We start from the raw sequence: 84,862 nt of genomic DNA on the forward strand, positions 1-84,862 counted from the left end.
GCCGCCGTCGCCGCGTTCGAGTCACCGCTCGCGCTCGGGAGCGACACCGGCGGGTCGATCCGTCAGCCGGCGGCGATGACCGGTTCGGTCGGACTCAAGCCCACGTACGGCGGGGTGAGCCGGTACGGTGCCATCGCGCTGGCGTCCTCGCTCGACCAGATCGGTCCCTGCGCCAGGACGGTGCTGGATACGGCGATGCTGCACGATGTCATCGCCGGACACGACGCGCACGATTCGACGTCGCTCGACTTCGCGTGGCCGTCGATGGCCGCTGCCGCTCGGGAGGGCGCGCGTGACGGGTCGCTGACGGGCTTGCGCGTGGGCGTGGTGAAGCAGCTGATGGTCGACGGTGTCCAGGCCGGCGTGAAGCAGCGCTTCGCGGAGGCCATTGATCTGCTCACCGCTCAGGGTGCTGAGATCGTCGAGATCGACGCGCCGCACCTGGAATACGCCGTGGCGGCGTACTACCTCATCCTGCCCGCCGAGGCGTCGAGCAACCTGGCGAAGTACGACTCGGTACGGTTCGGTCTGCGCGTCAGTCCGGAGGGCGGCGGCACGGTCGAAGACGTGATGAGCGCGACCCGCGCCGCCGGCTTCGGTGCCGAAGCGAAGCGGCGCATCATCCTCGGCACCTACGCGCTGTCCGCCGGCTACTACGACGCGTACTACGGCAGCGCGCAGAAGGTCCGCACGCTCATCCAGCGCGAGTTCGCGCGCGCCTTCGAGCAGGTCGATGTCATCGCCTCGCCGACGGCCCCCACCACCGCGTGGGCTCTCGGTGAGCACGCCGGCGACCCGCTGCAGGACTACCTCAACGACGCCACCACGATCCCGGCGAACCTCGCCGGGATTCCCGGCCTGAGCCTGCCGATCGGCACGGCTCCCGAGGACGGGTTGCCGGTCGGGCTGCAGTTGCTCGCACCGGCGTTCCAGGACGCCCAGCTCTACCGATCGGGCGCGGCCATCGAACAGGTGATTCAGGATCGCGACGGCACCCCGTTCTGGGCCCAGGCCCCGTTGCTCGCAGGCGCAGGAAAGGCGGCCAGCTGATGGCACAGGCGAAACTCATGGACTTCGAGGAGGCGCTCGCCCGATTCGAGCCCGTGATCGGGCTCGAGGTGCACGTCGAGTTGAACACGCGCACCAAGATGTTCTCTCCCGCTCCCAACGTGTTCGGCTCGGAGCCGAACACCAACCTCGCTCCCGTCTGTCTCGGACTTCCGGGGTCCCTCCCCGTGATCAATCAGGAGGCGGTCCGGTCGTCGATCAGTCTCGGCCTCGCGCTGCACTGCGACATCGCCGAGCGATCCGGATTCGCACGCAAGAACTACTTCTACCCGGATATGGGCAAGAACTACCAGATCTCGCAGTACGACGACCCCATCGCGCACGACGGCTCCGTCGAGATCGAGCTCCCGTCCGGGCGCATCGTGCACGTGCCGATCGAGCGCGCCCACATGGAAGAGGACGCGGGCAAGCTGAATCACGTCGGCGGGGCGACCGGTCGCATCCAGGGTGCCGAGTACTCGCTCGTCGACTACAACCGTGCCGGCGTTCCGCTGGTCGAGATCGTCACCCGGCCCATCTTCGGCGGTGAAGCTGACACTCCCGAGATCGCCGCGGCCTACGTCTCGACGATCCGCGACATCGTGCTCGCCCTCGGGATCTCGGATGCGCGCATGGAACGCGGCAATCTGCGTTGCGACGCAAACGTGTCGTTGCGTCCGCGGGGCAACGAAGATGCGGGGATGAGCGTGCTCGGCACCCGTACCGAGACGAAGAACGTGAACTCGCTGCGCTCCATCGAGCGCGCCGTCCGGTACGAGATTCAACGACAGGCGCAGATCCTCGCGGATGGCGGCTCCATCACTCAGGAGACCCGTCACTGGCATGAGGACACGGGTGCCACATCGGCCGGTCGCCCGAAATCGGACGCGGACGACTACCGCTACTTCCCGGAGCCCGACCTCGCGCCCCTCACGCCGTCACGGGAGCTGGTGGAAGAGCTCCGCGCCGCGCTGCCCGAGCATCCCACGCTGCGCCGTCGCCGGCTCCGCGAAGGGTGGGGCTTCTCGGTCCTCGAGTTCCAGGATGTGGTGAACGCCGGTCTGCTGGAGCCGATCGAGGCCACGGTTGCGGCCGGCGCCGCCCCGCAGGTCGCCCGCAAGTGGTGGACGGGCGAGATCGCGCGCATCGCGAACGACCGCGGTGCCGCCGCCGTCGACCTCATCACGCCCCAGCAGATCGTGTCCGTGACCGAACTCGTCGACGCGGGGACGCTGAACGACAAGCTCGCGCGTCAGGTGATTCACGGCATCATCGACGGAGAAGGGACCGCTGCCGAGATCGTCGAGGCGCGGGGCCTCGCCATCGTCTCCGACGACGGTCCTCTGATCGAAGCCATCGATGCCGCACTCGCGCAGCAGCCCGATGTGCTCGAGAAGATCCGCGACGGCAAGGTGCAGGCCGCCGGGGCGATCATCGGCGCGGTCATGAAGGCGATGCGCGGGCAGGCGGATGCCGCTCGCGTGCGCGAACTGGTGCTGGAGCGCGCGCAGTAAGCGCTCGACCGGGTCTGCCCCCAGGGTCGAAGCCGAACACGGCTCCGGCCCGGGCAGACTCGGCTTCCGCCGCGAACCCGAACCCCGACGCCTGAGCCGATCCTGAGCCCGATCCCGATCCCGACCCCGACGCTGCCCGATCGCGCCGACCACGGTCATTGTCGGTGGCGTGTGGTGCAATAGAAGCATGCCGAGTGACGTGCGCGAGATCGCATCGATTCTGCATGTCGACATGGACTCCTTCTTCGTCGCCGTCGAACTGCTGGAACGCCCGGAGCTGATCGGCAAGCCCGTCGCCGCCGCGCACAACTCTCCACGATCCGTGGTCACCAGCGCGAGCTACGAGGCGCGGCGGTTCGGGGTGTCCTCCGCAATGCCCGTGGGGCGCGCGAAGCAACTCTGCCCCCAGCTCATCCTCGTCCCGCCGATGCACGGCAAGTACCGAGAGATGTCGCAGCGCGTCATGCAGGTCTTCGCCGAGTTCACCCCTCTCGTGGAGCCCTTGAGTATCGACGAGGCGTTTCTCGATGTCGCCGGGTCGGTGCGTCTGTTCGGCGCGCCCGCCGAGATCGCGCGTCAGATCAGAGAGCGGGTGCGGGAACGCACGGGTCTCCCCGCCTCGGTCGGACTCGCCGGCACCAAGTTCGTGGCCAAGCTCGCATCGCAGCGCGCGAAGCCGGACGGTGTGCTCGAGATCCCGCCGGCGCGCACCCTGGAGTTCCTCCACCCGTTGCCCGTCGAAGCCGTATGGGGCGTGGGTCAGGCGACGAGCCGGGCGCTGCGGGCGCGTGCGCTGCACACCGTCGGCGATATCGCGCGCGAACCGATCGACTCGCTCCGACGCGTCGTCGGAGATGCGGCGGCGCGCAAACTCAGCGCCCTTGCGCGGGGACGCGATCCCCGAGAAGTGGAGACGACCCGCGCCGAGAAGAGCATCGGGCACGAGGAGACGTTCTCGGTCGACCAGGGCGACCCTGCCGTGCTCAGTCGCGAACTGCTGCGCCTGGCGACTCGGACGGGAGAGCGTCTCCGCGCGCATCGCCTCGAGGCGCGCACGGTATCGATCAAAGTGCGGTGGGCGAACTTCGACACCGTGACGCGTTCACGCACGCTCGCCGAAGCGACCGGCGGAACGCAGCGGATCTACCACACGGCGCAGGAGCTGTTCGACGCGCTGGGCGAGCGCGGAAGACCGGTGCGCCTGATCGGAGTGCGCGCCGAGCAGCTCGTGCCCGAGGGGAGCGAGGCGGCGGCGCTCTGGAACGATGACGAGGACTGGAAAGCGGTCGATCAGATCATGGACCAGGTGCGCGGAAGATTCGGCGAGTCCGGCGTGACGTCGGCGCGACTCATGCGTCCGAAAGGGGAGTGACCGGGCCGCGGTTCAGGGCCTAGGCCTCGTTCCCGTGCTCGGTCATCCGCAGCACGGAGTCGAGGATCGCGGCGAGCCAGTCGTACACCAGCACGGTGCCCCGGGTGTCCGCGTTCTGCAGCAGCTCCGCGTGATCGTCCTCGCGTTCGAGGCCGACGCGTGCGGCGATGGCGAGACGCAGCGAGGTGAGGGTGCGCACCCAGGTCGGCAGGGTCTCCGGAGTGATCTCGAGTTCCACGGGCGTCCCGGTGTCCGCGGCATCGGAGGTGGTCGCGCTCGCGCCGAGCCCGATGGCGGTGGTCACGTCCATCGCGTCTTGCAGTTTGCGGTTGATGAGCCCCTGCTCGGTGACGCGTCGGAACTGCGAGGCGTCGTCCTCCTCCGCGTAGGCGCTCGGAAACAGGCGTGCGAGCGCCGGGTCCGCCGGTTGCTCATCGGAGCCGCCGACTTCGAGGCTCGCGAAGAGCGGATCGGGGTCGAGTGCGGTGCCGCTGTGGCTCTGCAGCAGTTCGATCAACTGTCCGACGAGCTGATCGAGAAGTCCGGCTTCGTCGGCGTCGAGGCTGAGCCGCAGCGCCCCACCGGGGAGGGGGAGGAGCCTCACGCGTCGCCCTCCTGCCGAACGGTGGCCCAGAGGCCGTATCCGTGCATCGCTTCCACGTGGAGTTCCATCGCCTCGCGTCCGCCTTCGGCGACGACGGCGCTCCCGGCGGTGTGCACGCGCATCATCAGTTCGTCGGCGCGCTCGCGGGTGATGCCGAAGTGTCGCCTGAAGACGAAGGAGACGTACGACATCAGGTTGACGGGGTCGTCCCAGACGACTGCCTGCCAGGGGCGCTCCTGCTGGGCGGCGAGTTCAGACGCGCGGTCGGGTCTGAGTCGCGTGTCGGCCATCATCCCCACCCCAGTTCGTGGATGCGTTCCTCCGAGATCCCGTAGAAGTGCGCGATTTCGTGCACGAGCGTGATGCGGATCTCCGAGACGAGGGTTTCGCGATCCTCGCAGTGCGCCAAGAGGTTGTTGCGGAACAGGATGATGCGATCCGGTTCTTCTCCGAAGCCGTAGGCCTCGCGTTCGGCGAGCGAGAACCCTTCGTAGCTGCCGAGGATCGCGCTTCCGTCCTCGGGCTCGTCCTCGACGAGAAAGATGACGTTGTCGAGCCGTTCCATCATGTCGTCGTGCAGCGAATCGAGGCCCTCGGCGACAAGGGCCTCGAACTCCTCGGGTGGCACATCGAGCATGATTTCAGCCTACACAGCGCCGCTGCGGAGTGTCACCCGTGCGGTCCCCGCGCGATTCGCACGGGCCCCGTGCATGGGCTATGATGGTGGAGTTGTCGCGCGGCTGGTTGAGCGTGACAGTCATGGTGGCTATAGCTCAGTCGGTAGAGCACCGCGTTGTGGTCGCGGGGGCCGCGGGTTCAAGTCCCGTTAGCCACCCCAGAGTGCGACAGGCCCCGGAACGATTCCGGGGCCTGTCGTCGTTTTCGCGGTGTTCGTGTCAGCTCCGGCGTCGAGTGATGTCGCCGCGCGTATAGCTGGCGAGCGGGTTCAGTCCGAGGGTCTGCCGGGCGGCGGCGACCATGAGGTGCCGCATGTGGGTCAGTTTTCCGGCCCGGACGATCCGCGTGCGGAGGCGGTAGGCGTCGGTGTAGGCCACACGCGGTGCCCACACGGGCGATCGGCGACGGCGCGAGACGCGCGCGGTGAGGTGGAGGAACGCCTGGGTGCTGCCGATGGCGGAGGCGAGGTCCACACCGGCTGAGATCGAGGGGAGGGGCGCGGGCGGCCCCCCCGCCTCACCCATGACGGCGCGCAGCGATCGCAGATCGGTGTAGGCCGGCACGTAGGGCAGGCAGCGTGCGAAGTCCACGCCGCCGTCGGCGATCGCCTCGAGCGGCGCATCCGATGCGAATCCCATGAAACGCTCGAACGTCCAGGCGGATCCCGGCGCGAACGAGGTCACCTGTGCGGCGAACCCGACGTTCATGACGAGCAGATCGGGAATCCCCTGCAACCGAGCCCGGCGGGCGATGAGGGAGCCGATCTCGGGCCGGGTGAGCTCGGACTCGTCGAGCACGAGCGATGCCCCGAGCATGAAGTCCTCGATGTTCTCGGGGGTGACGCCGTCGAGGAAGGTGGTGATCTCCGCGTCCGGGTTGATGTCGAGGAGGCGCTCGCGGAAGACCTCGGCTTTCGGGCGCCCGCACGACGAATGTGTGGCGCCCTCGACACGGTTGATGTTCTCGAGCTCGAAGACCTCGGGATCGGCGATCCGGAACCGGGCGACGCCCATGCGTGCGAGCTTCAATCCGAGCTGGAATCCGTCGCCGCCGACGCCGGCGATCGCGACGCAGGACTCCACGAGGGCGCGCTGCTCTTCCTCGCTCCAGAACCCGTAGTTGCGCGAGAACTCGGGTGTCGCGAGGGATCGTGTCATCTCGAGATCCGTGACGCGTGAGAGCGACGCACGCGGCCGAAGCGGAGCAGTTCCGGTTCGATGGCGCGGTACCCGTCGATGCAGCCCGCGTTTCTCGCGTCGACCTGCTGGGCGGAGCCGGCGAGATCGATCTCGATCGGCAGGTTGATGTCGAGGTAGTGCTCCACGTACCGGGGTTCGCCGATGCGGGAGATCGAGATGGTGCCCTGAAGGTGGCGTTCGAGCCACGGCTCGATGATCGCGAAGGTACGGCCGAGGTCGTGGTTCGCGATGTACGCGAGCATGACCGCGAAGAGGTGCCATTGGATGAGATCTTGAACGACCGCGGTTTCGTGTCGTGCGATCACGCGCGAAACTTCGACGCTCCGGGCGTCGAGCGGCACCGTGGCGAAGGAGTCTGGGCAGAAGTCTTCGACCGGCAGAGGTGTGCCGTCACCCCGAAGAATGAGGCGCGCGACGCCGACGACCCGAACGCCGTCCTCGTGATTCTCGAGTATCGCGAAGGCGATGGATCGGGCATCGTCGGCGTCGCGGTCGGTGCCGTCCGCTTGGATGTCGCTCTCATCGAGCTGACCGGTCTGATCCACGTACACCTTGCGGCGCAGCAGGAAGTGGGCGTGGTACTCCGCTTCGAGTCCGGGCACCGGGACGTCGTTCTCTGCGAGAATGCCGCAGGCGAAGCGCGTGTCCGTGTGGTCGGAGAAGACGGTGGAGGACAGGACGGGGATGACGTCCCGGTTCGTGACCGTGCGATCGATATGTGACAACGACAGGTTCCTTCTGAGTGACAGCGCCCGAAATGGGGCTCGCAGCGGCGGTGCCGCGGACGTGCAGCCGCGCGCTGCGGCGCCTGCGTTCCGGGTGGCGGTTGCGGTTTCATTGTGCACCACAAGTGCGGCGAACGAATGAGCGACGCGCGAGCGGGCAGGATCGATCTGAGAATTCCGTGCGGCGGTGTCTCGCCTCGTTCCGCGTGCATTGATACGATGAAGCGATCACGCAGTCCCGAGAGGAGCGATGGTGCCCGAAGACACTTGGCGAGGGAACAGTCGGGGATCCCGAGCGCGGGGAGACGACGCCCGGACGCAGATGGTGCAGCGGGCCATCGACCATGTCGAGTCCGTCGGTCTCACGCTCGGGGCGAGCGAGGGAGTGGTGCAGCAGCTCGCTGCTGACGCCGGTCTCTCGCAGCGGCAGTTCGCCCAGCTGTGGCCATCGACCGAGCTCTTCCTCGCCGACGTGTTCTGCGAACTCGCGGATCAGGCTCGCATCGACCGTGCGAACACGGAGACGCTGCTGACGACCTGGCAGTATCTCAGCGCGCGAACCGAGGATCTTCGTTCGGCCGAAGGCCGGCGCCGGGTGTTGATCGATGTGATCCGGACTGCGGCGGAATACAACTTCGATGTCGTGACGGCGTCGAGCAAGTGGCGCACGTACGCCGCGCTGTCGACCACCATCATGTCGTGGCCGGATGAGGCGGTGCGCACGCGTATTCTCGATGCGCTGCGCGCCAGCGAGCTCGCGTTCGCCGAGACGATGGAGAGCTTCTACCGAAACGTGCTCCCGACGGTCGGCTATCGATTGAAGCCGGTGTATCGCGGGGACTATCAGCCGTTCGTCGTCGCCGCGGCGTCGGTGATCGAGGGGCTCGGCATCGTGCGGACCACGGTTCCGACGCTCGTCGAGGCCCGGTTCGATTTTCCGGTCGGCGAGGGGAGCGAGGAGTGGTCCATCGCCTCGCTCGCGTTCGTCGGAGTCGTGGACGCGTTCATCGAGCCCGACCCTGCGTTCGTCCCTGAAGAGGCGATCGGCCGGTTGAGCTCGGGCGTCGACGTCTCACCGCACGCCTCGGCCGAATCCGAACGGTAACGCGTCACGAGGCTCAGCGGGGCCGGATGAATCTCGGCGCTCAGTCGATGACGGCCCGGGTTCCGTGCCGCTGCAGCCGATCGCGGGTGAGAGCGAAGGAGACGGGCCGGCCGAAGTAGTATCCCTGTGCGCTCGCGGTGCCGAGTTCGCGCATGACCTCGACCATCGCGGCGGTTTCGATGCCCTCGACGACCATGGTGTACGAGAGATTGTCGCTGAAACCCTGCAACGCCTTGACGACCTCCCGTTGCCGCGCGTCGTCGAGATTGCTGATCAGGCTCTTGTCGATCTTCAGGATATTCATCGGGAAGTGGACGAGCGATCCCACCACAGAGTCGTCCGAGCCGTAGTCGTCGAGCGCGATGATGATGCCGGCGGACTGGAGTGCCTCCGCATCGCGACGGAGTTGATCCGTCGCCGACCGCAGGGAGCGCTCGTTGAGCTCGATGCAGAGGGAGAGGTCGGGGTGCGCGCCCGCGGCCTCGCGCACGAAGGGTCCCAATTCGCGTTCGCTGATCTGTCCGAGCTCGAGGTTCACAGTGATGCAGCGGATACTCGGTGCGAGCGCGCGGAAGGACTCCGCCGCCTCGAGCGCGTTCCGCACGACCTGCCGTGTGAGCTCGTTCATGAGGCCGAGGCTCTTCGCGCGCGACACGAGCGAGGGAGGTGAGATGGGGCCGAGTTCGGGATCGACGTAGCGCACGAGGGCCTCGAACGCCCAGATCTCACCGCTCGTGAGGTCGACGATGGGTTGAAAGGCGAGCGAGAGTCGGTCGTTCTCGATCGCTCGCGCGACGATCTCGTTGGTCCGGGTCGAGCGATGCGTCGAGAGTCCGACGCTGCTGCCGTGGTGGAGGCCGGCGTCATGACGCGACCGCTTCACCTGCAGCATGGCGCGATCGGCGTCTTCGACCAGGGTCTGCGCGTTGATCTCGCGATGACTCGAGAACGCGAGCCCAGCGCTCACCACGGGTCGCAGCTGCTTCCCCTCGATGGTGAGGCGCTCGCTCAGCGCGTCGACGATGCGGTCGGCGTTCAGCTTGGCCTGATCGAGCGTGTCGAGGTCGGTCAGGACGACGACGAACTCGTCCCCGCCGACGCGGGAGACGAAGTCGCCACCCCCGGCGGTACGGCGCAGACGTTCGGCGATCGCGCGCAGAATCTCGTCGCCGGCTCGGTGACCGAAGTTGTCGTTCAGCTTCTTGAAGTTGTCGAGGTCGATGAAGAGGAGTGCGATGGCTTCGCGATAGGGGCGGTGCTCGTTGGCCTCCTCCAGCGCGCGCTGGAACGCACCGTAGTTCGGGAGTCCCGTGAGGGGGTCGCTGTTCGCGCGGTGTTCGAGGGCATCCACCTGGTACTGGATGCGTGCGGTCTCGCTGGCGACGTGCGCGAGCGTCGAGAGCGCGCGCTCGTCGTCGCGCGTGAAGGAGGCGCCGCCGATCTTTCGGGCGGCGATGAGGTACCGTTCGGCGTCGCCGCCGAGAAACACGGGGGCTCCGATCTCCGCGCCTTGAGGTCCGCGGTCCAGAATATCGACGTCGAGCGCGTCGACGATCGACTTGGCGCGGGCGCGGAGCGCTGCGGCCAGCGATGCACCCGATTCGAGCGGCAGTTCGACCGCGGCATCGACCACGGCGCTCAGTCGGTACTCGACATCGGTGTAGGCGCTGCGCCTGGCGAGCATGTGGCAGGTGGCCGCCGCGAGCAGCACGATGAGCGGTGTGCGGTCGGCATCGGGATCGCGTTCGAGCCAGGGGATCACGTATTCGTTGCACACGTTCATCGCGGTCGCCGCGAGGGTAACGGCGATGACGACACGAGCGACGCGCGACGGGCTCAAGCTGAATCGCCAGCCGTCGCCGTGGAACGGTGCGTCGAGCCGGTACCGGACGAACTCTCCGCAGAGGAACACCGTGTAGTAGGCGCAGGTGGCGAGCAGGAGTTCGGGGAGCAGCCACCACGTGCCGTCGGGCGTCACGGTCATCACCGAGACGAAGGCGAGGCCCGAGAGCGACCCGAGCCCGGCGAATCGCAGAGCATGCCAGACGTTGCGGCGGACGAAGCACTGCGCCAGGACGATGCCGATGGCCCACACGCCGACGACGACGAACGGCGAGACGTCGGGGTGAGGGATCGCGAGGAGAACGACCGCGACGCCGACCAGCGGAAAGCCGGGGGATGGGCCGACCCGCACCTGCATCGGCGCGCAGATGACGACGCTGCCGATCACCGTGAGTACGAGCGTCCACGACTCCGGCGGGGCGGAGACGAGCCCGATGACGGCGTATGCGATGGTCGCGATGGCGAGGAGGATGCAGGCGGAGCCGAAGATCACGCCCCGCCTCGTCGCTCGGTCGCGTCTGACCACGATGCCTCTTCCGCTGGTGGGGAGATCCGCGGCATCGCGCGGATCTCGTTCCTGAGAGGTGTTCATTATGGCATGAGCTGTCTCGATCCGAGCGGTACTGCGTCGGCCAGTCTCATTCGGCCACCGCCACCCCGATCGCCTCGCCGATCACCCGCGCTCCGGCTGCAGTCGGGTGCACGCCATCAGAGGTCATCTCGGGCTCGAACCCGTCGCCGTCGCGCAGTGCTGCGGCGGCATCGACCCACTCCCACCCCTGTTCCTCGCTGAACGTGCGCAGGTACGCATTCAGTCGCACCGTCTCCGCCCGGGCGAAATCGTTCGGCGGCACCGACGAGAGGATGACCCGGTCGATCGCCGCGGTGTGCACGATGTCGCGCAGACTTGCGCCGATCTCGCGGTGGGACCGTGCAGAGACGTCGTTGGTCCCGGCGAGCACGACCAGCACGTCGGCGTCGAACGGACCGGGGATCGCGGATGCCATGCGATCGGTCGTCGCCCCCCACTCCGCCCATCCGCCGACGAACTCGATGTCGCGACTCTCGGCGTAGCTCACCCACGAGAGCGGACCGGGGATGCCGCCGTTCAGGTCCCGGCTGTCGCCGTCCGTGATCGAGTCGCCGACCGCCGCCATGCGGACCGCGTCAGAGTCCGGCTCGTCCCGGTGGGGAGGTGCGCTCGGTGGCGGTGGACCGGCGCAGGCGCTCGCCGCGAGCGCCATACCGGCGAGGAGCACTCCGGCGAACTTGGGCGCGGCGCGTCTGCGTCGTTCCATGCTACCCAGCGTAGGGGACGGCGCGTCGGGCGTACACTGTGACGGCCGCACCCGCTCCGAGTTGCCTGAGGAGGCACAGATGAATCCGTCCCGCGACCGCGCGCCGGTCCGTAGACGCGAGACGAGCCGGAAGCGTGCCGCGGCGCGGCGCCTCCTCGCACCGGTCGCGACGGATCGACTCACGCGCTACGTGCGCGACGGCGAGGTGTCAGGAGCGCCCGCGGACGTCACCGTCGCCGAGACGGTGGCGTTCGTCGAGGCTCAGACGGACCGGATGGCGATGCTGCTGTATCCGTCGCCGACAGAACCGGATGTCCGGGAGCTCGCCGACGCGTGGGATCTGCATCCGATCCTCGTCGACGATCTGTTGCATGCCGGGCAGCGCCCGAAGCTCGAGCGCTACGGCGATGTCCTGTTCATCGTGGTGCGTTCGGCCTGGTACATCGATGAGCGCGAGGATGTGGACTTCGCGGAGTTCCATCTGCTCGTCCGGCCCGGAGCGGTCGCGGTGCTGTGCCCGGACGGCAGATGGATCGACGGCATGCCCGGGTCCGATCTCAGTGCGTTCGCGTCGGAGGGCGCAGACCGTCGTGAGCGCACACTGCTCGCCGACGCGGAGCTGCTGCGGCTCGGTCCCGAGGCCGTCGTCTATCGCCTGCTCGACGCGATCGTCGACGGGTACGTGCCGGTGCTGCAGGGTCTCGGCACCGACAAGGAGCAGGTCGAGCGCCAGGTGTTCAGTGGCGACGACGGCGTCGCCGAGCGCATCTACCGGCTCAGTCAAGAGGTCATCGACCTGCAGCACGCCACGTCGTCGCTCTCCGAGGTCGTCCGTTCCCTGAACCGGGGGTTCGGCAAGTACGACGTTCCCGACGAGCTCCGCACGTATCTCGGCGACGTGTCCGATCACCTCGAGCGCGTGAGTGCGCGCGCGTCCGAGTACCGGGAGGCGCTCGCGCAGATCCTGAGCGTCAACGCGACGTTGGTGGCGCAGCGCCAGAACGAAGACATGAAGAAGATCTCGGGATGGGCGGCAGTGCTCTTCGCCCCGACGCTCATCGCCGCGGTGTACGGCATGAACTTCGATGTCATGCCCGAATTGCACTGGGGGTTCGGCTACCCGATGGCGGTCGGGCTCATGGTCGGGTTCGCCGGTCTGCTCTTCGGGCTGTTCAAGTGGCGCAAGTGGATGTGAGCCGGTTGAACCGTGCCCGCGACGAGAGGAAGATGGGGGTGTCAGGTCAGACCCGCATCAACGAGTGAAATTCGGGAGCGCATCAATGGTCACCGTTGCACAGAACATCGTCGACACCCTCGCCGCCAACGGAGTGGAACGGGTCTACGGAATCCCCGGTGATTCCCTGAACGGGTTCACCGACGCGCTGCGCACGTCGCCGATCGACTGGGTGCACGTGCGGCACGAGGAGGCCGCGGCGTTCGCGGCGTCCGGGGAGGCGGCGATCACGGGATCGCTCGCGGTGTGCGCGGGCAGTTGCGGACCTGGCAACCTGCATCTCATCAACGGCCTCTTCGACGCGCAGCGATCCCGGGTGCCGGTGCTCGCCATCGCGGCGCAGATTCCGAGCGACGAGATCGGCTCGAACTACTTCCAGGAGACGAAGCCGACCGAGCTCTTCCGCGATTGCTCGGTCTACGCCGAGCACGTGTCGACGGCGGAGCAGATGCCCCGGGTGCTGCGGATCGCCATGCAGACCGCGATCGAGAAGCGCGGGGTCGCGGTCGTCGTGATTCCGGGGGACGTCGCGCTCGCCGATGCCGTCGATACGACGGTGTCCACGCTCACGGACAATCACCCCAGGGTCATCCCCGCCGCTGCCGATCTCGCCAGGGCGGCCGCGCTGTTGAACACCGCCGAGCGGGTGACGATCCTCGCGGGCGCCGGCGTCGCCGAGGCGCACGATGAGGTCGTGGCGCTCGCCGACGCACTGGCCGCCCCCGTGGTGCACGCGCTGCGCGGCAAGGAGTGGATCGAGCACGACAACCCGTTCGACGTCGGCATGACGGGCCTCCTCGGTTTCGCGTCGGGGTATCGGGCGATGGAGTCGTCCGATGCCGTGCTCATGCTCGGGACCGACTTCCCGTACCCGCAGTTCTATCCCGAACACGCTGTGAAGATCCAGGTCGATCTGCGCGGCGAGAATCTCGGACGACGCACGCCGCTGGACATCGGTCTCGTCGGGGACGTCGCCGACACTGCGGAAGCCCTGCTTCCGCTCCTGCAGCCGCGACGGAGCCGCGCGCACCTCGAGAGCTCCCTCGATCACTACGCGAAGACACGGCGTCGCCTCGACGATCTGGCCACGCCGTCCGGCGCGGGCAAGCCGATCCATCCCCAGTACGTGGCGCGGCTCATCGACGAGATCGCCGCGGAAGACGCGGTGTTCATTCCCGACGTGGGGTCACCGGTGGTCTGGGCGGCTCGCTATCTGACGATGAACGGGCGTCGGCGCCTGATCGGCTCGTTCAGCCATGGTTCGATGGCGAACGCCCTGCCTCAGGCGATCGGCGTGCAGGCCACCGAGCGCACCCGGCAGGTCGTGGCGCTCGCCGGAGACGGTGGGCTCGCCATGATGCTCGGCGAGCTGCTCACCCTCGAACAGAACGCCCCCCTGCCGGTGAAGATCGTGGTCTTCAACAACTCGTCGCTGAACTTCGTGGAGCTGGAGATGAAAGCCGCGGGATTCGTGAACTCCGGCACCGGACTGACGAACCCGAACTTCGCGGCGCTGGCCGAGGCAGTTGGCATCAGGGGCGTCCGAGTCACCCAGTCCGCCGACCTGGAGGAGGCGCTGCGCGACACGTTCGCCCACGACGGTCCGGCGCTGATCGAGGTGGTCACCGACCGTCAGGAACTATCGATGCCGCCGTCGATCACGGCCGAGCAGATGAAGGGGTTCACGCTGTACGCCCTCCGGACCGTGCTCTCCGGGCGGGGCGACGAGGTCGTCGACCTGGCGAAGACCAACCTGCGACAGATTCTGTAACGCGGTGACTGCCGGAGAGCTCATGCGCCGCGTGCGGGTGACGGGACGTGTCCAGGGGGTGTCGTTCCGGGCGAGCTGCCGTGACGAGGCGCGGGCGCTCGGCGTCTCCGGATGGGTGCGGAATCTCGCCGACGGCAGCGTCGAGGCGGTGTTCGTCGGCGAAACGGCGCAGGTGGAGGCCCTGATCGACTGGTGCCGATCGGGCCCGCGGGGCGCGCGCGTCGACGCGATCGACAGTGAGCGCATCGATGCGGCAGCCCTGTCCGCGTCCGATCGCCCGGAATCCGGAGCACGGTTCGCAGTGCGGTGACGCGGCACCCTACGCCATGAGCGCGCTCGGGTGAAAGGGGCCCACCGCGCCGCGCGACCGCGGCCCGACGCGGATACGATGGGCAGATGGTCCGCGACGCCCGAGACGAGGGATCCCCTCCGCAGCCGAGCATCGTCGCGCTCGGAACGGCGGTGCCCGAAACGGTCATCACCCAGGATCGGGTGCGCGACCTGTTCGTCGCGCACGCCGCTGACGACCGGCGCGCCGCACGCATTGTCCGCGCGGTGTTCGACTCGGCGGCGATCGACTCGCGCCGCACCGTGGTGCCCGAGCTCGGCGGCCGAGGCACCGGCCCCTTCGTGGATCGCGACACCGGGCGAATCGGTGTTCCCTCGACCGCCGCCCGGAACTCGCGCTACGCCGCCGCCGCGCCCGACCTCTTCGCTGCGGCGGCGACCGAGGCGCTCGCCGCCGCCGGTGTCGCACCGGGAGCGGTGACCCACGTCATCACGGTGTCCTGCACCGGTTTCTTCGCTCCGGGGCCCGAGTTCCGTCTCGTCACCGACCTGGGACTCGACCCGACGGCGCAGCGGTACCACCTCGGATTCCAGGGGTGCGCCGCCGCGATCCCGGCGCTGCGCATGGCCGCCCAGTTCTGCACGGCGGATCCGACGGCCGTGGTCCTCGTGGTGTCCGCCGAGCTGTGCTCGCTGCACATCCAGGCGTCGACGCACCCCGATCAACTCGTGTCGTCGGCGATCTTCGCGGACGGCGCCGCCGCCGCGATCGTCTCGGCCGATCCGGAACTGAGCCGCGGCCGCCCGTACCTCGAGATCGGGGCGTTCGGGACCGTCATCGCGAGCGAGGGAGAGGCGGATATGCGCTGGACGATCGCCGATGCCGGATTCGACATGACGCTCACCCCTGAGGTGCCCCGTATCGTCGGGCGCGAGGTCCGCGCGGCGCTGTCCGGGCACGACATCGATGCGGATCCGCCGTCGCGATGGGCGGTGCACCCGGGAGGTCGTTCCATCCTCGACCGCGTGGAGTCGGCACTCGACTTGTCGGATGACGCGCTGGCGACGTCGCGTGCTGTCCTCCGGCGCTTCGGCAACATGTCGTCGGCGACGATCCTGTTCGTGCTGCGCGATGTCCTGGGTGCGCCGGACCTGACTGACGGAGAGCGCGTGCTCGCCGCCGCGTTCGGGCCGGGGCTGACCGTCGAATCAGCATCCCTCCGCGTCCGAATGCCCGCGGAGCCGCGTTCGTGACGCTCGCGCGCCGCGACACCGAACTTCGCGAGCTCATGGATGCGGACGATTGCGATCCGGTGCGTCTCGACCGGACGCTCCGTCGATTCACCGTGATCAACCAGCTCGTCGGAGGCTGGGCCACGGTGGTGCGACGCGAGGTGCTCACGCGACTCGACGATGCGCGACGAACGGGCGCGACGGTGCGGGTGCTCGATGTCGGGTGCGGGGGAGGCGACGTGCTGCGCGGCGTCGTCGCGCGTCTCCGGCGTCACGGGCTGCACGTCGAGGGGGTCGGGATCGACCCGGACCCCAGAGCGATCGCCGTCGCGACTCGGATCGAGAGCCCGGGGATCACCTACCGGGCCGTCCACGCGGAGGAACTCGCCACGGCGATGCCCGCGTCGGGGGAGACCTTCGACCTCGTCATCTCGAATCACGTGCTCCACCACCTGACCGGTCCGCAGCGTCGCTCGTTCCTCGCGGCGACCGCGTCGCTCGCCTCTCGTGTCGTGATCCACTCCGACATCAGGCGTGGACGTCTCGCCTACATGCTGTACGCGCTGCTCGCGATCCCGTTCGCGCGGGGAACCTTCCTGCGCGTCGACGGACTGCGCTCGATCCGACGCTCCTACCGCGCGGGCGAGCTCGCGGAGGTCGTGCCGCGCGGATGGCGGGTGCGACCCAGTCGACCGTTCCGACTCCTCGCAGTGTACGAGGCGGGATCGGCCCCTGGTCGGTCATCGCAGCGCGGCCGGGACGGGTCCGGTCGTGATTGACCTGATCGTCATCGGTGCCGGCCCGGTCGGGCTCGCCTGCGCACTCGAAGCCGCTCGCCTCGGAGCCACCGCTCGCGTGCTCGACGCCGCTGTGGGACCCGGTGCATCGAGTCGTGCCGTGGGTGTGCACCCCTCGGCGCTGCTGGCGCTCGCTCCGAGCGGTGCGGGGGATGCCATCGCCGCGGAGGCGCGGCAGGTGCGGCGGGGAGAAGCCCGAGGCCGGGGGCGCGTGCTCGGAGCCGTGCGGTTCGCACGACTCGGCGGCGCCTATCCGTTCGTGGCGACGGTGCCGCAGCAACGGACCGAAGCCGTCCTGGCCGACCGGATCGCCGCGCTCGGCGGATCCGAAGTCGTGTGGAATGCCGAAGTGCGTGCCGTGCGGACCGCGGACGACCGGTGTGCGGTCGACGTGCACGATGCCGCGGGAGGGCTGCGGGAGGAGTATGCGCGCTTCGTCGTGGTCGCGACAGGCGCACGCGGTGCCGACCTCACGGGCCTGCGCGCTGCCGCGCGCCGTCACGAGTACCCGGACCGCTACCTCATGGCCGATGTGCCCGACCGCGGTGCCGACGGCGACACCGCGGTCATCCATCTGCACCCCGAGGGGGTGCTCGAGTCGTTCCCGCTCCCTGGCGGCCGACGACGGTTTGTGGCGTGGGATCGTGGGGTGCCGCGCACGGCGTCCGGAGCAGCGGACGACGGCGCGCGGCTGGGGGAGCGACTGCGACACGCGGTCGCGCTGCGCACCGGTTCACCCGCCGCCGCGTCCGCCATCGGCGCAGCGACCGGGTTCGGGGTGCGACGCGTCCTCGTTCCGCGCATGTGCAGGGGACGGGTCGCCGTCATCGGCGATGCGGCGCACGAGGTGAGTCCGATCGGCGGGCAAGGGATGAACCTCGGGATCCTCGATGCTGTGACGCTCGCTCGCGCGCTCTGCGGCCCCGAGCGCAGGCTCACCGATGCGGTGGCGCATCTCGACGACGCGCTCGATCGGTGGGACCGTCGACGCCGCCGAGCCGCCGTCGTGTCCGGTCGTCTGGCGGCAGCGAACACCCGTGTCGGCCGGGCGCGGGGGGAATGGGGCGATCGTGCGCGCTCCGCTGTGCTGTCAGGGACGCTGCACTCGCCGGCTGAGCGGCTGCTCGCCTCCGCCTACACGATGCGGTTCGACCCTGACGGGCGACTGCGCGGCTGACGACCCTGCATCAGCGCGCTCCCAACCCGGTGAGCGCGAGCTGCACCGCGAGCAGGATCGCTGCCGCCATGACGAGCCTGAAGGAGAGTCGCGTGCGCACCCCCACGGCAGCGTTCCGGCCGCCCCACACGCTCAGGCCGACGATCACGAGGGTGACAGCGATCGGCCACGGCGTCGGAGCGCGGGCCGCATCGATCGCGCTGCCGGTCACAACCACGACCGCGGCGATCGCGACCGTGGCGAACGCGATGAGGAGCGACGTCTGTGCACCGAGACGGTGTGGGAGTCCGCGGACACCCGTGCGGGCATCGTCATCCAGGTCGGGGACCGCATTCGTGAAGTGCACCGCGACCCCGAACGCGGCACCGGCGAAGGTCGCCCACGGTGGCGCGAACACCGGGTCGGTCTCGGCCAGCGTGACGAGCGAGGGGAAGAGGCCGAAGCTGACGACGAAGGGGACGACCGAGATCGGCGTGCTCTTCAGTCCGACGTTGTACCCCCACGCCGATGCGAGGAAGATCGCGTGGGCCGTCATCATCCACGCTCCGAGCGGAAATGACAGCGCGAGCGCTGAGACGAGTGAGACGACGGCCCCGATCCACGCCGACCGCACGAGCGACCCGTCGTGCACGAGCGGTTTGTCGGTGCGGCCGCTCAGGCGATCACGGCGCACATCGATCGCGTCGTTCGAGAGGCCGACGGAGACCTGGCCGAGGAACACGGCGCAGGTGAGCAGGGCGATGCCGGCGACGGAGAGGGCGGCGGCCGCGCCGAGCAGCGCCACGAGCGCCGTGACGACCAGGGTCGGACCCGGATGCGTGGATCGCCAGAGTGCGGCGAGCGCGGCGAACGGCGTGCGTGCGGTCATCGCACCCCCTTCCGCGGTCCGGTGCTCTGCGCTCCAGGCTAGTGCAGTGCGGCGGTCGGGAACCCGCCCGTCCCTCGGATACTGGCGGAACGGCCGCGCATATGCCGTTGTCGGCATCCCGGTAGAATGGGGTCCGAACGGAGTCGGACAGCAGCGCCCGGAGGAGGACGCGGATCGACGCAGTGGAGACGGTGATGGCGGTGACGGCCATCGTGTTGCTCGGATGCATTGTCGCCGGAGTCTGGCGCGCCGCCCGGGGACCATCCACGCGTGACCGGCTGACCGCGTTCGTGCTGCTCGGCACGACCGGCGCTGCCCTCCTGATCGTGATCGCCACGCTCACCGACACGCCCGCATTCCGCGACGCGGCACTGGCCGTCGTCGGGCTCGCCGCCGTGGTCGCGCTCGTCTGGACTCAGCGGGAGCGCGAATGAGCGTCATCGTCATCGTGCTGCTCGTGCTCGGTACGTGCTTCGTCGTCGCCGGAACGCTCGGACTGCTGAGGTTCCCCGACCTGCCGACGCGCCTGCACGCCGTGGCCAAAGCCGACAACCTCGGGCTCGGCCTCATCGCGCTCGCGCTGATCGTGCACGTGCTCGCGACCGAGTGGGCCTGGGGAACCGCACTGAAACTCGTGCTCATCTGGCTTCTAGCGCTCATCGGCACAGCCGTGAACGGACACGTGCTTGCGCGCCGAGAACGACCGCAGGGCGGCGATCATCGCGCGGGTGATGCGTGATGGACGTGCTCGCCGTGTTCGACGTGATCCTGCTCGGGGTCGTGGTGGTCACTGCGGTGATCGCCGTGCTGCTGCGCCGTCGACAGGGTGCCGTCGCCGCGTTCCTGGTCTTCGGTGTGCTGCTCGCCGTGCTCTGGGCTCGTCTCGGGGCCCCGGACATCGCTGTGGCGGAGGCGGTGCTGGGCGGCGGAATCACGGGCGCGCTCTTGGTGGATGCCCTCTCGGGAAGCGCCGGGCGGCATCCGACCGGTGCGACGAGGCGATGGTGGATCGCCGGCGGCTTCGGCGTCGCCGGGGCGGTCGTCGTGGCGACCGGGTTGCTCGCGGTGACGATGCGTCTCAGTCCGCCCACCGGCGCCCTGCCCGCCGCCGTCGCATCGGCAGCACCCGCGAGCGGTGCCGAGCATCCCGTCACCGCCGTGCTCCTGAACTTCCGCAGCTTCGACACCCTGCTCGAGATCGCAGTGGTGATGATCGCCGCGTTCGCCGCCACCGCGGTGAGTGACGGTGCCTGGGCCAGACGGCTCGAGGCGCACGCCGATCTGGGACGGATCGGCACGCTGCTGGTGCCGGCGGTGCTGCTCCTGGCGGGGTGGTTCCTCGTCGCGGGCACCACGCGCCCGGGCGGTGCGTTTCAATCGGGAGCGATGGTGTCGGCCGGACTGCTCATCGCGTACCTCACGGGAGCGCGCGGCGCCTCGACGCGCGGAATCGCCGGCGAGTGGTTCGTCGCGCTCGGTACGTTGAGCTTCATCGCACTGGCGGGGGCGACAGCGGTGTGGGGCGACGGCTGGCTCGTGCTGCCCGAAGCCGGCGCATCGGCCATCATTCTGGCGATCGAGGCGGTGCTCGCGATCAGCATCGGCGTCGGACTCGCCCGCATCTTCGTCGCGAACCGGCGTGCCGAACGGGAGGTCCGATGACGCTCGCAGCGCTCGCCCTCGTCGCCGGACCCCTGGTCTTCGCGACCGGGCTCGTCGCCCACCTGCTCGTGCGGGATCTCATACGCCGCATCATCGCGCTGAACGTCGCCTCGGGAGGCGTGATGATGATGTTCCTCGCGATCGCAGCGCGCACCTCGGACCCGGATCCGGTGCCCCAGGCGCTCGTGCTGACCGGAATCGTCATCATGGCGGCGACGAGCGGTGTCGCACTCGCGTTCGCGCGACGCGTGGACGCGGAGAGCGACGAGCTCGATGCACCCGATGCCGCCGAACTGTCCGACGAGCGCGACGTACCAGGGGGTGCACCATGATCGCCGCGAGCATCCTTCCCGCACTCGTGCTCGTGCCGCTCGCGGGCGCCGGTGTCGTCGCCCTCGTCCCTCCGTCGCGTCGTCGCTGGGTCGGCTGGGCGTGCGCAGCGGTGACCGCCGCGACGGCGATCGCCCTCGCGTTCGCGCTCGCCGTCGCAGACGGCGCGGGGTCGGAGATCGCGCTGGGCGGCTGGGAGGCTCCGCTCGGCATCACGCTGCGGGCCGATGGCGTCAGCCTGGTCTTCCTGCTGCTCACCGCGGTCATCGGGTTCGCCGTCTCGACCGTTGCCCTCGCCAGTGATGCGATGAGCGGCGGGCCCCGCTTCTGGCCGCTCTGGCTCGGGCTCTGGTCGGGCCTCAACGGTGTGTTCGTCTCGGGCGACCTCTTCAACATGTTCGTCATGCTCGAACTGGTGACGCTCGCGGCCGTGGCGCTCGTCGGACTCGGCGGCCGAGGCTCGGCGGGCGCCGCACTGCGGTACCTCTTCGTCGGCGTGGTCGGATCCCTGCTGTTTCTGCTCGCCGTCGCCCTCGTCTACGCCGAGACGGGCGTGCTCGACCTGCTGCTCGCGACGGAGACCATGTCGAGTGGCATGGTGCTGATCGCGGTCCTCGCACTGACGCTCATCGGCATGGGCGCGAAGATGGCGCTGTTCCCGCTGCACTCGTGGCTCCCGGTCGCGCACCCGGCGGCGCCGGCCGCGGTCAGTGCCGCGCTCTCTGCACTCGTCGTCAAAGCCGCCGTGTTCGTGCTGTGGCGTGTGTGGTTCGCGCTGAAAGACGACAGCGCGGCGGTGGTCGTGCTCGGTGCGGCGGCCGCTGTCGCCGGAGCCGTCGCCGTCATCTGGGGCAGCGTGATGGCGCTCCGCGCCAGGCGGCTCAAGCGCATCATCGCCTACTCGACGGTCGCCCAAGTCGGGTACTTCGCGATGGTGCTCGACCTCGCCTCCGATGGCACCGGTCTCGGTGACGGATCCGGGCAAGGCTGGGCTGGAGGCGTCACCCTCGTGCTCGCCCACGGTCTCGCCAAGGCTGCGATGTTCCTCGCAGCCGGAAATCTGGCGATCGCCTACGGCTCCGATCGTCTCTCAGATCTTCGTGGAGCGGTGTCGCGCATGCCGGGAACGGTGGCCGCGCTGGCCGTCGCCGGCGTCAGTCTGGCCGCCCTGCCTCCCACCTTCGGATTCGTGGCGAAATGGCAGCTGCTCGTCTCCGCCATCGACCGCGGCGCATGGTGGTGGGCCGCGGTGCTCGCCGTGGGAGGTCTGCTCGCGTTCGGGTACACCGCGGCGATGATCCGCGCGACATTCAACGCCCGGGGAGAGGAAGCGCCTGCACCGCAGCAACGCACTCCCGTCACGTTGACGGTGGTGCCGCTGACGCTCGCGATCGCCTCGGTGGTGCTCGGCATCTTCTCGAGCGGCCTGATCGGTCTGATCGGCCAGTACTCGATGATCGGGGGTGGCGCATGAATCCCGACGCCACGGTCGACTACAGCGTCATCCCTCTGCTGATGCTGCTGACCTCTCTGCTGCCCGGTGCGATCGTGTTCTTCCTGCGCGAGGACCGCAAGCGACTCCGCACCGCACTGAACCTGTTCGGCGCGCTGTCGAAGGTCGGGTTCGTCGTCGTACTGATTCCACCGGTCGTGGCGGGGGAGAAGCTCAGGGCGTCGATGGAGTGGGCACCGGGTATCGACATCGTGCTCACCACCGACGCGTTCTCGCTCTTCTTCGTCGGGCTGTCGGCAGTGCTGTGGCTGGTGACGACGATCTACGCCATGGGATATCTCGGCGGATCCCCGAACCAGTCGCGCTTCTTCGGCTTCTTCAGTCTGTGCGTGACGGCGACCACGGGAATCGCGCTCGCGGGCAACCTGCTGACGTTCCTGCTGTTCTTCGAACTGCTCACGCTCGTCACGTACCCGCTCGTCGCCCACCGCGGCACGCGTGAAGCGCTCGACGGCGCGCGCACCTACCTCGTCTACACGCTCGGAGGCGGGGCGCTCGTGCTCATCGGCGTGGTGTGGCTCACCGTGCTCACCGGTCCGGTCGAGTTCGTGTCCGGCGGTGCTCCCGAGGTCGCGGCGGCGATCGATGACCATCCCGTCGCGATGACGGTGATCGGTGGGCTGCTTCTCGCGGGCATGGGAGTGAAGGCGGCGATCTTCCCGCTGCACGGGTGGCTTCCGGTCGCGATGGTCGCGCCGGCGCCGGTGAGCGCCTTGCTGCACGCGGTCGCCGTGGTGAAAGCTGGGGCATTCGGGATCGTACGGGTGATCCACGACCTTTTCGGCCTCGCCGCAGCCGAACGTCTCGGACTGCTGTCGGTGCTCGCAGCGTTCGCCGGATTCACGATCGTGTACGGATCGGTGCGGGCGCTGATGCAGGACGACCTGAAGCGACGCCTCGCGTACTCCACCGTCTCGCAGCTGTCCTATGTGGCGCTCGGCGCCGCGCTGATCGCGCCGCTCGCCACCTCGGGGGCGCTCGTCCACATCGTCCACCAGGGGCTGATGAAGATCACGCTCTTCTTCTGCGCCGGGCTCTTCGCCGAGGTGATCGGGGTGTCGAAGGTGAGCGGACTGCGCGGCGTCGGGCGGCGCATGCCCCTCACTTCGCTGGCCTTCACCATCGGCGCGTTCGGCATGATCGGTCTGCCTCCGCTCGCCGGATTCGTCTCGAAGTGGCCCCTCGCCCTCGGCGGACTGCAGGCGGGAGAACCTTGGGTCGTCGGAGTGCTGGTGGTGAGCACGCTGCTCAACGCCGCCTACTTCTTGCCCGTGGTCTACGCGCTCTGGTTCACCGACCCCGATCCCGAAGCCGACTGGTCAGGGCGTCGCTCGGGCACCCTCCGCTTCGAAGCCCCGCACGCCCTGCTCTGGCCGGCGATCATCACCGCCGGCCTGTCCATCGTGGTGGGCGTGGCCGCGGGCTGGGGCTACTCGCCCTGGAGTCTGGCCGAGTTCATCGCCGAGGGGAGCTACCGATGATGACCGGCGCTATCGAACTCCCCGAGTCGCTCGCCAACGCCTTCTGGGTGCTCGCGTTTGGGGCTCCACTGCTCGTCGCGACGATGCTGGCGGTGACCGGAGCGGGGACGTCTGACGCGGTGCGCGCGATGAGGGATCGCGTGACGCGCTGGGCGTGGGCCGCGGCGGTGCCCGCGGGTGCGCTGGTGCTCCTGGGCGACGCCGGTGAGCGCGCCATCCCCTGGATGCTCTTCGGCACCACGGTGCAGCTCGACGAGATCGGACGACCCCTCGCGGGCCTCGCGGCACTCGTCTACGGTCTCGCGCTGGCCTTCGTGCCGCGCGGTCCTGATGGCAGACCGGCGCTGCTCGCCGCGCTCATGCTCGTCTGCTACGCCGCGAACCTCGGAGTGTTTCTCGCGGCCGATACCGTCACGTTCTACCTCTGCTTCACCGCCATGAGCTTCACCGGGGCCGCCCTGGTGATCCACAGCCGATCCGCATCGGCGCTGCGCGCCGGTCGCATCTACCTCGTCATGACCGTGCTCGGTGAAGGTGCCGTGCTCGCGGCAGTGCTGCTCACGGTGCGCGCGGGCGGCGTCATGCTCGTCGACGCCGGAGCCGCGGTGTCCGCCGCTCCGGAACGCGACCTCATCATCGGACTCCTGATCGCGGGTTTCGGGGTCAAGGCCGGAACCGTGCCGCTGCACGTGTGGTTGCCGCTCGCGCATCCGGCCGCTCCCACGCCGGCGAGCGCGGTCCTGTCCGGGGTCATGCTGAAGGCCGGGCTGGTCGGTTGGATCCGATTCCTGCCGCTCGGCGAGGAGACCGCGGAACCGCTGTGGGGTGCCGTGCTGCTCGCCCTTGCACTCATCGGAGGCTTCGCTGCGGTGCCCGTCGGCGTGTTGCAGGACGACCCGAAAGTCATCCTCGCCTACAGCAGTATCAGTCAGATGGGGGCACTGGCCGCGCTCGTCGGCGTCGCGCTGCTCGTCCCGCAATTGGCCGACGTCTGCATCGCGGCCGCGGTCGTCTACGCGGTGCATCACGGATGCGCGAAGGCGGCGCTCTTCCTCGGTGTGCAGCTCTGGGACGTGGAACGGTGGCCGCGCTGGTTCGTCTCGGCCGTGCTCGCCGTCGCGGCGCTGTCGCTCATCGGGGCGCCGCTCACCAGCGGCTACGTCGCGAAGTACGGTGCGAAGGAGGCCGCGGGAGATGCGGGCATCCCCTGGGCGGGCGGACTCCCCGTCGCTGATGTGCTGCCCTGGATCGGAGTGGGATCCACACTGCTCATCGCCCGATTCGCCTGGGTGATCTGGCGCCGTGAGCGCCCACGGCACCGGACTCCGATCCTGCGCGGGGTCGTGTGGGCCGCGCTCGGGGTGGCGGCCGTCTGGCCGGTGTCGCGTCTCGCCGGGGCGTTCGCGCCCACGCAGTCGGTGCCGAAGTGGTTCAGTGCGACGACGTGGTGGGATCAGAGCTGGCCGCTCCTCCTCGGTCTCGCTGCGGCGCTGCTCGTCGGGCGACTCGCGGCGACCGTCCCCGGCCGGCGCAGCCGTCTGCTGCACCCGCGCGGCGACATCGTGCCGCCCGGCGACGTCGTCGCCATCGAAGAGCAGTGGGTGCGCGCGGCCGGGGCCTGGTCGCGGTCCGGAATGCGAGCCCTCGATCGGGGCGGTCGCGCGGTACGTGCCCAGCTGCAGCGCGTGCCGACCCCTGCTCCGACCGTGGAGCGCGCGCAGCTGCGCATCGGCACATGGGCCGGTTCCGGGGCGGCGCTGCTCATGATCCTTGTCGCCGTCATCGTCTGGCTCGGTCTATCTGGAGGGCACGCATGATGGTCTCGGTACTGCTGCGCGCACTGCTCGCGTCGATCGTCTGGATCGCGCTCATCGAGGGCGACGCGACGATGGTCGTGTACGGCGCCGGCGTGGTCCCCGCGGTGGTGGTCGCCAGCTACGCGCTCACGGGGCGTCCGGGTCGGTGGTCGGGATCGCCGATCCGACGCGCACGCGCGCTCATCGGCCTCGTCGGATGGATTCTCTGGCGTTCGGTCATGGGCGGAACCGATGTCGCGCTGCGCGCGCTGCGCCTGCCGCGCCCCAGAATCGACCCGTACTGGACGACCTACCGCGTCGGCATCGAGTCTGATCGCGGCAGGACCGTCGTCACCCTGCTCATGAACCTCATCCCCGGCACCCTGTCGGCATCACGAACGTGCGCCGAAGTCGAGGTGCACGTGATCGGCTCCGACCTCGAGGTCACGGAGGCGCTGAGCGCGCTCGAGGCGCGAGTCGCCCGGGTTATGGGCGAGGATCCGCCGGCGCTTCGCGAATGAGCGCAGCGTAGCGGGTCTCCGTGTCGGCGGCCAGCGCCTCTGCCGCGGCCTTGTCGGGGCCCGATCCCGAGACGACGACGGCCCGCCGGAAGTAGTCGAGCTCGCGGATCGACTCGGCGATATCGGTGAGCGCCCGATGATCCCCGCGCTTCTCGGGGGCGCCGAAGAACGCAGCGGGGAACCAGCGACGCGACAGTTCCTTCAGCGTCGACACGTCGATGCTGCGATAGTGCAGGCGCTCCTCGAGCGTCGGGAGGTATTTGGCCATGAAGCGGCGATCCATGCCGATGGTGTTGCCGGCGACGAGCGGGCGACGCCCCGCAGTGACCAGCCCATCGAGGTACGCGATGACCTGCCGTTCGGCGTCGGCGAGGGAGGCGCCCCCGGCGATGCGTTCGAGCAGACCGGACTTCGTATGCATCTCGCGCACGAAGTCGCCCATGTGATCGAGGGCGGCCTGACCGGGGTTGATCACGATCTCGAACCCCTCATGCAGGGGCTGGAGGTCGAAGTCGGTGACGATGACGGCGATCTCGCAGAGACCGTCGAGGTCGGGGTCGAGTCCGGTCATCTCGCAGTCGATCCAGACGATCTGCTCTGCGGGGGCGTTCGACACGGTGACTCCTCGGGGTCGGCGGCGCGTGCCGGGTGCGGCACCCGCCCAGTCTACGCGCGGCTGGAGCCCGGGATCCGCGCGGGCGCGGCACCCACCCGCTCTCTCGCCCCTCTCTCGCCCCTCCCGCGCCCCTCCCGCGCCCCCGCCCGCCCCACCCGCCCGCCCGCCCCGCCCGCCCCGCCCGCGCCAGAGCCTTCGCCGAGATTGCAGTTCTGCTGGGTTCAGGGTGTGCGAAGCCCGACTTCGCGCAATCTCGACGCGGCGGCGGCGCACGGCGGCGGCGCGCGGCGCGGAGCGGGTTCGGGCGCACCCGGGGGCGAGCAAGAGCACCCCTACGCCGGGAGGAGCCTTCCACCCTCGAGGCGCAGCACGCGATCGCTGACGTGCGCGATCACGTCGGGGTCGTGCGAGACGAAGAGGTGACCGGTACCGCGGGTTCGCTGCAGGTCGTCGAGCAGGTCGAGCACTCTGGCCTGCACGGTCACGTCGAGTGCCGACACCGGTTCGTCGAGGAGGAGGAGGTCGGGGTCGCGGGCGAGTGCGCGGGCGATGGCGAGGCGTTGACGCTGGCCTCCCGAGAGCTCCGCGGCGGGTCGAGCCAGGAGCTCGGGTGCGAGTCCCACCTCTGCGGCGAGTGCGTGGGCGCGCGCGGGTCGGGCGGCGCGTGGCATCCCGGCTGCGCGCAGCGCGTCCCGCAGTACGATGTCGCCCCGTGCCCCGGTGGGGAAGGAGTCGAGAGGATCCTGCGGGACGAACGCCACCCGTCGACGCATGGCGCGCCGCTGCGACGGGGTCGCTCCGCGTCGTTCGACGCCGCCGATGAGGACGGCTCCCGAGTCCGGGGGGAGCAGTCCGAGTGCGGCGCGCAGCAGCGTGGTCTTTCCCGACCCGGATTCTCCGACGAGTCCGACGGTTTCGCGAGCGCGGACGTCGAGTGACGCTTCGGCGAGCACGGGCCGAGCCTGTCCGGTGCCACGCACGGGGTACGCGACGGAGACGTCGGTAAGGCGCAACAGCTCCTCCCCGCGTTCGGGCGGCACGTCGACCGCGCCCGATGCGGAGGTGAGCCTGGTGCCCCTGGGTACTCCTCGTGGGGAGGCGGCGATGAGTTCGCGGGTGAACGGGTGCTGCGGGTGCCGCAGCACCTCGGCGGGAGCACCCGACTCGATGATGCTCCCGTGCCGCATCACGTGCACGATATCGGCGATATCGGTGACGCTGGTGAGATCGTGGGTGATGAGGACGACCCCGGCGCCGGCGTCGGCGCGAGCCCGGAGCTCGCGGAGGACCCGTCCGCGGTGTTCGGCGTCGAGCGCCGTCGTGGGTTCGTCGGCGACGATGAGTTCGGGATCCGCGATCATCGCCGATGCCACGAGCGCGCGCTGGCGCAAACCTCCCGAGAGTTCGTCGCTGCGCAGGCGCAGCCGCGTCTCCGGCTCAGGCATGCCGGCCGAGGCGAGCGCGCTGACCACGCGCGCTCGGCGGTCGGCGGCGGGGACCCCGTGCAGGCGGAGGGCGTCGCCGACCTCGTGCTCGACGCGGCGCAACGGATCGAGGCCGCCGAGTGCGTCCTGGGGCACGAGGCCCGTGAATGCCCCGCGGATCGCGTTCCAGCTGCGCGACGCATCTGCGGGGGCTGGGCGCCCCCAGATCTCGTGCATCGCGACCTCGGCCCGCGCCGTCGGCGGCAGCAGGCCGAGCAGCGCCCTGGCGGTGAGAGTCTTGCCCGATCCGGACTCGCCGACGAGCGCGACGCAGGCGCCCGATTCGACGGTGAGCGAGACACGGTCGACCGCGGTCTGCCCCGTCGTGGGGAAGCGCACCGTGAGTTCGGTGAGGCGCGCGGCGATCATGCGAACCTCCCGCGACGCTCGAGTGACCGTCCGATCGCGGTCGTGGTGAGTCCGACGAGCAGGATCATCGAGCCGGGGAACACCGTCATCCACCATGCCTGGGTCAGGTACGGCCGCCCGGCGTTGAGCATGGCGCCCCACTCGGGAGCCGGCGGGGGTGCTCCGAGTCCGAGGAAGCCGAGCGCGGCCGCGAGGATCACCGCGTGTCCGACGCCGAGCGTCGCGAGCACGAGCACGGGGCGCAGCGCTTCGGGGAGGACGAGCAGCGACCAGATTCTCGGCCCGCGATCGCCCTGCAGCCTGGCCGCCTCCACAGCGCCTGAGGTGAGGGCTCGGCGCACCCCTCCGCGGACCATGCGCGCGTACCCGGGTGCCGTGGAGATCGTGACGGCGATCACGATGGACGCGAGTCCCGGCCCGCGCACGGCGATCACGAGCAGTGCCAGCAGCAGCCCGGGGAAGGCGAACAGTGCTTCGATGAGCCGGTCGGCGGCGAGCCGGATCGGGGCCGCCCATCGGCTCCGCGACCCGCCGGCGACCGCGCCGAGCGCGACGCCGAACACGAGGCCGGTCAGCGTGGCGACCAGACCGATCGTCAAGGATTCGCGTGCCCCGAAGATGACACGACTGAGGATGTCACGGCCGGAGTCGTCGGTGCCGAACGGGTGTGTCGCGTTCGGTGCTTGGAACGACTCGGCGGGGGAGACGGCGAGCGGTGGATGGGGCGCGAGCCACTGCGGAAGCACCGCACAGGCGACGAGCAGCACGGCCACGACGACGGCACCGATCTCGAGCGGCGACAGCGTCACGCGGCGAAAGGCGGCCTTCTGGTGCACGCTAGACATGCGAGACCACCGCCTCGAGCCGCGCCTCGGTGCGCGGATCGACGCGCGCGATGACGAGGTCCGTCACGAGGGTGACGAGCACGTAGGCGAGGGCGGCGAAGAGGACGACGCCGAGCACCACGGGCACGTCGCGCGAGAGCACCGCGGTGACGAGCGTGCGTCCGAGTCCCGGTCGCGCGAAGATCACCTCGATCACGGCGGCACCGCTGAGGAGCGAGCCGAGCGCCCACCCGGTGAGGTTCAGTCCCGGCACGGCCGCGTGCCTGAGCACGTGCCGCACCCGCACGCCGAACTCCGTCTCGCCGCGCGCGCGAGCGCTGTCGATGAACGGTGCGCGCAGCGCATCGTCTGCACCGGTGCGGCAGACCTGGGCGAGGAACCCGGCCGTCGGGATCGCGAGTGCGAGCGCGGGGAGGACGATACCGTCGACGCCGCCGGTGCTGACCGGGGGCAGCCAGCCCAGCACGCTCGCGAAGAGGAGCACGAGGAGGCTCGCGAGCCAGAAGTTCGGCATGGCGGCCGATACCAGGTCGAGTGCGCCGGCGACCGCACGTGCGAGGCGCGACCGCCCGCTCGCGATGACGACGCTGACGAGTGCCAGGATCCAGGCGAACAGCAGCGCCGCGCCCGCGAGCACGAGGGTGGGTCCGGCGGCGGCTCCGATCACCCGGGTGACCGGGAGCCCCTGTGCGTAGGAGGTCCCGAAGTCGAAGACGGCGATGCGGGCGAGGAAGTCGACGTACTGCACGGGCACTGGTCGGTCGAGTCCGAACTCGGCTCGGGCCGCCTCCAGTGCCTCGGCGCTCGCCTGACTTCCCGGTCCGCCGAGGGCGGCCTCGGCCGGATCACCGGGGATGAACTGGAGTGCGACGAACGCCAGGCTCGCGACGACGAACAACACGACGAGGCTCCCGCCGCAGCGCGCGAGCGCGCGGAGGAGCCGGCGTCTGCCGTTCGCCGTCATACGCCGCGCGCGCTCAGGCCCCGGCGACCACGTCGGCGAGCCACGGGGTGCTCACCGTCGGGAGCGCGCGGAAGCCCTCGAGATCGCTGCGGTACAGGAAGTGGTTCTGCTGGTCGTAGAGGGGCAGGATGACCTGCAGCTCGGCGATCCGCTCCTGCGCGGCCGTGGTGGCGGTCGCTCGCGCCTCGGGATTCATTTCGGATCCGACGGAGTCGAGCAGTGCGTCGAGTTCGGGGTCGCTGATCTGCGCCGCGTTCGCGAAGTAGCCGCTCGGCGCCGGCTCGATCGCGTCGGAGTGGTACAGGAACCTCAGGACGTCGGGGCCGATCTTGGTGTACGGGGCGCTGACGAGTTCGTACTCGTGCTGCGCGAGCGCCTCGTACCAGCTCGACAGGTCGAGCAGGCTGATCTGCACCTCGAAGCCGGCCTCGGCGGCGTTCGCCTGGAGCTGCTCGAAGAGGGCCTGTTCGGCGGGGACGGACTGGTTGGTGCTCACGGGGAATCGCAGGGTGAGGCGCTCGCCGTCCTTCGTGCGGATGCCGTCGCTGTCGCGCTCGTCCCACCCGGCCTCGTCGAGCAGTTCGCCGGCGCGGTCCTGGTCGAAGACGTAGCTGTCGGGCGATTGCTGCACGAGCGGCTCCGCGCTCGACATAGCTGAGGTCGACCGCTCGGCGGTGTCCTCGAAGAGCGACGAGACCGCCGAGTCGACGTCGACCGCCGAGATGAAGGCCTCGCGCACCCGGATGTCGTCGAACGGCGCCTGTCCGGAGTTCAGCTCGATGCGGTTGCTCGCCCCGGGCCGCGGAGCGTCGAGATGGTCGAGATCCTCCGACGCCTCGGCGGCGGTGATCTGATCGGGCAGCGGGTTGTCGATGATGTCGACCTGGCCGCTCTCGAGCGCCGAGTACCGTGCCGTGGAGTCAGGGATGAACCGCCAGGTGAGTGACGCCACTGCGTTCTCGGGCGGCAGGTCCTCGCCGCCCGGGGGCGTGGCGTACTCGGGGTTGCGGCTCAGCTCGATGCGATCCTGCTTCACCCACTCATCGACGACGTACGGCCCGCTGCCGATGGGGGCGAGGCAGTTCTCATCGCTGCCGCGCTCGATGCCCGCCGGCGACTGGATCGAGACCCAGACCTGGGCGAGCGACTCGAGCAGGGCCGCGTCCGGGCGCACCATGGTGAAGCGGGCGTGGGTGGCGTCGACCACCTCCACCTCGTCGATCTGCTGGACCGCGAGGTAGCCGGTCGACGAACCCGTCTCGGGATCCTGCAGGTGTTCGATATTGGCTTTGATGGCCGCGGCGTCGACGGGGGTGCCGTCGCTGAACTGCGCGTCGGCGTCGAGCGTGAAGTCCCACGTCATCCCGTCGTCGCTCACCTCCCAGTCGGTGGCGAGCCAGGGGACGATCTCGCCGTCATCGTTGCGCGAGACCATCGACTCGAGCACCTGGGTCGCGAGCAGGGCCTGCGGGTAGTTGCCGCCGACGTGGGGGTCGAGGCAGGTAGGTTCGGCGTCGCCCGAAGCGTAGACGAGGGTGTCGCGGGGTCCGTCGCCCCCCGACGAGCACGCGGCGAGCGGCGCGACGAGGGCAACGCCGGCGAGCGATGCGATGCCCACGCGGGAGGCGCGGGCGGACAGACGGGTGCGACGTGACATGCGGATCGGGCTCCTGTGCTCCGGTGGGGCTCCTGCCGATCTATTCATGGACCGAGTGCAAGAACATGGCGCTGACCATCATCCCACATTCCGCGCCACGGGAGGAGCACGTGTCGGCTGGAGGGTGGAATAGGCTGGAACTCATGTCAGTGCTCCCCATCACCATCTGCGGTGAACCCGTTCTGCACCGTCCAGCGGAAACCGTGACCGACTTCGGCGACGACCTGCAGCAGCTCGTCGCCGACATGTTCGAGACGACGGTGGCGGCTCCGGGCGTCGGGCTGGCCGCGCCGCAGGTCGGGGTCGGCAAGCGCGTGTTCGTCTGGATCTACGAGGATCAGGATGAAGCCCCTGCCAGGGGAGTCGCCGTGAATCCCGTGCTGTGGGTCAGTCCGGCCGAACCGGGTCTCCCCGACGAGGAAGACGTGGAAGGGTGCCTCTCGTTTCCGGGCGAGCGGTTCGCGTTGCGCCGGTCCGAGCGCGCTCTCCTGCGCGCGCAGGACGCGCAGGGCGAGCACTACGAGATCGAGGCGACCGGGTGGTTCGCCCGTATCCTGCAGCACGAGGCCGACCACCTGGAGGGGCTGCTGTACGTCGACCGCCTCGTGCATCCGGAGAGCCGCGCCGCGCAGAAGGCGGAGCGGAAGAACGGTTGGGGGAAGCCGGGGCTCAGCTGGATGCCCGGCGTCGACGACCTCGAGGGCTGAGTCCGGTCACGCTCCGTCGCCGCGGGGCAGGTGCCGCGAATCAGCGACGGACGACCAGGCGATGGCGGCGGCGAAGAGCAGCGCCGCGCTGATCCAGAAAGCCCATCCGAAGCCCGCGACATCGACGACGGCCCCGGCGAGCAGGGGGCCGATGACGCCGCCGAGATCGGACAGCATCGAGTAGCCCGCGACCGCGGACCCTCCGCGTCGCATACCGACGACGTCCGCCAGCACCGCCTGCTGACCGGGGTTCGCGAGCGCAGAGCCCGCGCCGGCGACGAACATCGCGGCCGCGGCGAAGATGATCGACGGCGAGGCGGGGAAGAGGACGTAGGCGACCGCGGAGACCGCCATCCCGGTGATGAGGAGCGGCTTGCGCCCGACGGTGTCGTTCCATCGACCGGACGGGAAGATGAGGACCGCGTTCCCGGCGGCGTATGCGGCGAGCACCCACGCGGCCATTGCCGCGTCGCCCTGGTACGCCGCGGCGACGAACAGGGGCACGATCGAGATGCGCACCCCGTAGGACGTCCAGCCGAACGCGAAGACCGAGCCGAGCAGGACCCGGTACTGGGGGACGGCGAGCGCGTCGCGCATGGTGAGCACGTGTCGGTCTTCGACCGTGCCGCCGATGCCGACGTAGGTCGACCGGCGCAGTGCGACCCAGACGACGAGCGCCGCGACGATGAGCGTGGCGAAATAGAAGACGAACGGGGCGCGCAGGCCGAAACTCGCGACGACCGCGCCGAAGACGGGCCCGATGAGGCTGCCGAGCAGGAACCCGGCCGCGTTGAGGCTGGCGACACGCCCGCGGGCGTGTACCGGGCTGACCTTGATGAGGAGCGCCGTCGCCGCCACCGTGAACATGATCGACCCGACACCGCCGACGCCCCTGAGAATCAGGAGCTGCGGGTAGTTGACCGCGAGCGCGCACGCGCCGGTCGATAGTGCCACGATGAGGATCCCGGCGGAGTACGTGCGCCGTTCGCCCATGCGCCCGAGGACCCACCCGGCGAGCGGTGCCGAGACGAGTCGCATGAGCGCGAAGGCGCTGACGATCGCCGAAGCGGCGAAGTTCGAGACGCCGAACGCCTGCGCGTACTGCGGGATCGCCGGAGCGACGACGCCGTATCCGAGCGCCACCGAGAAGCCGCCGGCGACGAGCGCCCAGACCTCGAACGGGAGTCGTGCGCGTTCGGTCGGGGGAGAGACGGATCGCGGCACCCGTCGATCCTACTCCGGTGCGGCGACCCGGGGGACGCGTCGACCGACACCCGTCAGCACGTCGCGCTGGATCGTGTCCGCGGCGTCGGCCCAGGCTTCGGCGGAAGGGAGGCCGTGCGTCGGCTCGCCGAACAGCACCACTTCGTCGCCCACCGCGACGGGGGCGTCGCCGATGTCGACGACGAACTGGTCCATCGCGATGCGCCCGACGACGGGGTGGGTGCGGCCGTCGATGTGCACCGTGGCCCGACCGGTCGCCTGCCGGGGAACGCCATCGGCGTACCCGAGCGGTACGAGCGCGAGGGTCGTCTCGCGTTCGGTGCGGTAGAGATAGTCGTACGACACGCCGGTGCCCGGCCCGACGCGTTTCACGGAGGCGACGCTGCCGCGCAGGGTCATCGCCGCACGAAGTCCCAGCGCGGGCCCGTCGCGGTCGGGGAGCGGGCTGAATCCGTAGATGCCGAGACCGATCCTGACCGCGTCGTACCGGGACTCCGGCAGTTCGAGCGCGGCCTGGGACGCGGCGATGTGCCGGATCCGCGGGCGGAGTCCGGATGCGGCGGCGACGTCGAGCGCCTGGTCGAAGCGCCGGATCGCCGCGCGATCGTCGTCGAGCGTGGTGTTGGAGAGGTGGCTGAAGATGCCGACGATCTCGACACGACCGTCGGTCTCGAGCTCGGCGGCGCGTACGCACGCCCGCTCCCACTCGCGCGCGGCGATTCCGTTCCGCGAGAGTCCGGTGTCCACCTTCAGGTGCACGCGGAGCGGTTCGTCACCCGGCGCTCCGTCGCCCGCGGCGTCGAGCTGCTCGACTGACGACAGGCCGACCTCGATGCGGTGCTCGCGCGCCCGCGCGAAGGTCTCGCCCGGAGCATGGAGCCACGCGATGATCGGGGCATCGATACCGGCACTCCGGAGCTCCACCGCCTCCGCGATATCGGCGACGCCGAGGTGCGAGGCGCCGCCCGCGAGCGCGCCGCGTGCGGCGAGGATCGCGCCGTGCCCGTATCCGTCGGCCTTCACCACGGCGATCACGGGCACTCCGGTCAGGTCGACGAACTTCTGCGTATTCGCGGCGATCGCTGCAACGTCGATGCGGGCTTCCCGGAACGGCGCGGGAGACGAGCCGCGGGATGAGCTGAGGGTCTCGGTCATTCGGGCGGGCTCCTTGCTCGCGAGATTCGAAGCGGTCGCGGACGCGAGCCCGCGACGCCCCCATTCTAGAGAGGTGTCGCGGGCTCGCACCTGCGTCGCGCTACCGCTGCTTCAACCGCGCGCGCACCTCGATGGCGCGGGTGTCCATCTCCTGCTCGGCGGTGCGCCACGACTGGTACCCGGGGTCGTTGACGAAGGCGCGGTCGATCTCCTCCTGGCTGGCCCGGAGCTTCGGGTCGAACTTGAGGTACGACTTCGTCTCCCGCGCCACCAGATTCGACAGGATCAGGATGCCGATGAGGTTCGGGATCACCATGAGTCCGTTCATGATGTCCGCGAGCGTCCACACGGTCGCGAGGGGGATCGTGCAGCCGACGTACGCCATCACGACCCAGACGAGACGGAACGGTGTGATCGCTCGCGTGCCGACCGCTCGTTCGATGGCGCGCTCGCCGTAGTACGACCACCCCCAGAGCGTGGTCGAGGCGAACATGATCAGGCTGATCGCGACGATCCATCCGCCCCACTCGCCCGGCAGTCCCTCCGAGAACGCGGCGGAGGTGAGGTTCACGCCGGTGAGCGCGTCGCCCGCGTCGTCGATGAAGGTGTAGGCGTCGGTGACCACGATCACGAGTGCGGTCATGGTGACCAGGATGATGGTGTCGATGAAGGTCTGCGTCATCGAGACGAGACCCTGTCGCACCGGGTGGCTCGTCTGCGCGGCACCTGCGGCGATGGCCGCCGAGCCCATGCCCGACTCGTTCGAGAAGAGTCCGCGTGCGAGACCGAACTGGATCGCCGCGATCACGGCTGCTCCGGTGAAGCCGCCGGCCGCCGCGGAACCGGTGAAGGCGTCCATGAAGATCGTGGCGAAGGCGGCGGGGACATCTCCGATGTGCACGAGCAGGATCCACAGCTGCGCAGCGATGAAGAACACGATCATGAAGGGCACGATGCCGGCTGCTGCACGGCTGATCGACTGCACGCCGCCGATGAGGACGACGAAGGTCAACGCGGCCAGGACGAGGCCGGTGGCCCAGGTGGGGATGCTGAAGTTCGCGGTCATCGTCTCGGCGATCGAGTTGCCCTGCACCATGTTGCCGATGCCGAAGCTGGCGAAGATGGTGAAGATCGTGAATGCCCAGGCGAGCACGAACCCGAGCGGGCCACGGATGCCCTTCTGCAGGTAGTACTGCGGTCCGCCGTTGCGTCCGCCCTTCGCGTCGACCTGGCGGAATCGCACGGCGAGGAAGGACTCGCTGTATTTGAGCGCCATGCCGAAGATGCCACTGACCCACATCCAGAAGATCGCGCCGGGCCCGCCGAGCGCGATCGCGGTCGCGACGCCCGCGATGTTGCCGGTCCCAACGGTAGCGGCGAGGGCGGTTGCGAGTGCGCGGTACTGCGAGACGTCACCGCTGGCGCCCTTGTCCGAGCGACGGATCAGTCCGAGGTGGAGCGCTGATCCGGTGCGGAGAAACTGCAGCCCCCCGAGTCGCACGGTCATGTAAATGCCGGTGCCGAGCAGCAGCGGGATGAGGACGAACGGCCCCCAGATCACTGCAGCAATGCTGTCGAGGACGGAATTCAGTGCATCCACAGGGGTGTTCCCACTTTCGATGTCGCGGCGGTGCGTGAGCGGCGCCCCCGGCCTCGTGAGTCTGAGAGCAACCTGAGTGTCGAGTATAGGGGAGGACATCGATGTGACGCGACGCAGACGGCCCCGCCGAACGTCTGTCCGTTCGGCGGGGCCGTCTGTGCGCACTCCGTCAGGAGCGGACAGATACCCGTCAGTTGGCGTCGAGGAAGTCGAGCACGGCGCGATTGAACTCCGTCGCGTGACTGGTGTTGATGCCGTGGGGGCCGCCCTCGATCACGTGCAGCACGCTGTCAGAGATCGCCTCGTGGGTGCGCTGACCCGAGCCTTCGAGGGGGACTGTCGCGTCCGAATTGCCGTGCACGACCAGAGTCGGCACGGAGACGTGGCGCAGATCCTCGCGGAAGTCGGTCCCGGCGAAGGCGTCCATGCAGAGGAGTGCCGCCCGCTGATCGGATTGATGCGCGAGTCTCAGTGCCGCTTGACGCTGCTCCTCGCTCACCTTGATATCGCCGTCGACCGAGAAGAAATCAGTGATGAACTGGTCGAAGAAGCCGTCGCGGTCGTTCTCGAGCCCCTGGCGCATGCTGGCCGCCGAATCGGCGTCGAGCGGCCCCTCCGGGTTGTCCTCGGTCTGAGCGAGATACGGCGGCACGGCTGCCGCGAAGACGATGCTCCGCAGGCGGTCCTGTCCGTGGCGCGCGATGTAGCGCGCCACTTCGCCCCCGCCCATCGAGAACCCGATGAGTGTCGCGTCGGTGAGGTCACGCGCCTCGAGCACAGCCGCCAGATCATCGGCGAGCGTGTCGTACTCGTACCCCGACTCCGGCTTCTCGCTCCGACCGAACCCGCGACGATCGTAGGTGATGACGCGGTAGCCCTCGGCGACGAGCGCATCCACCTGCTCGCCCCAGGACTCGCCTGAGAGCGGCCACCCGTGGATGAGGACGACGGGACGACCCGTGCCCCCCGTGTCATCGACGTGGACCGGTGCGGTGTCGAGTACTCCGTGGTGTTCCTGTGTCATGCAGACCTCCCTGAGTCGCGGTGGACGTTCCGGTGGGGAACACATCCCAGCCTAGGGACGGCACGAATTTCGGGGGAGGGGTTGCGCTCTCAGCGCACCACCGCGAGTGACAGGAGTGCCCCCGGCAGGATTCGAACCTGCGACCGTCGGATTAGAAGGCCGATGCTCTATCCACTGAGCTACGGGGGCGACCTTTCGAGGGTACACCGTCGACGGACGCGCCCCGTTGCATGGTGCGATGCCGAGTCGTAGGATGGTGCGGTCGTGCGGAGAACCCGGGCGGCGACCGTCATATTCAGGTTTGTGATCGACGCACCACGTCGATCGTCAGGAGAGGTGCCGATGAGATCCTCGGTCATCGTTCGAGGCGATGTGCTGCCGCAGTACGCGGAGCTCGCATCGGAGTGCGGCGATCCGCAGCGGCCGACGGGGCTGCTGTGGGGTGTCGACCTGCACGCGTGCGCGTCCCGGAAAGAAGCGAAGACGGAGTGGCGGAAGGCGGTCGCGGGTATCCGCGCGACGCTCGACCAGTACCCGTCGGTGCGGCGGGTCTGCGTGGCCGGGCGTCGCCCGGAGGACTCGAGTCGGCCCCTGGCCCCGGTGAAGCGCGTTCCCGGCGGGTTGGCGCTGCAGATCCACAACGATCTTGAGCGCGATCGCGGGCGCTTCGTCCAGACACTTGTGCTCGATGTGACGGGGTGCGACCAGCCGGCGAAGCTGACCGATCGCCTGGCGGAGACCTTCGACGCGCGGTCGACCGGGTGGAGCGATCTCACGCTCACGTGGAACGACATCACCGATCGCGGCTGCGAGCAGGCCTGGGAGGCCCAGGCCCTCTAGCGCGGGCGGCCTATTCCAGTCGATTCACCATCGCCTGCGCGGCCCGCTCCACGTAGTCCCGGAACGCCGCGTCGTGCATCGGCGGGAGCGCCGCCTCGTCGAGCGCGTGATGCATGTGCACCAGCCAGCGGTCGCGGGCCTCGGGGGTCACGGCGAAGGGCTGGTGGCGCATCCGCAGGCGGGGGTGTCCCCGCTGCTCGGAGTACGTCGTCGGTCCGCCCCAGTACTGCTCGAGGAACGCCCGGAGACGCCACTCGGCGCCCTCCCAGTCGTCGGCCGGGTACATCGGCGCGAGCACCGGGTCCTCGCGCACTCCGGCGTAGAACACGTGCACGATGCGCTCGAAGGTCTCGGTGCCTCCCACCTGCGACCACACCGTGTCGGTCACGGCCGGGCCCTGGTCGCCGAGCCGCAGCGTCAGATTCGGGCGTGCCGGTTCGTCGGTCACTGGGTCCCTCCGGGGTAGTTCGGCAGTTCGGCGGCGAGAGTGATGCCCGCCTCGGCGAACTTCGTTTTCAGGCGAGCGCGCAGTGCACGCTGCACGCCCCACTGCGCCTCGGGTCGCGTCATCATGACCATGCGGAGCGTGGCGCGGTCGCCGAAGACGCTCTCGAGCCCCCAGACCTCCGGCTCGCCCGTGACCTTGCGAATGTACTCGGGATCGTGCGCGAGCTCGTGCGCGGCCTCGGTGGCGACCCGTTCCGCGAGCTCCAGGTCGTTGTTCGCGTCGATCGTGATGTCGACGAGTGCGCGACCCCACCCCTGCGAGGCGTTGCCGAGCGTGAGCACTTCGCCATTGCGCACGAACCAGAGCGTGCCATCGAGCGCACGGAGTTGCGTCACTCGGATTCCGACGTCCTCAACCGTTCCGGTGATCTCGCCGATGGTGACGAGGTCGCCCACCCCGAGCTGATCCTCAAAGACCATGAACACCCCGTTGAGGATGTCCTTGATGACGTTCTGCGCGCCGAAGGCCAGACCCGCCGCAGCGACACCGGCGGAGGCCAGGATCGCGGTGAGGTTGAAGTTCAGCTGCCCGAGCACCATCACCGTCGCAATGATGACGATCACCCAGGTGATGAGGCTTCGACCGATGCCGCCGAGCGTGCGCGTCCGTTGGATGGCGCGAGCTTTGACGAGGGGTGACGCACGGATCTCCGTCGTCGCCTCCACGTTCTGGTTCTTCTTCACGCCGCTCACGACGCCCTCGATGAACCGCTTCAGCAGGCGTCGCAGCACCCAGTGCACCACGAAGGCGAGCACCAGGATCACGACGATCCGGATCGGCACCTGGAACTCATCGATGAACGCGAGCACTGCCGCCCACACTCCGCTCGTCATCTGATCGACCTCTTCCAATCACACCTCCCGGTCGGCTCGCTGCGCGTTGAGGGCTCGTTCGACTCCTGCCAGGTGCTCGCTCACGAGACGGCGCAGGGCCGCGGGCGCCTCGGGGTGGGCATCGAGCCACGCCTGCGTCGCCTGCTGCAGTCGCTCGTCCGCCAGCGGAGCGGGGAAGAAGCCGTCGATGAGTTCATCGGCGATGGCGTAGCTGCGCGAGGCCCAGACGTCTTCGAGCGCCGAGAAGTAGTGCTCGACGAACGGCTCGAGCGTGGCGAGATCGCGCGCGCGAGTGAAGCCGAGACCGGTCGCCCGGACGATGAGGTTCGGCGCGGTCGCGTCGGCGAACACCGAGTCCCAGGCGGCGCGCTTGTCCTCAGGGGACGGGAGCGCGGCGCGGGCGTGCGCCGCGGACTGCTGACCGCTGGCCGTGCGATCCTCGGCGAGCCGCGCATCGATCGCGCTCGCGTCGATGCGTCCTCCCGCGGCCAGTGCGATGAGCAGCTCCCAGCCGAGATCGGTGTCGATGTCGAGACCGTCGATCAGGGCGCTTCCGTCGAGCAGGCGCGCCACGGCGTCCAGCTGCTCCTCGGTGCCGGCCACCTGCGCGAAGGTCTTCACGAACTGGAACTGGCGATCCGAACCCGGCTCGGCGTCGACGGCGAGCTGCCACAGCATGTCGGCGACGCGCTCGAGCATCGCGGTGCGTCGGTCGCGGGCGACGTACGAGGAGGCGGCGAGCACGAGCTGGCCCAGCAGCGTGCGCAGGGTCGTCGAGGCCGACTCGGCGGCGATGTGGCGCAGCACGAGGTCGACGAAGTGCGTCGGCGGGAACTCGCCGTCGCGCGTCGCATCCCAGAGCGCGCCCCACATGAGTGAGCGGGGGAGCGAGTCGTCTAGATCGCCGAGGTGCTCGGCGACGGTCTCGAGCGAACGGTCGTCGAGACGGATCTTCGCGTAGGTGAGGTCGTCGTCGTTCAGGATCACGAGCGCCGGGCGGCGCTCGCCGACGAGCTCGTCGACGGAGGTCGAGGCGCCGTCGATGTCGAGTTCGACCCGCTTCACTCGGCCCAGGGAGACCCGGTCGCGGTCGCGATCCTTCTGCAGTTCGTAGAGTCCGACCGCGATGCGGTGCGGGCGGAGCGTCGGGTGGGAGTCCGCAGCCGACTGCTCGATCGTGAACGACGTGAACCGGCCGTCGGCGTCGACGCCGAACGCGGGGCGCAGCGTGTTGACCCCTGCGGTCTCGAGCCAGAGCTTCGTCCAGTCCGACAGATCTCGGCCGCTTCGTGCTTCGAGTTCGGTCATGAGGTCGGGCAGCTCGGTGTTGCTGTGGTGGTGCTTCACGAAGTAGTCGTGCACGCCCTGCATGAACGGTTCGCGTCCGACCCAGGCGACGAGCTGCTTCAGCACTGAGGCGCCCTTGGCGTACGTGATGCCGTCGAAGTTCACGAGCACGTCTTCGAGGTCGCGGATCTCGGCGACGATGGGGTGCGTCGACGGCAGCTGATCCTGGCGGTAGGCCCACGACTTCTCCGATGCGACGAATGTCGTCCAGCACTCGGTCCACTCGGTGGCCTCCGCCACGGCGAGCGTCGACATGTACTCGGCGAAGGACTCGTTGAGCCAGAGGTCGTTCCACCAGCGCATGGTCACGAGATCGCCGAACCACATATGCGCGAGTTCGTGGAGGATCGTGACGACGCGACGCTCGCGCATCGCGTCGGTCACCTGGCTGCGGAACACGTAGGCCTCGGTGAAGGTGATCGCGCCCGCGTTCTCCATCGCACCCGCGTTGAACTCGGGAACGAAGAGCTGGTCGTACTTCTCGAACGGGTAGGGGTAGTCGAACTGCTCCTCGAAGAACGCGAATCCCTCGCGCGTCTTCTCGAAGACGTAGTCGGCATCGAGGTGCGGGGCCAGCGACTCGCGGCAGAACACCCCGAGCGGGATCGTGCGGCCGTCGCGGCTCGTCAGTTCGCTCCGCTCCACGTGGTACGGGCCGGCGATGAGCGCGGTGATGTAGCTGGACATGACGGGCGTGGGCGCGAACGTCCAGGTCGCGAGGGCGACGCCGTCGCGCTCGCCGGCCGGCACCTGGTCAGGCGTCGTCTGGTTGCTCACGACCTGCCAGCGGGCCGGCGCCGTCACGCTGAAGCGGAACGTGGCCTTGAGGTCGGGCTGCTCGAACACCGCGAAGACCCGTCGCGAATCGGGCACCTCGAACTGCGAGTAGAGGTACACCTCGTCGTCGGCAGGGTCGACGAACCGGTGCAGGCCCTCACCCGTGTTCGTGTAGCGCTGCTCGGAGACGACCGTCAGCGTGTTCTCCGCAGCGAGGTCGGGCAGAGCGATCCGGGAGTCCGCGAACGCTTCGCTCGGATCGAGCTCGGTACCGTTGAGATCGATCCGGCTGACCTCCGCCGCGATCAGATCGATGAAGGTCGAGGCGCCCGCCGTCGCGGAGAATCGGACCGTGGTCTCAGCTCCGAAGCGCTCGGGTCCGCGAGCGAGGTCGAGAGCGACCTCGTAACTGTCGACGGTGACGATCGAGGCGCGCTCCTGCGCTTCCACGCGGGTCAGGTTTTCTCCGGGCACGATGCTCCTTACGGACGACTGCGGTCGAGTTCGGGTGTGACTGCTGCACGAGTGACCCGAACAGCCTATGCCTCCCGCCTCAGAACTCGCAGCATGAGCACGCGACGTGCGTAGGGTGGGGGCATGACGCGGACGCTCGGAAACTCGGGACTGGTGGTTTCGCCGGTCGGACTCGGCTGCAACAACTTCGGCAGGCCGGGAGCTCCGACCGAGGACCAGCGCGGCACTGATGCCGTGATCGGGGCGGCGATCGATGCGGGCATCACCCTCTTCGACACCGCCGACATGTACGGCTACGCCTTCGGACGCAGCGAGCGCATGATGGGCGAGGCGCTCGGGGCGCGCCGCGACCGCATCGTCCTCGCCACGAAGTTCGGGCATCCCGGCATGGACGCTCCGTACACGAACGCGGAAGCGCGAGGATCGCGCCGCTACCTGCGGCAGGCCATCGAAGGGTCCCTCACGCGGCTGCGCACCGACTGGATCGATCTGTACCAGCTGCACATGCCCGATCCGCTGACGCCCATCGCCGAGACCGTCGTCGCCCTCGACGAGCTCGTGCGCGAGGGCAAGGTGCGCTATCTCGGACATTCGAACCTCTCGGGCTGGCAGATCGCCGAGGCGCACTTCGTGGCTCGAGAACTGGGATGCTCCGCGTTCATCTCGGCGCAGAACGAGTTGAGTCTGGTGCAGCGCGACAGCGACCGCGAAGTGCTCCCGGCGGCGCGACACTTCGGTCTCGGGGTGCTGCCGTTCTTCCCGCTCGCGAACGGGCTGCTCACCGGCAAGTTCACGCGCGATCACTTCCCGGCGGACTCCCGCATCATGCGCCAGCGGCCGCATGTCGCCGAGAACGCGGACTGGGACGCGCTGGACGCGTACCGCGCGCTGTGCGACGACTGGGACGTCACAATGCTCGAAGCGACGTTCGGCTATCTGCTCACTCACGAGCCGGTCGCCAGCGTGATCGCGGGGGCCACCACCCCTGAGCAGATCGCTCAGAACGCGGCGGCCGGAGACGCGTTCCGGCCGTCCGCAGCGCAGCGCGCGGCGATCGACGCGCTCTTCCCTGCGCCCACGACCGAGGCTTGACCCATCGGTTCTGCGCGGGTCTACACTGTCGGCATGAGTAGCACGCCGAAGGTTGAGTTCTATTTCGACACCATCTGCCCCTGGTGCTGGATGACCAGCAGGTGGGTGGCCGACGTTGCCGATCAGCGCGGCTTCACGGTGGAGTGGCACCCGATCAGCCTGAAGATTCTGAACGAGGGTCAGGACACGGGCAGCCACGCCGACTCGCATCAGAAAGGTTTGCGCATGGGCCGCGTCATCGAAGCGGCGCGTCGGCAGCACGGCGAGGCCGTGGTCGGCCGGTTGTACACCGAGTTCGGTACGCGGGTGCACCCCGGCGGTCGTGATGACGCCGACGGCGTGATCGCGGAGTCGCTCGCCGCAGTCGGGCTCGAGGCGTCCTTCGCCGAGGCGGCGGACGATGAGCAGTACGACGCTCAGCTGCGCGAGAACACTGATCATGCGATCGACATCGCGGGTCCCGACGTGGGCGTGCCGATCATCTCGATCGACGGCGTCGCCTTCTTCGGTCCGGTCGTCACCCCCGCTCCGACCGGTGACGCCGCGCTGCAGCTCTGGGACGGCATCGCCGCCGCGGCTGCGGTCCCGGGGTTCTACGAGCTCAAGCGCGGCCGCACGAAGGGGCCCGAGTTCTGAGTCTTCCGTCTCAGAGCACACGCGCCATGCACCGACGCGACTAAACTCGGGACTCATGCGCATTCACATCGCCACCGATCACGCAGGCCTCGAGTTCAGTCAGCAGCTGCAGCGTCACCTGAGTGACCAGGGTCACGAGGTGATCGACCACGGCCCTGCCGAATACGACGCGCTCGACGATTACCCGTCGTTCTGCATCAACGCGGCACTCGCCGTCGCCCGCGATCAGCGCGACGGCGTCGAGGCGCTCGGTGTCGTGTTCGGGGGGTCGGGCAATGGCGAGCAGATGTCGGCCAACAAGGTCGCGGGTATCCGTGCTGCGCTGGTCTGGAGCGACGCGACGGCGGAACTCGCGCGAGAGCACAACGACGCGAACGTTATTTCGATCGGCGCGCGCCAGCACCCGGTGGCCGACGCGATCCGCTTCATCGACCGCTTCATCGCCACACCGTTCTCGGGCGACGAGCGCCACGTCCGCCGCATCGGTCAGATGGGCGAGTTCGAGCGCACGGGCACGATCACCGACCGTCACGTGGATCGTCCGTAATGCCGGAGGGCCACTCCGTTCACCGTATCGCGCGTCAGTTCGCGGTGAACTTCGTCGGCACGTCTCCCGAGGTCACGAGTCCGCAGGGCCGGTTCGCCGAGGGCGCGGCACGTATCAGCGGTCGGGAGATGACCGACGCGCGCGCGGTCGGCAAGCAAATGTTCCTCGAGTTCGACGGCACCGACTGGTTGCGGGTGCATCTCGGCATCTACGGGGCATGGGACTTCGCGGGCGAGGTGCGGATCGACCCGTCGATCCAGCTGCATGCCTCGAAGTTCGGGCGGGGTCGGCTCGGACAAACGGGAATGGCCGGTGTCGTCGCATCCGTCGATCGCGAGGGCGAGGATTCGGTCGCGTCGATCGGTGCCCCGCGCCGGGCTCGGTTGAAGATGGCCGAGCATGATCGTGCCGGCGAGATCGCGGAGGCGTTTCCCCCGGATCCGGTCGGCCAGGTGCGCGTGCGCCTGCTGAACGATGACGTGTGCGCCGACCTGCGAGGCCCCACGGCCTGCGAGGTGCTCACCGCGACAGAGGTGGACACTGTCATCCAGAAGCTCGGTCCTGACCCCGCGAACGCGAACACCCCGGAGGAGCGTGCGCGGTTCGTCGAGCGTGCGGGCAAGAAGCGGACGCCCATCGGTCTCGTGCTCATGGATCAGTCGGTCGTCGCCGGCATCGGCAACGTGTACCGTGCCGAGATGCTCTTCCGCGCCGAACTCGATCCGCACACCCCGGCGAACACGCTCGACCGCACCGTGCTCGAGTCGCTCTGGGACGACTGGGCGCACCTGCTCGACATCGGGATCACGGTCGGCCAGATGATCACGATCGACGGTCTCGATGGCGAGGCCTACCAGCGGGCGCTCGCCGAACGCGACGAGCGCCACCGGGTGTACAAGCTCGAGGGCACCCCCTGCGCGCGCTGCGGCACGAACATCGTGCTCGAAGAGTTCGGGGCGCGGAAGCTCTACTGGTGCCCAGGCTGCCAGCACTGACGGCATCGGAACGATCCTGCCCCCGACGACCTGGACAGCAGAGAATGTCAGAGGTCGGTGGGACACTACGCGCATGACGCAGATCGTGTATCGCACCGCCACCACGCTGGACGGGTTCATCGCCGACCCCGCAGATTCGCTCGCGTGGTTGCTGCGTCAGCAGCAGTCGCGCGAGGGCGAGGCCAGGTTCGACGCGTTCATGGCTGAGGTGGGCGCGATCGTGATGGGAGCGACGACCTACGAGTGGGTGCTCGCGCACGACGACGGCGCCTGGCCGTACACGCAGCCCGCCTGGGTGATGACGCACCGCGATCTCCCTGCGCGTCCCGGGGTGCACTTCGTCAGCGGCGGCGTGCGCGAGCTGCATCCTGAGCTCGCAGCCGTTGCGGAGAGTCGGCAGATCTGGGTGGTCGGCGGAGGAGATCTCGCGGGGCAGTTCGCCGATGCCGGGCTTCTCGACGAGATCGTGTCCTCGATCGCCCCCGTCACACTCGGCTCGGGGCGTCCGCTGCTGCCGCGTCGACTCGATCTCGAACTGGTCGAGGTGCTGCCGAACGGGTCCTTCATCGATGCCCGCTACCGAGTCATCGGTCCGCTGGTCGAAGATCGGTGACGGCTTAGTAGGAGGGCCTCGCCCACGTATGGCATAATTGATCCTTGTGCCACGGCGCGACGCTGCCGCGAGGGTTTCGCACGGTCCGTGAAAGCACGACTCATACTTCCTGAACACGATATCCGCGTTCCGACTTGCGGCGGGCGCAGAGAGAAGACGATCATGCAGAAGCTCGACCACGTCGATGCCGCGTCGCTCAAGAGCGACATCCCCGATTTCCGCGCCGGTGACACCGTCAAGGTGCACGTGAACATCGTCGAGGGCAGCCGCTCCCGCGTGCAGGTGTTCCAGGGCGTCGTCATCGCGCGCCACGGCGAGGGCGTCCGCGAGACGTTCACCGTGCGCAAGATCAGCTTCCAGGTCGGTGTCGAGCGCAAGTTCCCCGTCCACTCGCCCGCGATCGACAAGATCGAGCTCGTCTCGCGCGGCGACGTGCGACGCGCGAAGCTGTACTACCTGCGCGGTCTCACCGGCAAGAAGGCCAAGATCAAGGAGAAGCGCGAGGTCTGATCCCCGCTTCGATAGTCTCGTTCCGAGTCTGTGACGCTTTCAGGCTCCCCCCGGTCCCGGGTGGGAGCCTGAAGTGTCTGAGCCCCACTACCGTTCGATCTCTTGCTCCGGTCCGTGCCGCGAGCCGACAGGAGCCTTCCATGAGTGCAGCACGATCCGAGAAGCGTCGCGGCGGAGTCCTCGGATTCCTGCGCGATCTCGTGGTCATCCTGCTGCTGGCGTTCCTCATCTCGTTCCTGCTGAAGACGTTCCTGGTGCGCAGCTTCTTCATTCCGTCGAGCTCGATGGAGGACACGCTGCAGGTCGACGATCGCATCCTGGTCAATCAGCTCGTGCCGGGGATGATGGATGTGAAGCGCGGCGACATCGTGGTGTTCCAGGATCCGGGCGGATGGTTGAACGCGCCGCCCTCGGAGCCCCCCACCGGATTCGAGTGGGTGCTGCAGTCAGTCGGCCTGGCAGCCGATACGAGCCACGAGTACGTCGTGAAGCGCGTCATCGGCGTCGGTGGCGATCGGGTGGCCTGCTGCGATGCGAACGGCAAGATCACAGTCAACGGGGTGCCGATCGATGAACCGTACCTGAAGCTGCCCGAGGGGGCGCCGGCGTCCGAACTCGAGTTCGATGTGACGGTGCCCGAAGGGTCCGTGTGGGTAATGGGCGATAACCGGAACGCGAGCAAGGATTCGCGGTACAACCAGGATCAGCCGGGCGACGGATTCGTGCCCGAAGAGGAGATCGTGGGGCGCGCGTTCCTGCTCAACTGGCCGCTCAACCGGTTCGGTGTGCTGCACAACCCTGAGGAGACCTTCACCGGGGTCGAGAGTGCCGGCTGACGCGAGCCGCACTGCGCCGATCCCGAAGGACCCGACGCTCGACACCGAGCGGGAGTATTTCGCCGGCGGGGCCGTCTGCGTCATCGGTCTCGACGAAGTCGGGAGAGGGGCGATCGCGGGGCCGGTCGCGGTGGGCGCGCACGTGGTGTTCGGAGACGGTGCATCGTTTCCGGAGGGGCTGCGCGATTCCAAGCTGCTGAGTGAGAAGCGACGCGAGACGATCGCTCCGCTCGTCGATGCGTGGGGGACGGGCTCGGTGGGGTTCGCGAGCGCCGCGGAGATCGACGCGCAGGGCATTACCGCCATGCTTGGCGAGGCCGCGCGCCGCGCCCTGCTGCGACTGCACGACATGGGTGTGCCGGTGGACCGCGCCCGTATCCTGCTCGACGGCGCGCACGATTGGTTGAGTCCGGTGCTCCGCTCGCCGCTCGCGGTGCAGACGAAGGTCGGTGCGGACCGTGCCTGCGCGAGCGTTGCCGCCGCGTCGGTGCGGGCGAAGGTGGCGAGGGATCGCCTGATGCGCGAGGTCGACGAGTTGCACCCGCAGTACGCCTGGGCGGCGAACAAGGGGTACGGCTCGCAGGCGCACTACGCCGGAATCGCCGCGCACGGGTTGACTGAGCTCCACCGCGCCACCTGGATTCGGGAGAGTAGGCTGGGACGGTGAGTTTCCGCGAACCTTCGCCCGACGCCCCGATCGGGGTGTTCGATTCAGGCGTCGGCGGGCTGACGGTCGCCCGTGCGATCCGCGACCAGCTGCCGAACGAGGCGATGATCTACGTCGGCGACAGCGCCCATACCCCGTACGGGCCGCGCCCGATCGCCGAAGTGCGGCGGTTCGCCCTCGAGATCCTCGACGATCTGGTCGCGCAGGGCGTGAAGATGCTGGTCATAGCCTGCAATACGGCCTCCGCCGCCGTACTGCGGGATGCGTATGAGCGCTACGACGTTCCGGTCGTCGAGGTCATCGGGCCGACGGTCCGCAGCGCCGTGACGCTGACGCGGAACGGCAGGATCGGGCTCATCGGCACGCAGGGGACGATCCAGTCCCGTGTGTACGATGACATGTTCACCATCAGGCCCGATATCTCCTTGACGACTCGGGCCTGCCCGCGCTTCGTCGATCTCGTCGAGCAGGGCCGAACGTCAGGGCCCGACGTGCTCGATATCGCTGAGGAGTATCTCGCACCCCTCGTCGACGACGGGATCGACACGCTCGTGCTGGGGTGCACGCACTACCCGTTCTTGCGGGGTGCGATCCGGCAGGTCGTCGGGTCGGACGTCGCGCTGGTCTCGAGCGACATCGAGACCGCGAACCAGGTCTACCAGACATTGACGGAGCAGGATCTGCTGCGACCCGCGGACGCGGGCCCCGGTGCCGTGCGGTACGAGGCGACCGGGGACGATACGGCGGAGTTCGTCGCACTCGCGCGTCGCCTGCTCGGGATCGGCATCGACGCCGTCGACCATGCGCCCACCGGCGCGATTCGAATTCCCGGGGCGTGACTCCGGGCGACCACGATGCGCGCGACGCGCATGAGAGGAGCATCATGACCGTGACGACACGAGCCGATGGACGCACTGCGGCCGACCTGCGACCGGTGACCATCGAGCGGGGCTGGAGCGCGCAGGCCGAGGGGAGTGCCCTCATCTCCTTCGGGCAGACCCGGGTGCTCTGCACCGCATCGTTCACCCCTGGCGTCCCGCGCTGGTTGGCGGGCAAGGGCACGGGATGGGTGACGGCCGAGTACGCGATGCTGCCGCGCGCGACGAACGACCGCTCGCAGCGCGAGTCGGTGAAGGGCAAGATCGGCGGGCGCACCCACGAGATCTCGCGGCTGATCGGGCGCAGCCTGCGCGCCGTGATCGACACGAAGGCGCTGGGCGAGAACACGATCGTGATCGATTGCGACGTGCTGCAGGCCGACGGCGGTACGCGTACGGCGGCGATCACCGGTGCGTACGTCGCACTCGCCGACGCCATCGACTGGGCGCGCGCACGCGGGCACATCGCGAAGAAGGCGCAGCCTCTGCGCGACAGCGTCGCGGCCGTCTCGGTCGGCATCGTCGGCGGCGTGCCGATGACGGACCTCGCCTACGTCGAGGATTCTCGAGCCGGAACCGACATGAACGTCGTGATCGCGGGGTCGGGCGATTTCATCGAGGTCCAGGGGACCGCGGAGGGCGCGCCGTTCAGTCGCGATGAGCTGAACCGACTGCTCGATCTCGCGCTCGTCAGCGGCACGGAGCTCGCTGAGCTCCAGCGCACGGCGCTGTCGGACGCGCTCGAGCCGGGAGGCCTCGCGTGACGCAGCGCGTCGTCCTCGCGAGTCACAACGCGCACAAGCTCGAGGAGCTGCGGCGGATCGTCGGGCCGGCGCTGCCCGGAATCGAGCTCGTCGGGTACGACGGCCCCGAGCCGGTGGAGAACGGTGTCACGTTCGCCGCGAACGCGCTCATCAAGGCGCAGGCCGCTGCGGAGCACACCGGCCTGCCGGCGATCGCCGACGACTCCGGCATCGCTGTCGACGTGCTCGGCGGGTGCCCCGGCATCTTCTCGGCGCGCTGGGGCGGTCCCGCGCGCAGCGACACGGCGAACGTCGATCTGCTGCTGTGGCAGCTCTCCGATCTCACCGACGAGCACCGGGCGGCGCAGTTCGTCTGCGCCGCGGCGCTGGTGTTGCCGGGGACCGCGGGTGCCGAGACCAGCGTGCTCGGCGTCTGGCCGGGGTCGGTGCTGCGCGCACCCGCCGGAGCGGGAGGGTTCGGGTACGACCCGATCTTCCAGCCTGAGGGGGAGACGCGGTCGGCCGCCGAGTTGAGCCCCGCCGAGAAGGACGCCGTCTCGCACCGCACGCGCGCGTTCACCGCACTCGCGCCGGAGATCCTCGCCCGCGTCGCGTTCTAGCGCTCAGCCGACGAGCGCGTGCACCACGAGTTCGCCGAGCACGATCGCTGCGACGAGGCAGAACACCGCGCCTGCGACGATGTCGAACCACGGCGCCGCTCGACGGAACCACCGACGGAACGGCCGCGATGAGCATGCGACCGCGACCGCGACGAACCACACGAGTCCGGTCCCGATCATCGCGGCGATCACGAATCCGCGGTCCGCGGCCGTCGCGTCAGCCGGCAAGAACTGGCTGAGCAGCGACGTGAAGAAGATCAGCGCCTTCGGGTTCGCGATGTTCGTCACGAAGCCGAGCGCGTATGGCCGCCGCGCGGGTGGCGCCGCGTCGTCGGGAGCGGAGGCGCGCAGTCCGCGCGATCCGCCCCTCATGCTCTGGATCCCGAGCCAGAGCAGCACCGCGGCGCCGACGATCTGCAGCGCGGGCAGAATCCAGGGGAGCGCCCCGATCAGCGCCGAGATGCCGAGGACCGAGGTGACGATCCAAAGCGCGTTGCCGGTCATGATGCCGAGCGCCGCGAGGACGGCCGGACGACGGTGCCGAACCCCGAGCCTGAGCAGCAGGAAGACGTCGGGACCGGGGCTTGCGACGGCGACGATCCACGCGATCATCAGGGGAGCCCAGGCGGCTGCGGTCATCTGGCTCTCGAGCACCGCACCAGTCTGCCACTTTCATCGTCCCGTCATCGACCGTCGGACACCGTGCGGGTAGGGTGAGGGCATGGCTGCCGAACTGCTGCACGACCGCGATACGTTCACCGTCCGCCGCACGCATGTCTCAGACATGGACAACGCGGTGTATCTGATCACGGCGAAGGCATCGGGGGAGCAGATCCTCATCGATGCCGCCGATGATGTCGAAGAGCTGGAGTCGCTGCTCCGCGCGGGCGCCGAGGACGCCGAGCAGCCCGCGTCGCTCCGGCTCATCGTCACCACGCACGCGCATTGGGATCACACCCGCGCGACCTCCGACCTCGCGGAGCGCACGGGGGCCGATGTCGCGATCGGCGACGCGGACGCCGAGCAGCTCGCCGAGGAGCGCGGTGTGACTGCGCAGCGGCTCTCGCACGGGGACCGCGTCGGCGTCGAGGGTGTTGCGCTCGAGGTGATCGCCCTCCGCGGTCACACGCCCGGCTCGATCGCGTTGGCGACACCCGACGAGTCCCCGGTGCTGCTCTTCACCGGCGACAGCCTGTTCCCGGGCGGGATCGGCAACACGTGGAAGGACCCGGCCCGGTTCGCACAGTTGCTCGGCGATGTGCGCACGCGGCTGTTCGACCGGTTCGACGACGCGATCGTGTACCCCGGCCATGGAGACGGCACCACCCTGGCAGCAGAGCGCCCCGCCCTCCCGGACTGGGAGCAGCGGGGCTGGTGAGCTCTGCGCGGGCGACGTCGCGGTCAGTCGATCTGCAGCTCGCCCATCTCGTCCCAGCCTGAGCCCTCGACCTTGCGCGACACGATGCGCGGGGTCTTGGTGATAAGGGGGCGCAGGGTGTCGATGCCGCGGGCGAAGTGGTCGGACCCGACGTGCGCGGCCGCGGCATCATCGTCGGCGAACGCCTCGACGAGCACGAACTCGTTCGGGTCTTCGACGCTGCGCGACCATTCGAACCAGAGGTTGCCCGGCTCGGCACGGGTCGCGGCGGTGAACTCGGCGTTCCGCTCGACGAAGGTCTCAGCGACTTCGGGCTTGGCCTGATACTTGACGACGATGAAATGCATTTAGCTATAGTAACGCGGCCGGCCATCGTGGCGGCGGGTCGTTGACTGTCGGACGGTCCGAGTAGCATCCTATTCGAACATTGTTTCGAGCAGGAGCCATGATGCAAGAGAGTCGCCGAGCGCGAGAAGCCACCGCGCAGCGCAAACGAATGCCGTACGTGCAGATCGAGACCGACGTGTGGGCGGTCATGCGGAACTCACCAGATGTGCCGGCCGCGATGATCTACCGAATCTCCGACAGAATCCAGGTCGCGAAGTACCTCGTGATGACCTGGCACGCAGAGCCACACCGCCAGCGTATGATCGCCATGTGCGACTCGCTCGAGCATGTAAACGTCTCCTCGAGTTGAGACATAAGCGGCATCAAGGCGTGGCGATCGAACCACCTTACCGCTGCATGAGCGGAGTACAAGCCGAACCTTCCAGCAAGGGGCAAGGGGACGTTTCATCGCTTCGGTGCGCAGTGGTCGACGTCCTTTAAGGGGAGCGCAGTCGGGGCGCTAGAGCTAACCGTCGCGCGCTTGAACTTGCTTCAATAGGCGTAACACTCGCTGCCCTTTGGGAGTTCTTGCGAATTGCACAGCGTCCTCCTCTGAAGTCAGCCACATCCCCTCCGGTGTGCCTGCCGACCAATCCAGGACCGCCTTCCAAATTGGGTTCAACTCGGGTGCTGAACCGTTCTCGAATTCAAAGATCAGAGAGCTCGAGGCAGTCAGCCAGATTGCGGTATGTCCCGAGGCGCAGGGGATACCCTCGCCCCAAGTGACGAGGAATGGTTCGCGGCGTTGGAGTTTCGGTGTGATGGAGGCTTGAAGGTGTGCCAGAACGCGATCCTCAAACTTGTAAGGAACGCCGGCGAAGAAGAATGTGCCCATGCCTCATGGTCTTCTCTAAACCGCACTCGATCTACCCCGTTGTGTTTGGGGATTGAGACGCGACGGCGTCGGTCAGGTTCCGGGTGGACGCTGACTCCGTATCAGTAATGGTCTTTCGCGTAGCGCTCTGCTTGGACCTCGGTCATCACCTGCATTCCATACTGCTGACTTGCAGTATCCTCGAGCACCCGCACCCACACCGGATTAATATCTGGTTGGCGACCGCCTGAGTATCGCACTGTGAGAGAAGTGGCGGGCGAGATCCAGATCGCCATTCGACCGTGTCCGTCACTCGTGCTTCTGTCCCAGTTCAGGAAGAATGGTTCGTTTCGCCGTAGCTTTTGGCATATCGCTGCCCGCATGTGCGAGAGGAGTCTGTCCTCGAACTGATAGTCGTGCCCGTCGTACATTATGTGTCCCATGCCTCAGAGTCGCACCTCAATGACCATTTGGCTAGGGAGGCTCGTAGATGGAGCTGATGTGTACTGATGGGTGGGACATCATGTCCATACTGGGCCAAAGTCAACCACCAATGCACTTTCCCCTAGGGTTTGTCAATGGTTTAGGTCTGCAGGAAGGGAGAGGTGTAGGTTTTCCCCACTTAGGACCAGCAAAGGATCCGACATGTCAACTGATAGCGGAAGTGCTGTAATCGACCTCAAGGCCCCTATTAGCGCGGTCTATCAGGCTTGGACACGCTTCGAAACCTACCCGCTCTTTATGCACCAGGTGAAAGGGATCGTGCAGATCAGTGACAAAGTCCTTCGATGGCGCGTGGCCTTCGAGGATCTCGAGCTTGGCTTCGATGCGACTATCCTCGATCGCGTACCGAGACGGAAGCTGTCATGGCGAAACCTCGGTCCATTCCTTCATAGCGGTCGGGTGGACCTGAGATCGCTCAGCGAAGAACGATCCCGGATACGCCTCATGATGCTCTGGGACCGGCGAATCTTGGTCGATCCTGCTGGTCATCGCCACCTCGTCGACGACACAAGGGTTGCCAATCAACTCGCGTCCTTCGCGAAGCTGTTCCTTGACGGCACGATTGGCTATCGAGTGCCCGCGCTCATTGGTGGCACCTCGGCGTTCTCTCGAGGCCCCATAACCACAGCTCATGACGAAGCTTCGAATGAAACCGAGGGACAGCGAATGACCCGCAGGCGGGCCGAAAGGTGGGACCGTGAGATCCGCAGGTCTGGTCATCAGTACGCGCCCACAGAAGCGACCTCGCTCCGCAGGAAAGCAGAAACTGACCGCGTAGACCTCGAGGAGCAGGTGCTGCCTGCTGACTTCCGCCAGACCGAGTCTATTTCCCAATCCGACTGACCCGAGCCCACGAAAACGCCCCCACCCGACCGAAGTCAGATGGGGGCATTCAGATGAGGTCCGCGAGGTTCTGCGGAACTGGCGGGATGGCTTCTTCCGGAGCGTGGAGCCGGAGGGCGTCGATCAGCGCGCGGACGTAGCGGACGAGCGCCCACTCGCGGCGCGCATACACCTCGACCATGCCCTCGAGCGTTGCGACTCTGCGGGTGAGGATCTGGAGATCTTGGCGGTGATTCTTCGCCTGCTCGCGCTGATTCTCCGCCTGCTCCCGCTGCCCCTCTTCGAGGCGAGCGATCTCCGCCCTCAATGGCGCGAGCAGGTCTGTGGCGGACTTCGCGATCGTGGCCGCTGCGTCGGCCCGCTCTGTTCCGCGTTTGGAACGAGAGGTGATGATTGCAACGATGACCGTCGCAACTGCCATGAGCAGGCCACCCGAGACGAGGAGCGGCCCGAAATCAGATAGGAGCGTTTCCACGGCGCTCCCTCCGTGCGACATGCGCGGCACGGCGGAGCTGGAGAGCATCGCGTGTAACCGCGGTGAGCGTGGCGGCGTTGAGCCCGAGCACGAGCACGCCGGTGAAGGTAAGGGCGAAGGCGTCACCGAGCGAGACGGCGAACGCACCGAGCGCGGTGGTGATCGCGAGTCCGCCGCCAAGCTTGAACCATCCGCCGAGCCATTGGTTCGGGCTGAGGATGCCCCAGATCGACAACGCGGGGCCGCCAAGGAGCAAGCCTACCCAGGCCTGATGGAACCCGTCGCCGAGGGCATCACGTACGGACGCGGTAACGCCACCGACGAGCATGACCGCACCGCCGATGAAGTAGAACGTCAGCATGACCAGCTCGGCAGGGTTCTGCAGGCGACTGCGCAGCGTAGGAGGCGAGGCCGTCATGATTGCTCCCGTGTGCAGAGGTGGACGGCGAGCACGACCGCGCTCCCGATGATCGCTACGCCGATTGCGGCGACGATGAGACCCATCTCGGATCCTTCCTACGATGACCACGGCCGCGACAATCATGAACATTGCCGCGGCCGCGATGACGAGTTCCGGGGTGAGCATCCGCGTCAGCGCCGCCCGTGATCGGGAGCAGTGAGGAACGCAGACTCCGCACCGGTCGTCGGCCCTTCGACCTCTTCGAATTCGCCGTAGTACTCAGTGTCGTCGGGGCCGTCTTCGTTGTCGGGAAGATCGTCGACGGCGGTCGCGTCAAGGAGCGCGGACTCAGGGAGAAGCTCGGCGTCCGGGCCGTCCTGCGGGGTGCGGGTCTTCGGCGTGAGGTTCGCGAGCGCGGGGGCGCTGTTCGCGACGCCGAGCACGGTCGCACCGAACCCTGCCCAGATGGCGAACTCCTCGGCGCTGATGAGGCCGTAGAAGATCAAGACGGGGCCGGTGGCCAGGCCGACGGCATATGCATACTTGCGGGCTGCGCGGCCCTTGTCGGTGTTCGGCATGGTGGGCTCCTTATCGGTTGATCTGCTGGGAGAGGCGGCGCGCTTCGGACTGCGCGTTGATGTAGTCGGCTCGGTTCAGGCGGCAGTGCGCGACGCCGGCACCGACGCCGTACATGCGGCACCACGCCTTGCCGATCGACGGCGACGTGGTGACCATGAACCCGCGGTAGATGTTCACGTTGCCGCTCTTGCGCATCTGGCTGCCGTTCAGGTCGAGCCCGATGCTCGGGTGCGACAGGGTGTATTCGGTCTTGAACCGGGGGTCAACCCGGACCATCGTTCTCGTAGGCATGTCTTCGTCCTCCTCGGGGAACTTCAGGGGCTTAGGTTTTGGTTTGGGTGTGGGCTTCGGCTTGGGCTTCGCGGGCGCGGCAGAGAGGTTCACGATGAACGCGAGCGGGTCGGTAGTCGCGCCGCTGGCGAGACGCAGGATGAAGTGCAGGTGCGGTCCGGTCGCCCAGCCAGTCGCGCCGACCTCGCCGACCTTCTGGCCCGCCTTCACGCGCTGCCCGTACGCGAGGTGCGACGGGACGTTCATGTGTGCGTATCGGGTGGCGAAGCCGGAGTCGTCGCGGATCTCGATCAGCCAGCCGCCGCCTTGGGGATCCCACCCGTTGAACGCGACCCATCCGTCGTGCGCGGCGAGGATTCGGGTGCCCGCGTTCGCGGCCCAGTCCTGCCCGTTGTGGAGCTGCGCAGCGACGACGCCGGGGATCGCTCCGCGCCACCCGTACGTGTCGGTCATGCGCGCCCTGGGTACGGGGTGCCTGAGTCTGATGCCCATGTGGCCTCCTTGGATGAGAAGAGCCCCGCGCGCGGTTGAAGTGCAGCCCGAACTCGGAGCAAGGTGTAACGAATGCCTTCGACAAAGATCCGAAGTCATAGGTCGCAACGCGAGCGTGCATTAGGCAGAACAGCGTCCGACCGCCTCCGAATCGGGGATCGTGTCGCGCTCGCAATCCCATGACGGGTGGGATAGGTTCATCTCAAGTTCCGTACTCAGGCGGAACGATGCACGCTCGATTCGGTCGAGCCAGACGAATCTCGAGGAACGATGAACCGTACCCGCATTCCGACTTTTCTGGCGCTCGCGGCGACCGCGAGCCTGACGCTCGCCGGGTGCTCCGGCGGCGGGGGCGACGATGTCGAGCTCGGTCCGCTCGACACGTACATGGATCAGATCTACGCGACCGGTGAAGACGAGTCGGTCGCCGACCTGGTGGAGCACGAGAGTGAACGGCAGCAGCTCATCGCCGACTGCATGACGGAGCAGGGGTTCGAGTACATCCCGGTCGAGGCGACTCCCGAGCAGTTCGGCGGGGAGATGACCGAAGAAGAGGAGGCCCAGGCCGAGGAAGAGGCCGAGAACTGGGATCCCCTGGACGACGCCAAGAAGTACGGCTACTGGATCTCGCTGATGCCCGATGAGGACGACGAGAGCTTCTCGGGCGGCTCGGTCGAGATGCCGGCCGATCCGAACGACGACTACCTCATGTCGCTGTCCGAGTCCGATATGACCGCCTACCAGGAGGCACTGTCCGGCCCGATGCCCGCCGACGACGCGGACGAGGAGGAGTGGCAGAACTGGGCGCCGTCCGGCTGTGAGGGTGACGCGAATACGGCGGTGGGGCAGGGCGCCGAGAGCGACCCGTACATGGACCCGGAGTTCGCCGACCTCATGGACGCGATGAACGCGCGCTACGACGAGATCGAGAGCAGTCCGGAACTCGCCGAGGCCAATGCGGCGTGGGCGACGTGCATGGACGGCAAAGGGTTCGGCGGTTTCGCGAATCCCGACGAGCCGCAGGAGGAGCTGAACGAGGAGTACTCCGCACTCATGGGCTGGGACGACATGGACGCCGAGAGCGAGCCCGAACCGCTCGACGCAGCGGTCGAGCAGGAGTTCCAGCAGCGCGAGATCGAGACGGCGGTCGCCGACTACGAGTGTCGGGCCGACGTGGATCACGATGAGGCCTGGATGCGGGCCGATCTCGCGTCCCAGGAGAAGTTCGTCGAGGCGCACCGCACCGAGCTCGATGCGATGGTCGCGAAATTCGCGTCCTCCGGCAAGGGAGCCTGACGCGTGGCGCGTTGGTCCTGGCGCCGCTGTTCGCACGTCGAGGCTCAGGATGCGGCATTCACCGGGCCCGACGCCGTCGAGGGCGACGCTGCTGAGGCGGATCCCGCCCCGCGACCGGGATGGCGGGGCACTCGGCTTGTCGCGCTGGTTGCCGGAGTCGCCGTCGTATCGCTCCTGGTCGGCATCGTGATCATGCAGTTCGTGGTCTCACCGGCGGAGCTCGCGGCGCGGACCGCGCCACCCGAGGCCGGCCCCGTGACGGCCTCGGTCGAGGAGCGAGTCGTCGAGAACACGGTGGTGACGCGGGGCGAAGTCACCTACGCGGGTGCCGTGGACGCCGAGATCGACACCTCGAGCCTGGAGGAGCGCGCCGTCGTGACGGGTCACGTGCCCGAGGTCGGCGACGAGTTGAAAGCGGGGGACGTGGCGCTCGAGGTCGCGGGCCGCCCCGCGATCGTGCTGCCCGGCGCGCTCCCCGCGTACCGCGATCTGCGCGTCGGCCTGCGCGGCCCCGACGTCGCGGAGCTCAAGACGGCGCTCGCCGGGTTCGACCTGTGGGCGGGCGACCCCGACACCGACCTCTACGACGCGGATACGGCCGTCGCGGTGGGCGCACTGTACGAACGCATCGGGTACGAGGCGCCGACCGGTGGCGACGAAGCGCGAGTCGCACTGCGCGACGCCGAGCGCGCCGTGCGCGATGCGGATGCGGAACTCGTTTCGGCCAACCGAGGAGGCGATGCCGCGACCGCGCGCACCGCGAACGACGCACTCGTCGACGCCCAGGAGACGCTGGCCGAAGCACAGGTGGCGGTCATGCCGTCGCTCCCGGCGAGCGAGGTGCTCATGCTCAGCGCACTGCCGCGCCGGGTCGACGACGTGCGCGTCGCGCGCGGCGACATGCTGCAGGGAGCCGCGATGCAGGTGTCGGGCGCCACGCTGGCGATCACCGGCACCGTGGCGAAGCGGGATGCCGACCTGCTGCAGGAAGGGCAGGCGGCCACCTTCACCGGGGCCGACGGCACGGACTTCAACGCGACCGTGGAGTCCGTGCGGGCACCCGAGAAAGCCGGGAGCGCGCCGAAGAGCGACGACGATGGCGGTGGCAGCGATGAGTCGGCCGAGCAGCCGGCCGCGGCGCGGTTCTCCGTCACACTGAAGCCCGAGAAGCTCTCCGCGGAACAGGTGGACGCACTGCGCGACACCAACGTGCGGCTGAGAATCCCGGTCGCGTCCACCGACGGCGCGGTGCTCGCCGTGCCGATCGCCGCGCTCTCGGCGGGGTCCGGCGGTGAGGATCGCATCGAGCTGCACCTCGACGCCGAGTCGCGGAAGGCGGAGGGCGAGGACACCGTGACGGTCCCGGTCACCGCGGGTCTCGCCGCGGACGGCTACGTGGAGATCAGCTGCGATGACGAACGCGTGGTCCCCGGCGCGGAAGTCGTGGTGGGCACGTGATGCGACTGCTGCGACGGCGGACGCGGACTGAGGGCGAAGTCGAGCCGATCGGCGATCCCGACTTCGACGGACCGATCGTGCGGCTCGATGACGTGACCCGCATCTTTCCCGGGTCACCGGCGGTCCACGCACTGCGCGGGGTCGACCTCTCCGTGGCGCGGGGCGAGTACCTCGCGATCGTCGGCCCGTCGGGGTCGGGCAAGTCGACGATGCTGAACACGCTCGGCCTGCTCGACCGCCCGAGTACCGGCACCTTTGCGTTCGAGGGAATCGACACGGCAGGGCTCGACGAGGATGCGCGTGCGGCGCTGCGGGCGCACGCGATCGGGTTCGTCTTCCAGTCGTTCCACCTGCTGGCGACGCGCGACGTGCTGGGCAACGTCATGCTCGCGACCGCCTATGCCGGGGTTGCGCCCGAGGATCGTGAGGATCGCGCTCGTTCGGCACTCGAGCGTGTGGGCCTTGGGCACCGGACGCGCTTCTTCCCCGGCACCCTGTCTGGCGGCGAACGGCAGCGCGTGGCGATCGCCCGCGCGGTGAGCACGTCGCCGCGCCTGCTGCTGGCCGACGAGCCGACCGGGAACCTCGACGAGCGGAACTCCGAGATCGTCATGCAGTTGTTCGCCGAGCTCGGCGCGGAGGGACTCACGATCGTCATGATCACGCACGACCACGTGGTCGCGGAGTCGGCGGGCCGCCGCGTGCGCATCCACGACGGCATCCTGGAGCAGATCGCGTGAGCGGCTTCCGTGTGCACGACCTCGTGCGCGAGTCGCTCGAGGGTGTGGGTGCGCGGCCCTCGCGCCTGTTCATCACCCTCGCCGGGACCGTGCTCGGTATCACCTCGCTCATCATGACCATCGGCATGGCGCAGACTGCCTCGGGGCAGATCGCGAGCCAGTTCGACGCGGTCGCCGCGACACGGGTGACGGTGGAGCCCGGGAAGACACCGGGGGAGGGCGACCGGGAGGGCAAGCCGACCGCCCGCATCCCCTGGGACGCCCCCGAACGGGTGAGTGATCTGGCCGGTGTGGTCGATGCCGCACTGGTCGCCGAGCTGCCGGCAGGCATCACCGTCGAGGCGGTGCAGGTGCACGACCCCGCTGAGACGCCGCGGGCCCCGGCGGCGGTCGTCGCCGGAACCGCGGACCTCCTCGACGTCGTCCAGGGCACCGTCGAGACCGGCAGGTGGTTCGACACCGGGTACGAGGCTCGCGCGGATCGCGTCGTCGTCCTTGGGGCGAACGCTGCGGAGAAGCTCGGCATCAACCGAGTGAGCGGTCAGCCTGCGATCTTCATCGATGACCGCGCCTACACCGTGATCGGGATCCTCGGTGACGTCGGAGCCCGGAAGACGCTCCTCGACACGGTCATCATTCCCGTGGCGACCGCGCGCGAGCAACTCGACCTGCGGGCTCCGTCGAGCCTCGACATCCGGATCGACATCGGAGCGGGACCGGTCGTCGCACGGCAGGCGCCCCTCGCCGTCGACCCGAACAATCCTGCGGGATACCGGGTCTCCGCACCGAGCTCGGGTGGTGCACTGCAGGAGGGCATCGAATCCGACATCAACGTGCTGTTCGTCGTCATCGGGGTGGTCGCCCTGCTCGGTGGCGGCATCGGGATCGCGAACGTCACCCTGCTCTCCGTCTCCGAACGTCGCGGTGAAATCGGGCTGAGACGCGCGCTCGGGGCGAGAACCCGCGAGATCGCCCGACAGTTCATGCTCGAGTCGGTGACGACGGGACTGCTCGGCGGACTCATCGGTGTGGCGCTCGGGCTCTTCGGGCTGCTCGCGGTGTGTTTCGTACAGCAGTGGACGCCCGTGCTCGCCCCGTGGGCGGCTCCCGCCGGAGTGCTCCTCGGCGCGGTCGTCGGCTGGGCGGCGGGCACGTACCCGGCGCTCGCCGCCGCGCGCGTCGAACCCGTCGACGCGCTCAGGGACGGCGGGTAGTGCGGCGAGCACGGGTAGACTGGACGGCTGTGCCTCTCGTATCCGAATCGTCGCTGACTCGCCGCCGGTGGGCGCTGTGCACGCTGTTCCTCGTGCCCGGAGTGGCTCTCGCATCCTGGGTCACGCGCACGCCGGCGATCCGCGACCTGCTCGGTGCGTCGACCGCCGAGATGGGACTCGTCCTGTTCGGTCTCTCCATCGGGTCGATGGTCGGGATCCTGTCCTCCGGACCGCTCCTGAGCCGCTGGGGAGCCCGGCCGCTCATCGCCATCGGCATGGTCGGCATCATCGCGAGCATGCCGATGATCGCGTTCGGAGCGGCGTTGCAGGTGAACGTGGCGGTCGCGTTCGGTCTCGCCCTGTTCGGGCTCGGTATGGGCGGTTCCGAGGTGGCGCTGAACGTCGAGGGAGCCGATGTCGAACTGCAGTCCGGTCGCACGTTCCTGCCGCTGCTGCACGGGTGCTTCAGCCTCGGCACGTTCATCGGTGCGGTGCTCGGCATCGTGGCGACGGCGGTCGGATTCTCGGTCGTCGTCCATCTGATCGCCGTCGGCGTGCTGGCGGTCGGAGCAGCGCTCGCCAGCGTGCGGCATCTCCCGGCTCAGACCGGGCGACGGCCCGCTGCCGACTCGGATGCTCCCGTCGACCGCCCGGCACCCGTCTGGCGCGACACCCGACTGCTCTGCATCGGGTTCATCGTGCTCGCGATGGCGCTCGCCGAAGGGACGGCGACCGACTGGCTGCCGCTCATCATGGTCGACGGACACGGACTCGATGCGGCCCTCGGTTCGGCGGTGTTCGCGGTCTTCGCGGCGTCCATGACGATCGGCCGCTTCTGTGGCGGGCCGATCGTGCGCCGGTTCGGGCGCGCACCCGTGCTCGCGGTGAGCGCGGCGAGCGCCGTCGCGGGTCTGCTGCTCGTCTCGCTCGTCGACCATCAAGTCGTCGTCGGTGCCGCGGTCGTGCTGTGGGGTCTCGGGGCCTCGCTCGGGTTCCCGGTCGCGATCTCCGCGGCGGGCGCGTCGGGGGATCGTCCGACGGCCCGCGTCGCGCTCGTGACGGTGATGGGCTACCTCGCCTTCCTCGTCGGTCCGCCTGCACTCGGCTTCATCGGCGAGCACGTCGGCTTGCGCACCGCGCTGCTCGCGCCGATGGTCGTCGTCCTCGTCGCGATCTTCATGGCGCCGGCGACGCGCCTGCGGCGCTGACCCGCACCTGCGGCGCCGACCCGCGCCTACCCGTCGATGACGGCGACGAGCTCGTCGAGGAATCGTTCGAAACTTGTCGCGGCGCGGACGATCCGTTGTGCGCTTTCGGGTTCGCTGAAGACCTCGACGAGCTGCTCGAAGACGGTTTGGAACGCTCCGCGGTCGTTCTCGCTGAAGGCGACGAGGGCGACGACCTGTACGCGCGATGCGCCCCACGCGACGGACCCGCGCGCGACGCCGACGCTGATCGCCGTCCGCTTGGCGGTCATACGGAGGGCGTGCGGCACCGCGAGTGCCTCGGTGAACGCGGTCGACGACATCCGTTCTCTGGCGATGGTGCGGTCGACGTAGGCGTCGTCGATGAGGTCCGCGGTCCGGAGCGGATCGGCGAGACGCTGGATGATCGCTTCGTCGCCCGCGTCGGGGAGCGGTGAGAGGAACGCCTCTGCCGAGAAGTACCGTGAGAGCTCGTCGCGGAGCCGTGTCAGTCTGCGCGCGCGCCGGCGCCGTGCCGCGGCGACCTGAATGCGGTCGACATCGGACTCGGTGAGGAACGGAGGGATGCGGACGACGCGGTCGGAGCTTCTTCCCGGGTCGATGGTGGAGAGGACGAGGTCGGTGTCGATCGTCTCCCAGTCGGGGTCGACGCGTGTGTCGACGCGGGTGATCTCGATGGAGGTGCCGAGCGAACGGTCGACGCTCGCACGCAGGAGTTCGCGCATCTCGGCGTACCCCGGGCAGACGATGGTCGCGGTGAGTGCAGTGTCCGCTGACCGGCTGCGCTCGAGCCGCCCGCCGACGTGCATCGCGATGTAGGCGATCTCGTCGTCGTGCAGTCCGACGCCGAGCCGCTCTCTCAGCCCGCTGGCCATGGCGACCGCGATCTCGAAGATCATCGGGTACGAGGTCTTCAGCGAGCGGGTGAGGGGATTGCGCGACCATGACTGCTGCGCGATCCGGCGCTGCAGGTTCTGCACGTGCAGGGCGAGGCGCAGCACGAACGCGTCGTCGGCGAGGTCGACACCGTAGTCGTGCGAGGCGCGCTCGACTGTCGACCGGACGGCGTCGAGCACAGGAGGGGCGATGCCGTCTCTCGCGACGTCCGTCGTGTCGCGGTCGGGGGTGACGACACGGGTGAGCAGGAGCGCCGCCAAGTGATCGCGATCGCCGGCCCCGAGCGAGATCCCGAGGTGCTCGGCGCACAGCCGTCCGACGAGCGCGCCGAGTTCCCTGACCTCCGGCGGAGCCGAGTGCTCACCGCTTTCCGTGTCGAGCACCCGGCCGGAGGACACGCGGTCGGCGGCGATCACGATGTGCAGCAGCACGTCGGTGATCGCCAGCTCATTGACGAAGTAGTCGAGCTCTTGGAGTTCGTGCACGAGCGCCGACTTGAACGGTGCGACGGCGGTGTGGGGGATCGCGCTGTCGACGAGCACCCGCGGCACGGCCGAGGGCAGGAGCGAACCTGCCTCGATCTCGTCGTGCACGAGTCTGCTGAGCAGCGCCCGCTCCGCCTCTTCGCTGCCGTGCAGACGAACGACATCACGGTCGCGTTCGAGAGCGAGCTCGGTGCCGGCGAGGAGGGACCGCACGCGCGCGAGGTCGGCATCGAGCGTGGCGTCGCTCACGTGGAGCTGCGCGGCGGTGTCGTGGACGTCGATCCCTGACGGGGCATTCAAGAGCACGCGCACGATCCGATGCAGACGGTCGCGCGGCGTCGCCTCGGTTCGGGCGTCGAGCGCTCGGTGCGCCGAGGGTCCGGCGCGGTATCCGGCCGGTCCCGAGGTCACGGCATCGCCCACGGGCACGCGCGCGTTCACGGCGGACACGTAGGAGCGAATGCTGCGGGGGGTCACGCCCATCACGTCTGCGAGCTGACCGGCCGTCGCCCAGCCATCGCGTCGCAGCAGGTCCGCGAGCAGCTGATCCTGACGTCGTCGCGACATGAGCCCCCTCCCGGCATCTGGTCCATCCTCTCATCACTCCGGCGTTCACGGGGGTTTCCGCAGGGGCGGAAGGGAATGTGGTGGCGGCCGGATCGCGCGATCCCGACAATGGGAATCGTGGGAGAGGCATCAATGAAGATCCTGGTGATGTGCGGCGCTGGTGCGTCGAGCACGTTCATCGCGCAGCGACTGCGCCGCGCCGCCGAGGCCGCAGGCCTCGACTGGAGCACGGTCGCCGGGAGCGATCGCCTCATCCGGGATCATCCCGATGCCGACCTCGTTCTGCTCGGCCCGCACCTCGCGGATCGCGCAGCCGAACTGCGGTCGTCCGGCTCGCGCGCGCGTTTCGCGGTGCTCGAACCGGACGTCTACGCCGACCTCGACGGATCGCGCACCCTGCACTGGGTGCGCGCATTCCTGCGTGGAGCGGTGTGATGCTCTTCCCCATCCACGAACGCGGGGCAGCGACCGGGTGCCCCGCACACCCGCACACCATCGAATCAGGAGACTGACATGACAACGACGTCCGCCTCGCAGGAGGCGCAGCCGCGCACGGGAGGGGTGCGCGTGCGCGTGCAGCGCTTCGGCACCTTCCTCTCCGGCATGATCATGCCGAATATTCCCGCGCTCATCGCCTGGGGCATCTTCACGGCCTTCTTCATCGATGTGGGGTGGACCCCGAACGAAGGGCTCGCCACGATCGTGGGGCCGTTCATCCACTACTTGCTTCCGCTGATCATCGCCTACACGGGCGGGTACATGGTGTACCAGCAGCGCGGAGGCGTGGTCGCCACGATTGCGACCATGGGCGCGATCGCCGGTTCCGATCTGCTGATCGCCGACTTCAACGCCGAACTGCTCGCCGCCGACCCGAACGCCGCGCCGCTCGGTGAGGTGCACATGTTCATCGGAGCGATGATTCTTGCCCCGATCGCGGGCTTCTCCATGAAGTGGCTCGACAAGCTCTGGGCCGACAAGATCAAGTCGGGCTTCGAGATGCTGGTGAACATGTTCTCGGCCGGCATCTGGGGCTTCGTGCTCGCGATCGTCGGGTTCTACCCGATCGCATGGGTCGTGAACGGGCTCATGAGCGCCCTCAGCACCGCGGTCGAGTTCCTCGTCGCCAGCAACCTGCTCCCGCTCACGAGCATCCTGATCGAACCGGCGAAGGTGCTGTTCCTCAACAATGCGGTGAACCACGGCGTGCTCACGCCGCTCGGCACGCAGGAGGCGGCCGACTCGGGTTCGTCGATCCTGTTCCTGCTCGAGGCGAACCCCGGCCCGGGTCTCGGTCTGCTCCTCGCGTTCGCGATCTTCGGGATCGGCGCTGCGCGCGCCTCGGCACCCGGTGCGGCGCTCATCCAGTTCGTCGGCGGCATCCACGAGGTGTACTTCCCGTACGCGCTCATGAAGCCGACCCTCATCATCGCTCTGATCTTCGGCGGCATGACCGGTGTGACGACGAACATGCTGCTCGGCGGTGCACTGCGCGCTCCCGCGGCACCCGGCAGCATCATCGCGGTGCTCGCGCAGACGGCGAGCGGATCGTACTTCGCCGTGATCCTGTCGGTGATCCTCTCGACGGCGGTGACGTTCATCATCGCCTCGATCATTCTGCGGTCCTCGCGCAAGCGCGATCTCGCGGCGGCCGAGTCCGGCGGCGACGCCTTCGGCGCGGCGATCAGCCAGACCGAGCGGAACAAGGGCAAGTCCTCGTCCGCGCTCAGTGGCCTGCGCACGGATGCGGATGCGGAAAGCGCCGGCGCGACGGCGGGAGCCACAGCCACAGCCACAGCCACAGCCGCCGCCGACACACCGATCGACACGATCATCTTCGCCTGCGACGCGGGCATGGGGTCCTCCGCGATGGGGGCGAGCGTGCTCCGCAACAAGCTGAAGAAGGCGGGCGTCACCGATGTCAGCGTGACGAACAGCGCGATCGCGAATCTCACGACCAACGTCGATCTCGTCATCACGCAGCAGCAGTTGACCGATCGCGCTCAGGAGAAGACGCCCGACGCGATTCACGTCTCCGTCGACAACTTCATGAACTCGCCGAAGTACGATGAGGTCGTGGAAATGGTCCGCAAGAACCGGGAGGAACAGCAGTGAGCGTACTCGATCTCGACCGCATCAAGATCCACGAGGGCAGCGCGACCCGGGAGGAGGCCCTCCGTGAGGCCTCCGACCTGCTCGTCGCCGCGGGGGCTGTGACGCCCGAGTATCTCGACGCCATGCGTCAGCGCGAGGAGACGGTCTCCACCTTTATGGGCAACGGTCTCGCGATTCCGCACGGCACGAACGATGCGAAGAGCGCGATTCTCGCCTCCGCCCTCTCCGTCGTGCGCTACGACGGCGGGGTCGACTGGGGCGGCGAGCGAGCCACCTTCGTGGTCGGCATCGCAGGCAAGGGCGACGAGCACCTCGAAATCCTGTCGCAGATCGCCGTGCTCTTCTCCGAAGAAGACGAGGTCGCGAAACTGAATGCGGCTGCGACTCCTGACGAGCTGTTCGCCCTGTTCTCGGGGGTGAACGACTGATGCACGCCGTCCACTTCGGGGCCGGCAACATCGGCCGGGGCTTCGTCGGACTCCTGCTCCATCAGGGCGGGTACGATCTGGTCTTCTCCGATGTCGCCGGCCCCCTCGTGGACGCCGTGAATGCCGCCGAGCGATACACCGTCCGCGAGGCGGGCCCCGGGGGTGTCGACCACGAGGTCACGGGGTTCCGCGCGATCAACAGCGCCGAGGATCCCGATGCGGTCATCGACGCCATCGCGACCGCGGACATCGTGACGACGGCCGTCGGCGTCACGGTGCTGCGTTTCGTGGCCCCGCTCATCGCCGCGGGAATCGAGCGCCGTTCGTCGGAGACGCCGCTGGTGGTGATGGCGTGCGAGAACGCGATCCGGGCCACCGATCAGCTGCGCGACGAAGTGGCGTCGGCGCTCGGCGACCCGGCGCTTCTGGGCCGGGCGCGGTTCGCGAACACGGCGGTCGATCGGATCGTGCCGGCCCCGCAGGGCGGCACGGGTATCGACGTGACGGTCGAACCCTACTTCGAGTGGGCGATCGAGTCGACGCCGCTCGCCGACGTATCGGTGCACATTCCCGGGGCGCACTTCGTCGACGACCTCGGCCCGTACATCGAGCGGAAGCTGTTCACCGTCAACACGGGTCACGCGGCGACCGCGTATCTCGGCGCCCAGCGCGGGCACGAGCGGATCGCGGAGGCGCTCGGAGATCTGTCGGTGTCGACGGCGGTCGAAGCGACGCTGCGGGAGACCTCGGCGGTGCTGCGCGCCGTGCACGGCTTCTCGGACGCCGAGCTCGCGGAATACCGTGCGACGATTCTGGATCGCTTCCGCAATCCGGAGTTGCCCGACACCGTGCACCGCGTGGGCCGGCAGCCGATGCGGAAGCTGTCGCGGAACGACCGGTTCATCGGTCCCGCAGCTATGGCTGCGGAGCGCGGACTATCCACTGACGCTCTGATCGGAGCGGTGCGCGCGGCGCTCGACTTCGCCGACACCGACGACGAGCAGGCCGTCGAGTTGCAGGCGCTGCTGGGCGCGGAGTCCGCGGAGGTGGTCACCTCACGGCTGACCGGTCTCGACAACGCCCACCCGCTCTTCGCGGCGGTGCGCGAGGCGGTCGCTCAGCGTCAGTCCGTGCTGCGGTAGCGTTCGAACGCGAACGGACGCCAAGCGAACGCGATTCCGACGATGAGCGCGCCGAGTCCGCCCGCCGCCATGTCGCCGATGGTGTCGTCGTACGTCGTATAGATGTCCTCCGTCACGTACTCGAACCCCACCCACTCGACGAGCTCCCACAGCGCGCTCACGGCGAACCCGATGAGCGCGCTGTGGGTGATCGCGGTGCGGCGCAGGAACGTGGACTCCGCAGGAGCGGGAACGATGCGCAGGCGCGCGAGGAGCAGATACGCCATCGGCGCGAGCACCCCGGTGCAGACGAGGTGCACGATCGTGTCCCAGCCGAGGAAGCTGCGGTACAGATCCCAGACATTGCTCCATGCGGCGATGAGCACCGTGATCGAGAACGCGATGTCGAAACCGGATCGCGCCCCGACGAATCGCGGCAGCATGAGCGCGGGCAGCACGAAGGCCAGGATCCCCGCGTCCGTCAGCGAGCCCCAGATGGCGGCGCCGATCACGCCGAGCACGCCCACGGCGCGCAGGCCATCGGCGACCCAGTCGCCCGCGCTGCTCGGTCCGCGCAGGAAGTTGTCTCGCATCCGCGTGCGCGTGGTCATGCGTGCGTCCTCTCCGGAAGGGTGACCCGTGCGGCGACGGGAAGGTGGTCGGACGCCCATCCGTCGCCCACCGGGCGGAAGACGATGCCGATGCGCTCGACCGTGATGTCTGGTGAGACCGCGATCCAGTCGATGCGACGACCCGGGCGCGGCGCGCGGTAGCCGGCGTAGGTCGCGAGCTCGGGAGTCTCGCGCAGGTGAGCGACGCGCCAGGCGTCACGGAGCGCTCCCGCCTCATACAACTCGTTCGCCGCGCGCGAGTCGGGGCCGTCGTTGGCGTCGCCCGTCACGATCGTCGGCACACCCGCACTGCTCGTTCGCTCGCGGATCATCGCTGCGGACCGCGCCCGCGACCGAGCGGAAAGCGGGTCGAGATGCGTGTTCACGACCTGGAACGTCGTGGACGACTCGCGGTCGCGCAGCAGTGCCGATACGGCGATGCGGGGGAACGGGTTGCCCCACGACCGCGACCCCGGACGGTCGGGGGTGTCGGAGAGGGCCCACTGATCCGATTCCCGCAGCTCGAAACGACGCTCGTCGAAGATGATGGGGCACGCCTCACCGGTTCCGGATCGGCTGCGTCCCCTGCCGATGAGCCGGTAGTCGGCCCCGAGCGCGGCGAGCATCACTCTCCCCTGATCGGGGAGGACCTCCTGCGCGCCGAGGATCGCCGGCCGCTCGGCACGCAACAGCGTCTCCAGTCGGGGCTTGCGCACCGACCACCGGTCCACGCATCGGCCGAGGAGGCACCCGAGCGGGCGTCGAACGTTGAACGTCATCACGTGCAGCAGGCTCATGATCGGCTCGCCCCACGCAGGCGTGTCCGGACCGCCAGATGCACCCACCGCAGCGGCGGAAAGTCCCGCGGCCAGTGGGTGAGCACGGTGCGCACGCCGCGTGCCACGCGCCTCGCGAACGCCCCCGGGTGCGCGAACGGTCGCATCGACATCCCCATGCCCGTGCTCGGCACGACGCCGAGGCACGTGCGCACGCCGAAGTGGTAGGCCAGATCAAGGTCGTCGTGTACCCAACGCGCACGATGCACCCGGTCCCGAACTCCGAGCCAGGCGGTGCGCCGGAAGCCGAGATTCGAGCCGAAGACCGGTCGGTGGCCGAGCGCCGGGAATGTCGCGGCGGTGTACGCCCCGAGATAGATCGCCGCGACAAGACCCCTCAGTGCGCGCGGGCCGTCGATGAAGCGCGCACCTCCCGAGACGACCGCCGTCGCGGCGTCCGCCTGCAACGCCGCGCTCATGGTGCTCACCCAGTCGGGTGAGGGGACGCAATCCGCATCCAGGCGCAGCACATGGTCGCCGCGCGCCGCATCATAACCCGCGGCGCTCGCCGCGGCGATCCCGCGCAGCGCGCACGGCACCACCGTCGCACCGAACTGCTCGGCTACTGCGGCGGAGTCGTCGATCGAACCGTTGTCGACGACGATCACCTCGTCGGGAGCGCGCCGTTGGGCAGCGAGCGCGGTCAGGCATCGGCGCAGCAGGGAGGCATCGTTCTTCACCGGGATCACCACTGACACGCTCACCTCGTCAGTGCGTCCCATGCGGCTCCCCGTGCTCGTCCTCGTGTGCCTCAACGGTATCGGGTCGCCACTGGAAGCACCTCTGTGCGGGGACGAGGAGCGAGTCGTGCACTCTGGGACGCGACGTAGATGTCGAAGCCGAGCTGCATTCCTCCACGCCGGTTCAGCAACGAACGATAGATTCGCCGAATCGCAACCGAGGAGGAGACCCGATGACCGAGAACACCGAGAACCGCACTCCGACCGCTGATACCGCAGAGGACAACGCTTTCTTCCCGTCTCCGTATTCGCTGTCGCAGTACACCGCGGAGCGGACCGACTTCGATGGTCTGGCGACGGACCGGACGTACACGGGCGGGCGGTGGAAGGTCCTCGTGATCGCCGCAGACGAGCGCTACATGCGCATGCAGAACGGCACGTTCTTCTCGACGGGGAATCATCCCGTGGAGACACTGCTGCCGATCCATCACCTGCACCAGGCGGGCTACGCCATCGATGTCGCGACGGTGACGGGTGGTCCGGCGAAGTTCGAGTGGTGGGCGTTCCCGGGCGCGGATGACGCCGTGCGATCGACCTGGGATGTGACGAGCGAGTCGTTCAAGGGGCCGCGGAAACTCGCCGATGTGCTCGCAGCCGGGCTGGACGAGTACGCGGCCGTCTTCGTGCCGGGCGGACACGGCGCGATGAACGTTCTGCCGTTCGACCCCGGAGTCGGCGAGACACTCCGATCGTTCCTGCAGAACGATCGCCTGGTCATCACGCTGTGCCACGGCCCCGCGGCGCTGCTGGCCGCGGGCATCGGGCAGGATCGGAACCCGTTCGCCGGATACGAGATCGTCGCGTTCCCCGACGCCCTCGACTTCGGAGCGAACATCGAGATCGGCTACCTCCCCGGCGAGATGCCGTGGAAGCTCGGCGAGACGCTCACCGGAGCGGGGCTCACGATCCGCAACGACGATATGAGCGGCGCGACGACACGCGACCGCAACCTGCTGACCGGGGACAGCCCGCTCGCCGCGCACCAGCTCGGCAAGGAGTCGGCGCTGGCGTTGCTCGAGCAGTTCGGCGAGTAGAGAACAACGTCTGTGCGGCGGGGGAGGGCGATGATTTCGCACACCCCGCCGCACGCACGGATCAGTACTGGGAGCGCTTCTGACCCGGCTTCCAATTGGGGTCGTCCGTGTAGCAGCTCGGACCGCACTTGTAGACCGCGGCCTGAGCCGCGGTGCCGCCGACCAGCGCCGCGCCCCCGGCGAGCGCGAGTGCCGCGAGGACTCCGATGATCTTCCGTGATTTCATGAGCGTCTCCTCTGTCCCTGTGAGTGATACCGTTCCCGCGTATTCGCGAGATGGCCTCTGCAGGATAGGCCTGTGCTCATCGACGGGCCGGGCGGCTCTACGCAAACTCGTACGCAGAAAACGGGCCGACTCCGAGCGTCGACTTTCGTGGCACGGGAAGTCGCACATGACGCCCGGATGGTACGCGCGGGGCGCGCCTGAGAAACAGAGGTGCGGTGCGCGAGGGGGGACTTGAACCCCCACGTCCGAGGACACTGGAACCTAAATCCAGCGCGTCTGCCAATTCCGCCACTCGCGCGTGCCGGCCGTCGCGGCCGGGTCTCAGCATACTGCTTGACGCGGTCCGGGCCGGCGACGCCCGGCCATGTCGCGTGGCGAAGGTGAAGGACTCCGTCGACGGCGGAGTAGGCTGGTCGGGTACGCGGCAGAGACGCATGGACAGCACACGAGGAGCATCAGTGACCCGCACGATCAAGCTTGCAGTGATTCCTGGCGACGGAATCGGACCCGAGGTGATCGCGGAGGCGAATCGGGTGCTCGATGCGGTGCTCGACGGCAGCGATGTCGCGCTGGAGCGCACGGAGTTCAAGCTCGGTGCCGACCGTTTCCTCGAGACGGGGGAGACGCTGCCCGAGATCGAGCAGGCGGCCATCGCCGAGCACGACGCGATCCTGTTCGGCGCGGTGGGCGGCGTGCCTGGCGATCCGCGGTTGGCCGGCGCGAACATCGAGCGCGGGCTTCTGCTGAAACTCCGCTTCGACTTCGATCACTACGCGAACGTGCGGCCGTGCACGCTGTTCCCTGGCGTGGAGTCCACACTTCGTGAGCCGGGCACGGTCGACTTCGTCGTCGTGCGCGAGGGGACGGAGGGGCCGTACGCGGGCAACGGTGGCCGACTGCGTTCCGGAACGATGGCCGAGGTCGCGACGGAAGTCTCGGTGAACACGGCGCTCGGGATCGAGCGGGTCGTGCGGTACGCGTTCGAGACGGCGCAGCACCGCGAACGTCGCAAGCTGACGTGGGTGCACAAGACGAACGTTCTGGTGCATTCGGGGGCGACATGGCAGCGCATCGTGGAGGCGGTCGCCGTCGAGTACCCGGAGATCGCGGTGGACTACCTGCACGTCGATGCGGCGACGATCGCGATGGTGCAGGATCCGGGTCGTTTCGATGTCATCGTGACTGATAATCTGTTTGGCGATATCCTCACGGACCTGGCCGGCGCTATCGGCGGCGGCATCGGGCTCGCGGCGTCAGGGAACATCAATCCCGACGGAGCGTTCCCGAGCATGTTCGAGCCCGTACACGGTTCTGCTCCCGACATCGCGGGGAAGCAGCAGGCGGACCCGACAGCGGCGATTCTCTCGGCCGCGATCATGCTCGATCACCTCTCACTCACCGCTGCAGCGGAACGAGTGCGCGATGCCGTCAGGGCCGATCTGGCCGGACGCGGCGCCGAACGGCGGTCCACCGCCGAGATCGGGGACCGCATCATCGCCCACCTGTCCGTCGGAAGCGACCGGGATTCCCGGAACGACTAGGAAGCACGACACATGACCGATCTCGCCTTCACCCGCACCGAAGCCACGCGCCTGCCCACCGAGGATCGGGAGCGAATCCTCGCCGACCCCGGTTTCGGCACGCATTTCACCGATCACATGGTCTCGATCACGTGGACGGAGGACGCCGGATGGCACGATGCCGAGGTGCTGCCCTACGGACCGCTGCAGATCGATCCCGCCTCGTCCGTGCTCCACTACGGCCAGGAGATCTTCGAGGGGCTGAAGGCCTACCGGCGTCCTGACGGCTCGATCGTCACGTTCCGCCCTGAGGGCAACGCCCAGCGGCTGAACGATTCGGCGCGGCGCCTCGCCCTGCCCGAGCTGCCGCAGGGGCTCTTCGTGCGCGCCGTGCAAGAACTCGTCGCGATCGATGCCGACTGGGTGCCGACGGCCGCGGACCAGAGCCTCTACCTGCGACCCTTCATGATCGCGGACGAGGTGTTCCTCGGCGTGCGCTCGGCGCGCCGGGCGCGGTTCCTCGTCATCGCGAGCCCGGCGGGCCCGTACTTCACCGGCGGTGTGAAGCCGGTGGCGATCTGGCTCTCGGAGCACTGGGCCCGGGCGGGACACGGCGGAACCGGTGCGGCGAAGTGCGGCGGCAACTACGCGGCGTCGCTGCTGCCGCAGAACGAGGCCGCGGAGCACGGCTGCGCGCAGGTGCTCTTCACCGATGCGGAGACCGACGACACGATCGATGAGCTCGGCGGGATGAACCTCTTCCTGGTCCGTTCGGACGGCACGCTGGTCACGCCCGAACTGAACGGCAACATCCTCGCGGGCATCACCCGGAAGAGCCTCATCGAACTCGCGCAGGATCGCGGCCACGCGGTCGAGGAGCGTCCCGTGACCGTCTCCGAGTGGCGCGAAGGCGTCGCTCAGGGCACGATCACCGAGGCGTTCGCGTGCGGCACCGCTGCCGTCATCACGCCGATCGGGCAGCTGCGCACCGCCGACGGGCGAGACATCGACTTCGGTGATCGCGCGCCGGGCTCGCTCACCATGTCGCTGCGCGAAGAGCTCACCGGCATCCAGTTCGGGATCCGGCCCGATCGTTTCGGCTGGCTGACCGAGATCGTTCCAGCACTCGAGGGGAGCCCCGCACGATGAAGGTCGCACGATTCCAGTTCGACGACGAGATCTCATACGGCGTCCTGGACGCCGCAGAAGACGGCGACGGTGTCGAGATCGTCGAACTCACCGGTGATCCGATGATGGCCGGGTACGAGACGACCGGCCGTCGCCTCCCGCTCGAGCAGGTGCGTCTGCTCGCTCCCGTGATTCCGCGATCCAAGGTCGTGTGCGTCGGCAAGAACTACGCCGACCACGTCGCCGAGATGGCGGGTGAGACGGGCGATGGCACCGCGCCGCCCGAGCCGTTGCTCTTCCTGAAACCCAACACGTCGATCATCGGACCCGACGAGCCGATCGTGCGGCCCGAGATCTCCGAGCGCGTCGAGTTCGAGGGGGAGCTCGCCGTGGTGATGGGCGCGGTGACGAAGAACGTGTCCGAGGAGGAGGCGCTCAGTCGCGTCTTCGGGTTCACCTGCGCCAACGACGTGACGGCCCGCGACCTGCAGCTGACGGATGGCCAGTGGGCGAGGGCAAAGGGGTTCGACACGTTCTGCCCGCTGGGGCCGGTCATCGAGACGGATCTCGACCTCGAGGACGTGGAGCTCGCGACGCGGGTGAACGGCGAGGAGAAACAGCGCACGTCGACCGCGCTGTTCATCCACGACATTCCGAAGATCATCGCGCACGCGTCGCAGGCGTTCACGCTGCTTCCGGGTGACGTGATCCTCACCGGTACGCCGTCGGGCGTCGGTCGGCTCGCGGCCGGCGACTCCGTCGAGGTGGAGGTCGAAGGCGTCGGGATCCTGAGGAACCCGGTCCGCTAGCCGACCCAGGTTCCGCGCCGCCGGCGTGAGAGAATGTCCGGGTGGATCCCTCGAGACTGAATCACCCGGACAGCGACCGCGGCGAGCGGAGCGGCGAAGCGCCGCGCCTCATCAAGACGCGTCCGTCGGCGGGGAAGACGCGACCGCAGGTGCGTCCGAAGACCGAGGGCTGGCAGCAGATCACCAACCCCGACGGGCGTCCGACACTGCAGTTCGCGTCGCCGCGCGTGAAGCAGCCGGCCACCCACCTGGCCGACCTCACCCTCGCCGAGCGCGAGACGAAGGTGGCCGAGCTGGGGCTGCCGAAGTTCCGTGCGCGGCAGATTTCCAAGCACTACTTCGAGCACCACACCACCGATCCCGAAGCGATGACCGATCTGCCGAAGGATCGGCGTGCCGAGATCGCGGACGCGTTCTTCCCGCCGCTGCTGTCCGAGGTGAAGCGCCTCGTCACCGATGACGGCGCGACGATCAAGTTCCTGTGGCGCTTGTTCGACGGTGCGCTCGTGGAGTCGGTGCTGATGCGCTACCCCGGTCGCATCACGCTCTGCGTGTCGAGCCAGTGCGGCTGCGGCATGAACTGCCCGTTCTGTGCGACCGGGCAGGCGGGGTTGACGCGCAACATGTCGACGGCAGAGATCCTCGATCAGGTCGTGCAGGCGAACCGGGTGATCGCCGAAGGCGGTCTCGGGCACGCGCGGTCGGCCGGCAACGGGGCGGAGCCCGAGCGCGTGAACAACATCGTCTTCATGGGCATGGGTGAGCCGCTCGCCAATTACAAGCGCGTGATGAACGCCGTGCATCGCATGATCGACCCGGCGCCCGAGGGGCTCGGGATGTCGGCGCGCGGCATCACGATCTCGACGGTGGGGTTGGCGCCGGCGATTCGCAAGCTCGCCGACGAAGACATCCCGATCACGTTCGCGCTGTCGCTGCACGCGCCCGACGACGAGTTGCGCAACGACCTGATCCCGGTCAACAGCCGGTGGAAGGTCGACGAGGTCATCGATGCGGCGTACCACTACTACGAGAAGACCGGGAGGCGCGTGTCGATCGAGTACGCGCTCATCAAAGACATGAACGACCATGCGTGGCGTGCCGATCTGCTCGCGCAGCGACTCAATGAGCGCGGGCGCGGCTGGGTGCACGTGAACCCGATCCCGTTGAACCCGACGCCCGGGTCGATCTGGACCTCGTCGACGCGCGAGGTCACCCGCGAGTTCGTGGATCGCCTGAACGCGGCCGGGGTGCCGACGACGCTGCGCGACACTCGCGGTAAAGAGATCGATGGCGCCTGCGGGCAGCTGGTGGCAACGGAAGAAGATCGACGCGAAGCCGAGGCCTACGCCGAGGTCCACTAGGTCTCAGCCCGACGCGATCCGATCAGCGGCGAACCGCTCGAGCGAGCATGTCGACGTCGTCGCGGGTGTTCCACAGATGGAAGGCGACGCGGGCGTTCCCGGCGCGCCCTGATGCCACGATGCCGTGCGCGCGCATCTCGGCCAGGTCCGCGCCCGAGGGGTCGGCCCAGGTGAGAATGGCCGAGTCGCAGCGCTCCAGGCCGAGCGCATCGCTCGCGGCGTGCGAGAGCTCGAGTGCGTGCGCGTGGGCGGCACGAGGATCGAAGCCCGCGAAGAGGCGCAGTGCCGGTTCGGCTCCGGCGACGGCCTGCCAGGCGGGGGAGACGTCGAAGCGCCCCGCACCCGCGGCCAGCGGGGTGTGCCCGGCGTAGCACGATGACCAGACGTCGTCCGCCGAATACCACCCGGCGGCGAGCGGGGTGAGTCGATCCTCGAGGCCGGCTCGGACCGTCATGAAGGCGACGCCGCGCGGGGCACAGAGCCACTTGTAGGCGTGGCACACCGTGAAGTCGAAGGCGGCTGCACCGATCGGGAGCCAGCCGAGCGACTGCGTGAGATCCGCAAGCGTCAGCGCGCCGACCTTCGTGGCGGCGGCGCAGATCGCCTCGGTATCGGCGACGGCTCCGGTGGCGGACTGCACCACGGAGAAGGCGACCAGCGCGGTCTGCGGCCCGATCGCGTCGGCGAGTCCCTCGAGCGGAGCGTACCTGACCCGCACGCCGCGAGCCCTGAGCTGTTCGAAGGGGTGGGTCAGCGATGCGAAGTCCTGTGCGACGCAGAGCACCTCGGCACCATCGGGAACTGCGGTGGCGACGATGGAGACGAGCTGCGACGCCTGAGATCCGGTCGCCACGCGATCGACGTCGACTCCGGCGATGGTGGCGAAGTGCGCCCGGCAGCGTTCGAGTTGGGCGCCGGCCTCGCTCGCGTCGAGACGCCCGGACGCCCAGGTGTCGATCCCGGCGCGCATCGCGGCCACCGTCTCTCGCGTCGGCAGACCTGCGGTGCACGCGGCAAGGTAGCCGGGAACGCGGTCGAAGGCGGAAGCAGGGGTCGTCGGAGCGAGCGTCGAGGTGGTGGACATGCGGCCAGACTAGGGGAGCCGACCGCATAACTGAAGAGAATGCTTGTGATGATTTACTTCATGTGTGCTTATAATGTGCGCATGAGCGCGCAACGACAGGCCGATCCTCTGGGCTCCATCGACTCGACCGAACTCCGCATACTCTACGCCCTCGACACGACGGGCTCCCTGACCGCAGCGGCGGCGTCGCTCGGTCTCAGCCAGCCCGCGGTGAGCCAGCGCATCAAGCGCGTCGAGACCCGTCTGGCGGTCCCGCTCATCGAGCGCAACGGGCGCGGTATCCGATTGACTCCTGCCGGCCGCATCCTCGCCGATCACGGGCGCACAGTCGTCACCGAGATCGATGCCGCGCTCGCCGCGATCGACGACCTTCGCGGGGAGCGAGCCGGCACACTGCGTCTCGTGGGCTTTCCCTCCGCCTCGGCGACGATCGTCCCGGCGATGATGCGCGCGCTCACGGCCGAGGCGCCCGAGGTGTCGCTGCAGTACCGCGAGGCCGAGCCGCCGGCCGCGGTCTCGCTGCTCCGCGACGGCGAGGTCGACTGCGCGCTGGTCTTCGATTACGCAGGTGCTGCCGAGCTTCCGGCCGGCAGCGTCTTCACGCCGCTGTGGCGGGAGGAGGTGCGCCTCGTGGTCTCCGAGGATCGGGTGGAGAGCGGGGCTCCGGCGCTCGACCTCTCGGACTACGCCGAGGAGCACTGGATCGCCGGGTGCGAGAAGTGCCGCGGACACCTGCTCACGGCGGCCAAGGAGCACGGCTTCGAGCCCGACATCATCCAGGAGACGGACAACGTGCCGGCGATGCTCGCCATGGCTGCCGCGGGCGGGGCCGTCGCGATGGTCCCGGGCCTGGCACTCGCCGCCGCGAGGACGCTTCCCGACGACGCGGTGGCTCTGCCGCTCGCGCCCGCTCGCTATCGCACCATCGGACTCGTCTCGATGGCGACGGCCAACGAGAGTCCTCAGGTGCGCCTCGCGAAGCGCCTGCTGCACGCGGTCGAGGGGGAGCGCTGGGGTCTGGAGCACGCGGCGTGACCACGACGCACGCCGCGACTGAGATTCGTGAGCGGGAACAGCGCAGAATCGTCTGGGTGCTCGCGCTGGCGACGGTGCTGGGCGGTCTCGGCGTCGGCGCGTCGCTGTCGGCGGGTGCACTGCTCATCGTCGACATCACGGGCGCCGAATCGCTTTCCGGATTCGGTTCCACCATGAACGCCCTGGGAGCGGCGATCGCGGGCATTCCGCTCGCGCGCCTCGCGGCGAAGCGCGGTCGTCGTGTCGCGCTCACCACGGGGAGCGCGATCGCCGTGATCGGGGCGATCGTCATCATCGTCGCCTCGGCCACGCGCACTCCGGTCGCCCTCTTCCTCGGCCTTGCCGTGCTCGGGGTCGCCGTCGCCGTGCAGTTGCAGTCACGGTTCGCCGCGACCGATCTCGCCGTACCCTCGCGACGTGCCAGAGACCTCTCGCTCGTGGTCTGGTCGATTACGATCGGTGCCGTCACCGGACCGAACCTGATCGGACCGGGGGAACGGATCGGCGAGCTCCTCGGAATCCCGCCGCTCGCCGGTATCTTCGTCTTCACGGTGCTGGCCCAAGCCGTGGCCGGACTCGTCGTCTGGTTCGGGCTGCGGCCCGATCCGTTGCTGCGCGCGCGAGCCGTCGCTGCCGAGCCGGCGCCGTCCGGCACGAACCCGACCGCGGATCCCGCCGCCGGAATCCGAGCGACGTCCGCGGCACCGCAGTTCCTCGCGATCGCGATCGTCGCGCTCGGGCACGCTGTCATGGTCGCGCTGATGGCGATGACTCCGCTGCACCTCACCCACCATGGCGGAAGCGTGACGCTGGTCGGGTTCACCATCAGCCTGCACATCGCCGGTATGTACGCGCTCTCGCCGGTCTTCGGTGTGCTCACCAGCAGAGTCGGCCCGCTCCCGGTGGCCTTCGGGGGGTTCGCGGTGCTCGGCCTGGCAGCGCTCGGCACCGGCTTCGGCGGCGCCACGGTCTGGATCATTCAGGCCGCCCTCGTCCTGCTGGGCGTCGGCTGGAGCATGGTGACCATCGCCGGTGCATCCCTACTGACGTCGTTGGCTCCCATCGATGTGCGCCCGAAGCGACAGGGCCAGTCGGACACCCTGATGAACGCTGCAGGAGCCGCCATCGGGGCCGCGTCCGGAGTGGTGTTCGCCTTCGGAGGCTTCCCGCTCCTCTCGATCGTCGCAGGGATCCTCATCGCGCTGGGCGCGCTCGCCGCGGTGCGGCTCACGGTCGCAGCGCAGCGATAGACTGAGAGTGATGTCAGAGCCAACGATTCCCCAGTTCTCCACCGCGACCGGCAGCGATGTTCGAGTGCGGTTCTGCCCGTCGCCGACCGGCACGCCGCACGTCGGCATGGTCCGTACGGCGCTGTTCAACTGGGCGTACGCCCGGCACGTCGGCGGAACCTTCGTGTTCCGGATCGAGGACACCGACGCGGCGCGCGACAGCGAAGAGAGCTACGGGCAGATCATCGATTCCCTGCGGTGGCTCGGACTCGACTGGGATGAGGGGATCTCGACCGATGGGGCGTCCGAGGGTGGCCCGCACGCCCCGTACCGTCAGTCGGAGCGCGGGGACATCTACCGCGGAATCATCGACCGGCTCGTCGCCGAGGGGTACCTCTACGAGAGCTATTCGACGGCTGAGGAGATCGACGCCCGCAACGAGGCGGCCGGCCGGCCCAAGCAGCTCGGGTACGACAACTTCGACCGCGGACTGACCGACGAGCAGCGTGCCGCGTTCCGCGATGAGGGGCGCCTCCCCGCCCTCCGCTTCCGGGTGCCCGACATGGACCTCTCCTTCACCGACCTGGTCCGGGGCGACATCACCTTCCCCGCCGGTTCCACGATCGACTTCGTGGTCGTTCGGCCGAACGGTGCGCCGCTGTACACGCTCGTGAACCCCGTCGACGACGCCCTCATGGGGATCACGCACGTGCTCCGCGGTGAGGATCTGCTGTCGTCGACCCCGCGCCAGGTCGCTCTGCACCATGCGCTCGTGCAGATCGGGGTGTCCCCGGCGATCCCGCGTTTCGGGCACCTGCCCTACGTCATGGGGGAGGGCAACAAGAAGCTCTCGAAGCGCGATCCCGAGTCGAACCTGCTGCATCACCGCGATCGCGGGTTCATTCCGGAAGGGCTGCTGAACTACCTCTCGCTCCTCGGGTGGTCGATCTCGGCCGACCGCGATGTGTTCAGCCGCGACGAGATGATCGCCGCGTTCGACATCGCCGACGTCAATCCGAACCCGGCCCGCTTCGATCAGAAGAAGGCCGATGCGATCAACGCCGATCACATCAGGCTGCTCACCGCCGACGATTTCGAGGCGCGTATTCTGCCGTACCTCATCGCCGGCGGAGCACTTCCGGTGGAGCCGACCGGCGGGCAGCTCGAGACCGTGCATCGGGCCGTGCCGCTCGTGCAGAGCCGGATCACCGTGCTCAGCGAAGTCGTCGGCATGCTCGGTTTTCTGTTCGTCTCATCGGACGCGGTGGCGTACGATCCCGATGCACTCGCGTCGTTGAAGGGTGACGCCTCGGCGGTGCTGACGGCCGGTGAGGAGGCGCTGACCGCCGTGCCCGAGACCGAGTGGGAGACGGAGCGCATCCAGGCAGCGCTCCAGGTCGCGCTCATCGACGAGCTCGGACTGAAACCGCGACTCGCATACGGCCCCCTCCGCGTCGCAGCTTCGGGGCGCCGGGTCTCACCGCCGCTCTTCGAGTCGTTCGAATTGCTCGGGCGTGACGAGACGCTCGCGCGACTCGCGCGGTTGCGCGCGCACCTGGGCCAGCCACAGGAGGGATGATCCGCATGACCGCTGATGCACAGTTGCCGATCGGCGTCGCCATCATCGGCGGAGGGCCCGCTGGGCTCTCGGCCGGACTGCAGCTGGTTCGAGCGAATCGCCGGATCGCGATTCTCGACAGCAACCGGCCGAGGCACTCGGCGACGCTGCAGTCGCACGGATTCCTGACTCGGGACGGCACGCCGCCGCTCGAACTGCGCAAGATCGGTCGGGAAGAGTTCGAGGCCTACCCGACGGCGACCTTCGCACAGGCGATGACGCGCGAAATCACACCGCTGAGCGAAGCCGAAGCGCTCGCGGTGGGCTTTCCCGACGGGATCGGCTTCCGCGTGCGCGGCACCGGGATCCGCGGCGCAGCAGACGTCGAGTTCATCTCGCGTCGCGTGCTCGTCGCGGCCGGTCTGACGGAGGAGCTGCCGGCACTCCCGACCATCCGCGCCTACTATGGCACGGCGCTGCACAGCTGCGTCGAATGCGACGGGTTCGAGAAGACCGACAAGCCGCTCGTCCTCATCGGAGAGACGAGCGACCTGTTCGCCCGCGCACTGCTCATCAGTCGATTCAGCTCCGATCTCATCGTGTTCACGAACGGTGCCGACACGGTGCGCCCCGAGCAGGAGGAGCAGCTCGCGCGCATCGGCGTGCACGTCGAGCGCCGCGCCATCGATGACGTGGTGGGGGAGCGCGCCGGGATGACCGGCGTGCGCCTCGTCGACGGAACGGTGATCCCCCGTGTGGGCGGTTTCATCCGTCCGCGTTGGCATGCGCCGGTCGAGTTTCTCGGCGCGCAATCGGTGGAACGCGACGATTGGGGTTTGATCCGCGTCAGCGACCAGGGGGAGACTTCGACCAGAGGGGTGTACGCGGTCGGCGACATCGTGCCTCCCGGCCCGCAGCAGCTCATCATCGCCGCGGGTAACGGCGCACGGGTCGCCGCGCGCCTGAACATGGACATGATTCGCGGAGCGCTCGGAGTCGGTCAGATCGATGCCTGACCCGTCGGGTCAGCACGTCGCGCGCATCGGTTCCCGCTCTGCGGCCATCGCGGCGACGTTCGTGGGCGTGCTCCTCATCCCGAACGTCGTCGCGGTGCAGCTCATCGCCTTCGGGCGGCACGACGCACGATTCTCACGGCGTCCGCGCTGTCGCTGCTGACGTCGCTGACGATGTGGGTGACGTTGCTCGTGCTGGCAGCGTCGGGCAGGAGAACCAAGAAGCGTTCGAGGCGGTCCTCGAATTCGTGCCTCGTATCATGGCGGCGAGTCTCGGCGGGTTCCTGGTCGGTCAGCTCACGAGCGCGGGGGCTGGATCGCCTGCGACGCTCGTTCTCCGGCAGATTCTTGCGCGCCCGACTGATCGCCTCGACCGTCGCCGGTCAACTCGCGGGTACGGACGTGTTCTGCACCTCCGCGTTCTTCGGAGTGCTCGAGGGGGACTTCAACGGGTACATGGCGCTCGGGTACGCGATCAAGTGCCGCGCCGAGGTCGTCCTGCTGCCGCTGACGACGCGGGTGATCGCGCGCGTCCGGCGCGCCGAAGCCGGTCAGACAGAGGAACCGGACGCGGCGCGAGCCGCCGCGCGTGCGAACTCGGGGCCGTACAGTCGGCCGAGTACGGTCTCTCGCAGTTCCGCGAAGGTTCCGTCGATGATGCTGGCGCGAATCTGATCGACCAACCGCACGATGAAGCGCTCGTTGTGGATGGTCGCGAGCGTCGAGGCGAGCATCTCCTTCGCCTTGAACAGGTGGTGCAGGTACGCTGCCGTCGTGTTCTGGCAGGTGTAGCAATCGCATTCCGGGTCGATCGGCTCGAACCGGCGGCGATGTTTCGCCGCCTTGGCGTTGATCCGTCCACCGCTCGAGTACAGGGTGGCACCGCGAGCCTGACGCGACGGAGCGACGCAGTCGAAGGTGTCCGCCCCGGCGGCAATACTGGCGAAGAGATCATCCGGTTCCGAGATGCCGAGCAGATGCCGTGGCTTGGTCTCGGGCAGCTCGTCGGTGACCCACCCGACGATCGTGCTCAACTCGGTCTTCTCGAGTGCTCCGCCGATGCCGAATCCGTCGAACTGCTGATCGTGATGGGTGTCTCCGGTCATCTCGGCGAGCTCGCGCGCAGCCCGTCGACGGAGATCCTCGTACTGGGCGCCCTGCACCACGCCGAAGAGCGCTTGGTACGGCCGATGCTGTCGAGCGGCGGTCTGGAAAGCGTGCTCGTCGAGGCACCGCACCGCCCATCGGGAGGTCCGCGCCACCGAGTCTTCCTGGTACGGACGGGTGTTCAACAGCGTGGTGCACTCGTCGAACGCGAACATGATGTCGGCGCCGAGACGGTGCTGAATCTGCATCGAGATCTCGGGGGTGAATCGGTGACGGTCGCCGTTGATGAAGGACTTGAAGGTGACGCCGTCTTCGTCGACCTGCGCGAGGCGATCCTTGGTCTTCGCGATGACCTCGGCGTCGACGTACGCCTGCTCCGACATCGAGATGACCTTCTTGAATCCCACGCCCAACGACATGACCTGGAACCCGCCGGAATCGGTGAAGGTCGGACCGTCCCAGTTCATGAACCGTCCGAGACCTCCCGCCTCATCGACGATGTCGCTCCCGGGCTGCAGGAACAGGTGGTAGGCGTTCGCCAGCACGGCTTGGCCGCCGAGCTGTGTCACGGTTTCGGGGAGCATCGCCTTGACGGTCGCTTTCGTGCCGACCGGGATGAACGCGGGGGTCTGGATCTCACCGTGCGGCGTGCGGATGACCCCGGCACGCCCGAGGGCCTGATCCGCGGAGCCGCGGGCACCACCGCTCTCCAGACGCTCCTCCACCTCGAAACCGAAGTCTTCGGGGGTGGGAGGCGAAACATGGGCGGCGGGTGAGCGCGTGGGATCTGACACGACATCTATTCAAGCAGGAAGCACCCGAGAACCCGAGATCCGCGGTTTGGTGCGGAGACACGCCCGGGGTGCGGGCGGTGTTTGCTGTGGGGAGCACGGTCCGCGTAATGTATTCCCTTGTCAGCGAGACGGAGTGAGACACGGAAGTGATTCCCTCGGAATCGCGAGCGGGACCTTCGGGTACATCCGCGGTCACGGCTTGAGAGTCGTGTGCGTGGGGGTGTATAGTGGAGATCCGCTTCTGCTCTCCGGGTCGAGGGCTTCACTTCAGGGTGAGGAACTTTTGGCCTGCCGGTCTGCGTATCGGTGTGATGAGCTGCGAATGAGATTTGCGGCTGGTGAGAGAGTCTGGTAAGCTTGACAAGTTGCCTATCGGATGCCCTGGTGAGGGGTTACGGTGGGTGTCTGGTCCTTGAGAACTCAATAGTGTGCACTTGATTGTCAAATGCCAATTTATTATCCCCGGCATCGATCA

General features: G+C 68.5%; 88 protein-coding genes, 3 tRNA genes and 1 pseudogene (1 of these 92 only partly in view). 55 read left to right on the top strand and 37 right to left on the bottom strand.

The window, feature by feature from the left end:
* The 3 genes from gatA to dinB all read left to right on the top strand — a co-directional run.
* Positions 1 to 1,050, top strand: partial view of an Asp-tRNA(Asn)/Glu-tRNA(Gln) amidotransferase subunit GatA gene (gene gatA / locus J4H85_RS06600; RefSeq protein WP_208238046.1) — the 3' portion only. It extends 480 nt beyond the left edge of the window; only the last 1,050 of its 1,530 coding nucleotides appear in the window; its start codon lies off the left edge, out of view; the stop codon is at positions 1,048 to 1,050.
* A complete protein-coding gene (gatB, locus tag J4H85_RS06605) occupies positions 1,050 to 2,561 on the top strand; it encodes an Asp-tRNA(Asn)/Glu-tRNA(Gln) amidotransferase subunit GatB (RefSeq protein WP_208238048.1) in 1,512 nt (503 codons plus the stop codon). Before gatA ends, gatB begins: the two co-directional genes overlap by 1 nt.
* A gap of 187 nt (positions 2,562 to 2,748) precedes the next feature.
* Entirely contained in the window at positions 2,749 to 3,933 is a 1,185-nt protein-coding gene (gene dinB, locus J4H85_RS06610; RefSeq protein WP_208238050.1) for a DNA polymerase IV, read from the top strand.
* Between the two features lie 19 nt (positions 3,934 to 3,952).
* Here dinB and J4H85_RS06615 read toward each other — a convergent pair whose 3' ends face one another.
* The 3 genes from J4H85_RS06615 to J4H85_RS06625 are packed head-to-tail and all read right to left on the bottom strand — an operon-like array spanning position 3,953 to position 5,174.
* Complete coding sequence (locus J4H85_RS06615; RefSeq protein ID WP_208238052.1) at positions 3,953 to 4,537, bottom strand: DUF2017 family protein; 585 nt, start codon at positions 4,535 to 4,537, stop codon at positions 3,953 to 3,955.
* Positions 4,534 to 4,827 carry an ATP-dependent Clp protease adapter ClpS gene (gene clpS, locus J4H85_RS06620; protein ID WP_243893513.1) on the bottom strand — a complete coding sequence of 98 codons (294 nt, stop codon included), beginning with the start codon at positions 4,825 to 4,827 and terminating at the stop codon, positions 4,534 to 4,536. The genes J4H85_RS06615 and clpS overlap by 4 nt, the downstream gene beginning before the upstream one ends.
* Positions 4,827 to 5,174: a metallopeptidase family protein gene (locus tag J4H85_RS06625; RefSeq protein ID WP_208238057.1), complete on the bottom strand. Its 348-nt coding sequence runs from the start codon at positions 5,172 to 5,174 to the stop codon at positions 4,827 to 4,829. Before J4H85_RS06625 ends, clpS begins: the two co-directional genes overlap by 1 nt.
* Before the next feature lie 125 nt (positions 5,175 to 5,299).
* On the opposite strand from J4H85_RS06625, the gene J4H85_RS06630 reads away from it, so the two are divergent.
* Positions 5,300 to 5,375, top strand: a tRNA-His gene (locus J4H85_RS06630).
* Positions 5,376 to 5,433: 58 nt separating this feature from the next.
* Here the strand turns inward: J4H85_RS06630 and J4H85_RS06635 are convergent.
* Both J4H85_RS06635 and J4H85_RS06640 read right to left on the bottom strand, forming a co-directional pair.
* Positions 5,434 to 6,372, bottom strand: coding sequence for a ThiF family adenylyltransferase (locus J4H85_RS06635; protein WP_208238059.1), 939 nt, complete (start codon positions 6,370 to 6,372; stop codon positions 5,434 to 5,436).
* Positions 6,369 to 7,139, bottom strand: a complete 771-nt coding sequence (locus J4H85_RS06640) for a GNAT family N-acyltransferase (RefSeq protein ID WP_208238061.1) — start codon at positions 7,137 to 7,139, stop codon at positions 6,369 to 6,371. The genes J4H85_RS06635 and J4H85_RS06640 overlap by 4 nt, the downstream gene beginning before the upstream one ends.
* Positions 7,140 to 7,392: 253 nt before the next feature.
* Between J4H85_RS06640 and J4H85_RS06645 the strand changes: the two genes are divergently transcribed.
* Positions 7,393 to 8,244 carry a hypothetical protein gene (locus tag J4H85_RS06645; protein ID WP_307863472.1) on the top strand — a complete coding sequence of 284 codons (852 nt, stop codon included), beginning with the start codon at positions 7,393 to 7,395 and terminating at the stop codon, positions 8,242 to 8,244.
* A 40-nt stretch (positions 8,245 to 8,284) separates the two neighbouring features.
* Here the strand turns inward: J4H85_RS06645 and J4H85_RS06650 are convergent, their stop codons facing one another.
* Positions 8,285 to 10,612 carry a putative bifunctional diguanylate cyclase/phosphodiesterase gene (locus tag J4H85_RS06650; RefSeq protein WP_208238063.1) on the bottom strand — a complete coding sequence of 776 codons (2,328 nt, stop codon included), beginning with the start codon at positions 10,610 to 10,612 and terminating at the stop codon, positions 8,285 to 8,287.
* A 112-nt stretch (positions 10,613 to 10,724) separates the two neighbouring features.
* The gene (locus tag J4H85_RS06655) at positions 10,725 to 11,384 is read right to left on the bottom strand and encodes an SGNH/GDSL hydrolase family protein (protein ID WP_208238065.1); all 660 of its coding nucleotides are present in this window, start codon (positions 11,382 to 11,384) and stop codon (positions 10,725 to 10,727) included.
* 79 nt (positions 11,385 to 11,463) lie between these two features.
* On the opposite strand from J4H85_RS06655, the gene J4H85_RS06660 reads away from it, so the two are divergent.
* From J4H85_RS06660 to J4H85_RS06685, 6 genes are all read left to right on the top strand, one after another.
* Positions 11,464 to 12,579 (top strand): magnesium and cobalt transport protein CorA, encoded by a 1,116-nt coding sequence (locus J4H85_RS06660; RefSeq protein ID WP_208238067.1) that lies wholly within the window; start codon positions 11,464 to 11,466, stop codon positions 12,577 to 12,579.
* Between the two features lie 85 nt (positions 12,580 to 12,664).
* A complete protein-coding gene (gene poxB / locus J4H85_RS06665; protein ID WP_208238068.1) occupies positions 12,665 to 14,389 on the top strand; it encodes a ubiquinone-dependent pyruvate dehydrogenase in 1,725 nt (574 codons plus the stop codon).
* A gap of 4 nt (positions 14,390 to 14,393) precedes the next feature.
* Positions 14,394 to 14,699, top strand: a complete 306-nt coding sequence (locus J4H85_RS06670; RefSeq protein ID WP_307863473.1) for an acylphosphatase — start codon at positions 14,394 to 14,396, stop codon at positions 14,697 to 14,699.
* 86 nt (positions 14,700 to 14,785) lie between these two features.
* Positions 14,786 to 15,931 (top strand): type III polyketide synthase, encoded by a 1,146-nt coding sequence (locus J4H85_RS06675; protein ID WP_208238070.1) that lies wholly within the window; start codon positions 14,786 to 14,788, stop codon positions 15,929 to 15,931.
* Positions 15,928 to 16,689, top strand: a complete 762-nt coding sequence (locus J4H85_RS06680; protein WP_208238072.1) for a methyltransferase domain-containing protein — start codon at positions 15,928 to 15,930, stop codon at positions 16,687 to 16,689. The genes J4H85_RS06675 and J4H85_RS06680 overlap by 4 nt, the downstream gene beginning before the upstream one ends.
* A complete protein-coding gene (locus J4H85_RS06685) occupies positions 16,682 to 17,884 on the top strand; it encodes an FAD-dependent oxidoreductase (RefSeq protein WP_208238074.1) in 1,203 nt (400 codons plus the stop codon). Before J4H85_RS06680 ends, J4H85_RS06685 begins: the two co-directional genes overlap by 8 nt.
* A gap of 10 nt (positions 17,885 to 17,894) precedes the next feature.
* On the opposite strand, the gene J4H85_RS06690 is transcribed toward J4H85_RS06685, so the two are convergent.
* On the bottom strand, positions 17,895 to 18,752 hold the full coding sequence (locus tag J4H85_RS06690) for a UbiA family prenyltransferase (RefSeq protein ID WP_208238076.1): 858 nt from the start codon (positions 18,750 to 18,752) through the stop codon (positions 17,895 to 17,897).
* A 200-nt stretch (positions 18,753 to 18,952) separates the two neighbouring features.
* On the opposite strand from J4H85_RS06690, the gene J4H85_RS06695 reads away from it, so the two are divergent.
* Genes J4H85_RS06695 through J4H85_RS06730 form a run of 8 tightly spaced genes read left to right on the top strand, consistent with a single transcriptional unit; the run spans position 18,953 to position 26,055 of the window.
* On the top strand, positions 18,953 to 19,186 hold the full coding sequence (locus tag J4H85_RS06695; protein WP_208238078.1) for an MrpF/PhaF family protein: 234 nt from the start codon (positions 18,953 to 18,955) through the stop codon (positions 19,184 to 19,186).
* Complete coding sequence (locus tag J4H85_RS06700; protein ID WP_208238079.1) at positions 19,183 to 19,491, top strand: cation:proton antiporter; 309 nt, start codon at positions 19,183 to 19,185, stop codon at positions 19,489 to 19,491. Before J4H85_RS06695 ends, J4H85_RS06700 begins: the two co-directional genes overlap by 4 nt.
* The gene (locus tag J4H85_RS06705; RefSeq protein WP_208238080.1) at positions 19,491 to 20,414 is read left to right on the top strand and encodes a hydrogenase subunit MbhD domain-containing protein; all 924 of its coding nucleotides are present in this window, start codon (positions 19,491 to 19,493) and stop codon (positions 20,412 to 20,414) included. The genes J4H85_RS06700 and J4H85_RS06705 overlap by 1 nt, the downstream gene beginning before the upstream one ends.
* Entirely contained in the window at positions 20,411 to 20,746 is a 336-nt protein-coding gene (locus tag J4H85_RS06710) for an NADH-quinone oxidoreductase subunit K (RefSeq protein ID WP_208238081.1), read from the top strand. The genes J4H85_RS06705 and J4H85_RS06710 overlap by 4 nt, the downstream gene beginning before the upstream one ends.
* A complete protein-coding gene (locus J4H85_RS06715; RefSeq protein WP_208238082.1) occupies positions 20,743 to 22,218 on the top strand; it encodes a complex I subunit 5 family protein in 1,476 nt (491 codons plus the stop codon). Before J4H85_RS06710 ends, J4H85_RS06715 begins: the two co-directional genes overlap by 4 nt.
* Positions 22,215 to 23,738 (top strand): complex I subunit 5 family protein, encoded by a 1,524-nt coding sequence (locus tag J4H85_RS06720; protein ID WP_208238083.1) that lies wholly within the window; start codon positions 22,215 to 22,217, stop codon positions 23,736 to 23,738. Before J4H85_RS06715 ends, J4H85_RS06720 begins: the two co-directional genes overlap by 4 nt.
* Positions 23,735 to 25,555 (top strand): complex I subunit 5 family protein, encoded by a 1,821-nt coding sequence (locus J4H85_RS06725; protein ID WP_208238084.1) that lies wholly within the window; start codon positions 23,735 to 23,737, stop codon positions 25,553 to 25,555. Before J4H85_RS06720 ends, J4H85_RS06725 begins: the two co-directional genes overlap by 4 nt.
* Complete coding sequence (locus J4H85_RS06730; protein WP_208238085.1) at positions 25,552 to 26,055, top strand: Na+/H+ antiporter subunit E; 504 nt, start codon at positions 25,552 to 25,554, stop codon at positions 26,053 to 26,055. The genes J4H85_RS06725 and J4H85_RS06730 overlap by 4 nt, the downstream gene beginning before the upstream one ends.
* Here J4H85_RS06730 and orn read toward each other — a convergent pair.
* The 5 genes from orn to J4H85_RS06755 form a co-directional block, all read right to left on the bottom strand.
* Positions 26,021 to 26,671, bottom strand: a complete 651-nt coding sequence (orn, locus tag J4H85_RS06735; RefSeq protein ID WP_208238087.1) for an oligoribonuclease — start codon at positions 26,669 to 26,671, stop codon at positions 26,021 to 26,023. The two genes, J4H85_RS06730 and orn, sit on opposite strands and share 35 nt — an antisense overlap.
* Positions 26,672 to 27,003: 332 nt before the next feature.
* Positions 27,004 to 28,524, bottom strand: coding sequence for an ABC transporter ATP-binding protein (locus J4H85_RS06740; protein WP_208238090.1), 1,521 nt, complete (start codon positions 28,522 to 28,524; stop codon positions 27,004 to 27,006).
* Entirely contained in the window at positions 28,521 to 29,369 is an 849-nt protein-coding gene (locus J4H85_RS06745; protein ID WP_208238092.1) for an ABC transporter permease, read from the bottom strand. Before J4H85_RS06745 ends, J4H85_RS06740 begins: the two co-directional genes overlap by 4 nt.
* Positions 29,362 to 30,333 (bottom strand): ABC transporter permease, encoded by a 972-nt coding sequence (locus J4H85_RS06750; protein ID WP_208238093.1) that lies wholly within the window; start codon positions 30,331 to 30,333, stop codon positions 29,362 to 29,364. Before J4H85_RS06750 ends, J4H85_RS06745 begins: the two co-directional genes overlap by 8 nt.
* Before the next feature lie 13 nt (positions 30,334 to 30,346).
* Positions 30,347 to 31,990: an ABC transporter substrate-binding protein gene (locus tag J4H85_RS06755; RefSeq protein ID WP_208238095.1), complete on the bottom strand. Its 1,644-nt coding sequence runs from the start codon at positions 31,988 to 31,990 to the stop codon at positions 30,347 to 30,349.
* A 143-nt stretch (positions 31,991 to 32,133) separates the two neighbouring features.
* Here J4H85_RS06755 and def point away from each other — a divergent pair, with 143 nt between their 5' ends.
* Positions 32,134 to 32,697, top strand: a complete 564-nt coding sequence (gene def, locus J4H85_RS06760) for a peptide deformylase (RefSeq protein ID WP_208238097.1) — start codon at positions 32,134 to 32,136, stop codon at positions 32,695 to 32,697.
* Positions 32,698 to 32,703: 6 nt separating this feature from the next.
* On the opposite strand, the gene J4H85_RS14255 is transcribed toward def, so the two are convergent.
* The 5 genes from J4H85_RS14255 to J4H85_RS06785 form a co-directional block, all read right to left on the bottom strand.
* A complete protein-coding gene (locus J4H85_RS14255; protein WP_208238098.1) occupies positions 32,704 to 33,921 on the bottom strand; it encodes an MFS transporter in 1,218 nt (405 codons plus the stop codon).
* A gap of 9 nt (positions 33,922 to 33,930) precedes the next feature.
* Entirely contained in the window at positions 33,931 to 35,076 is a 1,146-nt protein-coding gene (gene alr, locus J4H85_RS06770) for an alanine racemase (RefSeq protein ID WP_208238099.1), read from the bottom strand.
* Positions 35,077 to 35,176: 100 nt separating this feature from the next.
* Complete coding sequence (locus J4H85_RS06775; protein WP_307863475.1) at positions 35,177 to 36,676, bottom strand: alanine/glycine:cation symporter family protein; 1,500 nt, start codon at positions 36,674 to 36,676, stop codon at positions 35,177 to 35,179.
* A gap of 190 nt (positions 36,677 to 36,866) precedes the next feature.
* Positions 36,867 to 37,700 (bottom strand): alpha/beta fold hydrolase, encoded by an 834-nt coding sequence (locus tag J4H85_RS06780; protein WP_208238101.1) that lies wholly within the window; start codon positions 37,698 to 37,700, stop codon positions 36,867 to 36,869.
* 116 nt (positions 37,701 to 37,816) lie between these two features.
* Positions 37,817 to 37,889 (bottom strand) — tRNA-Arg (locus tag J4H85_RS06785).
* Between the two features lie 153 nt (positions 37,890 to 38,042).
* Between J4H85_RS06785 and J4H85_RS06790 the strand changes: the two genes are divergently transcribed.
* Positions 38,043 to 38,540 (top strand): hypothetical protein, encoded by a 498-nt coding sequence (locus tag J4H85_RS06790; protein ID WP_208238102.1) that lies wholly within the window; start codon positions 38,043 to 38,045, stop codon positions 38,538 to 38,540.
* A 10-nt stretch (positions 38,541 to 38,550) separates the two neighbouring features.
* Here the strand turns inward: J4H85_RS06790 and J4H85_RS06795 are convergent, their stop codons facing one another.
* Genes J4H85_RS06795 through pepN form a run of 3 tightly spaced genes read right to left on the bottom strand, consistent with a single transcriptional unit; the run spans position 38,551 to position 42,479 of the window.
* Positions 38,551 to 38,988 (bottom strand): globin, encoded by a 438-nt coding sequence (locus tag J4H85_RS06795; protein ID WP_372440190.1) that lies wholly within the window; start codon positions 38,986 to 38,988, stop codon positions 38,551 to 38,553.
* On the bottom strand, positions 38,985 to 39,881 hold the full coding sequence (locus J4H85_RS06800) for a mechanosensitive ion channel family protein (RefSeq protein ID WP_208238103.1): 897 nt from the start codon (positions 39,879 to 39,881) through the stop codon (positions 38,985 to 38,987). Before J4H85_RS06800 ends, J4H85_RS06795 begins: the two co-directional genes overlap by 4 nt.
* Before the next feature lie 18 nt (positions 39,882 to 39,899).
* Positions 39,900 to 42,479: an aminopeptidase N gene (gene pepN, locus J4H85_RS06805; protein WP_208238104.1), complete on the bottom strand. Its 2,580-nt coding sequence runs from the start codon at positions 42,477 to 42,479 to the stop codon at positions 39,900 to 39,902.
* A 123-nt stretch (positions 42,480 to 42,602) separates the two neighbouring features.
* On the opposite strand from pepN, the gene J4H85_RS06810 reads away from it, so the two are divergent.
* The 11 genes from J4H85_RS06810 to J4H85_RS06860 all read left to right on the top strand — a co-directional run bounded on the left by J4H85_RS06810 (position 42,603) and on the right by J4H85_RS06860 (position 50,616).
* Positions 42,603 to 43,571 carry an aldo/keto reductase gene (locus J4H85_RS06810; RefSeq protein WP_208238106.1) on the top strand — a complete coding sequence of 323 codons (969 nt, stop codon included), beginning with the start codon at positions 42,603 to 42,605 and terminating at the stop codon, positions 43,569 to 43,571.
* Between the two features lie 33 nt (positions 43,572 to 43,604).
* Positions 43,605 to 44,207 carry a mycothiol-dependent nitroreductase Rv2466c family protein gene (locus J4H85_RS06815; protein WP_208238108.1) on the top strand — a complete coding sequence of 201 codons (603 nt, stop codon included), beginning with the start codon at positions 43,605 to 43,607 and terminating at the stop codon, positions 44,205 to 44,207.
* Between the two features lie 55 nt (positions 44,208 to 44,262).
* Entirely contained in the window at positions 44,263 to 44,754 is a 492-nt protein-coding gene (locus tag J4H85_RS06820) for a ribose-5-phosphate isomerase (protein WP_208238110.1), read from the top strand.
* Positions 44,754 to 45,749, top strand: a complete 996-nt coding sequence (locus J4H85_RS06825; RefSeq protein ID WP_208238112.1) for an Fpg/Nei family DNA glycosylase — start codon at positions 44,754 to 44,756, stop codon at positions 45,747 to 45,749. Before J4H85_RS06820 ends, J4H85_RS06825 begins: the two co-directional genes overlap by 1 nt.
* A 73-nt stretch (positions 45,750 to 45,822) precedes the next feature.
* A complete protein-coding gene (locus J4H85_RS06830; RefSeq protein WP_208238114.1) occupies positions 45,823 to 46,362 on the top strand; it encodes a dihydrofolate reductase family protein in 540 nt (179 codons plus the stop codon).
* 162 nt (positions 46,363 to 46,524) lie between these two features.
* On the top strand, positions 46,525 to 46,872 hold the full coding sequence (rplS, locus tag J4H85_RS06835) for a 50S ribosomal protein L19 (RefSeq protein WP_208238116.1): 348 nt from the start codon (positions 46,525 to 46,527) through the stop codon (positions 46,870 to 46,872).
* A gap of 140 nt (positions 46,873 to 47,012) precedes the next feature.
* Positions 47,013 to 47,708, top strand: a complete 696-nt coding sequence (gene lepB / locus J4H85_RS06840; protein ID WP_208238118.1) for a signal peptidase I — start codon at positions 47,013 to 47,015, stop codon at positions 47,706 to 47,708.
* Positions 47,698 to 48,375 carry a ribonuclease HII gene (rnhB, locus tag J4H85_RS06845; RefSeq protein WP_208238120.1) on the top strand — a complete coding sequence of 226 codons (678 nt, stop codon included), beginning with the start codon at positions 47,698 to 47,700 and terminating at the stop codon, positions 48,373 to 48,375. Before lepB ends, rnhB begins: the two co-directional genes overlap by 11 nt.
* Positions 48,372 to 49,214: a glutamate racemase gene (gene murI / locus J4H85_RS06850; RefSeq protein WP_208238123.1), complete on the top strand. Its 843-nt coding sequence runs from the start codon at positions 48,372 to 48,374 to the stop codon at positions 49,212 to 49,214. Before rnhB ends, murI begins: the two co-directional genes overlap by 4 nt.
* A 44-nt stretch (positions 49,215 to 49,258) precedes the next feature.
* Positions 49,259 to 50,017, top strand: coding sequence for a ribonuclease PH (gene rph / locus J4H85_RS06855; protein WP_208238125.1), 759 nt, complete (start codon positions 49,259 to 49,261; stop codon positions 50,015 to 50,017).
* Positions 50,014 to 50,616, top strand: a complete 603-nt coding sequence (locus tag J4H85_RS06860) for a non-canonical purine NTP pyrophosphatase (RefSeq protein WP_208238127.1) — start codon at positions 50,014 to 50,016, stop codon at positions 50,614 to 50,616. Before rph ends, J4H85_RS06860 begins: the two co-directional genes overlap by 4 nt.
* Before the next feature lie 3 nt (positions 50,617 to 50,619).
* On the opposite strand, the gene J4H85_RS06865 is transcribed toward J4H85_RS06860, so the two are convergent.
* A complete protein-coding gene (locus J4H85_RS06865; protein ID WP_208238129.1) occupies positions 50,620 to 51,270 on the bottom strand; it encodes a LysE family translocator in 651 nt (216 codons plus the stop codon).
* 67 nt (positions 51,271 to 51,337) lie between these two features.
* Between J4H85_RS06865 and J4H85_RS06870 the strand changes: the two genes are divergently transcribed.
* Positions 51,338 to 51,994, top strand: coding sequence for an MBL fold metallo-hydrolase (locus J4H85_RS06870; RefSeq protein WP_208238131.1), 657 nt, complete (start codon positions 51,338 to 51,340; stop codon positions 51,992 to 51,994).
* A gap of 23 nt (positions 51,995 to 52,017) precedes the next feature.
* On the opposite strand, the gene J4H85_RS06875 is transcribed toward J4H85_RS06870, so the two are convergent.
* Positions 52,018 to 52,341 carry a putative quinol monooxygenase gene (locus J4H85_RS06875; RefSeq protein ID WP_208238133.1) on the bottom strand — a complete coding sequence of 108 codons (324 nt, stop codon included), beginning with the start codon at positions 52,339 to 52,341 and terminating at the stop codon, positions 52,018 to 52,020.
* A 158-nt stretch (positions 52,342 to 52,499) separates the two neighbouring features.
* Between J4H85_RS06875 and J4H85_RS06880 the strand changes: the two genes are divergently transcribed.
* Positions 52,500 to 52,691 carry a hypothetical protein gene (locus J4H85_RS06880; protein ID WP_208238135.1) on the top strand — a complete coding sequence of 64 codons (192 nt, stop codon included), beginning with the start codon at positions 52,500 to 52,502 and terminating at the stop codon, positions 52,689 to 52,691.
* Positions 52,692 to 52,847: 156 nt separating this feature from the next.
* Here J4H85_RS06880 and J4H85_RS14355 read toward each other — a convergent pair whose 3' ends face one another.
* Positions 52,848 to 53,216 carry a DUF7882 family protein gene (locus J4H85_RS14355; RefSeq protein ID WP_441328006.1) on the bottom strand — a complete coding sequence of 123 codons (369 nt, stop codon included), beginning with the start codon at positions 53,214 to 53,216 and terminating at the stop codon, positions 52,848 to 52,850.
* A gap of 101 nt (positions 53,217 to 53,317) precedes the next feature.
* Positions 53,318 to 53,638, bottom strand: a complete 321-nt coding sequence (locus J4H85_RS14360) for a DUF7882 family protein (protein ID WP_441328007.1) — start codon at positions 53,636 to 53,638, stop codon at positions 53,318 to 53,320.
* 202 nt (positions 53,639 to 53,840) lie between these two features.
* Here J4H85_RS14360 and J4H85_RS06885 point away from each other — a divergent pair, with 202 nt between their 5' ends.
* Complete coding sequence (locus tag J4H85_RS06885; protein ID WP_208238137.1) at positions 53,841 to 54,542, top strand: SRPBCC family protein; 702 nt, start codon at positions 53,841 to 53,843, stop codon at positions 54,540 to 54,542.
* 49 nt (positions 54,543 to 54,591) lie between these two features.
* Here J4H85_RS06885 and J4H85_RS06890 read toward each other — a convergent pair whose 3' ends face one another.
* The 4 genes from J4H85_RS06890 to J4H85_RS06905 form a co-directional block, all read right to left on the bottom strand.
* Entirely contained in the window at positions 54,592 to 55,017 is a 426-nt protein-coding gene (locus tag J4H85_RS06890) for a hypothetical protein (protein ID WP_208238139.1), read from the bottom strand.
* Positions 54,998 to 55,435, bottom strand: a complete 438-nt coding sequence (locus J4H85_RS06895) for a hypothetical protein (RefSeq protein WP_208238141.1) — start codon at positions 55,433 to 55,435, stop codon at positions 54,998 to 55,000. The genes J4H85_RS06890 and J4H85_RS06895 overlap by 20 nt, the downstream gene beginning before the upstream one ends.
* Positions 55,436 to 55,608: 173 nt before the next feature.
* Positions 55,609 to 55,995 carry a hypothetical protein gene (locus J4H85_RS06900; protein WP_208238143.1) on the bottom strand — a complete coding sequence of 129 codons (387 nt, stop codon included), beginning with the start codon at positions 55,993 to 55,995 and terminating at the stop codon, positions 55,609 to 55,611.
* 10 nt (positions 55,996 to 56,005) lie between these two features.
* Positions 56,006 to 56,779, bottom strand: coding sequence for a M23 family metallopeptidase (locus J4H85_RS06905; protein WP_208238145.1), 774 nt, complete (start codon positions 56,777 to 56,779; stop codon positions 56,006 to 56,008).
* Positions 56,780 to 57,049: 270 nt separating this feature from the next.
* Here J4H85_RS06905 and J4H85_RS06910 point away from each other — a divergent pair, with 270 nt between their 5' ends.
* From J4H85_RS06910 to J4H85_RS06930, 5 genes are read left to right on the top strand one after another with little or no spacing between them, the layout of a single operon-like run.
* On the top strand, positions 57,050 to 58,075 hold the full coding sequence (locus J4H85_RS06910) for an EexN family lipoprotein (RefSeq protein ID WP_208238147.1): 1,026 nt from the start codon (positions 57,050 to 57,052) through the stop codon (positions 58,073 to 58,075).
* Positions 58,076 to 58,078: 3 nt separating this feature from the next.
* Positions 58,079 to 59,533: a hypothetical protein gene (locus J4H85_RS06915; protein ID WP_307863479.1), complete on the top strand. Its 1,455-nt coding sequence runs from the start codon at positions 58,079 to 58,081 to the stop codon at positions 59,531 to 59,533.
* The gene (locus tag J4H85_RS06920) at positions 59,533 to 60,273 is read left to right on the top strand and encodes an ABC transporter ATP-binding protein (RefSeq protein ID WP_208238226.1); all 741 of its coding nucleotides are present in this window, start codon (positions 59,533 to 59,535) and stop codon (positions 60,271 to 60,273) included. Before J4H85_RS06915 ends, J4H85_RS06920 begins: the two co-directional genes overlap by 1 nt.
* Entirely contained in the window at positions 60,270 to 61,487 is a 1,218-nt protein-coding gene (locus tag J4H85_RS06925; protein ID WP_208238149.1) for an ABC transporter permease, read from the top strand. Before J4H85_RS06920 ends, J4H85_RS06925 begins: the two co-directional genes overlap by 4 nt.
* A 29-nt stretch (positions 61,488 to 61,516) precedes the next feature.
* Positions 61,517 to 62,695, top strand: coding sequence for an MFS transporter (locus J4H85_RS06930; protein ID WP_208238151.1), 1,179 nt, complete (start codon positions 61,517 to 61,519; stop codon positions 62,693 to 62,695).
* Positions 62,696 to 62,721: 26 nt separating this feature from the next.
* Here J4H85_RS06930 and J4H85_RS06935 read toward each other — a convergent pair whose 3' ends face one another.
* On the bottom strand, positions 62,722 to 64,641 hold the full coding sequence (locus J4H85_RS06935; RefSeq protein ID WP_208238153.1) for a BglG family transcription antiterminator: 1,920 nt from the start codon (positions 64,639 to 64,641) through the stop codon (positions 62,722 to 62,724).
* A 117-nt stretch (positions 64,642 to 64,758) separates the two neighbouring features.
* On the opposite strand from J4H85_RS06935, the gene J4H85_RS06940 reads away from it, so the two are divergent.
* The 4 genes from J4H85_RS06940 to J4H85_RS06955 all read left to right on the top strand — a co-directional run bounded on the left by J4H85_RS06940 (position 64,759) and on the right by J4H85_RS06955 (position 68,323).
* Positions 64,759 to 65,076 carry a PTS sugar transporter subunit IIB gene (locus tag J4H85_RS06940; RefSeq protein ID WP_307863481.1) on the top strand — a complete coding sequence of 106 codons (318 nt, stop codon included), beginning with the start codon at positions 64,759 to 64,761 and terminating at the stop codon, positions 65,074 to 65,076.
* 78 nt (positions 65,077 to 65,154) lie between these two features.
* Entirely contained in the window at positions 65,155 to 66,753 is a 1,599-nt protein-coding gene (locus tag J4H85_RS06945) for a PTS mannitol transporter subunit IIBC (RefSeq protein ID WP_208238155.1), read from the top strand.
* Positions 66,750 to 67,181 (top strand): PTS mannitol transporter subunit IIA, encoded by a 432-nt coding sequence (locus J4H85_RS06950; RefSeq protein WP_208238157.1) that lies wholly within the window; start codon positions 66,750 to 66,752, stop codon positions 67,179 to 67,181. Before J4H85_RS06945 ends, J4H85_RS06950 begins: the two co-directional genes overlap by 4 nt.
* Entirely contained in the window at positions 67,181 to 68,323 is a 1,143-nt protein-coding gene (locus tag J4H85_RS06955; protein WP_208238159.1) for a mannitol-1-phosphate 5-dehydrogenase, read from the top strand. Before J4H85_RS06950 ends, J4H85_RS06955 begins: the two co-directional genes overlap by 1 nt.
* Here J4H85_RS06955 and J4H85_RS06960 read toward each other — a convergent pair.
* From J4H85_RS06960 to J4H85_RS06970, 3 genes are read right to left on the bottom strand one after another with little or no spacing between them, the layout of a single operon-like run.
* The gene (locus J4H85_RS06960) at positions 68,305 to 68,913 is read right to left on the bottom strand and encodes a DUF2238 domain-containing protein (protein WP_243893514.1); all 609 of its coding nucleotides are present in this window, start codon (positions 68,911 to 68,913) and stop codon (positions 68,305 to 68,307) included. The genes J4H85_RS06955 and J4H85_RS06960 overlap by 19 nt on opposite strands.
* On the bottom strand, positions 68,910 to 69,710 hold the full coding sequence (locus J4H85_RS06965) for an endonuclease/exonuclease/phosphatase family protein (RefSeq protein WP_208238161.1): 801 nt from the start codon (positions 69,708 to 69,710) through the stop codon (positions 68,910 to 68,912). The genes J4H85_RS06960 and J4H85_RS06965 overlap by 4 nt, the downstream gene beginning before the upstream one ends.
* Positions 69,707 to 70,471, bottom strand: a complete 765-nt coding sequence (locus J4H85_RS06970; protein WP_208238163.1) for a glycosyltransferase family A protein — start codon at positions 70,469 to 70,471, stop codon at positions 69,707 to 69,709. Before J4H85_RS06970 ends, J4H85_RS06965 begins: the two co-directional genes overlap by 4 nt.
* 191 nt (positions 70,472 to 70,662) lie before the next feature.
* Between J4H85_RS06970 and hchA the strand changes: the two genes are divergently transcribed.
* Positions 70,663 to 71,523 carry a glyoxalase III HchA gene (hchA, locus tag J4H85_RS06975; RefSeq protein ID WP_208238166.1) on the top strand — a complete coding sequence of 287 codons (861 nt, stop codon included), beginning with the start codon at positions 70,663 to 70,665 and terminating at the stop codon, positions 71,521 to 71,523.
* A 61-nt stretch (positions 71,524 to 71,584) separates the two neighbouring features.
* Here the strand turns inward: hchA and J4H85_RS06980 are convergent, their stop codons facing one another.
* Positions 71,585 to 71,749, bottom strand: a complete 165-nt coding sequence (locus tag J4H85_RS06980) for a hypothetical protein (RefSeq protein ID WP_208238168.1) — start codon at positions 71,747 to 71,749, stop codon at positions 71,585 to 71,587.
* Between the two features lie 216 nt (positions 71,750 to 71,965).
* Positions 71,966 to 72,047 (bottom strand) — tRNA-Leu (locus J4H85_RS06985).
* Between the two features lie 160 nt (positions 72,048 to 72,207).
* Here J4H85_RS06985 and J4H85_RS06990 point away from each other — a divergent pair.
* From J4H85_RS06990 to rlmN, 4 genes are read left to right on the top strand one after another with little or no spacing between them, the layout of a single operon-like run.
* Complete coding sequence (locus J4H85_RS06990) at positions 72,208 to 73,290, top strand: 3-isopropylmalate dehydrogenase (protein WP_208238170.1); 1,083 nt, start codon at positions 72,208 to 72,210, stop codon at positions 73,288 to 73,290.
* A 12-nt stretch (positions 73,291 to 73,302) separates the two neighbouring features.
* Positions 73,303 to 74,418, top strand: coding sequence for a branched-chain amino acid aminotransferase (locus J4H85_RS06995; RefSeq protein WP_208238172.1), 1,116 nt, complete (start codon positions 73,303 to 73,305; stop codon positions 74,416 to 74,418).
* On the top strand, positions 74,415 to 75,206 hold the full coding sequence (locus J4H85_RS07000) for a fumarylacetoacetate hydrolase family protein (protein WP_208238174.1): 792 nt from the start codon (positions 74,415 to 74,417) through the stop codon (positions 75,204 to 75,206). The genes J4H85_RS06995 and J4H85_RS07000 overlap by 4 nt, the downstream gene beginning before the upstream one ends.
* A gap of 41 nt (positions 75,207 to 75,247) precedes the next feature.
* Entirely contained in the window at positions 75,248 to 76,567 is a 1,320-nt protein-coding gene (gene rlmN / locus J4H85_RS07005; protein WP_208238176.1) for a dual-specificity RNA methyltransferase RlmN, read from the top strand.
* 22 nt (positions 76,568 to 76,589) lie between these two features.
* On the opposite strand, the gene J4H85_RS07010 is transcribed toward rlmN, so the two are convergent.
* The gene (locus tag J4H85_RS07010) at positions 76,590 to 77,651 is read right to left on the bottom strand and encodes an aminotransferase class V-fold PLP-dependent enzyme (RefSeq protein ID WP_208238178.1); all 1,062 of its coding nucleotides are present in this window, start codon (positions 77,649 to 77,651) and stop codon (positions 76,590 to 76,592) included.
* Positions 77,652 to 77,732: 81 nt separating this feature from the next.
* On the opposite strand from J4H85_RS07010, the gene J4H85_RS07015 reads away from it, so the two are divergent.
* From J4H85_RS07015 to J4H85_RS14345, 6 genes and pseudogenes are all read left to right on the top strand, one after another.
* Complete coding sequence (locus J4H85_RS07015; RefSeq protein WP_208238180.1) at positions 77,733 to 78,686, top strand: LysR family transcriptional regulator; 954 nt, start codon at positions 77,733 to 77,735, stop codon at positions 78,684 to 78,686.
* Positions 78,683 to 79,936, top strand: coding sequence for an MFS transporter (locus J4H85_RS07020; protein ID WP_208238183.1), 1,254 nt, complete (start codon positions 78,683 to 78,685; stop codon positions 79,934 to 79,936). Before J4H85_RS07015 ends, J4H85_RS07020 begins: the two co-directional genes overlap by 4 nt.
* Before the next feature lie 10 nt (positions 79,937 to 79,946).
* Positions 79,947 to 81,494 (top strand): glutamate--tRNA ligase, encoded by a 1,548-nt coding sequence (gltX, locus tag J4H85_RS07025; protein ID WP_208238185.1) that lies wholly within the window; start codon positions 79,947 to 79,949, stop codon positions 81,492 to 81,494.
* Positions 81,495 to 81,499: 5 nt separating this feature from the next.
* On the top strand, positions 81,500 to 82,489 hold the full coding sequence (locus tag J4H85_RS07030; RefSeq protein ID WP_208238187.1) for an NAD(P)/FAD-dependent oxidoreductase: 990 nt from the start codon (positions 81,500 to 81,502) through the stop codon (positions 82,487 to 82,489).
* Complete coding sequence (locus J4H85_RS07035) at positions 82,482 to 82,649, top strand: hypothetical protein (RefSeq protein WP_208238189.1); 168 nt, start codon at positions 82,482 to 82,484, stop codon at positions 82,647 to 82,649. The genes J4H85_RS07030 and J4H85_RS07035 overlap by 8 nt, the downstream gene beginning before the upstream one ends.
* Positions 82,650 to 82,660: 11 nt before the next feature.
* Positions 82,661 to 82,942 (top strand): annotated as a pseudogene (locus J4H85_RS14345) (hypothetical protein); the annotation flags it as partial.
* A gap of 95 nt (positions 82,943 to 83,037) precedes the next feature.
* On the opposite strand, the gene tgt reads toward J4H85_RS14345, so the two are convergent.
* Entirely contained in the window at positions 83,038 to 84,387 is a 1,350-nt protein-coding gene (tgt, locus tag J4H85_RS07045) for a tRNA guanosine(34) transglycosylase Tgt (RefSeq protein ID WP_307863483.1), read from the bottom strand.
* Between the last annotated feature and the right edge of the window lie 475 nt (positions 84,388 to 84,862).

The organism is Leucobacter tardus (genome assembly GCF_017583045.1).
In the GTDB taxonomy this organism is placed as follows: domain Bacteria; phylum Actinomycetota; class Actinomycetes; order Actinomycetales; family Microbacteriaceae; genus Leucobacter; species Leucobacter tardus.

What these genes read in the sequence shown, in the direction of transcription:
- J4H85_RS06970 (WP_208238163.1), bottom strand. Translation starts at nt 70,471, where the DNA reads ATGGGACGCACTGACGAGGTGAGCGTGTCAGTGGTGATCCCGGTGAAG.
- poxB (WP_208238068.1), top strand. Translation starts at nt 12,665, where the DNA reads ATGGTCACCGTTGCACAGAACATCGTCGACACCCTCGCCGCCAACGGA.
- J4H85_RS06710 (WP_208238081.1), top strand. Translation starts at nt 20,411, where the DNA reads ATGACGCTCGCAGCGCTCGCCCTCGTCGCCGGACCCCTGGTCTTCGCG.
- J4H85_RS06800 (WP_208238103.1), bottom strand. Translation starts at nt 39,881, where the DNA reads ATGACGAGCGGAGTGTGGGCGGCAGTGCTCGCGTTCATCGATGAGTTC.
- J4H85_RS06790 (WP_208238102.1), top strand. Translation starts at nt 38,043, where the DNA reads ATGAGATCCTCGGTCATCGTTCGAGGCGATGTGCTGCCGCAGTACGCG.
- J4H85_RS06960 (WP_243893514.1), bottom strand. Translation starts at nt 68,913, where the DNA reads ATGACCACGCGCACGCGGATGCGAGACAACTTCCTGCGCGGACCGAGC.
- J4H85_RS14360 (WP_441328007.1), bottom strand. Translation starts at nt 53,638, where the DNA reads ATGGGACACATAATGTACGACGGGCACGACTATCAGTTCGAGGACAGA.
- J4H85_RS06815 (WP_208238108.1), top strand. Translation starts at nt 43,605, where the DNA reads ATGAGTAGCACGCCGAAGGTTGAGTTCTATTTCGACACCATCTGCCCC.
- gltX (WP_208238185.1), top strand. Translation starts at nt 79,947, where the DNA reads ATGTCAGAGCCAACGATTCCCCAGTTCTCCACCGCGACCGGCAGCGAT.
- J4H85_RS06830 (WP_208238114.1), top strand. Translation starts at nt 45,823, where the DNA reads ATGACGCAGATCGTGTATCGCACCGCCACCACGCTGGACGGGTTCATC.
- J4H85_RS07030 (WP_208238187.1), top strand. Translation starts at nt 81,500, where the DNA reads ATGACCGCTGATGCACAGTTGCCGATCGGCGTCGCCATCATCGGCGGA.
- J4H85_RS06965 (WP_208238161.1), bottom strand. Translation starts at nt 69,710, where the DNA reads ATGAGCCTGCTGCACGTGATGACGTTCAACGTTCGACGCCCGCTCGGG.
- J4H85_RS06745 (WP_208238092.1), bottom strand. Translation starts at nt 29,369, where the DNA reads ATGTCTAGCGTGCACCAGAAGGCCGCCTTTCGCCGCGTGACGCTGTCG.
- J4H85_RS06945 (WP_208238155.1), top strand. Translation starts at nt 65,155, where the DNA reads ATGACAACGACGTCCGCCTCGCAGGAGGCGCAGCCGCGCACGGGAGGG.
- J4H85_RS06625 (WP_208238057.1), bottom strand. Translation starts at nt 5,174, where the DNA reads ATGCTCGATGTGCCACCCGAGGAGTTCGAGGCCCTTGTCGCCGAGGGC.
- J4H85_RS06900 (WP_208238143.1), bottom strand. Translation starts at nt 55,995, where the DNA reads ATGCCGAACACCGACAAGGGCCGCGCAGCCCGCAAGTATGCATATGCC.
- J4H85_RS07035 (WP_208238189.1), top strand. Translation starts at nt 82,482, where the DNA reads ATGCCTGACCCGTCGGGTCAGCACGTCGCGCGCATCGGTTCCCGCTCT.
- J4H85_RS06755 (WP_208238095.1), bottom strand. Translation starts at nt 31,990, where the DNA reads ATGTCACGTCGCACCCGTCTGTCCGCCCGCGCCTCCCGCGTGGGCATC.
- J4H85_RS06895 (WP_208238141.1), bottom strand. Translation starts at nt 55,435, where the DNA reads ATGACGGCCTCGCCTCCTACGCTGCGCAGTCGCCTGCAGAACCCTGCC.
- J4H85_RS06810 (WP_208238106.1), top strand. Translation starts at nt 42,603, where the DNA reads ATGACGCGGACGCTCGGAAACTCGGGACTGGTGGTTTCGCCGGTCGGA.
- J4H85_RS06885 (WP_208238137.1), top strand. Translation starts at nt 53,841, where the DNA reads ATGTCAACTGATAGCGGAAGTGCTGTAATCGACCTCAAGGCCCCTATT.
- hchA (WP_208238166.1), top strand. Translation starts at nt 70,663, where the DNA reads ATGACCGAGAACACCGAGAACCGCACTCCGACCGCTGATACCGCAGAG.
- J4H85_RS06825 (WP_208238112.1), top strand. Translation starts at nt 44,754, where the DNA reads ATGCCGGAGGGCCACTCCGTTCACCGTATCGCGCGTCAGTTCGCGGTG.
- J4H85_RS07000 (WP_208238174.1), top strand. Translation starts at nt 74,415, where the DNA reads ATGAAGGTCGCACGATTCCAGTTCGACGACGAGATCTCATACGGCGTC.
- J4H85_RS06980 (WP_208238168.1), bottom strand. Translation starts at nt 71,749, where the DNA reads ATGAAATCACGGAAGATCATCGGAGTCCTCGCGGCACTCGCGCTCGCC.
- J4H85_RS07015 (WP_208238180.1), top strand. Translation starts at nt 77,733, where the DNA reads ATGAGCGCGCAACGACAGGCCGATCCTCTGGGCTCCATCGACTCGACC.
- rplS (WP_208238116.1), top strand. Translation starts at nt 46,525, where the DNA reads ATGCAGAAGCTCGACCACGTCGATGCCGCGTCGCTCAAGAGCGACATC.
- alr (WP_208238099.1), bottom strand. Translation starts at nt 35,076, where the DNA reads ATGACCGAGACCCTCAGCTCATCCCGCGGCTCGTCTCCCGCGCCGTTC.
- rph (WP_208238125.1), top strand. Translation starts at nt 49,259, where the DNA reads ATGACCGTGACGACACGAGCCGATGGACGCACTGCGGCCGACCTGCGA.
- J4H85_RS06955 (WP_208238159.1), top strand. Translation starts at nt 67,181, where the DNA reads ATGCACGCCGTCCACTTCGGGGCCGGCAACATCGGCCGGGGCTTCGTC.
- J4H85_RS07010 (WP_208238178.1), bottom strand. Translation starts at nt 77,651, where the DNA reads ATGTCCACCACCTCGACGCTCGCTCCGACGACCCCTGCTTCCGCCTTC.
- J4H85_RS06690 (WP_208238076.1), bottom strand. Translation starts at nt 18,752, where the DNA reads ATGACCGCACGCACGCCGTTCGCCGCGCTCGCCGCACTCTGGCGATCC.
- J4H85_RS06720 (WP_208238083.1), top strand. Translation starts at nt 22,215, where the DNA reads ATGAATCCCGACGCCACGGTCGACTACAGCGTCATCCCTCTGCTGATG.
- J4H85_RS06660 (WP_208238067.1), top strand. Translation starts at nt 11,464, where the DNA reads ATGAATCCGTCCCGCGACCGCGCGCCGGTCCGTAGACGCGAGACGAGC.
- J4H85_RS06715 (WP_208238082.1), top strand. Translation starts at nt 20,743, where the DNA reads ATGATCGCCGCGAGCATCCTTCCCGCACTCGTGCTCGTGCCGCTCGCG.
- J4H85_RS06870 (WP_208238131.1), top strand. Translation starts at nt 51,338, where the DNA reads ATGGCTGCCGAACTGCTGCACGACCGCGATACGTTCACCGTCCGCCGC.
- J4H85_RS06725 (WP_208238084.1), top strand. Translation starts at nt 23,735, where the DNA reads ATGATGACCGGCGCTATCGAACTCCCCGAGTCGCTCGCCAACGCCTTC.
- J4H85_RS06935 (WP_208238153.1), bottom strand. Translation starts at nt 64,641, where the DNA reads ATGTCGCGACGACGTCAGGATCAGCTGCTCGCGGACCTGCTGCGACGC.
- gatB (WP_208238048.1), top strand. Translation starts at nt 1,050, where the DNA reads ATGGCACAGGCGAAACTCATGGACTTCGAGGAGGCGCTCGCCCGATTC.
- J4H85_RS06910 (WP_208238147.1), top strand. Translation starts at nt 57,050, where the DNA reads ATGAACCGTACCCGCATTCCGACTTTTCTGGCGCTCGCGGCGACCGCG.
- J4H85_RS14355 (WP_441328006.1), bottom strand. Translation starts at nt 53,216, where the DNA reads ATGGGCACATTCTTCTTCGCCGGCGTTCCTTACAAGTTTGAGGATCGC.
- J4H85_RS06750 (WP_208238093.1), bottom strand. Translation starts at nt 30,333, where the DNA reads ATGACGGCGAACGGCAGACGCCGGCTCCTCCGCGCGCTCGCGCGCTGC.
- J4H85_RS06700 (WP_208238079.1), top strand. Translation starts at nt 19,183, where the DNA reads ATGAGCGTCATCGTCATCGTGCTGCTCGTGCTCGGTACGTGCTTCGTC.
- J4H85_RS06635 (WP_208238059.1), bottom strand. Translation starts at nt 6,372, where the DNA reads ATGACACGATCCCTCGCGACACCCGAGTTCTCGCGCAACTACGGGTTC.
- J4H85_RS06995 (WP_208238172.1), top strand. Translation starts at nt 73,303, where the DNA reads ATGACCGATCTCGCCTTCACCCGCACCGAAGCCACGCGCCTGCCCACC.
- J4H85_RS06740 (WP_208238090.1), bottom strand. Translation starts at nt 28,524, where the DNA reads ATGATCGCCGCGCGCCTCACCGAACTCACGGTGCGCTTCCCCACGACG.
- dinB (WP_208238050.1), top strand. Translation starts at nt 2,749, where the DNA reads ATGCCGAGTGACGTGCGCGAGATCGCATCGATTCTGCATGTCGACATG.
- J4H85_RS06920 (WP_208238226.1), top strand. Translation starts at nt 59,533, where the DNA reads ATGCGACTGCTGCGACGGCGGACGCGGACTGAGGGCGAAGTCGAGCCG.
- J4H85_RS06730 (WP_208238085.1), top strand. Translation starts at nt 25,552, where the DNA reads ATGATGGTCTCGGTACTGCTGCGCGCACTGCTCGCGTCGATCGTCTGG.
- J4H85_RS06655 (WP_208238065.1), bottom strand. Translation starts at nt 11,384, where the DNA reads ATGGAACGACGCAGACGCGCCGCGCCCAAGTTCGCCGGAGTGCTCCTC.
- J4H85_RS06905 (WP_208238145.1), bottom strand. Translation starts at nt 56,779, where the DNA reads ATGGGCATCAGACTCAGGCACCCCGTACCCAGGGCGCGCATGACCGAC.
- J4H85_RS06820 (WP_208238110.1), top strand. Translation starts at nt 44,263, where the DNA reads ATGCGCATTCACATCGCCACCGATCACGCAGGCCTCGAGTTCAGTCAG.
- J4H85_RS06675 (WP_208238070.1), top strand. Translation starts at nt 14,786, where the DNA reads ATGGTCCGCGACGCCCGAGACGAGGGATCCCCTCCGCAGCCGAGCATC.
- lepB (WP_208238118.1), top strand. Translation starts at nt 47,013, where the DNA reads ATGAGTGCAGCACGATCCGAGAAGCGTCGCGGCGGAGTCCTCGGATTC.
- J4H85_RS06780 (WP_208238101.1), bottom strand. Translation starts at nt 37,700, where the DNA reads ATGACACAGGAACACCACGGAGTACTCGACACCGCACCGGTCCACGTC.
- def (WP_208238097.1), top strand. Translation starts at nt 32,134, where the DNA reads ATGTCAGTGCTCCCCATCACCATCTGCGGTGAACCCGTTCTGCACCGT.
- J4H85_RS06875 (WP_208238133.1), bottom strand. Translation starts at nt 52,341, where the DNA reads ATGCATTTCATCGTCGTCAAGTATCAGGCCAAGCCCGAAGTCGCTGAG.
- clpS (WP_243893513.1), bottom strand. Translation starts at nt 4,827, where the DNA reads ATGGCCGACACGCGACTCAGACCCGACCGCGCGTCTGAACTCGCCGCC.
- J4H85_RS06705 (WP_208238080.1), top strand. Translation starts at nt 19,491, where the DNA reads ATGGACGTGCTCGCCGTGTTCGACGTGATCCTGCTCGGGGTCGTGGTG.